This window comes from Flammeovirgaceae bacterium SG7u.111 (assembly GCA_034044135.1).
Classification (GTDB): domain Bacteria; phylum Bacteroidota; class Bacteroidia; order Cytophagales; family Flammeovirgaceae.
The window spans coordinates 145,172-260,514 of the sequence record CP139021.1; the positions used below are offsets into that span (position 1 = coordinate 145,172).

The 115,343-nt window shown below is 41.6% G+C and carries 75 protein-coding genes and 2 tRNA genes (1 of these 77 cut by a window edge); 38 read left to right on the forward strand and 39 right to left on the reverse strand.

The window, feature by feature from the left end:
• Positions 1-1,047, reverse strand: partial view of a glycosyltransferase gene (locus tag R9C00_00650; protein WPO35959.1) — the 5' portion only. 72 nt of this gene lie to the left of the window's left edge; the window shows 1,047 of its 1,119 coding nt (coding positions 1-1,047); the start codon lies at positions 1,045-1,047; its stop codon lies beyond the left edge, outside the window.
• Positions 1,048-1,189: 142 nt separating this feature from the next.
• Here R9C00_00650 and R9C00_00655 point away from each other — a divergent pair, with 142 nt between their 5' ends.
• Together R9C00_00655 and R9C00_00660 are read left to right on the forward strand one after the other, a co-directional pair.
• Positions 1,190-1,612, forward strand: coding sequence for a bacteriohemerythrin (locus tag R9C00_00655; protein ID WPO35960.1), 423 nt, complete (start codon positions 1,190-1,192; stop codon positions 1,610-1,612).
• Positions 1,613-1,710: 98 nt separating this feature from the next.
• Entirely contained in the window at positions 1,711-2,940 is a 1,230-nt protein-coding gene (locus R9C00_00660) for a glycosyltransferase (GenBank protein WPO35961.1), read from the forward strand.
• A 187-nt stretch (positions 2,941-3,127) separates the two neighbouring features.
• Here R9C00_00660 and R9C00_00665 read toward each other — a convergent pair whose 3' ends face one another.
• A complete protein-coding gene (locus tag R9C00_00665) occupies positions 3,128-8,626 on the reverse strand; it encodes a putative Ig domain-containing protein (GenBank protein WPO35962.1) in 5,499 nt (1,832 codons plus the stop codon).
• A gap of 852 nt (positions 8,627-9,478) precedes the next feature.
• Between R9C00_00665 and R9C00_00670 the strand changes: the two genes are divergently transcribed.
• The 13 genes from R9C00_00670 (at position 9,479) to R9C00_00730 (ending at position 28,628) form a co-directional block, all read left to right on the forward strand.
• A complete protein-coding gene (locus tag R9C00_00670) occupies positions 9,479-10,774 on the forward strand; it encodes an SO_0444 family Cu/Zn efflux transporter (GenBank protein WPO35963.1) in 1,296 nt (431 codons plus the stop codon).
• A gap of 181 nt (positions 10,775-10,955) precedes the next feature.
• Positions 10,956-11,888 carry an exopolyphosphatase gene (locus R9C00_00675; GenBank protein ID WPO35964.1) on the forward strand — a complete coding sequence of 311 codons (933 nt, stop codon included), beginning with the start codon at positions 10,956-10,958 and terminating at the stop codon, positions 11,886-11,888.
• A 315-nt stretch (positions 11,889-12,203) separates the two neighbouring features.
• Positions 12,204-13,001, forward strand: a complete 798-nt coding sequence (locus R9C00_00680; protein ID WPO35965.1) for a cobalamin-binding protein — start codon at positions 12,204-12,206, stop codon at positions 12,999-13,001.
• A 279-nt stretch (positions 13,002-13,280) separates the two neighbouring features.
• Positions 13,281-15,203, forward strand: coding sequence for a 1-deoxy-D-xylulose-5-phosphate synthase (gene dxs, locus R9C00_00685; protein ID WPO35966.1), 1,923 nt, complete (start codon positions 13,281-13,283; stop codon positions 15,201-15,203).
• A 190-nt stretch (positions 15,204-15,393) separates the two neighbouring features.
• Positions 15,394-16,917 (forward strand): MBOAT family O-acyltransferase, encoded by a 1,524-nt coding sequence (locus R9C00_00690; GenBank protein WPO35967.1) that lies wholly within the window; start codon positions 15,394-15,396, stop codon positions 16,915-16,917.
• A 322-nt stretch (positions 16,918-17,239) separates the two neighbouring features.
• On the forward strand, positions 17,240-18,745 hold the full coding sequence (locus tag R9C00_00695; GenBank protein ID WPO35968.1) for a glycosyltransferase family 2 protein: 1,506 nt from the start codon (positions 17,240-17,242) through the stop codon (positions 18,743-18,745).
• Positions 18,746-19,020: 275 nt separating this feature from the next.
• On the forward strand, positions 19,021-19,881 hold the full coding sequence (locus tag R9C00_00700; protein WPO35969.1) for a fumarylacetoacetate hydrolase family protein: 861 nt from the start codon (positions 19,021-19,023) through the stop codon (positions 19,879-19,881).
• 242 nt (positions 19,882-20,123) lie between these two features.
• Positions 20,124-21,989, forward strand: coding sequence for a sodium/sugar symporter (locus tag R9C00_00705; GenBank protein ID WPO35970.1), 1,866 nt, complete (start codon positions 20,124-20,126; stop codon positions 21,987-21,989).
• Positions 21,990-22,152: 163 nt separating this feature from the next.
• A complete protein-coding gene (gene galK / locus R9C00_00710) occupies positions 22,153-23,295 on the forward strand; it encodes a galactokinase (GenBank protein WPO35971.1) in 1,143 nt (380 codons plus the stop codon).
• Positions 23,296-23,352: 57 nt separating this feature from the next.
• Positions 23,353-24,399 carry a UDP-glucose--hexose-1-phosphate uridylyltransferase gene (locus tag R9C00_00715; protein ID WPO35972.1) on the forward strand — a complete coding sequence of 349 codons (1,047 nt, stop codon included), beginning with the start codon at positions 23,353-23,355 and terminating at the stop codon, positions 24,397-24,399.
• Positions 24,400-24,565: 166 nt separating this feature from the next.
• Entirely contained in the window at positions 24,566-26,056 is a 1,491-nt protein-coding gene (locus R9C00_00720; GenBank protein ID WPO35973.1) for an FGGY family carbohydrate kinase, read from the forward strand.
• Between the two features lie 6 nt (positions 26,057-26,062).
• A complete protein-coding gene (xylA, locus tag R9C00_00725; GenBank protein WPO35974.1) occupies positions 26,063-27,388 on the forward strand; it encodes a xylose isomerase in 1,326 nt (441 codons plus the stop codon).
• A 103-nt stretch (positions 27,389-27,491) separates the two neighbouring features.
• A complete protein-coding gene (locus tag R9C00_00730; protein ID WPO35975.1) occupies positions 27,492-28,628 on the forward strand; it encodes a glycosyltransferase family 4 protein in 1,137 nt (378 codons plus the stop codon).
• Here the strand turns inward: R9C00_00730 and R9C00_00735 are convergent.
• From R9C00_00735 to R9C00_00750, 4 genes are all read right to left on the reverse strand, one after another.
• On the reverse strand, positions 28,600-31,257 hold the full coding sequence (locus R9C00_00735) for an ATP-binding protein (protein WPO35976.1): 2,658 nt from the start codon (positions 31,255-31,257) through the stop codon (positions 28,600-28,602). The genes R9C00_00730 and R9C00_00735 overlap by 29 nt on opposite strands.
• A gap of 303 nt (positions 31,258-31,560) precedes the next feature.
• Complete coding sequence (locus R9C00_00740) at positions 31,561-32,070, reverse strand: thioesterase (GenBank protein ID WPO35977.1); 510 nt, start codon at positions 32,068-32,070, stop codon at positions 31,561-31,563.
• Between the two features lie 2 nt (positions 32,071-32,072).
• Entirely contained in the window at positions 32,073-32,252 is a 180-nt protein-coding gene (locus tag R9C00_00745) for a hypothetical protein (GenBank protein WPO35978.1), read from the reverse strand.
• On the reverse strand, positions 32,230-33,054 hold the full coding sequence (locus R9C00_00750) for a class I SAM-dependent methyltransferase (GenBank protein WPO35979.1): 825 nt from the start codon (positions 33,052-33,054) through the stop codon (positions 32,230-32,232). Before R9C00_00750 ends, R9C00_00745 begins: the two co-directional genes overlap by 23 nt.
• Before the next feature lie 194 nt (positions 33,055-33,248).
• On the opposite strand from R9C00_00750, the gene R9C00_00755 reads away from it, so the two are divergent.
• Complete coding sequence (locus R9C00_00755; GenBank protein ID WPO35980.1) at positions 33,249-34,142, forward strand: serine hydrolase; 894 nt, start codon at positions 33,249-33,251, stop codon at positions 34,140-34,142.
• 33 nt (positions 34,143-34,175) lie between these two features.
• Here the strand turns inward: R9C00_00755 and R9C00_00760 are convergent, their stop codons facing one another.
• From R9C00_00760 to folP, 5 genes are all read right to left on the reverse strand, one after another.
• Entirely contained in the window at positions 34,176-35,057 is an 882-nt protein-coding gene (locus tag R9C00_00760) for an SDR family oxidoreductase (protein WPO35981.1), read from the reverse strand.
• Positions 35,058-35,248: 191 nt separating this feature from the next.
• Positions 35,249-37,231 carry an NAD(+) synthase gene (nadE, locus tag R9C00_00765; protein WPO35982.1) on the reverse strand — a complete coding sequence of 661 codons (1,983 nt, stop codon included), beginning with the start codon at positions 37,229-37,231 and terminating at the stop codon, positions 35,249-35,251.
• A 121-nt stretch (positions 37,232-37,352) separates the two neighbouring features.
• Positions 37,353-38,225: a leucine-rich repeat domain-containing protein gene (locus tag R9C00_00770; protein WPO35983.1), complete on the reverse strand. Its 873-nt coding sequence runs from the start codon at positions 38,223-38,225 to the stop codon at positions 37,353-37,355.
• Positions 38,226-38,387: 162 nt separating this feature from the next.
• Complete coding sequence (cdaA, locus tag R9C00_00775) at positions 38,388-39,269, reverse strand: diadenylate cyclase CdaA (GenBank protein WPO35984.1); 882 nt, start codon at positions 39,267-39,269, stop codon at positions 38,388-38,390.
• Positions 39,270-39,367: 98 nt separating this feature from the next.
• Complete coding sequence (folP, locus tag R9C00_00780) at positions 39,368-40,234, reverse strand: dihydropteroate synthase (GenBank protein WPO35985.1); 867 nt, start codon at positions 40,232-40,234, stop codon at positions 39,368-39,370.
• 238 nt (positions 40,235-40,472) lie between these two features.
• Between folP and R9C00_00785 the strand changes: the two genes are divergently transcribed.
• Positions 40,473-43,895 carry a two-component regulator propeller domain-containing protein gene (locus R9C00_00785; protein WPO35986.1) on the forward strand — a complete coding sequence of 1,141 codons (3,423 nt, stop codon included), beginning with the start codon at positions 40,473-40,475 and terminating at the stop codon, positions 43,893-43,895.
• Here the strand turns inward: R9C00_00785 and R9C00_00790 are convergent.
• Complete coding sequence (locus tag R9C00_00790; GenBank protein WPO35987.1) at positions 43,892-44,641, reverse strand: alpha/beta hydrolase; 750 nt, start codon at positions 44,639-44,641, stop codon at positions 43,892-43,894. The genes R9C00_00785 and R9C00_00790 overlap by 4 nt on opposite strands.
• Before the next feature lie 461 nt (positions 44,642-45,102).
• Between R9C00_00790 and R9C00_00795 the strand changes: the two genes are divergently transcribed.
• The gene (locus R9C00_00795; protein WPO38750.1) at positions 45,103-46,002 is read left to right on the forward strand and encodes a MerR family transcriptional regulator; all 900 of its coding nucleotides are present in this window, start codon (positions 45,103-45,105) and stop codon (positions 46,000-46,002) included.
• A gap of 55 nt (positions 46,003-46,057) precedes the next feature.
• On the opposite strand, the gene R9C00_00800 is transcribed toward R9C00_00795, so the two are convergent.
• Positions 46,058-46,471, reverse strand: coding sequence for a MaoC family dehydratase (locus R9C00_00800; GenBank protein WPO35988.1), 414 nt, complete (start codon positions 46,469-46,471; stop codon positions 46,058-46,060).
• A gap of 755 nt (positions 46,472-47,226) precedes the next feature.
• On the opposite strand from R9C00_00800, the gene R9C00_00805 reads away from it, so the two are divergent.
• Together R9C00_00805 and R9C00_00810 are read left to right on the forward strand one after the other, a co-directional pair.
• Positions 47,227-48,774, forward strand: a complete 1,548-nt coding sequence (locus R9C00_00805; protein ID WPO35989.1) for a DUF4301 family protein — start codon at positions 47,227-47,229, stop codon at positions 48,772-48,774.
• A 40-nt stretch (positions 48,775-48,814) separates the two neighbouring features.
• Positions 48,815-49,459 (forward strand): WG repeat-containing protein, encoded by a 645-nt coding sequence (locus R9C00_00810; protein ID WPO35990.1) that lies wholly within the window; start codon positions 48,815-48,817, stop codon positions 49,457-49,459.
• Between the two features lie 10 nt (positions 49,460-49,469).
• Here the strand turns inward: R9C00_00810 and R9C00_00815 are convergent, their stop codons facing one another.
• From R9C00_00815 to R9C00_00825, 3 genes are all read right to left on the reverse strand, one after another.
• Positions 49,470-50,210: a response regulator gene (locus tag R9C00_00815; GenBank protein WPO38751.1), complete on the reverse strand. Its 741-nt coding sequence runs from the start codon at positions 50,208-50,210 to the stop codon at positions 49,470-49,472.
• Positions 50,211-50,332: 122 nt separating this feature from the next.
• Complete coding sequence (locus R9C00_00820; protein ID WPO35991.1) at positions 50,333-52,498, reverse strand: S9 family peptidase; 2,166 nt, start codon at positions 52,496-52,498, stop codon at positions 50,333-50,335.
• A 188-nt stretch (positions 52,499-52,686) separates the two neighbouring features.
• Entirely contained in the window at positions 52,687-53,907 is a 1,221-nt protein-coding gene (locus R9C00_00825) for a chorismate-binding protein (GenBank protein ID WPO35992.1), read from the reverse strand.
• A gap of 605 nt (positions 53,908-54,512) precedes the next feature.
• On the opposite strand from R9C00_00825, the gene R9C00_00830 reads away from it, so the two are divergent.
• Positions 54,513-56,873 (forward strand): TonB-dependent receptor, encoded by a 2,361-nt coding sequence (locus R9C00_00830; GenBank protein ID WPO35993.1) that lies wholly within the window; start codon positions 54,513-54,515, stop codon positions 56,871-56,873.
• Positions 56,874-56,904: 31 nt separating this feature from the next.
• On the opposite strand, the gene R9C00_00835 is transcribed toward R9C00_00830, so the two are convergent.
• The 3 genes from R9C00_00835 to R9C00_00845 all read right to left on the reverse strand — a co-directional run bounded on the left by R9C00_00835 (position 56,905) and on the right by R9C00_00845 (position 59,562).
• Positions 56,905-58,521 (reverse strand): hypothetical protein, encoded by a 1,617-nt coding sequence (locus R9C00_00835; protein ID WPO35994.1) that lies wholly within the window; start codon positions 58,519-58,521, stop codon positions 56,905-56,907.
• 200 nt (positions 58,522-58,721) lie between these two features.
• The gene (locus tag R9C00_00840; GenBank protein ID WPO35995.1) at positions 58,722-59,066 is read right to left on the reverse strand and encodes a hypothetical protein; all 345 of its coding nucleotides are present in this window, start codon (positions 59,064-59,066) and stop codon (positions 58,722-58,724) included.
• 16 nt (positions 59,067-59,082) lie between these two features.
• Positions 59,083-59,562, reverse strand: a complete 480-nt coding sequence (locus R9C00_00845; GenBank protein WPO35996.1) for a hypothetical protein — start codon at positions 59,560-59,562, stop codon at positions 59,083-59,085.
• A 163-nt stretch (positions 59,563-59,725) separates the two neighbouring features.
• Here R9C00_00845 and R9C00_00850 point away from each other — a divergent pair, with 163 nt between their 5' ends.
• Positions 59,726-61,606: an SIR2 family protein gene (locus tag R9C00_00850; GenBank protein ID WPO35997.1), complete on the forward strand. Its 1,881-nt coding sequence runs from the start codon at positions 59,726-59,728 to the stop codon at positions 61,604-61,606.
• A gap of 141 nt (positions 61,607-61,747) precedes the next feature.
• Complete coding sequence (locus R9C00_00855) at positions 61,748-64,549, forward strand: DUF5060 domain-containing protein (protein WPO35998.1); 2,802 nt, start codon at positions 61,748-61,750, stop codon at positions 64,547-64,549.
• 66 nt (positions 64,550-64,615) lie between these two features.
• Here the strand turns inward: R9C00_00855 and R9C00_00860 are convergent, their stop codons facing one another.
• From R9C00_00860 to R9C00_00910, 11 genes are all read right to left on the reverse strand, one after another.
• Positions 64,616-66,241, reverse strand: coding sequence for a D-aminoacylase (locus R9C00_00860; protein ID WPO35999.1), 1,626 nt, complete (start codon positions 66,239-66,241; stop codon positions 64,616-64,618).
• A gap of 164 nt (positions 66,242-66,405) precedes the next feature.
• On the reverse strand, positions 66,406-68,076 hold the full coding sequence (locus tag R9C00_00865; protein ID WPO36000.1) for an alkaline phosphatase family protein: 1,671 nt from the start codon (positions 68,074-68,076) through the stop codon (positions 66,406-66,408).
• A 196-nt stretch (positions 68,077-68,272) separates the two neighbouring features.
• Positions 68,273-70,567, reverse strand: coding sequence for a beta-glucosidase BglX (bglX, locus tag R9C00_00870; GenBank protein WPO36001.1), 2,295 nt, complete (start codon positions 70,565-70,567; stop codon positions 68,273-68,275).
• Positions 70,568-70,637: 70 nt separating this feature from the next.
• Positions 70,638-72,377: a family 43 glycosylhydrolase gene (locus R9C00_00875; GenBank protein WPO36002.1), complete on the reverse strand. Its 1,740-nt coding sequence runs from the start codon at positions 72,375-72,377 to the stop codon at positions 70,638-70,640.
• A 6-nt stretch (positions 72,378-72,383) separates the two neighbouring features.
• Positions 72,384-73,175, reverse strand: coding sequence for a prolyl oligopeptidase family serine peptidase (locus tag R9C00_00880; GenBank protein WPO36003.1), 792 nt, complete (start codon positions 73,173-73,175; stop codon positions 72,384-72,386).
• A 36-nt stretch (positions 73,176-73,211) separates the two neighbouring features.
• On the reverse strand, positions 73,212-74,564 hold the full coding sequence (locus R9C00_00885; GenBank protein ID WPO36004.1) for a glucoamylase family protein: 1,353 nt from the start codon (positions 74,562-74,564) through the stop codon (positions 73,212-73,214).
• Positions 74,565-74,577: 13 nt separating this feature from the next.
• Positions 74,578-76,536 (reverse strand): glucoamylase family protein, encoded by a 1,959-nt coding sequence (locus R9C00_00890; GenBank protein ID WPO36005.1) that lies wholly within the window; start codon positions 76,534-76,536, stop codon positions 74,578-74,580.
• Positions 76,537-76,625: 89 nt separating this feature from the next.
• Positions 76,626-77,699 (reverse strand): LamG-like jellyroll fold domain-containing protein, encoded by a 1,074-nt coding sequence (locus R9C00_00895; protein WPO36006.1) that lies wholly within the window; start codon positions 77,697-77,699, stop codon positions 76,626-76,628.
• Between the two features lie 38 nt (positions 77,700-77,737).
• A complete protein-coding gene (locus R9C00_00900) occupies positions 77,738-79,270 on the reverse strand; it encodes a RagB/SusD family nutrient uptake outer membrane protein (protein WPO36007.1) in 1,533 nt (510 codons plus the stop codon).
• A 103-nt stretch (positions 79,271-79,373) separates the two neighbouring features.
• A complete protein-coding gene (locus R9C00_00905) occupies positions 79,374-82,415 on the reverse strand; it encodes a TonB-dependent receptor (protein WPO36008.1) in 3,042 nt (1,013 codons plus the stop codon).
• A 270-nt stretch (positions 82,416-82,685) separates the two neighbouring features.
• The gene (locus R9C00_00910) at positions 82,686-85,547 is read right to left on the reverse strand and encodes a triple tyrosine motif-containing protein (protein ID WPO36009.1); all 2,862 of its coding nucleotides are present in this window, start codon (positions 85,545-85,547) and stop codon (positions 82,686-82,688) included.
• Between the two features lie 115 nt (positions 85,548-85,662).
• Here R9C00_00910 and R9C00_00915 point away from each other — a divergent pair, with 115 nt between their 5' ends.
• From R9C00_00915 to R9C00_00925, 3 genes are all read left to right on the forward strand, one after another.
• Positions 85,663-86,607 carry a bestrophin family ion channel gene (locus tag R9C00_00915; GenBank protein WPO36010.1) on the forward strand — a complete coding sequence of 315 codons (945 nt, stop codon included), beginning with the start codon at positions 85,663-85,665 and terminating at the stop codon, positions 86,605-86,607.
• 321 nt (positions 86,608-86,928) lie between these two features.
• A complete protein-coding gene (locus R9C00_00920; protein ID WPO36011.1) occupies positions 86,929-88,326 on the forward strand; it encodes a tetratricopeptide repeat protein in 1,398 nt (465 codons plus the stop codon).
• A 399-nt stretch (positions 88,327-88,725) separates the two neighbouring features.
• Positions 88,726-89,490: a phosphosulfolactate synthase gene (locus R9C00_00925; protein WPO36012.1), complete on the forward strand. Its 765-nt coding sequence runs from the start codon at positions 88,726-88,728 to the stop codon at positions 89,488-89,490.
• 52 nt (positions 89,491-89,542) lie between these two features.
• Here the strand turns inward: R9C00_00925 and R9C00_00930 are convergent, their stop codons facing one another.
• Positions 89,543-91,048, reverse strand: coding sequence for a PLP-dependent aminotransferase family protein (locus R9C00_00930; protein ID WPO36013.1), 1,506 nt, complete (start codon positions 91,046-91,048; stop codon positions 89,543-89,545).
• Positions 91,049-91,137: 89 nt separating this feature from the next.
• Between R9C00_00930 and R9C00_00935 the strand changes: the two genes are divergently transcribed.
• Genes R9C00_00935 through R9C00_00945 form a run of 3 tightly spaced genes read left to right on the forward strand, consistent with a single transcriptional unit; the run spans position 91,138 to position 92,960 of the window.
• Positions 91,138-91,611, forward strand: coding sequence for an OsmC family protein (locus R9C00_00935; protein WPO36014.1), 474 nt, complete (start codon positions 91,138-91,140; stop codon positions 91,609-91,611).
• 25 nt (positions 91,612-91,636) lie between these two features.
• The gene (locus R9C00_00940) at positions 91,637-92,296 is read left to right on the forward strand and encodes a pyridoxamine 5'-phosphate oxidase family protein (protein WPO36015.1); all 660 of its coding nucleotides are present in this window, start codon (positions 91,637-91,639) and stop codon (positions 92,294-92,296) included.
• 31 nt (positions 92,297-92,327) lie between these two features.
• Positions 92,328-92,960, forward strand: a complete 633-nt coding sequence (locus R9C00_00945) for a LysE family translocator (protein WPO36016.1) — start codon at positions 92,328-92,330, stop codon at positions 92,958-92,960.
• A 63-nt stretch (positions 92,961-93,023) separates the two neighbouring features.
• Here the strand turns inward: R9C00_00945 and R9C00_00950 are convergent, their stop codons facing one another.
• On the reverse strand, positions 93,024-94,148 hold the full coding sequence (locus R9C00_00950; GenBank protein WPO36017.1) for a hypothetical protein: 1,125 nt from the start codon (positions 94,146-94,148) through the stop codon (positions 93,024-93,026).
• A 143-nt stretch (positions 94,149-94,291) separates the two neighbouring features.
• On the opposite strand from R9C00_00950, the gene R9C00_00955 reads away from it, so the two are divergent.
• Positions 94,292-95,074, forward strand: a complete 783-nt coding sequence (locus R9C00_00955) for an IS5 family transposase (GenBank protein WPO36018.1) — start codon at positions 94,292-94,294, stop codon at positions 95,072-95,074.
• Between the two features lie 16 nt (positions 95,075-95,090).
• Here R9C00_00955 and R9C00_00960 read toward each other — a convergent pair whose 3' ends face one another.
• The 6 genes from R9C00_00960 to R9C00_00985 form a co-directional block, all read right to left on the reverse strand.
• Positions 95,091-95,501 carry a hypothetical protein gene (locus R9C00_00960; protein ID WPO36019.1) on the reverse strand — a complete coding sequence of 137 codons (411 nt, stop codon included), beginning with the start codon at positions 95,499-95,501 and terminating at the stop codon, positions 95,091-95,093.
• 340 nt (positions 95,502-95,841) lie between these two features.
• Positions 95,842-95,925, reverse strand: a tRNA-Leu gene (locus R9C00_00965).
• A 57-nt stretch (positions 95,926-95,982) separates the two neighbouring features.
• Positions 95,983-96,055 (reverse strand) — tRNA-Gly (locus R9C00_00970).
• 96 nt (positions 96,056-96,151) lie between these two features.
• Positions 96,152-96,781, reverse strand: a complete 630-nt coding sequence (locus R9C00_00975; GenBank protein WPO36020.1) for a rhomboid family intramembrane serine protease — start codon at positions 96,779-96,781, stop codon at positions 96,152-96,154.
• A 160-nt stretch (positions 96,782-96,941) separates the two neighbouring features.
• The gene (xylA, locus tag R9C00_00980; GenBank protein WPO36021.1) at positions 96,942-98,270 is read right to left on the reverse strand and encodes a xylose isomerase; all 1,329 of its coding nucleotides are present in this window, start codon (positions 98,268-98,270) and stop codon (positions 96,942-96,944) included.
• Positions 98,271-98,698: 428 nt separating this feature from the next.
• A complete protein-coding gene (locus R9C00_00985) occupies positions 98,699-99,661 on the reverse strand; it encodes a Gfo/Idh/MocA family oxidoreductase (GenBank protein ID WPO36022.1) in 963 nt (320 codons plus the stop codon).
• 357 nt (positions 99,662-100,018) lie between these two features.
• Here R9C00_00985 and R9C00_00990 point away from each other — a divergent pair, with 357 nt between their 5' ends.
• The 8 genes from R9C00_00990 (at position 100,019) to R9C00_01025 (ending at position 113,651) form a co-directional block, all read left to right on the forward strand.
• Entirely contained in the window at positions 100,019-103,783 is a 3,765-nt protein-coding gene (locus tag R9C00_00990; GenBank protein WPO36023.1) for a leucine-rich repeat protein, read from the forward strand.
• Between the two features lies 1 nt (position 103,784).
• Positions 103,785-105,011, forward strand: a complete 1,227-nt coding sequence (locus R9C00_00995) for a VWA-like domain-containing protein (GenBank protein ID WPO36024.1) — start codon at positions 103,785-103,787, stop codon at positions 105,009-105,011.
• Positions 105,012-105,038: 27 nt separating this feature from the next.
• Complete coding sequence (locus R9C00_01000) at positions 105,039-106,154, forward strand: AAA family ATPase (protein ID WPO36025.1); 1,116 nt, start codon at positions 105,039-105,041, stop codon at positions 106,152-106,154.
• Between the two features lie 16 nt (positions 106,155-106,170).
• Positions 106,171-108,744, forward strand: coding sequence for a hypothetical protein (locus R9C00_01005; GenBank protein WPO36026.1), 2,574 nt, complete (start codon positions 106,171-106,173; stop codon positions 108,742-108,744).
• A 192-nt stretch (positions 108,745-108,936) separates the two neighbouring features.
• Positions 108,937-109,272 carry a helix-turn-helix transcriptional regulator gene (locus R9C00_01010; protein ID WPO36027.1) on the forward strand — a complete coding sequence of 112 codons (336 nt, stop codon included), beginning with the start codon at positions 108,937-108,939 and terminating at the stop codon, positions 109,270-109,272.
• A complete protein-coding gene (locus R9C00_01015) occupies positions 109,272-111,998 on the forward strand; it encodes an ABC transporter permease (GenBank protein ID WPO36028.1) in 2,727 nt (908 codons plus the stop codon). The genes R9C00_01010 and R9C00_01015 overlap by 1 nt, the downstream gene beginning before the upstream one ends.
• A gap of 104 nt (positions 111,999-112,102) precedes the next feature.
• Positions 112,103-112,696: a hypothetical protein gene (locus R9C00_01020; protein WPO36029.1), complete on the forward strand. Its 594-nt coding sequence runs from the start codon at positions 112,103-112,105 to the stop codon at positions 112,694-112,696.
• Positions 112,697-112,829: 133 nt separating this feature from the next.
• Entirely contained in the window at positions 112,830-113,651 is an 822-nt protein-coding gene (locus tag R9C00_01025) for a hypothetical protein (protein WPO36030.1), read from the forward strand.
• A gap of 239 nt (positions 113,652-113,890) precedes the next feature.
• On the opposite strand, the gene xrtN is transcribed toward R9C00_01025, so the two are convergent.
• Positions 113,891-115,231, reverse strand: coding sequence for an exosortase N (gene xrtN, locus R9C00_01030; GenBank protein WPO36031.1), 1,341 nt, complete (start codon positions 115,229-115,231; stop codon positions 113,891-113,893).
• Positions 115,232-115,343 lie beyond the last annotated feature (112 nt).

Below are 115,343 nucleotides of genomic sequence, written 5' to 3' on the forward strand. Positions count from 1 at the left end.
GCTTTTCCAAGTTGCTTCCTGCACCTGTCCATTTGGATAAGGGTCAAGCTCCTGCACCTGTCGGAGAAACTGTTCAATATCTGGTTGGTTGAAATTTACGGTGATGGCGGCATGGTAAGGTGCGGTCAGTTTTTCCCATAGCTCGTTTGGTGGAATTAGCATCGGCACGGCAAGTGCAAGGCATTCATAGAGCCGGGTGGGAATACAGCTTTCCGTGCTTTTATTCGGCTGATAGCTTAAAATAGCGAAATCACATGCAGCTAATAGTTCCATCAATTCGGAGTGGGCTATAAGCGGTTTTCCTATTTTAAGGCGAATAAAAGTGTGTTCCTCGGCAAGGGAAATTAATTCCATTCTGAGGTCATTTTCTATAAAATGCCCGGCAATGGTGAGAGCCGCTTTTTGCCCAAATTGGTTGAGGGCAATTACAAGTTTTGCAGCTTCTAAAGCTCCATAGGCTTTGGAAATAGTTCCTGTAAAGGCAAATTTTATTCTTTCAGAAGAACCGGTTTTTCGTTGTTCCAACTGGCTTATTCTTTTGAATTTATTTTCCACCACCGTCACTTTTCCTTTGGTAAAACCAAGCTCATCGGCGTAGCTTTTTTCCGCTAAAATATAATGACTGGCAAATGGCTTGCTTACCCATTCTACTCCGCGAATCCCAAGGGCTATTAGTTGCTTAAGCGGGGTGGGGTAAATAGACTGGTAAAGGAGGTTTTTGAAATAATTTTCCCTAATATCATAGATAAATGGTTTGCCTTTCAGCAACCTAAATAAAACAGCCAGCGGTAGTAGTTCTACGGCATGGATAATGAGCAAGTCTGGTTGGATTTGCAGAAGTTTTTTCCAAATAAAATTTGAGGACTTTGCTCTTCCCAAACTTTTTCGTCCTCTGAGCGGTAAAGGATGGAAAGTAACAGCGTTTAGGCAAGTTGGCTTTTTGGAGGAAAAGCCAATGAGGTGAACTTCATAATGTTGGCTTAAACTAAGGGCAAATTTCTCGAACATTCTGGAGTCGTCAAGAGGCTTCAATACCGAAGCTAACATAATTTTTTTCTTGCCCTTTCCCATTTTATCACTCCTATTTTTCTCCTTTTAAAGATGAATATGCCACAAAATTGATACTATTTTGCCAAAAACACTAGTTCTGATTATAGATGAAATTATTTGACACCTAATTCAACCTTACATGGCTACTATTACTTGGAACAAAAAATCACATTCTGTCGGTATTCAGAAAATCGACGACCAACATAAACAATTATTCCTTATAGTTGAAGAATTAGATCAGGCGATTAGGGCTGGTCGTGGAGAGAGAGTGCTCCAAAATATCATTGACAAACTGTTTGCCTATTCAAGCTACCATTTTTCTACCGAAGAAAGAATTTTTAGGCAGTTTGGGCAGAAAGAGATTCAAAAATATCAAGAGGCTCATGAAGAATTTCAACAATGGCTTATGCAGGTAAAAGAAGAGCTAGAAATAGGTGATAAAGATGTAGCTATTGCTGTTTTCAATTTTTTGAACCATTGGCTTCAAAACCATGTGGTTGGTAGGGATAAAAGTTATTATTCGAGGTTAGCCGAAAGCAAGACGATGGCAGAAGAAAAGTAAAAAACTTGTAGGAATCGAAATCAATACTATAAATTAGCAGGTTCTAGGCAGAGCCTGCTTTTTTTGTGCACAATTCTTTTATGTAAACCTTCCACACGTTGATCAATACTCTTTACCTTTCTTACGACGGCATGACTGATCCTTTGGGGCAGTCGCAAGTAATTCCCTACCTCGAAGGACTCACAAAAGCGGGGTACAACATCACCCTTATTAGTTTCGAAAAAGCAGAACGAGCCAATCGTACATCAACTATTGCACAGCGCCTAGAAAAGAGTAATATAGACTGGAAGCCTTTGAATTATACCAAACGCCCACCAGTTTTATCCACCCTTTGGGATGTTTACAAACTAAGAAAAACGGTAACTGCTCTTCATAAGAAAAAGAATTTCCAGCTCGTTCATTGCCGAAGTTATATCACCGCCTTGGTAGGGCTATGGCTAAAGCGGAAATTGAAAATGCCGTTTGTGTTTGACATGCGCGGCTTCTTTGCCGACGAAAGGCTAGATGGGGGAATTTGGACGCTGGAAAGCCCTATTTTCAAAAAGGTGTATGAGTTTTTCAAAAAGAAAGAAATCGAGTTTTTTTCGGAGGCAGACCATTCCATTAGCCTGACCCACAACGGGGCGAATATTATCCATTCTTGGGAAAAAATAAAGAACCAGCCAATCCCCATCGCGGTCATTCCTTGCAGTGTAGATACTGAGCTTTTTGATGCGAAAAATATAAGTGAAGAAGCACAAGAAGAGCTTCGAAAAGAACTTGATATTTCAGCAAAACAGCAAGTATTGTCGTATCTGGGCTCTATAGGAACTTGGTACATGTTGCCCGAAATGATGGCTTTTTTCAAAGTGTTGGTTGAAAAACAGCCCAATTGGGTATTTTTCTTTATCACTGCGGAAGACCCTACAATGATTTTGGAAGAGGCTGAAAGGCAAGGCGTATCTCCCGACCATTTCCGCATCAAGCAAGCTGAGCGAGAACAAGTACCACTCATGCTTTCCCTTTCCGATGCATCTCTCTTTTTTATCAAACCTGTTTTTTCCAAAAAAGCATCTTCGCCTACCAAGCAGGGCGAAATGATGGCGATGGGAATTCCATTAGTTTGCAACCGAGAAGTAGGCGATACGGACTACGTGGTAGAAACCTACAATGCAGGTTTTTTGACAAATGATTTTTCTGAAGCAGCATATGCCGAAGCCGTGGAAAACCTTCCAAAAATATTGGCACTTGACAAAACCGAGATTAGAAATGGTGCTATTGATTTTTATGCCTTGAGTAAAGGTGTGGAAAAATATAGGAAGGTGTATGAAACCGTTTTGGGGAAGTAATAAATCATTGCTATTTCTTCAAATAAAAGCTGAAAAGCTTAGCCCAACCCTCTATTAAGTTCCTCACCAATAAAAAAGAAAACCACCCTGCATGAACAGGATGGTTTTGAGACAAATAACAGAAATTTCAGGAAAAAAGCCAGACAGGTTTACTGCCCCGACTCCTTACATCCCTACGAGGGGATCTTTATTGCTTCACTACCTTTTTCACAGCCATTTGCTGATCTTTAATTACGTGAAGTATGTACAAGCCAGTTGGCAATGTGCCTAGGCTTATGCTATGCTCGTTTGCAAAATCACTCTTAGTGAACTGATCAAGTTGGATCAATTGGCCTGATTGGTTGAACAACCTCAATTCGTAAGTACCACTTACATTGTTTTCAAGGCTGATAGTCAATTGGTCTTGTACTGGGTTCGGGTATACCGATATATTGCTAAGCTTAAGCTCGTCTTCAATTCCAGTCACTTGGTCAGTTGTCATAATGATTTGAGAAGAAGTTACCGATACAAGGGCATAGATTTCTTCTCTATTGAATTTGATTTTCACCTCACTTGTAGTTTCTTCTACAGGAGTACCTTCATAATCGGGTTTTACAATGTACGTTCCTATTTCAAGGTTTTCGAAAGTGAATGATCCATCTGTGCCTGATGTCACAAAGGCTACTAGTTCGCCAGTTGTTTTATCGTACAGATAAATGTTCACACCTGAAAGAGGATCACGTCCACTTGGTTTGCCAATTTCGCCATCTATGGTTGAGTAACCTGCAGTCGGCGCTGGTTTTGCCATCACGGTGATCACTCCAAAGCTTTCATCTGCATTGGTCAACGCTTCTACACTAGCATCAGTTAAGAGCAATACATCGCCGTAGTAAGTAGGCAATAGGTCAGTTGCTGTTGCCGTAACTTTTACTGTGTATTCGCCAAGCGGCAATTGCTCAAAAGTAAAGGTGTCTGTTTCAACCAATGTTTGTTTGGAAATTTCCTCGTACTCTCCTTTTCCAAGTTTTTTGTAAAGGATTACTTCGCTTTCATTTACAGCCTCGCCACCAACTTTGGCAAGCTTGCCACCAAGTGCGTACGTATCGCTGATATCTCCAACTAATATGGTGATCTGCTTAGAGAAACTGGCTCCTGCCGCATCTTCAACTTTTACGTTAATAGTGTATTTAGGAGAGTCTTCATAGTTGAGTACTACTTTTGTTTTCAGTTGGTTGCCGTCTATTTCGAACAAGTTGTTGTCATCAGAAGTGCCTGTGAGTGAATACGTATGGCTGTCTGTAGCATCCTCGTCTGTAGTAGAAAGGTTGCCCACTACTGCGCCAATTGCAGCATCTTCGGCAACTACATTATTGCTAAGGTTTAGGCTAGTTGGCGCATCGTTAGCATCTTTTATTTTCACTATGAACTGCTTCTCTATAGTACCACCATTGCCATCGTCAGACTTCACAGTTACTTTGTAGCTTGTTTTTGTTTCAAAGTTGAATACTGCTTTGGTAAGTAGCTTGTTCCCGCTAAGCTCGAAAGAAGCATTGTCATCAACACCATCAAGAAGCGAGTACGTGTGGCTATCTTCACCATTTTCGTCTACTGTGCTCAACGTACCAACTTCAGTTCCCTCAACAGCATTTTCTTCTACTGTGAAAGAACTCAAAAGAATGTTGGTTGGTTCCTCGTTGAGGTTGACTACATTGATAGTGAAATCCTTTTGGAAAGTACCATCGTTGCCATCGCTTACAACTACCCTTATAAGGTATTGATCTTTTGTTTCGTAATCGAAGTTGCCAGACTTGGTGAACAAAGAATCGTTTGATATTTCAAACTCACTGTTGTTGGCAAAAAGCTCAGGCAAAGTATATGTATGCTCATCGTCAGCATCTTCATCTTCCGTACTAAGTTTACCAATGAATGTTCCTGTTGCACTTCCTTCTTCTACAGTCATCCCGCTTAAAGCAATACTGGTAGGAGGGTTGTTAGCATCTATCACATTTAGCTTAAATGTTTGAGTAGCAGTAGCTGTTCCATCAGTAGCTTCTAGAGTGACCACATATTCTCCTGTTTGCGCTAAGCCAGGAGTTCCGCTCAATAAGCCGGTAGAAGCATCGAAGCTCAACCATACAGGGATAGAAGCGGAAAGCGTAAGGTCATCACCATCAGCGTCCGTTGCAGTGAAAGTATATTCATACAGAACATCTTTGCTAGCAGTGGTAATAGCTGCAGAAGTAATAACCGGCTTGTCGTTTACATTAGTTACTGTGACAGTAAATTCTTGGTCAACAGCATCGGCAATACCATCAGATACACTAAGAACTACATTGTATGGACCTTCTTTCACTTCTTTGTCGTCAGGATCGCCAGTTAGCTTGCCAGTAGCAGCATCAAAGCTCATCCAGTCAGGAATAGTAATTCCAGTGAAGCTCAATACCGCGTCAGCATCGTCGTCTTCAGCAGTAGCCGTGTAAGAATATGGTTGCTCTTCTGTTGCAGCAGTAACAGGAACAGATGTAAATGCTGGTGCATCGTTAGCGTTCACTACTACAATGGAGAAGCTTTGCTCAATCTCTACATCACCATCGGTGGCTTTCAACAGGACATCGTGAGAGCCTACTTCAGCATCATCAGGATTAGCGATGCTTTTTAGCTCACCAGTGAATTCGTTGAAGCTCAACCAGGTTGGCAAAGTAGGAGCAGAAAGCGTGATTTCATCGCCTGCATCAATATCTTCTACTTCGAGAGTATAAGCATAGGCATCACCTTCATTCACCTCGGTACTTGGAGTAGATGTAAACTCAGGAGCATCGTTTACATTGGTAACAGATACTTCAACATTTTGAGTTATTATGCTACCGTTTCCGTCATCTGCTTTTACGGTGAAAACAGTGTCGCCCACATTTTCGTTAAGCGGTGTTCCTTTTACTAAGTTTGGTGCTTCAAAGCTCAACCAGCCAGGTAAATTCTCAGCCGAGAAGGTAAGGTCATCACCATCATCGTCAGTTGCAGCAATTGTGTATGTAAACTCGATATCTTCCGTAGCCGCATCGGTAGTAGCCGATGTGAATACAGGGGCATCGTTGATATTACTTACGGTTACAGTTACTACTTGTGAGGTAATGCTATTTCCTTCGCCTTGCTGATCGTCCGCTTTTACAGTGAAAACAGTGTCACCTACATGTTCGTTGCCCGGCGTTCCTACTACTTTATTAGGGCTTACAAAAGTCAACCAAGTTGGCAAGTTCTCTGGAGAATAAACAAGAGCATCTTCGTCGGCATCAGTAGCCTTAACGGTATAAGTAAACTCAGTACCTTGTTCGGCATCGTCTGTAATAGGAGATACGGCTAAGTCGAACTCAGGGGCATCGTTGATGTTGGCTACAACTATAGTGAATACTTGGAAAGCCTCACTATTGCTTTCGCCTTCACCGTCATCTGCTTTTATGGTAACAGAAACATCTTTAACATCGCCGCTTCCAGGGGTGCCTGTTAGCTTTTTAGTAGCTGGATCGAAAGATAGCCAGCCTGGTAATACGCTTTCTATAGAGAAAGTAAGGTCATCTCCATCTGCATCTGTAGCTGCTACAGTATATTCATAATCATCGCCTTGGGTAGCGTTGGTAACAGGAGTCGAGCTGAATACAGGTTTTTTATTGTCAGTAACTACACTTAGTGTAAATGTTTGTTTAGTAGTGGCATAACCGTCAGTTACTTCTAAAACCACATCGTAATCACCCACCGCTGGTGGAGTACCTACCAATGTAGTATCTGTTGCCGTAACATCTACGCTTAACCACGCTGGACCTTCTTTCACAGACCATGTATGCTCATTGAGGTATTTATCTAAGGCCTCTAGTTTGTAGCTATACTCAGTGTTTTTTACAGTTACAGTACTTGGTACACTTTTAATCTCTGGTTTGGCATTTACATAAATGGCAAGATTGAAGAAAACAAATGTTTTTGTGTCACTAACTTTAAAACTGGCTTCGTGTTCACCTATTTGGGCACTTGTAGTCATTTTTCTTAACCTTTCACCATCCCAGCCGTCTTCACCAATCCAACTCGGTCTGTAATTATTTTGGAAGCTAACGACATCACCATCTTCATCAGTAGCAGTTAGCAAATAGTTAAGTTCTTCCCCCTCATTTACATAAACCTCTTTTTCAGAAGAGACTTCAGGAGGATTGTTATTACTTACACCCTCATCACAAAACCTTCTTCCTGTTCCGCCATTGTAGTGAGCAGTAATATTCATCATTCCAACAGCAGAATTATACACAGCCACTTCGTCGATACTTCCAGTAAAAGAAGTACCACCAATAGTTGAAGTTCCAATCAAAAAGTCTACTGGCGCATCAAAGTCACCTTCGTAAAGCCCTACAGTAGAGACTGACCCCCTCAATACTCCATCTACATACAGCCTATTTTGATTTACGGAAGCATCCCTTACGGCAACTATATGGTGCCAATTGCCATCGTCAACAAATACCCCAGTACTATTAATTTGCTTATTATTAACACCATCTTTTTCAAGTAATTGAAATGCTGCCGTACCATCTGGATTCATACCTACCCATATTTGCATTCCTTTAGCAACAGTATTATCAATTTTACCAGCAAACACACCTAAATTGGTAGTGCCTTCATCTTTCATCCACAACTCTATGGTAAAGCTTTCATCTTTTGTCCAATTAAACTCACCACCTGCGTTACTAACAGAAAGATAGTTTGAGCCATTGAAACGTGCAGAAGTTCTCCCTATTTTGGCTTCAACAGCAAGCGGCTCACCAGTTGGAGTAGCTACCAGTGATCCTATTGAGTCTGCATAAAACGCTCCGTCTCCCTCTACCAGTCCTTGATCCAAATGCCAATAATGCGCTATGCCTTCAGGACAGTCTTCACAGTCAACACAGTCACTTGGCGTTAAAATATTTGTTAAAGCATCGTACCACACATGTGCCATTTTTACATACCCGTCATCATTTGGATGTAGTTCATCATGGAAATCTCCATCATCGTAAGGAACAATGCCGTCTACTCTGTAGTCCAACCCTGCACCGTTTTCCATATCTACTAACACAATCTCATCGCCATCATTTGCCACCCTTTCTTGTGCCATAGTAACTACGGCTGAATTGAAATCTGTAATATCCGCACTTGCTGTGGGTGCCGCCTTGTTTATAATCAAAGCCAATAGCACAGTGACCTCGGTACTATTATCTGTTTCGTACCTATCTATTTCGTCCAATAATTCGCCTACTTTTTCAGCTCTGCTAGCAGGAGTCCCTATGCCTGAATCATTAGTGCCTATATGTAATAGCACATAATCGGCAGGATTGGCTGTTAATAAATCGTACACCTTTCCTGCAATGAAATCAATACTCATACCCGGATACCCCTCATTATCAATATCGAATACATCAGGATCACCTGCTCGTTGGCTACCCACAAAGTCGAAAGAATAACCGCCTTCAGTCAATAGACTATCCAAAGGTCTTCTGTAGCTTTTTCTATCTATATGAGGTTCAGGAGTTTTTGGGTGAGTATTATGATAAGTGTTATTATCATAAGTAATCGAATTGCCCAAGGGCATAATTCGGGTTTGGGCGAATAAATTACTGCCTGTTAGCAGGAGCATGGTGCAAAAAATCATACACCAAAGCCTCGCATTTTTTTGGATGTAAAGTTTCCTTTTCATTGTTGTTATTGTTTCTGTGTATTCATTTGTTTTTGGTCAAACATTCAATTTCTCAAATAAAAAGTCAGGTAAAAGATGGACACTCTTATACCATGAGCTTTTTTGGAGCAGGCATAAAAAATGAGTGCCATCAGGTTTACCCTGAATGAGCTGAAAGTAGAGACGGTGCTTAAGTAAAGAAGATTTTTTCAGAGGTTATCTGAGTAAGTTTATTTCCCTATTGGAATATTTATATCGTTTTTGTCGCAGATTACACTACAAGAATACGTCGTCTTGTTTAAAAGTGCACACCTGTTTAACAGTTATTAAGCAATTGTGTGAGTTGTGTAAATTTTGTTTCAGTCTGTATTTTGGTGTATTTCAACTAAATTATTCTGTAAATAAAGAAGATTTCGTTATATTGTTTTAATCATGAGTGTAAAAGCGTGAGAAGGCTAGTGTTGTTGGTTTTTATTTTATTGCAAATTCGTGGCATATCTTGCTTCTCAAAATATATGTGATATTTATAGGAAAAAGTGATTTTTTGAAAAATGCGCCTTTGCTTTGTTCTCCTGTACCTAAAAGCACCTCTTAGGGTAAGTGAAGTAGAAACGTCACCAATTGGTGTCTTTTGAGGGAGAAGAATTTCAAAATAAGGGATGGCAGAAGAGCGAAGAAGGGTAAAGTAGGAAAAATTTCTCGAATTTATTTTCCCCCAATGTTGTTCCTTTTGGGAAGTTTGAATAGCAAATGATAACTGAGGATCTTTTGGCTATTAAATTGGAAAAAAATACTGGGTAGGGCAAGGTCTTTAAACGGTTTAGTACAAACTAAACCCGTAACTTGCACCCCGATTCTTAACAGACCACAATAATGGAATTTATAACCGACTACATTTCCGCCCTCATCACGCTCACCAACGAGATGGCTCCCTATCTTCTGTTGGGATTCTTGATAGCAGGTATCTTGCATGTGTATTTTCCCCAAGAGAAGGTGAATAAATATTTGGGCAAGAATAATTTTGCTTCGGTGCTCAATGCCGCTCTTTTGGGAGTGCCGCTGCCGCTTTGCTCTTGCGGAGTCATCCCCACGGGAGTGGCCATCAACAAAAATGGCGCATCGAAAGGGGCAACGGTTTCGTTTCTCATCTCCACCCCCCAAACGGGCGTGGATTCGGTAATGGCGACTTATTCGCTGTTGGGCTGGCCTTTGGCTATCATTCGCCCCGTTGTGGCATTATTTACCGGAATAGCCGGAGGCCTGCTCACCAACAAGCTAGACAAAGGCGAAGAAGTGAAAGAAGCGGAAGATTGTTGCGAGGATGGAAGCTGTTCTTCTACGGCTGTTCCCAAAAAAGCAAAGCCAGCCGTTGTAAGGATGTTGCATTATGCTTTTGTAGAATTTCTCCAAGATATAGCCAAGTGGCTAGTGATCGGCTTGGCCATTGCCGCGCTTATTTCGGTGCTAGTGCCCGATGATTATTTTAGCCAGACCATCAGTAATCCATATTTGGGAATGCTCATTGTGTTGGTGGCCGCCGTGCCTATTTATGTCTGTGCCACGGGCTCGGTACCCATAGCGGCGGTATTGCTTATGAAGGGCGTATCACCTGGTGCGGTGCTGGTTTTCCTGATGGCAGGCCCTGCTACCAACGTGGCCACTATCACGGTAATAGCCAAAACGATGGGCAAAAAAGTGGCAGCTATCTATTTGGGGACTATCATAGTCGGCTCTTTCTTTTTTGGGGCTATCATCAACGAATTTTTTACCCGAGAGTTTTTGCTGATGGGAATGCCACAACATATCCACGAACATGGCAACCATCTGGTACCTATGTGGCTGGCAGTGGCAAGCAGTATTACGCTGGTAGGGCTAATTATAAATGGCTATGTGCAGAAATGGCTTGCTTCGCGAAGTATTACGAAATCAATTAATAACCAACCTATAAATGATAATCAGATGAACCAAGTGACCATCAAAGTAAATGGAATGACTTGTAACCATTGCAAGGCGAATGTGGAGAAAAACATAGGAGGCATGGAAGGAGTGGAGAAAGCCTTGGTAGATTTGCCAACAGCTCAAGTGGTGATAGAAGGTGAGGGGCTGGATTTGGATAAGATTAAAGGCAAGGTAGAGGATATTGGCTACGAATACGTAGGAGTTGAGTAGGGTTTAAAGCGATACAACTAGGCATAAATGGTAGAGACGCTCAACTTGAGCGTCTTTTGCTTATGTTTGTGATTTTTTAACCTAAATATCTAGAGCGTCCTCGCTAGTTAGGTTTGAACAGTTTTTTCGTGTGAAACTGAACCAAAGCAATAAATAAACATTTCCCCCTAAACCCACATTCATGAATATTGCAGTTATCGACATGGGAACCAATACGTTCCAGCTTTTGGTCGGGAAGCCCGACCCCGATGGTTTTACCCCACTTTTCAGGACGAGTTTTTTTGTGAAAATAGGGAAAGGGGGCATCAGTGAAGGAAAAATTACCGACGAGGCGATGGAGCGTGCTATTATTGCACTGAAAAAATTACAAGCTCACGCACTTGAACATGGGGCTGGAGAAATTCATGCTACGGCAACCAGTGCTATCCGTAGTGCCAAAAATTCAAGAACCTTCTTAGAGAAGATTGAAAAAGAAACAGGGATTTTGCCAAGGGTGATCGATGGTAACGAAGAAGCTGGGTTTATATATTCTGGGGTAAGGTCGGTATTCGATCCGGGCAAGGAAAAAATGTTGATTTTGGATATAGGCGGTGGGAGTGTGGAGTTCATCATTGCCGATGGAGAAACTGTTTTCTGGAAGCGGAGTATCGAGATTGGTGCACAGCGCTTGGTAGATGCTTTCCATCATTCCGACCCTATTGCCAAAGATGAGCTACTTAGGTTGACTTCTTTTTTGGATGGAAAGCTAGAGGAAGTGTTTGGGGAAATAGAAAAACATCAGCCTAAAATGATGGTGGGCTGTGCCGGCACGTTCGATACCGTACAAGATATTTACTGTCAGGAAAAAGGTCTGCCTAAAGACGGGGGAGAAGTATTTGAAGTGCCTATTTCGGCGTATCTATCCATACATCAGCAGTTTGTGGAAAAAGACAGGGCAGGGCGGTTGGAGATTCCCGGAATGCTGGAAAAGCGGGTAGATATGATAGTAGTTGCATCGGTACTGGCGGATTTTCTACTTCACAAAGGTGGGTTTGAAAAACTGATCGTGTCAAAAGCTTCTCTCAAAGAAGGGGTGCTTTACCAAATGGGGAAAAGCTCTCCAAACATGTCTTAATACCTATCTTTTTAAACTTTCTAAAGCGTTTTTCGTGTAAAGAGTCTTACAATCAAAAACCTGCATTATGAAAGTAAAGTTGATGATTTTCATCGTAATCCTAGCATTTTTAGCTTCTTGTTCCAAACCCTATTGCAACACCAAAGAGGCTAAACAGAAAAGAAAGCACTATAATAGTATTCAATACCAATAAGAGTTTGAGATGTTTGGATACCAAAAGCCCTCGTAAGCTAAGTCGTGAGGGCTTTTGGTTTTATAGGTATTGCAGTATACTTTTAAACATGCTCTTATTTTTTCATTTTCTAAACAAAAAATATGTTCAAAAGTAGCTACCCCCAGCGCATCGTTTGCCTTACCGAAGAACCCACAGAGACCCTTTGTCTCCTCGGTGCGAAAGATAAAATAGTAGGTATTTCGGGGTTTACCGTTCGCCCCAAAGACATTCGCAAAGAAAAGCCTGTGATCTGCACCTTTACCGAGGCAAAAGTTGATGAAATAAAAGCCTTAAAGCCCGATTTGGTAGTTGGCTTTTCTGATTTGCAAGCGACCATTGCCTCCCAGTTGATAAAAGAAGGAATCCAAGTGCTGATATTTAACCAGCGAAGTGTCAATGAGATTTTGACCATGATGCGGATGCTGGGAAACGTGATTGGGGAAACCGAAAAAGCGGCAATTTTGGTAGAGCAATTGGAGGAGCGGATAAACAGTTTGGCAGAAAAATCAGCTCAGAAGAAAGAAAAGCCAGTTGTCTATTTTGAGGAGTGGTACGATCCGCTCATCAGCGGAATTGGCTGGGTTTCAGAGCTGATAGAAATAGCGGGAGGAAAGGAATGTTTTCCCGAATTCCCTTCCAAAAAACTAGCTAAAGAGCGAATAATAGCCGACCCTACCGAGGTTATCCGTCGCCAGCCTGATATCTTGATAGCCTCTTGGTGTGGGAAAATGTTCAAACCAGAAAAGGTAAAAGCCCGCCCAGGTTGGGAGGAAATTCCTGCGGTGCGAAACAGGCATTTGTACGAAATAAAATCATCCATCATATTACAGCCAGGTCCTGCTGCGCTTACAGATGGCCTCGATAGGTTGGTGGAAATAATAGAGGGATTTTCTGATTGAAAAAGAAAGGTTTAGAAAACAATTGATCTTAAATTTTGACTTCTTACCTGCCTATCTTAGCTTTACTAAGCCCTGTTATTAGACCTACTGTTTAACATTGGGCTTATTTTTGTCGATAAGAGCCTGATTTAAACAAAAGAATTAGAAGCGTGTTTAAAAACCATTCTTGAAAAGCGTAAATTTGCCACTGCTTTTTAAATTATTGATTTTAAGGTACTGGCAAGGTTTATTAAAAACATGCGTATTTATTCGACAGCCACTACCCAAATATTTTAGCTAATGTTGATCAAGCCAGGAGAATTATTATCCAAAATAGACAGTCCCCACCAGCTTAGGGAACTCGACGAAGCCCAATTGTTCCAAGTTTGTACCGAACTCCGACAATTCATCATTGATAATGTTTCGGTATATGGAGGGCATTTTGGCGCAAGTTTGGGGGTGGTGGAAATGACTGTTGCACTCCACTATGTGTTCAACACGCCCAACGATATGCTCGTGTGGGACGTAGGGCACCAAGCCTATGGACACAAAATATTGACGGGCAGAAGAGATCAATTCCACACCAATAGGACATATGATGGTATTTCTGGTTTCCCCCGCAGGTTCGAGAGCGAGTACGATACGTTTGGGGTAGGGCACTCCTCCACTTCTATCTCCGCAGCTTTGGGTATGGCAGTGGCGTCGCAGCTAGCAGGCGATACGGAAAAGCAGCACATTGCCGTAATAGGAGATGGGGCAATGACAGCGGGGATGGCTTTTGAGGCCTTGAACCACGCTGGCGTAGCGGATAGCAACTTGATCATCATCCTGAACGATAACTGCATGGCGATTGACCCGAACGTGGGCGCGCTAAAAGATTATCTGACCGATATCACTACTTCGCATTTTTACAATAAGGTAAAAGACGATATGTGGCACATGCTCGGTAAGCTCGAAAAAGTAGCGCCAGGTGCTAGGGAAGTCGCATCCAAAATAGATCATTTAGTAAAGTCAGTTTTACTGAACCACAGCAATTTGTTTGAAGCATTGAACCTGAGGTATTTTGGTCCAGTTGATGGGCATGACGTAAACCACATGGTACATGTGCTCAACGACCTTAAAAATATTCCTGGGCCTAAATTGTTGCATTGCATTACTACCAAAGGAAAAGGCTATGCCTTGGCAGAGAAAGACCAGACCAAATGGCATGCGCCGGGTAAATTTGACAAGGTTACAGGCGAGATAAAAAAGCAGATCTTTGATACTCCGCAAGCACCTAAGTATCAAGAGGTTTTTGGGCATACCATAGTGGAGCTTGCCGAGCAAAACGATAAAATAGTGGGAATCACCCCTGCCATGCCTTCGGGTTCATCTATGAATATTATGATGAAGGCAATGCCCAAAAGGGCATTTGATGTGGGGATAGCCGAGCAGCATGCAGTAACATTTTCTGCAGGAATGGCTACGCAGGGCTTTTTGCCTTACTGCAACATCTACTCAAGTTTTATGCAGCGAGCGTTCGATCAGGTGATCCACGATGTGTGCATCCAAAACCTAGCGGTAAATTTCTGCCTCGATAGGGCGGGTTTTGCCGGGGCAGATGGGGCTACACACCACGGAGCTTACGATATTGCCTACATGCGCTGCATCCCGAATATGGTAATTGCTGCACCAATGGACGAACCTGAGCTAAGGAATTTGATGTACACTTCCCAACTTCCAAGGGAAACGGGTGCATTTACCATTCGCTACCCTAGGGGAAAAGGTGTTACGCCTGAATGGAGGACTCCTTTTAAGGAAATAAAGGTAGGTACGGGAAGGAAAATAAAAGAGGGGAAAGATATTGCTATTCTTACCATAGGTCACATTGGCAACTATGCCGTGAAAGCCTGTGCCGAGTTAGATAAAAAAGGAATTTCGGTGGCACATTACGATATGCGTTTTGTGAAACCACTAGATGCTGATATGCTCCACGAGGTTTTTGGCAAATTCGATAAGGTTATTACTGTGGAAGATGGTTGCATACAAGGAGGGTTTGGTAGTGCCGTGCTCGAATTTATGGCGGCAAATGACTACAAAAATACAAAAGTCCAGCTCTTGGGTATCCCCGATGAGGTAATAGAGCAAGGCGAGCAAATCGAGCTGCACCGCTATGCAGGCTTCGACCCAGAAAGCATTGCCAAAACAGTGGAGGAAATGGTGATTTCCCCCGTGCATGTGTAAAAAAATGTTGATAAATCAGAAAGCATCCGACTGAGAAGTTGGATGCTTTTTTTGTTTCATAGCTAACCTCGCTTTCTCTTCAATTTATTTTAGTTCGCAGAATTTACCGATTCTCGAAATAAATGATTTATTTCGTGCGATTTCTGATATTGCCTCCCATAGGAGTGATTATTATTCGATTGAACCATAGATGCTGGACATTTTTATTTATAAGGAGAATTATCCCTTAATTTTTACCCAAGCCATATTTTGGGTGTTTTTTGGGGTGTTGATGGTGGTTTACCAACTGGTTTACAAGCAAAACTCGCTTCGAAACCTGTTGCTACTTATTTTCTCTTTGTATTTCTACTACCTCTCCAGTGGCTACTATTTTACCCTGCTCATCTTTTCCACCGTAGTCGATTATGTGCTGGGGAATAAGGTTTTTAAGGAAACCGATGAAAGAAAGCGTAAAATCTATGTGACCATAAGCCTGATCGTGAACTTAGGGCTGCTTGGTTATTTCAAATACGCCTATTTCTTTACCGATACGTTCAATAATATTTTTGATACGCACATCCAAACAACCAATGTACTTGCTTTGGCGGTGAATACTTTCTTCAAGTCCACAATGGATGTGAGCAAGATTTTCCTTCCTGTCGGAATTTCGTTTTATACCTTTCAGACCATTAGCTACACCATAGATATTTACCGAAGAAAGCTAGAGCCTGTAAAGCATATTTTAGATTTTGCCTTTTATGTGAGCTTTTTCCCACAGCTAGTGGCGGGTCCCATCGTAAGGGCTGCAGATTTTGTCCCTCAGATTTATCAAAAATACCGTCTCAATCAGGCTGAGTTTGGAAGAGCAGGCTTTCTTATTCTGAATGGGCTGATAAAGAAAATATTTGTTTCGGATTATATCTCCATCAACTTTGTGGATAGGGTTTTCCAAAGCCCAGGAAGCTACTCGGGTTTCGAAAACCTAATGGCTACCTATGGTTATTCCATCCAGATCTATTGCGATTTTTCGGGTTATACCGATATTGCCATAGGCATTGCCTTGCTTTTGGGCTACCGCCTGCCGCTCAACTTCAACTCGCCTTACAAGGCAACGAGTATTACCGATTTTTGGCGTAGGTGGCACATTTCCCTCTCCTCTTGGCTGCGCGATTACCTCTATATTTCTCTTGGAGGAAATAGAAAAGGAAATATCCGCACCTATGTAAACTTGCTGTTGACCATGTTACTTGGGGGCTTGTGGCACGGGGCGCATATGCGCTTTATCATCTGGGGAGCTTTACACGGACTAGCCTTGGCTTTCCACAAAATTTGGATGGAGATGCTGGCGAAGGTAAGAGGTTCAAAATCGGACAAACCTGAGCCTTTCGTATCTAAACTGATCGCGGGAATCATCACATTCCATTTCGTAGCATTTTGCTGGATATACTTTAGGGCATCTTCTATAGCCGATGCTCATGCAGTAATGTCCCAAATTGTTTCCAATTTCAATACAGCCCTCATTCCTGAAGTACTGGTTTCTTACAAAAATGTCTTTTTGGTGATGCTGGTTGGGTTTGTAGGGCACTGGCTGCCAGGAAGCTGGAAAAGGTTGTTGCAAGATGCCTTCACTCAAGCTCCTGATTTTGCCAAGGCAACCATTGCTTTGGCTGTAGCCCTATTGCTTTTCCAAATGAAAGCATCGGAAATCCAACCGTTTATATACTTCCAGTTCTAACAAAACTAAAATCCGTTCTTTCTAAGAAGCTGTTTTTTAATGTATCTTCAAAATTCTTATGTGCTTCTTTTGACACATAATTTCGGCTAGCCGCCCATGTTAAAATCGACAAAGATAGTGGAGCTATCTTTGTCGATTTTGCCTTATTCTGCATCCAAAATAAGCGATAACAATTTTTAAATATAATTCCCAAACAGCTTCTTAGGATTTCGTCATTTTTGCAGCTCTCTTCCTTTGTTTTGAACTTTAGGACGAAGAGGTAAGTTTATTTCTAGAACAATCAGATACTTATTCCGAAGGTTAACCATTCGGATGTTTTTATATGGAGCTACTCGTACTCATCATCTATGGCTTGAGCCTTACCGTTGTTTTCGTTTTTAGCCTAGGGCAATTTCATTTGAGCTTGTATTACCGAAAAATCAAGCAAACCCCTGTTAGGGGGAAAGAAGGAAAGCAGTCTTTTGGAGAAAAAGAAATTCCTTTTGTAACTATCCAGTTGCCTATCTACAACGAGCTATACGTGGTGGAAAGGTTGTTGGAAAACATCGCCGAGTTTGATTACCCTAAGAATAAGTTTGAAGTACAAGTGCTTGATGATTCTACCGATGAAACGGTGGAAATTATTCGTAAGAAAATAGAGACGCTAACAAGTAGAGGTGTTGATATACAGCATATTCGAAGAAAAGATAGGATAGGGTTCAAAGCAGGTGCTTTGCAATACGGCTTGGACTTTGCTAAGGGAGAATTCATCGCTATTTTCGATGCGGATTTTTTGCCTGATCCAGACTTCCTTTCCCAAACGCTTCCGCATTTTGAAGAAGAAAAAGTGGGGATGGTGCAAACTCGCTGGAGCCATATCAACCAAAATTATTCCTTGCTTACCAAGCTGCAGGCGTTTGGGCTAGATGCGCATTTTACCGTAGAGCAAAGCGGAAGAAACTTTGCCGGAAGTTTTATCAATTTCAACGGTACGGGTGGAGTGTGGCGGAAAAGCTGCATTTTGGATGCTGGCGGTTGGCAACCCGACACACTTACGGAAGACTTGGACTTGAGCTACCGAGCCCAGCTCAAGAACTGGGAGTTTCTTTATTTGGAAGAGGTAACTACTCCTGCCGAGCTTCCTGTTACCATTCCCGCCATAAAATCGCAACAATACCGCTGGAATAAGGGTGCAGCCGAAACAGCTAAAAAACATATTCCTACGATACTTTCATCCAATCTGGGTTTTAGGCGAAAGCTACATGCCGTATTTCATTTGCTCAACAGCTCCGTGTTTATGTTTTTGTTTGTGGCTGCCATGCTGAGCGTACCAGCGTTGTTTATAAAAGATGCCCATCATGAGTGGGAGTTGGCGTTTCATTTGGCAAGTATTTTCCTTTTGGGTTTTATGGGCATCACCTATTTCTATTGGCTTAGCTCCAAAAGGGTTAGTCCCAAAAAAACATTCAGCTATTTTGCCAAAAACTTTCCCCTATTCATGTCCATGTCCATGGGGCTTTCCCTACACAACGGTATTGCCGTTTTTGAGGGGTTTATTGGGCGAAAAACCCCTTTTGTCCGTACGCCTAAGTTCAATATCAAAAACAGTGGAGACAAATGGAAGGGGAACGTCTACCTAAAAAATAAGCTTTCTTGGGCAACCCTCATCGAAGGTTTGCTGGCTCTTTATTTTTCCTTCGGCATCTACTCGGGCATCAGACTAGGCGACTTCGGCTTGCTGCCTTTCCATTTTTTCCTCTTCCTCGGCTTCGGCACTATTTTCTATATGTCGCTGAAGACTTCAGGGCTTTTCCACTTATTATTTGTGAAGAAAAAGCTGCAAGTCTAAAAAATATAAGAGCATGTTTAAATTTTATTTTAAAGTGAGAACCCAAAAGTGCTCCGCCGCCGCGGTGCACGTTTTTGCATGAAAACCTAAATTTTAATACATGCTCTAAGTTTTTACCTGACCTGTTGAGTAACCGAGTGCAAACCTTTGCATACTCACCGTCTCTGTTTCCTGCTCTATAATGACTAAAATTGTAGACGTTGAAGTTTGTGGAGGAAAGGATGGGATATTTTCAGTAAATTTCCACTTTCTGTCACATTATGAACCTGTAGAAAATGAAACTGATCCGATTTGGCGAAGTTGGTAGTGAGAAGCCGGGTATCCTTACCGAAGGTGGCAAACGTCTAGATGTAAGTGTCTTTGGTCAAGATTACGACGAAGATTTTTTTGGGAACGATGGGGTAACAAAATTAGGAGGCTGGCTGAAAAGCAACGAAGCTTCTTGCCCCGAAATCCCTACTTCTGTTCGCTTGGCTGCTCCTGTAAAAAGACCGGGAAAGATTATTTGCCTCGGGCTGAACTATGCCGCGCACGCAGCGGAAACGGGCGGGAAAGCTCCTGCCGAACCCAAAATATTTTTCAAAGCAGTATCAGCAGTTTGTGGGCCCAACGACGATGTGATCATCCCGAAAGGAAGCACCAAAACCGATTGGGAAGTGGAGCTTGCCTTGGTAATAGGGAAAAAAGCAAGCTACGTGAGCGAGGAAGAGGCGATAGATTATTTGGCGGGCTATTGCCTTCACAACGACTACAGCGAACGGGAATTCCAACTAGAGCGAGGAGGGCAGTGGGTAAAAGGAAAAAGCGCTGATACGTTTGCCCCGCTAGGTCCGTTCATTGCCACGCCTAATGAAATCAACGACCCGCATAATCTAAGGCTTTGGCTCAAGGTAAACGGTGAACTAATGCAGGATGGAAATACAAAAGACCTGATTCATAACATACCCAAGACTATAAGTTATCTAAGTCAATTTATGTCGTTATTGCCGGGCGATATTATTTCTACAGGCACTCCTTCGGGAGTTGGCATGGGCATGGAGCCCCAGCGCTTCTTGAAACCGGGAGATTTCGTGGAATTGGGTATAGATGGTTTAGGCTCTTCTATGCAAAAGTTAACAGCTTGGGAAAAAGAGTGAATATATAATTATTTATATAAAATAAATGTATTATAAACATTTAACATAAAAAGCTTTTTTTAGCCTTTAATGGCAGATTTTTCCATTTTGTTGAGTTATTTATAAGATTTTGGGAATGTTTTAAATTTTGAGAAATGCGCTGTTTGAGTTAGTTTTAACCTGCTTTTAACCAGTGCAAGAAAATGCAAATTTTTTAATACTCTTTAAAAGGAAATGAAATTTTTAAAAACTACTAAACAGAAATGAATATGTCCACGCTCGATACGCTAGACTATATCGTCTTTGCGGTTTACTGCGCCTTGATTATTTTCATTGGACTTTGGGTCTCTAGGGACAAAAAAGGCCATGAAAAAAATTCCAGCGATTACTTTCTTGCAAGCCGTTCATTGCCTTGGTGGGCAATTGGTGCTTCGCTTATCGCTTCTAACATTTCCGCTGAGCAAATCATCGGTATGTCAGGATCTGGATTTAAAATGGGATTGGCGATCTCAACTTACGAATGGATGGCTGCGGCGACCCTTATTATTGTAGGAAAGTATTTTATGCCGATTTTCCTCAAAAAACAAATCTTCACCATGCCCCAGTTTTTGGAGCAACGCTATGATGGCAGGGTAAGGTCAATTTTGGCAATTTTCTGGTTATTGCTTTACGTTTTTGTAAACCTTACCTCTGTTTTGTACCTCGGTTCATTGCCCATCATCACCATTATGGAAGGTGTAAATGTGTATGTGGCCATTGGGGGCTTGGCACTTTTTGCGGTTCTTTATTCTATTTATGGCGGTCTTTCTGCGGTAGCATGGACGGACGTTATCCAAGTGGTAATGCTTGTGGCGGGTGGTATCATCACCACATGGCTAGCGCTTGAAATAGTGGGAGATGGTAGCGTTTCTTCAGGTATGGGAATGGTTTATGAAGAGGCAAACTCTCACTTCCATATGATTTTCTCTAGCGACAACCCGAACTACATGGACTTACCGGGTGTGACGCTTTTAATAGGAGGTATGTGGATTGTAAACCTCAATTATTGGGGCTGTAACCAATATATTACCCAAAGGGCTTTGGCTGCAAAAAGTTTGAACGAAGCGCAAAAAGGTATTGTGTTCGCAGGTTTCCTTAAGCTGATTGTTCCTCTTATAGTGGTGCTTCCGGGTATTGCTACCTACGTATTGCTCCAGAGAGAAGGCGCTATCGATATGGATAGCCTTTTGTTGAAGGACGGTGCAGAACTAGCAGGAGGCTCTTTCTCCGAAAAGATGTTTGATCCATTACAAGCCGGTGGTGGTAAGGTAATGCCTGATAGAGCATACCCTACGCTTTTAAGCATTTTGCCTGTAGGTTTGAAAGGTGCCGCATTTGCAGCGCTTGTTGCAGCGGTAGTTTCTTCGTTGGCTTCCATGATGAACAGTACGGCCACCATCTTTACGATGGATATTTATAAAAACTACATAAACAAAAATGCCTCAGAGAAAAGGCTGGTTGCAGTTGGTCGTGGTATTAGTGTTGTGGCAATCGTTATTGCAGTGATTGTTGCCCCTCTTTTGGGAACTATCGAACAGGCATTCCAATACATACAAGAATATACAGGTTTGGTGAGCCCAGGTATTTTCGTAATATTCTTCTATGGTTTCTTCTGGAAAAAAGCAACCACTAGTGGTGCTCTTTGGGTAGCGGTGCTTACCTTGCCGCTTTCGTTGGCTATCAAGTTTGGCTTCCCAAATATTCCATTCCTCGATAGGATGGGCCTAGTGTTCTTCGCACTTTCATTGGTAATGTATGTTGTATCTGTGATGGAAAGCAAAGGGTTGAAAATCGCCGAAAATGCAATGAGCAGAATAGGAATCTACCTAGTGGTTCTCACTGTTTCGCTATTGGTGTTAGTACTGAACAATACCTTAGGTTGGGATATGTCAGAGTCGTTGGTTAAAACATTAATCCACTTGGCATTTGTTTCATTCACCTTTGTGGTTTATAGAATCATGACCAACATCAAAGATAATAAGCACGCAATAGATATTGATAAGTCACTTTTCAAGACGCATACAAATTTCAATATTGCTTCTGTCGTGATCATCATTTTGCTTGTTATTCTTTACACTGTATTCTGGTAAGGATTATTTTAGAAATATTAAGGACCCGAAGGTTAGTTCCTCCGGGTCTTTTTTTATTTAAGCTCTTGTATGCTTAATATTGTAATGATCTTTTCGCCAGTTAAAAGACGAATTAAAGACTACCTATTTTTTTATTATCATAACAAGCATTTTGCTTTTCAATATGGATCATATCTCATCAAAATTTACCGAATTGTATGGTAAATCTCCCAAAATGTTTCGCTCGCCCGGTAGGGTCAATCTTATAGGCGAACACACCGATTACAACGAAGGTTTTGTATTGCCCGCAGCTATCAACAAAGAAATGGTTTTTGCCATAGCTCCTAATGGTTTGGATAAATGTAGGGTATATGCGGCCGACCTCAACGAAAGCGAGGAGTTTTTGCTCGCAGACTTGAAAGCTTCAGACAAAGGATGGTGCAATTATCTGATAGGTGTAGTAGCCCAGTTTCAGAAAAAGGATATTCAAGTAGCCGCTTTTGATCTTGTATTTGGTGGAAATATCCCAATTGGTGCAGGGGTTTCTTCTTCGGCAGCTTTGGAATGCGGCTTGGGCTTTGCACTCAATGAGCTTAATGGAACTGGCTTAGATAAGCTTGAGCTAGTGAAAATGGCTCAAAAAGCCGAGCACGAATGGGCAGGAGTTCAGTGTGGAATTATGGACCAGTTTGCCAGCATGTTTGGAAAAGATAATAGCGTGATCCGTTTGGATTGCCGCTCTCTCGAAAAAGCTTATTTCCCTCTCAATATTGAGGGGTACAAAATTCTTTTGTTAGATACAGGAGTGAAGCATTCTTTGGCTTCTTCTGCATACAATACGCGCCGTGAAGAATGCGAAGCTGGCGTTGCATTTTTCGCTAAATCAAACCCTGAAATAAAAAGCTTGAGGAACGTGACAGTAGAAATGCTGGACGAGGCGAAAGGCAAAATGGATGCAACGGTATATACAAGAAGCCGCTACGTGGTAGAGGAAAATAACCGTGTACTTGCTGCTTGTGAAGCCTTGGAAAAAGGTGATTTGGCAAAGTTTGGTGAGCAGATGTACGGCTCTCACAATGGACTGAGCAAAGAATATGAAGTAAGTTGCCCAGAGCTAGATTTCTTGGTTGAACAGACCAAAGACAAGGATTTTGTGCTAGGTTCAAGGATGATGGGTGGTGGCTTTGGTGGCTGTACTATCAACATTATCAAAGAAGAAGCGATAGATGCTTTTGTAAGCGAGACGGCTAAAATTTATCACGCAGAAACAGGTATTGAGCTAAAAGCTTATGTTGCTGATATAGTAGACGGTAGCAGCGTGCTGTAAGGTGCCTATTTCGCTTTTTCCAACAATTTTTATCTAACCAATCCATAGCTACAAAAAATGTCGACATTTAATTTTGAAGATCATCCACACAGAAGATATAACCCCCTAACTGGGGAATGGTTGTTAGTTTCCCCTCACCGTGCCAAACGACCTTGGCAAGGGCAAACCGAGAAAAACGAGGAAGAAAAAAGACCTTCTTACGATCCGGGCGATTACCTCGGTCCTGGTAATACAAGGGTAGGAGGGCATCAAAACCCTGACTATAAAGATACTTTCGTATTCACCAACGACTTTGCTGCACTAATGAAGGATGTGCCCGAAGGTGGTTTCGAAAAAGGCTTGCTAAAGGCCAGCAGCGAAAGAGGGATCTGTAAAGTTGTTTGCTTTTCCCCAAGGCTAGATATTACCTTGCCCGAAATGGAGGTAGAAGATATAAGGAAAGTTGTTGACCTATGGAGTGAGCAGTTTGAAGAGTTGAGCAAGGTCGATTACATCAACTATGTACAAATTTTTGAAAACAAGGGGCAGATGATGGGTTGTAGCAACCCACATCCACATGGGCAAATTTGGGCACAAAAGGATATCCCTAATGAGCCTATGAAGGAATCGATCCAGCAACTGAAGTATTTCAAAGAGCACGGACGAAGCTTGCTTTCCGACTACTTGGCACAGGAGATGGAAGAGAAAGTAAGGATCATTGCCGAAAACGATCATTTTGTAGTGCTTTCTCCTTTTTGGGCGGTGTGGCCTTTCGAGACCATGATCATTAGCAAAAGACATTTCCAAAATATTTTGCAAATGACCGAAGAGGAAAAAGATGCTTACGCAGAAATGTTGAAAATCATTACTACGAAGTACGATAATATTTTTGAGACATCTTTCCCTTATTCGGCAGGAATCCACCAAAGCCCAACCGATGGCGAGGCGCATGAAGAATGGCATTTCCACATGCATTTTTATCCGCCATTGTTGAGGTCTGCAACGGTCAAAAAGTTCATGGTTGGTTATGAAATGCTAGGCATGCCTCAGCGTGACATCACACCAGAAACAAGTGCTGAGAGAATTAGGAGTATGTCAGATGTGCATTATAAGGCGGGCAAGTAAAACCCGTGGTATAATTGTATATTTATAGCGAGTTAAGCTTTGGGTGCAATCTCCCAAAGCTTAACCAATTTATGGGTCACTCTTTCTTTGGGCATAATTTTCATGCTCAATCTTTGATTCGGAAAATGAAAATGATTTTTTATTAACATATAAAGTACAAAAACTAATGAGTGACGAAATCTTATTAGGGTACGACTTGGGCACTTCATCTGTGAAGGTCACTGCCCTAGAAGCTGCCAGTGGCAAAGTTATAGGCTCTGCTACCTATCCAAAGGAGGAAATGTCGATTGTTTCGGTACAATCTGGCTGGGCAGAGCAAAACCCCAACGAATGGTGGACCAACACCATAGAAGCTACAAAAGAAGTAACAGAAGGTTTAGATACCGACAAAATTGCTGCAATAGGAATTGCCTATCAAATGCACGGCTTGGTAGCGGTAGATGTCAATCAACAAGTGTTACGCCCTTCTATTATCTGGTGCGATAGCCGCGCCGTAGAAATTGGGAATAGTGCATTTAAGGAAATGGGTGAAGAATACTGCCTTTCTCATTTCTTGAATTCCCCTGGTAATTTTACTGCTTCTAAATTGAAATGGGTAAAAGAGAATGAGCCAGAAACCTATGCCAAAATCCATAAGGTAATGCTTCCTGGCGATTTCCTTGCCATGAAAATGACGGAGCAAATCCTTACCACTGTTTCGGGGCTTTCCGAAGGGATTATGTGGGATTTTAAAGAAAAAGGAGTGGCTAAATCATTATTGAGCCACTATGGGATAGACGATGAACTCATTCCTGAAATAGTTGGTTCGTTTGCCCCTCAAGGTGAGCTGACGGCAAAAGCAGCAGCCGAATTGGGCTTAAAAGCTGGGGTAAAAGTTTGCTACCGAGCTGGCGACCAGCCCAATAATGCTTTTTCTCTCAACGTGCTTCAGCCTGGTGAGGTAGCCGCTACGGCCGGAACATCTGGCGTGGTGTATGGCATTACCGATAGCCCAGATTTTGATCCGCAGTCTAGGGTAAATACGTTCGTACATGTAAACCATGCAAAAGAAGCTGCCCGCTATGGGGTTTTGCTTTGTGTAAATGGCACGGGTATTTTGAACAGTTGGTTCAAAAACAACATGACCGGTATTTCGAAAATGAGCTATGAGCAAATGAATGATGCTATCTCGCAAGCACCTATTGGCTCGGAAGGTTTGGCAATATTGCCTTTTGGCAACGGAGCCGAACGTATTCTTGAGAACAATGATATCAGTTCTCAAATTCACGGGCTGAATTTCAATCAACATAACCAAGCGCACATGTTCCGAGCTTTGCAAGAGGGGATCGTGTTTGCATTGAATTATGGTTTTGAAATTATGAAAGGTATGGGCTTGCAAATGGATGTGGTGCGTGCGGGCCATGCCAATATGTTCCTAAGTCCTATTTTTAGGGAAACATTCGTAAATGTTACTGGCGCTGTTGTAGAGTTATATAATACGGATGGTTCGCAAGGGGCTGCACGAGGCGCAGGTGTAGGTGTAGGTATTTATAGTAGTTTCCAAGCAGCTTTTGAGGGGCTAGAAACTATCTTGACTATTGAGCCTGATACAGCTGTGGCAGATCAATACAAAGAAGCTTATAATAACTGGTTAACTATCCTAAAACAATATATCTAAAATAATATGAGCACCACTTATTTTCCAAACATCGATAAAATTCAATTTGAGGGAAGGGAATCTGATAATCCTTTGGCATTCAAATTTTACGAAGCAGACAAAGTAGTTGCAGGAAAAACGATGAAAGAACACTTCCGCTTTGCCGCAGCTTATTGGCATTCGTTCTGTAATGGCAACGGAGATCCTTTTGGTCTTGATACACGTGATTTTCCTTGGGCTAAACCAGGAGCAGATGCTATTACGGTAGCTAAATACCGTGTAGAGGCTGCCTTTGAGTTTTTCCAAAAAATAGGAATAGATTACTACTGTTTCCACGACCGCGACATCGCTCCTGAGGGAAGTAGCGTAATTGAGTCAGAAAAAATATTGCATGAAATCGTGAGCTTGCTCAAGCAATATCAGCAAGATACTGGTGTGAAATTGCTTTGGGGAACAGCGAATCTTTTTTCGCACCCTCGCTACATGAACGGAGCTTCTACCAACCCCGATTTTGACGTACTTTGCCACGGTGCGGCGCAAGTGAAAGCTGCGCTAGATGCAACCGTTGAACTAGGTGGTGAAAACTACGTGTTCTGGGGAGGAAGAGAAGGTTATATGTCTTTGCTCAACACCGATATGAAGCGTGAAACGGCTCATATGGCGGAGTTCTTGCGCAAAGCTCGTGACTACGGACGCAGCATCGGTTTCAAGGGTTCTTATCTTATAGAGCCTAAGCCAGCAGAGCCTTCTAAGCACCAATACGACTTCGATGCGGCTACGGTAATCGGGTTCTTGAAAGCAGAAGGATTGGCGGATGATTTCAAGTTGAATATTGAAGCTAACCATGCCACCTTGGCTGGGCATACCTTTGCTCACGACTTGCAGGTTTCTGCCGATGCAGGCATGTTGGGCAGCATAGATGCCAACCAAGGTGATTACCAAAACGGTTGGGATACAGATTACTTCCCACATGATATTTATGACACCACCGAAACCATGATGATCTTGTTGCAAAATGGCGGAATTGGTGCAGGTGGCTTGAACTTCGATGCGAAAATTAGAAGAAACTCTACTGATCCTGCTGATTTGTTCGTAGCGCACATTGGTGGAATGGATACTTTCGCCCAAGGGCTTTTGGTAGCTGACAAAATATTGACAAGCACCAATTACACTGCCTTGAGAAAAGAGCGTTATTCGTCTTACAACGCTGGAAAAGGAGCTGAGTTTGAAGCTGGAAAACTTTCTTTGGCTGATCTCAGGAACCTTGCGGTAGAAGCAGGCGAGCCTAAGAAACTAAGCGGAAAGCAAGAGCAATTTGAGAACTTGGTAAACCAATGTATCGGAAGGATTTAAGTTAGACAAATCTTAGGAATAAGTGGCGGTCCAGAAATGGATCGCCTTTTTTGTTTTGTACTAAACTATCACTTTTATTCCCATCTATAATACCTTTGTGCCCATGAAAAAAATTGCGTTTTTAAATACATCGATTGGCTGGGGTGGGTTGGAATTGAACACCATCAAATTAGCTAAGGCTTTTGTTGAGAAGGGGTGGGAAATAGCGCTTGTTACTGCGGAAGGCTCCAAAATGTTCGAAGAAGGTAAAGAGTGTTTTTCTACTTCGCTTTTCCTGCAAAAGACAAAGAAGTATTTTGATTTTTCCAACGCAAAAAAAATAGCGGTTTTTCTTAAAGCGGAAGGGTATGATGGGGTTTTTATGACTGATAATAGGGACATAGATTTAGCCAATTGGGCAAAAAGGATTTATTTCAAAGAGCTCAAGGTGTTTTATCAGCAGCAAATGCAGATGGCAATTAGAAAGAAAGATATACTTCATACGTTGAGGTACAAAAGTATAGATGCATGGATTAGCCCGCTCAGTTGGTTGAAAAACCAAGTGGTGGAACAGACTAAATTTCCTGAAGAGCGAATTTCTGTAATTCCACTTTGTGTAGAATCTGACAGGTATACCAAATCAAAGTTTTCAAAAATTGGGGCAAGAAAGGAATTGGAAATCAATCCTAAAGGGATGCTTTTAGGAATAATAGGGAGGATAGATCCGCAGAAAGGGCAGAGGTTTGTAACCGACGCATTTATAGAACTAAGAAAGCAAGGAGTCGAGGTTGAACTCCTGATTTTTGGTTCGCCTACTTTAAATGAAGAGGCTTCGAAGCAATACTATGACGGTATTAAAGAACTTATAGCTGAGAATGGAGTAGAAAAATTTGTCCATTTCCGCAAGTTTTCTCCTCAACCAGAACTTTTCTATTCTGCCGTAGATGTATTTACAATCGCTTCCCTTAGCGAAACTTTTGGGATGGTAACTGTAGAGGCGATGCTTTCCAAGTTGCCAATTCTTGCAGCAAATACAGGAGGCAGTCCAGAAATACTGCGGTTTGGCAAATTTGGTCAGCTATTCGAATACGAAAATGTCAAGGATTTTTGTAGTAAGTTCAATTGGGTGGTTAATAACCCAGAAAAGGTAAAAAAGATGGTTGAAGCGTCGCAGGCCTATGCACTGGAAAAGTTTGATATTAGCGTGGAGGTTGATGGGATTGAGTCTTTATTTATGAAGCATCTTCCTCATGTTTCTTAAAGGCGACTAAGAAGGAAGTTCCCTTGCCAGGTTCGCTTTCGCACCAGACTTTTCCATTCATAGCTTCTACATATTTTTTTACAATAGCTAACCCCAAGCCAGTAGAGTTTTCCCCTCCTGTAGGTCGGGCGGAGAGTTTTTGGAAAGCGGTGAACAATTTGAGTTGTTCTTCGGGGCTTATGCCCGGGCCTTCGTCCCTAATGGAAGCTATCACATGTTCATCTTCATCTTTAAGCTGGATGGTGATGCTTTTATCAGGCTTGGAAAACTTTACCGCATTGGAAATAAGGTTTTCAAATACTTGGGCTGTGTAGTTCCAATCAGCTTTTATATACAGTTTTTTGGAAGTGAAAATCAGGTTTAGCTTTTGGTTCTTCTTTTCTGCGGCATCTTTGAAGGTTTCTTGTACCTGTACCAATAACCTCATCAAGTTGATGCGAGTGATTTCCATTCGTACTTTTCTTGATTCTATGGCACGCAGATCCAAGATTTTTTCGATCATGGCATTCATTCTGTTTAGTGACCTAACGGTACCTTTTACTGCCTTTTGCTGATCACGAGTAAGGTCTTTAGCTTCAGAATCGATATAGTTTATAAAGGTCATGGCTGCCGAAATTGGGTTTCGGAGGTCGTGGGCAAGTATGCCGATTAGCTGGTTTTTATCTTTGTTCAGCGTAAGCAATTCTTTGTTTTGAAGGGCGATTTTTTCATTCGCTTCTTCCAGTTCCTTTCTCCCTTCGGCTACTTCTTTGTACACTTGGGCATTTTCTAGGGCGATTCGTGCATAAACAGCCAAGTTTCTGAGGATGTACAGATGGTAATCGTTATAGGCATTATCATTGAAGCTTTGAACAGTCATCACTCCTGAATTGCTGCTTTCCGAGCAAAGGGGAACATAAATGATGGAGCGAGAATCGTTTGTGGTTTTGGAAGGAAGGCGCCTGTCGAAATATTTCTGATAATCACGTTCAAAATTATTGATGAGAATTTCCTCTCTATTGTTAAAACACCTCACAGCCAAGCGTTCGGTTTCGTCCAAAGAGAAAGAAATGTTTTCAAGTATATGACCCTCTTCTATAGCGCCAGGAAAATGAAGTACATTGTTTTCTGTGTCATAAACTCCAATCCCAAAAGAAGAGGCCTCCATTAGCGATTGGATATTTGCATAAACAGTATCTACAATTTCTTCAACAGTAAGCTTTGAGGCAATAGATTTTCCCATTTCACTCAGCAAGCTCAAATTCTGATACGCCTGTGTGAGCGCATTCGATTGCATTTCAATTTCCTTGTTTTTTAGCGACAAACGTGTATTTGTTTTTCGCTTTAACCGGAAAAGCTGGTATAAAATAAGAATGACAGCGATGAAAATAACCGAACCAACGATAAGTAATATCACACCATTTTCTTGGCGCTTGAGGGTAAGGGTTTGTACTTTATTTTTTTCGGTAAGAAGATCGATCTCTTTGCGGTTTTCCATCAGCTCAAGACTGGTTTCCATTTCAGCTAATTGCCTTTTTCTTGATTCATCGCTGAGGGAATCTTTGAGTGAAGAAAAAGCAGAAAGTAATTGGAATGCTTGTTCAAACTTTTCTTGTTGTTTGTAGATCCCAATGAGCTTTTCGTAATTATTGAGTACCCAACTTTTCATCCCAATTTCTCGTGCTGTACCGAGACTTTTCTGATAATACTCAATAGCTTTTTCAGGTTCGCCTATTGTTTCGAAAAGTATGCCCATCTGGTGCAAAGCCCAACATGTTTTTATGGTTTGGTTATGTTCTTCAGAAAGTTCTAGCGATTGGTGGTAATATTGTAGGGCTAGTTTGAATTGCTTATCGGTGCGATAAAGATTTCCTATTTGAGCCAGTAAATCTTCTTTTAGGTGCTGCTCATCCCCCTTTTCGTCAAGTAAACTAATGGCTCTTCTGAGGTAATCGAGTCCAATAGGTCTCTTATCAGCTTCGGCATAGGCAGAAGCAAGTTTTCGCATTGTACCTACTCTTAGAGGAACGTCTTCTGTTTTTTCTGCTAATCTATAAGCTTTGGTATAGTAATATTGGACGCTGTCAATATCACTTCTTTGTTTAGTTTGGGCATACTTGGCATAATAATGAGTTCCAAAATGGGTGAAAGTTTCAACCTGAGGACTAGGTGTATTTCGTTCGGAAGAAAGGACTTCAGCTTTTCCAAGTGCCTCTAAAGATTTGCCGTATCTGTGTTGGGCAACATACACTTGGCTTAGACCCAAATAGGCATTCAACGTAAAAGTATTGCTGTTTTTTGGTAGGTTATTTGAAAGCTGCAAGCTTTCATGCCAATAGGCTTCAGCCTCTTCTTGCTCACCTAGCATATGATTTACAGAGGCAAGAGCTTGCAAAGATTTGATATGTATATTGTTATCATTGTGAGATGCTGCAATTTCAGAAGCGCTGCTAGCATATTGTGCGGCAATACTAAGGTCGGTTTGCCACCAAGCATGGGAGAGCTTGAGAAGTATCTCAGCTTTTGAATTATCGTCTGCCAAAGGAAGTGCTGCCTTTAGGCTATCAATTTCTTTGCTTTGACTCCAGCATAAAGTATATCCTAATAAAAAGGCTCCGAACAGGAAAAGTTTGTAGATTTTAAAGTTCATTTTGGTGCATAGTGGTCACAAACAATGGTGTGTTTGTTCTGTAGCTTAGTTGCAAAAAAAATAGAGGCTGTTAGTAATGTTAGTCATGAAATGGGTAGGTAATATTATAATGACAATAATTGTCCCAAAAAAGCTTAATTGGAAGGCGTATTGACAGAAAGAAGGGATTTACATTTTTTTAGGGTTTGATTACATATAAAGAAGACGAAAAATAAGGGAATAAGTTACCCTCTTTAAAAACTAAGGAGGAAGGGTAGAAGTTGCCTAGCAAGTTTTTTTAAGGTGACGAGAAGCTAAAAGTTCTTATTTGGAGCGCTGCTTAAATGACCAGGTAAAGTAAAAAGTAGATACGAGCGTACCGTCAGGCATCCTTCCTTCGGTTTTGGCGGTGACTGTGGCAGGCTCTCCCGTTTCTAGACAGCAGTTTACAGCTGCAAAAATATTGGCTCCATCGGTACAGGTAAATGTGGTGTGATCTGTGGCTTTTTTGTGGAATTCGGCTTCTAGTCCAACTATGATGGTTGCTATGGAAGGTTTATAGCCTTGTATGGCTAAAAGAGCAATAGAGGCGGTAGAAAGTTCGGCGGCCATGCTCTGTACGGCAAAATAAATGGAACGAAAAGGGTTTTTATTCAGTCTTTTGAACGGAATGGTGGTAACTGCATGTTTTGTGTCAAGCTTTACGAGTTTCATTCCCGCTAAAAATCCCATGGGTACTTTCATCAGTGTAAACAGCCTAAAGGTGGAAGGGCTAAGCATTTTCTTAAGAAACTTTTCCTGAGAAGGGCTGAGTGTTGTTGTACTTGTATCCATGTTTATTTGTGCTTTTTCTTTTGTTGATTCATTATGATTCCATAAATTATCCCGATGGACATGCCTAAGGCAACTCCAATAGCAATATTGTCCAGTGCTACGCCAAGAGCAGTACCGATACCAGCCCCTAAGGCTATGCCTACGCCCATCATGTTATTCTTATCCTCCGATCTTCGTTTCATCTTTTTTTGCCTTTAGGGCGTATACTAAAGGTAGTTTATTACCATGCTTTTTTATAATAAAGTTTCCTTCACTTATTTCTTCTGTACCATTAAAACAGTTGAAAGGCGAGTAGTCGAATTCTTCAAAAGACTTGATTGATAATCCTTGTTTGAGTAATGCCCCAAGTACCTCACCAAGGTCGTGATTCCAAGATACTGACTTCTTTTTGATGGGAGCAGTTGGGTCGGCATACGTGCCTTCTAGCTCTTCCACTATAGTATCTCTGTTGAAATAAGCATATTCCACTTTTTCAAAGTCATAGTCAAACATCCAAACTACAGGGTGGAACTCTGCCATTATAAACTCCCCCTTTGGCTTGAGGAAGTGGGAAACTACTTCTGCCCATTTGTCCATGTCTGGCAACCAACCTATTACCCCGTAAGAAGTGAAAACGATGTCATATTTTTTGTTTAGTACTTTGGAAAGGTCGTATACATTGGAGCAAATGAACTCGGCGTCTAGCCCTGCCATATTAGCCAACTCCCTCGCTTTTTCAATAGACCTATCCGATAAGTCAACGCCTGTTACTTCCGCTCCCAAATGAGCTAGGGAAAGCGTGTCCATTCCAAAATGGCACTGCAAATGAAGTACGGACTTTTCCGAAAAATCGCCCAATAAGTTTAGCTCGATGGGTTTTAAGGAGTTTTTATGATTCAAAAATTCCTTTACGCCATAGAATTCGGAACCCCAATGGGTTTCAGTTTTTTCGTTCCAAAGTTCTCGGTTAATGTTGGCAAAATCAGGAAATTGTTCTTGGTTCATTTTTTCTAGTTGTTTTGCTCAATTTACAAGTAAATTTTAATTCTTTCAAATAGTGAGAAGGTAGGTTGTCTTTAAAAATAATTCTGTTTTGTATAAGTATTTTACTTAGGTCGATCAAGTTATTTTCTTATCTGCGGTACAGTTTTCGAGAGAGTAACTTTATATTTGAGGTTTTACAACCTACATCAACCACAATGAAAAAATTAATACTACTATCTATCTTTCTATCATTAATTTCCTGCCAACCTGATTCTAAAGCTAAAGAGGAATTAACCAAAAGAATTGCAGATAATTTTGCCAAGGTGGAAGGAACTTTTGCCGTTGCATTCCAAGAGGTCGGTAAGCCCGAAACCGCAATATTTATAAATGAAAAAGAGGTCTTTCACGCTGCAAGTACCATGAAAACATCTGTGATGATTGAAGCATTTAAGCAGGATGCTGAAGGGAGATTGTCGCTTTCAGATTCTGTCCTTGTAAAGAATGAGTTTAAAAGTATGGTAGATAGTAGTGTATACGAACTTACGCTAAGTGATGATTCTGAATCTGAGTTGTACCAGAACTTAGGTGAAAAAATGCCGTTGGGTGATTTGGTTTACAAAATGATCATCAAAAGCAGCAATTTGGCTACTAACCTAATGGTGGAAATAGTAGGTGCGCAAAATACAACTGCATCGATGAGAAAATTGGGTGCACCAGATATTGAAGTGCTCCGAGGAGTAGAGGATATTAAGGCATACCGCCAAGGGTTTAGCAATACTACTACAGCATATGACCTGATGGTGATATTTGATAAAATGGGGCAGGGAAAGGCAGTAAATAAAGAGGTAGATGAAAAAATGATTGGAATTTTGCTCGATCAGAAGTTTAATGAGATGATTCCCGCAAAGTTGCCCAAAGATGTGAAAGTTGCCCACAAAACAGGATGGATTACGGGAGTACATCACGATTCGGGAATTGTGATATTACCCGATGGAAGGAGGTATGTATTGGTTATTCTTTCCAAAGAACTTACCAATGAGGAAAAAGGCGTAGCTAAAATAGCCGAAGTCTCGGGTTGGATTTACCAGTATTTTACAGAGAATTTATAAATAAGAAAAGGGGCTGATTTCAGCCCCTTTTTGTTACTCTTTTTTCTTGTTTGCCCCTCTAGTGAGCTGTTCTATCTGGTCCCACATTTCTGGTGGTATCATTTCCAAATGATTGAACTCTCCAGCTCCTTTAAGCCACTCTCCGCCATCTATGGTTACTACTTCACCGTTGATAAACGAGGCAAAGTCGGAAATTAAGTAAGCGGAAAGGTTGGCTAATTCCTGATGTTCGCCAACTCTTCCCAAAGGAACTTTTAGAGCGGGGTCGAACTTTTTGCGAAGGTTTTCTGGGAAAAGTCTGTCCCAAGCTCCTTTGGTGGGGAAAGGTCCTGGCGCAATTGCATTACTTCTAATCCCATATTTTCCCCATTCTACTGCAAGGGAGCGGGTTAGGGAAAGTACGCCAGCTTTGGCAACAGCGGAGGGCACTACGTACCCTGAGCCAGTCCAAGCATAAGTGGTGACTATATTTAAGATGTTTCCTTTTCGCTTTTGAGCTATCCAATCTTTGCCCATGGCAAGGGTGCAGTTATATGTTCCTTGCAGCACAATCCCAACTACTATATCGAAGGCTTTGTGGGTCAATCGTTCTGTTGGGCTTATGAAGTTGCCAGCGGCGTTATTTACCAGCCCATGGATTTTCCCAAATTTCTCTTTCCCTTGCTCTATTACCTGTTCCACTTCGTTGTATTTGCGTACATCGCAAGCTACGGGCAATACTTCGCCTCCAGTTTCAGATCGTAATTCTCTGGCTGTTTGTTCGAGTACATCTAGCTTTCGGCTGGAAATAATCACATTTGCGCCTAGCTCTAAAAAATATTTAGACATTGACCTCCCAAGGCCGGTTCCTCCACCGGTTACCAAAATGGTTTTGCCTTTGAGAGCGTCGTCTTTCAACATTGGTTGATCGTACATGGTATATTTATTTTATGTTTAAGCATCAGTGCCATTTTAAAAATAAACTTGGTTTTAATAACCTACATTTTACGGTAAGTAGGTTGTGTTTATTTTTGTTCAAGCACTTGTAGAATAAAGTGTTGATTAAGATACACCATACAATTGGAAAATGTTTAAGCACAAGCACTTTTTTAGCAAAAGCTAGAAGGTCAATCTTTGTACGCTTCAAGTATTTTTAATTCTCGTTTGAATCCGCCTGAAAGAATAGGGAATCTGCACCAAGTTTTGGGATCGAGATTTTTATCATCAAGATGGAAAGAAGGAGCATAGCGCTCTCTTTTCCACTGGTTTCTGCTCCAAAGCTGGAAGAATTTTGTAGCCCAAGCTTTTAATTGTTCCTTGCTGTATTGCGGATATTTTGCCCTCATCAATAAATAGCATTCCAAGGGCATTTTTTTATCTCGAATAGCGGCTTCTTCTATGTCGTCCAGAAGGTCATAAGGCATCAGGTCAGCTTCATCAGTTTGCTTCGAGTTTTGGGGGCGAAGCTCCGCCGTAGGTTGTTGGTCGTTTACCGCCGCTAGCTCGGGAATTCTGATTTTCCCATCTACTCCCTGCTTTTCTAGCCAAACTAGCCAGCTTCTCACAAAAGCTTTGTCTATACCTGCAATTGGGCTGAGTCCTCCGCTGGTATCACCATCCATAGTTGCATAGCCCACTGCCGCTTCCGAGCGATTACTGGTAGAAAGAAGCAGCCCGTTTTTGATATTCGCCATCATCCAGACACTTGGCGCGCGCACCCTCGCCTGTATATTTTGCAAGGCAAGGTCGTCTTGTTCCCAGCTCAATTCCCTACCCAAACTTTTTGAAACAATTGCTTTATACGTTTTGAAAATTTGATTTACATCGAACTCAAAATGTTCCGAATTTACTGCATCGGCAAGCCCCTGAGCTGCATTTTTGGTAATGTCTCCACTGTTTTCTGTAGGCTGGTAGGCTGTGGTAATTATCTTTTTGGCAAGTTCAGAAATGGACTTGCAGTCTTGGATTTCTTTATAGTAGGAAAGCCTTTTTTTGAAGTTTTCCAAGCCAACTTGTTCCACACCTAGTTTTATCATGAGGTAGCAGCAGCCAACGATGGTGGAAGAATCCGCCCCGCCGCTCAAGGAAACTACAAAACCTTTGGAAAAACTCTTTCGCATATAATCGAACAACCCAATGGCTAAAGCTCTGGCAAATTCTTCTTCTTTTATAAAAGGACTACTTTCCCAAGGGAGGTCTTGGTTTAGATATGGCTCAGGTTTTATTTCGGGAAAGTTAAACGGTTTTTCAATGCAAATGCCCCTAAGGTCGGCAAACTGGAATTGAACATTGCTTTGGGATTGGGTCAATCTATTATTTTCAATATCGACGACTGCGGTGGTCACTTTTACGTCGTCGAAAGTTAGCCTATGTCCAACTGCTTGAAGTTGCCCCGAACTAGCAATCAGCGTTCCGCCATCGTAAATAGCCCTGCCTGCCTCATTTCCTGAAAGGTTAGAGTAGATATAGCTACAGCCAAATGCCCTAGATCCTTCCAGCACAAACCGTTTTCTTATTTTCAACTTATCAAAGGCGAAATGGCTGGCACTTGGGTTCAGAATCAAATCAACTCCAAATTTGTGCAATTTCCCTCCTGGCCTGCGGGAAACCCATGCATCTTCACAGATTTCAAAACCTATTTTTATATCGTCTAGTTGGAAAAGAATATCGCCTATTGGGTATTTTTTATTTGTAATTTTTATTTCCCCTCTGGTATCTTCTTGCCAAGGAGTGAACCACCTAGGTTCGTAATGAATGCCATCACCTGCAAGAAATTGTTTGGCTACAAAACCAATAATCTCACCGTTGGCAATGAAGCAAACTGTATTGAAAATGCGGTTCTGATACATTACAGGTAAGCCTACGCAAACGGCAATATCGGTGGTGTGGGGCAAGATCTCTACTAAAATTTCTTGGCTGGTTTGTAGAACTCCCTGTGAGTAAAAAGCATCTTCGCAACCATAGCCAGAAATACACAGTTCGGGCAAGCACAAAACACTTACTTTTTCGGCTTGAGCTATTGCGATAGCTTCTAAAATTCTATTCTTATTTCCATCCCAGTCCAAGGGTGTTTGGTTGAGGGTGGCTCCTCCTATTTTTATCAATTTCATCTTTTTATCCTAAAGTAAAAGCACCTTACAAATAAAGGGTGCATCATCATACAAACCAACCAGCTGTTTGAGTTATGGTTTGATGTAAAAATAATGAAATTGAGGAGATAGAGGCTTTTTCTTAGTTGAAATAGACTTTTGTATTGGGAAGAGCTTTTTGTAGCTCTTTTACTTTGGATGGATCAAGAGGGTTTCCTACCAATACTAGCTCTTTCAAATGAGTCATTGAATACAATGACTCTGGAAGGTCTTTGATGTTGTTCAGGGCAAGGTCGAGTACCTCAAGTGAATTTAGGTTTGAAATTTCGTTACTGATTGCTTCAATATTGTTGTTGCGGAGGTTCATGAACTTCAGCTTAGGGAAGTTACATAAATTGCTAGAAAGGCTGCTTAATTGGTTTTTACTTAAGTTTAGCTCTACCAACCACGATAATTTCGTCAGGCTTTGGTTGATGCTTTGTAATTTATTGCTGGCAAGGTTCAGGGCTACCAAATACTGATAATCATTGATTACAGGAGGGATACTTGTGATGTTGTTGTCGTATAAATTGAGGTGGAGGAGTACGCTCAATGAAGCCGATTGGGAGGGCATTTCATTCAATCTGCTCGAACTAAAATCGGCACAAAAAACCATATCGGGTTCAAGAAAGGCATTTTGAGTGGTGAAACATTCGGTTTGGCTTTTTTCCAAAAGCATGGTAAGAGAGTTGTCATTGCCCAGCATTTGTGCCTGAATAAGATCGTAGCAAAGCTCTGTGCTAACAAACCCTGCTTCCTGGCCTAACAAATCTTTGGAAACAGCCCTTTGGAAATAAGCATCTGCAAAAGATGGTTCTAGACTGATAGCGTGGGTGAATTCGGCAATAGCATTTATATAATCTTCATTTTTAAGATTCTCCATTCCTTGCTGATAGTGCTTCTGGGCACTATTTTCATAGGGCATAAACCCAAAAAGAAGGAGTGAGATGCTTAAAAGAATGGTTTCCTTTTTCATGGCCACGCTAAATATAAGGTCATTGTATGTAGAAAGATATTCAGTAAATGGATTGGGAAAACTTTATAACCAAAAACCATACTCATTGTCTGTATAAAGAACGGGCTGGGTAGGAGGTGTAAGTATGGTTTGGTAGATTTTTTATAAAAGCGTGAAGTGGGATTAACCCGCATTTTGAACTTTTCCTTCCCCAAGCTCAGGGTTTATTTTAGGATTGCTTTCAGCCTGAATCACTTTCTTTTTATCAACTTTGTTTCCAGAAATATACTCATTGAGTAATTGTCTTATCTCAATGGCAGAGAGGTTATGAGAGATTTTTCCTCCTCTTACAAATGAAAGTTGACCTGTTTCTTCTGATACAATAAGAACCACAACATCGTAGGCTTCGGAGATACCAATACCTGCTCTATGCCTCAACCCTAAGTTTGCTGGGATATTTGGATTGTCCGAAACGGGTAAGATGCACCTTGCTGCAACTATTCTGCTGTTATGGATAATAGCAGCACCATCGTGAAGTGGGCTGTTCTTATAAAAAATGGACATTAATATTCTTTTGGATATTTGGGCGTCTAGTACATCACCCGTTTCCACAAAAAACTTAAGGTCTTCATTTTTTGAAATAACAATGAGTGCGCCAGTGTTGGTACCACCCAAAGTTTTCATTGCATCTATGATTGGGGTGATGTCAAAACTGTTTTTGTCCAATGTACCATTTACATTGAAAAAATTAAAAAATGTAAAGTCTCGGAGAGAAGTGGTTTTGCCTATTAGTAAGAGGAATTTTCGAATTTCACTCTGGAAAATGATCAGTGCCCCTAAAACACCAACGCTCATGAACTGACCCAAAATAGAGCTAAGTAGTTCCATTTCAGATGCTTTTACCACCAAGTAGAGCAAATAGAGTGAAAGGAAACCAATAGATACCCTAAGGGCAATGCTGCCTCGGATTAGTTTATAGACATTGTAGAGCAAGACAGTCACCAAAGTGATGTCTAGTATGTCTTTCCAGCCTATTTCCAAAAATCCAACTTGAAAAGCGAGCATTTGTGTGTTATTTATTCTGTTTCCGTTCGATAAAGTTTATCAAAAAATATGTTAATAGTAAACGTAAAACCTAGAAAACCGTACGAGATTTTTCAAACTTATGCTGTTTTTTTAAGTTTTTCAAAGATCTTGATGGCTTGAGCTGCTTCTTTCACATCGTGTACCCGAAGGATGTTTGCTCCGCTAAGCAGGGCTATTGTATTCAGAACCGAAGTGCCGTTGAGCGATTCTTCGGGTGAACTTTCGAGTAACTTATATATCATCGATTTCCGTGATACTCCTACCAAAAGAGGTAATTCAAAAATCTGTAATGCTGGCAACTGGTTCAAAAGCTGGTAGTTCTGATCCAAGTTTTTTGCAAAACCAAAGCCAGGATCAAGAATAATATCTTTACCTCCAAAGGATCTTAGTTTCAAGATTTTTTCTTCAAAATACGTTATTATTTCCCCTATTATGTCTTCATACTCGGTAAAACCTTGCATGTTTTGAGGTGTGCCTTTCATGTGCATAAGGATGTATGGCACGCTAAGCTCACCCACCACTTTGAACATATCCTCATCTAAGCTCCCTCCAGAAATATCATTAACTATATCTGCACCAGCTTCTACAGCTTTTTCTGCAACACGAGCCCTGAAAGTATCTATTGAGACAACTGCTTGAGTGAATTTCTGTTTAATGTTTTTTATGATGGGAATTACTCTATCTATTTCTTTTTCTTCGCTTATGTCTTCAGCTCCAGGCCTAGAAGAATAGCCTCCAATGTCTAAAATGCGTGCTCCTTCTTCCAGCATTTTTCCAGCTATGTCGAGAGTATTGTCTATGCCCTCAGTTCTACTTTCAGCATAAAAAGAATCAGGAGTAATGTTCAAAATCCCCATTACTACAGGTTTTTGGAAAGAGAGGAATCTTCCTCCTGTGTTGATTGAATGGATGATAGGCGGGATGCCAATGATTTCGGTAGGCATGGGTTTTATAGTTGGTGATTGGGTCTTGCGATTAGGCAAAAATAGGGCAGCTGTTTTTAATTAAAGAAGTTCTTTTGGATTATCATATTGTATTTGCTGTTTTAAGGACAATCGATCCATATGAATGGGCATCTTTTATGTTGTAAAAAAGGATACGATAAAGTTTTACCTGTTTGCGGAGGATGATTCCTAAAAAAATTCTTACTCTTGTAGAGTAGCATACACGTGCCTGTTTTCTATGATTGAAATCAATAAAAGTAATCAGTACTTTTCTGTTATAATTCGACGGTTTTACCCACCTCTCATACTTTTAGGGTATGCCAAAGGAGGGCTTACTTTTTTCTTTATACTTATAAATTCTTTCTTGGCTCTGGCTCAGCCTCCTGTTGCGTTCAAAAATTTCACAGTCGAGAATGGCCTCTCCGATAACCTCGTCAAAGGATTTTACCAAGACGGCAGAGGGGTGATGTGGTTAGCGACAGACGATGGGCTAAATAGATATGATGGGAATGAATTCGTTGTTTTTAAAAATGATGCATCAGATTCTACAAGTATTTCACATGATAACATCTTAGAGATTTCAGATGGATTGCATAATGATATTTGGTTGGCAACATGGGGAGGAGGAATAAGTATAATGGACTTGGCCACCGAACGATTTAAAAGGTTAGTGCATGCGGAAGGTGATACTACAAGTATCCCAACAAATTTTATCTATAAGGTTTTTAAGGATTCGAAAAACAGGATTTGGGCAGGAACTTATGGTCATGGTCTCCTTTTGTTCGATACATCTTCCTACGAGGTATTAGGAGTCTATAAGCCACTTCCAGACTATAAAGATTTTTCACATAATAGGGTGAACAAAATAATAGAAGGAAAGGAAGGGAAGCTTATTGTTGGAACGCTTGGCAATGGGCTTTTTGAGTTTGACCCAGAAAAGAAAGAATTTTCTAGCCGAAGTGAATGGAGGAGCTTGAGCACAGCTGCGATAGAAGGACTACTTTACGAGAAAGAAAAAGACAGGCTTTGGGTCTCGGCTTTGGGAGATGGATTGTATTTGTTTGAGGCGGATGGAGAGTTGATGCAATTTAAATGTAACGTTTCTGACCCTAGATCTTTACCAGATAATCAGGTATGGGATATAGTAAAGGGAGAAAACGGTAGGGTTTGGGTTGCGACAGATGGAGGATTAGCTCTTTATAATGAGGCTGATCATGCATTTTATTGTTACTATAAAAATAAATTTGATTCTAAGAGTTTAGGGTCAAATATTTTGAAGAGTCTTTATGTAGATAGCGAAAACAGGCTTTGGGTTGGTACATTTGAAAAAGGGTTTAGCTTGTTCGATGAGGTATTTGTAACATTTGAACATATTTATGAGAATAAAAACAACCTATCTCTCTCAGGCAATGAAGTTAGCGGAGTGCTTGAAGATGGAGATGGTAATGTCTGGATAGGCGTAGATGGGGGTGGGCTAGATTTTTATGATCGTTCTAGCAATTCAATCATAAATTATTCTCACGATCCTAAGGATCCTAATAGTCTTTTTAATAATAAGGTAAAAACTCTTTTTATGGATAGCAAATCCCAATTGTGGATAGGCTTTTGGAACGGTGGAATAGATCGTTTTGATCCTAAAGAAAATAGGTTTGTCCATTATAAAGATCAAAACAGGGGTACGACTGCTAATGAGAATGTTATATCAATAGCAGAGGACGATCTCGGGAATTTGTGGCTAGCAACTTTTGGTGGAGGGGTAGTTAGGTTTAACACTGACACAGATGAATATGAGTATTTCTTGCCTACTAATAGTGGAATTAGCTCCGAAAAAGTTAATTCAATAAATTATCACAACGGTAAAATATGGGTTGGAAGTAATGTGGGGAACATTGATTGTATCAATTCGCTTACCGGGAAAGTAATAGGCTCCATAGAAAATTTGGGAGGGAATAATTTTTTTCCTACTTGCCTCAAAAGAGACAGCAAAGATCGGTTGTGGGCAGGTACAGAGGGCGGTGGGTTGTTGTTGATAGATGAAGCAAACATGAACTGTAAGGCATTTACAACAGAAGAAGGTCTTTCTAGTAATACGATCCAAGCTATAGAAGAGGATGCATCTGGTAATTTATGGCTTTCAACAAATAACGGAATCAATAGGTTCGACCCATCGACACTCACCACAACGGCATCTTATGGGCTAAAATATGGTTTGCAGGGATTGCGGTTCAATCACGCTTCGTCCTGTGTTTTATCTTCGGGTAAAATGATTTTTGGAGGAGGGTCAGGGCTAAACCTGTTTCATCCCGATAGTGTGAGCAAGTCTCAGTTTGTACCACCAATTTTCTTTTCAAATTTTGAGGTTTTCAATAAAACAGTCAAAGTAGGGGACTCTCCAATTTTGCCGACCCAGATTAACGAAGTAGAAACGTTAATGTTGAACCATAAACAGTCATTGTTTAGCATTACTTATTCTGCTTTAGATTTTTCGGCTATAGAAGAAGTGGATTACAGGTATAGGCTTCTTGGGTTTGTGGATGAAAGCTGGCAGGAAGTTGGTAAATCAAGAAAAGCAACTTATTCAAACCTATTGCCAAATGACTATATTTTTGAAGTGGGAACTGTGGGAGCCGATGGGGAAGTAAGTAATAGTCGTACTCTCAGTATCACCATTACCCCACCGTGGTGGCGTACGTGGTGGTTTGGTTTTTTACTATTGATAGCCTCTTCTGGGGTGTTTTTCGGTGTAGTGTATTTGCGGATTAGAAGTATTGAAAAGCAAAAGGGAGGGCTTGAGAAGTTGGTACAAGAGCGGACAGATAAGTTGATAAGGGCAAATGGGGTGCTTAGGGATTTGAATGAAATAATTAGAGGTAAAAATGAAGAGATCCAAGCACAATCCACCGAGTTGGAAGCCGCTAATTTTGAAGTGCTGGAAATAAACCAACGCTTGGAAGAAATGGTGGATGAACGAACGGAAGAACTAAAAAAATCAAATAAGGAACTTGACAATTTTGTATATAGAGTTTCACATGATATCCGTGCACCTTTATCTTCGGTAATGGGGCTGGTCAATATTTTGGAGAATGAAAAAGATCCAGGTCAAATACCAACGTACCTTAAGCTGATAGATCAAAGTGTTAAGAAATTGGATGTTTTTGTGGGGGATATTCTTGATTATTCTAGGAATACCCGCATGGAGTTAGTGAAAGAGCCTATTGATTTCCCTGTTCTTTTCAGCGAGGTAATCGATGATTTGCAGTACATGGAAAAAGCATCGCATCTCAATATAGATATTTGCCATCTTAGTGAGCCTTTTGAATATGAAAGCGACCCTAAGCGACTCAAGATTGTATTTCGAAATTTGATTTCTAATGCTATCAAATATCAGAATATGTTTATCAATGATTCTTACTTGAAAGTTGAATTTGAGAAGCAAGAAAGTGAGCTTGTAATGACTTTTTCTGATAATGGCATAGGGATAGAAGAGAATAAAATTCGTCAAGTATTTAACATGTTTTTTAAGGCGAGTGAGATTTCTGTAGGGTCGGGTATTGGGCTGTATATCGTAAAAGAAACAATGGATAAACTAGAAGGTAAGATAACCGTAAGTTCAGAAATAAATACTGGAACAACCTTTGTCATCAGCTTACCCCTTTCCTAGCTATCAATCTTCTGGATATATTTCTTCAAAAGTAAAGCGTGGTTGGTTGGCAAATAAACCAACGAAGGGTTCTTTAGGTATTTATAGAAAGGTTGAATATGCCGTCGGGTAATAATTGAATCCTTTTCCCCTAACACAAATTGGACTTCAATTTTATTACTGTTACATTTTTTTGCAAGTTCTTTAAAGTCAAATTTGAAGCTTTTATAACCCATCCATGTATCATACACACGTTGCAGGAGGGCTTGGTTTTTAGATTGTTGGTTCGCAAGCTTGAATGTTTGTGAAGAAATGAAACTGATTTTTTTTAAGAAAAGCAAGGTTTTTTGAATTGGGCTTGGATTAGCGATGAAGTACCTAAATAATGGGGAACCTATTCCTGTCGCTAGTTTATACCAAAAGTTTACCCTAATACCATCTGGGGCTATCAAAATCAGTTTTTCCACCGTTTCCGGATGCTTATCAACAAGACTTAAAGCAGGTTTAGCCCCAATGGAAAATGCTATGACCGAGAATTTCTTAAGTTTCTTTTCATCCAAATAAGCTTCAATAGCTCTTTCCCATTTTTCCTTAGTTGCATCCTCTCTATCGATTTTCTCCACATGCCCATGAAACCAAAGATCGAAGCTATGTACTTCTTTTCCCTTTAGCCCTTCAAATACATGAGCATCTTGTCCAAAACCATGGAAAGCCAATATTTTATTTGGGCTTTTGCCAAAAATGAATGAAAGTGTTTTGGGACTCAACGTAGTATTAGGTATTTGTTTAAATGGAAGAATAGATTGCTTTAAGCCTAATGGTTAGGCTATATTAACTAATTTTGTGGAATTATTGAGTGTAAATATTAAACATTTTTGTATTGTCTAAGTTCTATATCCAATAGTTAGAATTACAAACAAAAGATTTATTAAGGATTTGAATAAGGTTAATCACTCGTTCAAATTTTATATTTGGAAAATAGTAAATGTTTAACTGTTTGTGATAAAGGCTGAATCTTCAAACATTTTGAAAAATTGTTAAGTTTGAAGGTAGAACCAATTGATTGAACCTTTTGACGCTTTATTGTGATGTGCTTGCACAATCGCCAATCGTTCAAAATTAAACGTGAAAATGGCTTTTGAGCTTGGTGAAGAATTAGGGGCTTTTTATTCCCTGAAATAGTGTAAGTTTTTGATTATTTGGTTTTTAACAAAAAAAGAGAATCGTGCTGAGTAAATATTCGATAAAAGACCTTGAGCATCTAACGGGAATCAAAGCGCATACCATTAGAATATGGGAGCAGCGCTATGGAATTATAAACCCTAAGCGAACTGAAACCAATATTCGCTATTACGATGCGGATGATCTGAAGCATATGCTCAATATTTCCCTTCTCAATAATAATGGCTACAAAATTTCTAAAATAGCCGATATGAGCAAAGAAGAGGTGTATGAGAAGGTAGTAGAAACCATAGGTAAGAATAATAATTATTCTGATCAGATACAGGCGCTAACAGTCGCAATGATTGACTTGAACGAATCTCAGTTCGAGAAAATAATGTCTACAAATATTCTTCAACTCGGTTTTGAAGACACCATGATCAACATTATTTACCCATTTCTGACAAAGATTGGTTTTCTGTGGCAAATAGATTCTATCAATCCAGCCCAAGAACATTTTATTACCAATCTCATTAGGCAAAAGCTAGTGGTAGCTATTGATGGTCAGTATACAAATAACAATGAGAGCCAGAAAAAATACATGCTCTATCTGCCAAATGGTGAGCTGCATGAGATAAGCCTGTTGTTTGCTGCCTACCTTATAAAGGCTCGAAATAACCAACTCATTTACTTGGGACAAAGTTTGCCCATGGAAGATCTACTTCAGGCTTATAGTATTCATAAACCTGATTATTTGGTTACCATAATTACCTCCATGCCAGAAACTGACCATGTACAGGCGTATGTAGATACGTTATCTGAAACATTTCCCGAAGCCGATATTTTGCTATCTGGCTACCAAGTAGTAGGGCAGGATATCAAAACTCATGAAAATACGAAGGTTATTACCCATATAAAATACCTTATTGAGTTCTTAGAAGAACAAAATGAACCAAGGCTCAGGTAACTTGACAATGAAAGCTTTCAAGCTCTCAAAGTGTTTCCACTCTGAGGGCTTTTTTTTAGCCTATTAATTCTCGGTGCATCACCCCAGCTTCCCCCCTTACGGTTATTTTATTTGTATCTATTTGGTAGATACTGGTAGAAATAACAGCGGTATGTTTATCTGGGTTGATTGATTTTACCTCAAATACAGCTTTATATTTTACCTCGACAAACATTGGTCTCAAGAAATCGACCTTTTGGCTAAGGTATACCGTTCCTTCCCCTGGGAAAATAGTCCCAAGCACTTTTGAAAATATACTGGCAGACAAAATCCCATGCATAATTGGCTTTTTGAACGGGGTGTTTGCTGCATATTCTGAATCCAAGTGCAAAGGGTTGCTGTCTCCAGTAACTTTTGCAAATAGTTTCACTTCTTCTTGCGTGAATGAAAACTCATGTTCGTGAGTGTTTCCTTGCGAAATCTGCTCCATTTAATTGCTTTGCTAACTAATACATTAATATGTTTATAAAAAGAATTATATTCTTCAAATATATGTATTTACGATATTATATATGTATTTAATCGAAAAATACTAAATGGTGACATTTTAAAATACATGTAAAATATACATTTAAATACGGTCGCTAATTTTTATTTTTGGGTTAACTAAATGTTAAATTTGTATAAAAATGAAAATATTTGTCTGCCCGACTTGGATATTTGTATCATCGAATATATATTTGCATAGCTAATCGGATAAAAGAATACGCTAAAACGCTAGCATTAAAGATATATAATTGGACATAGATCCAAAATAAGAACTTTTCATTTTCATATTTACTAGACTAAGGGCTTTGTTAATAACGAAGCTCTTTTTACTTTTTATAGGGTCTGAGTTTTTTTTCAAATAGATCTCATCAAATTATTTCCCTTCCGCAGTTTTTGATCAATAGTTTATTTTCCTTTCAATTCGAAATACAGCTTATCATTATAAGCCGTGATTATTGCTTATTTTGAGAAGTAGTTAACAAATATTTATACGTGAGGTTCTAATAATAGGAAATAGCATTTTATCAGCTATATTCAAGGACAAGTTTTAGGTACTGAGAAATAAGCTTGCTTCTTTTCTCAACTATATTTTTGTACCTATTTTTAATAAACTCTGTTATTTTTTCTGCGCCAAATGTAGTTGCGCAAAAACTGTTGTTTTCAATCCTAAAGTAACTATAAAACTAACCTAAAGAAATGTTTTCTGATATCGACTTACAACAAATTGCCCTCAGAGGCTCAAACACTCGAGATGTTGACACCCAAATCCAAAATTTCAAAGATGGTTTCCCTTTTATGCAGCTCGAAAAGGCAGCTACTCCAACTCATGGCATAAAACAAATGTCGGAGGAAGAGCTTAAGAGCTTTAGTAAATATTACGATGAAAATATAGGTAGAAAATCGGTAGTCAAATTTGTGCCAGCTTCGGGTGCAGCTAGTAGGATGTTCAAGTCTCTTTTCGAGTTCATGGATTCTTACCAAGGTACAGAAGAAGAATACGAGAAGCTAAAAGCTGATCAGGGCAAAAACTCAATTTTCACCTTTTTCAAAAAAATAGAAAAATTTGCCTTTTATAAGGATTTGAAGGCGGCTCTTGCCAAAAATGATATCAACTTGGAAGAAGCTGTGCTCAAAAGGGAATACCGGCAAGTGCTTAAAGGCCTACTAACCGAAGATGGCTTGGATTATGGTAATCTTCCAAAAGGCTTATTAAAGTTCCATAATTATGAAGATGGGGCAAGGGTTCCTGTAGAAGAACATTTGGTTGAAGGGGCGAATTATGCAAAGTCTTCTGAAGGAGATGTGAAAATTCACTTCACGGTTTCGCCAGAGCACGAGAAGAAGTTTTTTGAAAAAGTAGAAGAGGTAAAAAGCAAATACGAAAAGGCTTTTGGTGTAAGGTTTGATATTTCTTATTCACAACAAAAAGCTTCTACTGATACCATAGCCGTAGGGCTCGATAATGAACCTTTCAGGCTGGATAATGGTAGCTTGTTGTTCAGACCAGGTGGTCACGGTGCATTGCTAGCAAACTTGGACGAAATCAACGCTGATCTTATATTTATTAAAAATATCGACAATGTAGTGCCTGATAATATTAAGGCAGATACATTTTTGTATAAAAAGATAATAGGTGGCGTATTGCTCGATTTGCAACAAAAGGCTTTTGCCTATCTTACCAAAATGGAAGGGCAAGAGGTGAGTGAAGCAGAGCTCGCTGAGATGGAAAGCTTTTTGGAAAAGGAGCTATGTGTATTGCCAGGAACTGCGGTAGGAGGTAAGGACAAGGATAGTCGAGTTGCATATGTTAAAAATAAATTGAACAGGCCAATTAGGGTATGTGGAATGGTAAAAAATGAAGGTGAGCCTGGTGGTGGTCCATTTTGGGCGAAAAATCCCGATGGTAGCGTTTCTCTCCAAGTAGTAGAAAGTGCCCAAGTAGATATGGGCAATGAGGAGCAGGCTTCAATCTTGAAAAACTCAACCCACTTCAATCCCGTCGATTTGGTATGTGGAGTGAAAGACTACATGGGCGGGGAGTTCAAATTATTGAAATATCGCGATCCTAAGACAGGTTTTATTTCCCAAAAATCAAAAGATGGAAAAGACTTGAAAGCGCAAGAGCTTCCTGGTTTGTGGAACGGAGCAATGTCTGACTGGAACACTGTATTTGTAGAAGTACCGATCATAACCTTCAACCCTGTAAAAGTGGTGAATGACCTGTTGCGTGACGAGCACCAATAAGGTTTCAAAAACTTAAACTTGCTTTATAATGCGGAAATGTATGCCCAAGTTCAATCTTAAAAGGCGGTATATTTCCGCTTTTGTATGTATAGCCCTTTTAAACGGACTGGTTTCTTGTAGTGGTGGAAATTCTAAAGGCGAAGAAGGGACAAATGATGCTGAACAAGAAGTTATTTCTGAAAGCCCTGCTAAAGTTATCGAAATTGAAGAAGAGGTGGCTGCATTGGCAGAAGAAGATGGTGATGATGAAATTGAAGATTCTGAGGCTGAGTTCGATTATGTAGGGGAAGTTTCCGAAGGGCTAAAAGTGGTGAAGAAAGATGGTTTTTATGGCTATGTAGAAGAAAAAGGAGCTGTTGTTATTCCATTGGCTTTCGACGATGCCCAGGCGTTCAGAGAAGGGGGAGGAGCAGTAAAAAAAGAAGGGAAATGGGGTTTTGTGGATAAAAATGGAGAGCTGATTATCCCTCACAAATTTGACAAGGCAACCTCTTTTTTTGAGGGAAAAGCAGCTTTTCGCAAAGGAGCTATGTGGGGCTACATAGATAAGGAGGGAAACGAAGTGATTTCCCCCAAATATGATTTTGCCTTTCCGTATAAAAATGGAAAGGCAAAAGTTCAAATAGGTATGGATTGGATGTTGATAAACCACGAAGGACAGTGCGTGGAAAACTGCCCAAATTAGGTTTTATGGTTTACAAGCTTAGTTTTTCCTTAAATTTAGCTGCTTGCCTTCTAGATATTTCCACTTTTTGCCCACCTCTCAGACTGACCATCAGGCCGCCATTGAACCATGGCTCAATTTTCTCAATCCATTTCAAATTGATAATATATTTTCTGCTTGCCCTAAAAAACATTTTCTCATCCAACCTTTCGTCCAGTGCATTGAGTGAGCGGTGGATGAGAGGACGGAATGTATCAAAAAATACCTTCACATAGTTTCCATCCGATTCAAACAAGCGGATATCTTCCAGTTTTACAAACCAGCATTTTTCCCCATCTTTCACAAACACCTGATCTCCAGCGTCCAGTTTTTGATTGGCCTTTCCTTTTCTGCTTTCTGAATCTTGAACAGAATCTTCTGCGGCAACTAGCTGCCTGATTTTGTCAACAGCTTCGGTTAGCCTGTTCGGATCAATTGGCTTGAGTAAATAGTCCAATGCATTGATCTCAAATGCTTGAAGTGCATACTCATCGTAAGCCGTAGTGAATACCACCCTAGGTACACTAGGAAGCATTTCCAGCAAATCAAAGCCAGTTTTTTCGGGCATTTGGATGTCTAAAAATACTACGTCAGGCTCTTCTTCTTGAATTTGCTCAAAAGCCTCATCTGCGTTGCTAGCCTCGCTGATGATTTCCAGATCATCTATTTTTTCGAGTAGAGACCTAAGTTCTTTTCTGGCTAGCCGTTCATCATCGACTATAATTGCTTTCATCATGGCTTTTAATGGTTAGGGGCAAAGTTTTTCACTTAAATTATTGTCAAATTAAGAAAAGATGTACTCCTCTCAAAATGAAAAAAGAGGGAAACATCAGTTTCCCTCTGCGATAGCTGTTCTTATAAATTGTTTTTCACGTAGTTGGTCATCATTTCAAACAAATGAAGCCTAGTATTTCCACCATAAATACCATGGTTTCTGTCAGGGTAGTAGAATGACTGGAATTGTTTTCCTGCACTTATCAAAGCATTTTGCAATGCTACCGAGTTTTGGAAATGTACGTTATCGTCACCTGTTCCGTGGATCAAAAGGAAGTTTCCTTTCAATTTATCTACATGTGAAAGCGGCGAGTTGTCATCGTAGCCAGAGGCATTTCCTTGTGGCAATTTCAAATAACGCTCGGTGTAAATAGTATCATAAAATCTCCAAGTAGTTACCGGAGCAACGGCGATGGCAGTTTTGAATACATCCGCTCCTTTCATAATGCACAAAGAAGACATGTAGCCACCGTAGCTCCATCCCCAAATCCCGATGCGGCTTTTGTCAATATAGCCAAGCGAGCCAAGGTATTTAGCTGCTGTAATCTGGTCTTGGGTCTCATATTTACCAAGCTGACCGTAGGTTACGTGCTTAAATTCTTTGCCTTTTGCACCCGTTCCTCGGTTATCTACCACGGCAACTATGTAGCCGTTTTGTGTAAGCATTTGGTGCCAAGGGAAGTGGCTTCCGCCCCAGCTATCTTGCACTTGGATAGCACCAGGACCGCCATATACGTGCATCAGAACTGGGTATTTCTTGTTCTCGTCAAAGTCGGCTGGCTTTAGCATGTAGCCGTGCAAAAGCGTTCCGTCATCAGCATTTAGCGTGAAGATTTCTTTTTTCACGAAACCAAATTCTTTGGTAGTTTCCAACAATTCCTTGTTTTCTTCCAGAGGCTTTATGATTTCGTTTTTCTCTGTTTTGTGTAGGCTTACTTGGTTTGGTGTGTCTGAGTTGCTAAAATACTTGATGTAGTATTTGAAATCGTTGCTCATGTTCACCCGGTGGCTGCCTCTTTCTTTTGTCAGTTTTATTTTCTTTCCCTTCTTCAGGTCGATGCTGTAGAAATGCCTTTCCATAGGAGAAACTTCGGTAGACACATAATACACTTTAGGTCTTTTTCCCTGAGAAACCCCTACAAAACTGGTCACTTCCCATTTTCCTTGCGTCACTTGCTTTTCAAGACTACCATCCATGTTGTACAAATAAATATGGTTGTAGCCATCTCTTTCACTGGTGTAAATAAACTGTTCGCCTCCATCTAGATACGTAAGGTCATCATTGATATCGATGTAGGTTTTACTTATTTCAGTCAAAACAGCTTTGCTTTCGCCAGTTTTTGCATTTACATGAAGCACTTCCAGCTTGTTTTGCAAGCGGTTCATTTTCCTCACAGAAAGAAGGTTGGCATCTTTCGTCCAAACTACACGAGGAATGTAAATATCTTTTTCGGTTCCTATATCTACACTTACTTTTTTGCTGTCAGCCAAGTGGAAAATCGAAATATTGATCTCCGAATTTTTTTCACCTGCTTTAGGGTATTTGAAGCGGTAGTCAATAGGGTAGAGCTTGGCATCTGCCCACACTTGCATGTTGTATTCAGGAACTTCAGTTTCATTAAAAGTATAGTAGGCAAGTTTCCCCCCGTCAGGTGACCAGAAAAATGCTTTTGCCATAGAAAATTCCTCTTCGTACACCCAATCGGCACTACCGTTGATGATGTGGTTGAACTTGCCATCATCGGTCACTTGCACCTCTTTCATGTCGCTCAGCGTCACATAAAAAAGATTGTTGTCGCGGGCAAAAGCCACTTTAGATCCGTCGGGAGAAAACGTAGCGTAAGACTGCTTGCCACCGTCTGATAGCTTTTGCAGTTTTTTGCTTTCAAGGTCATATACATAATATTCAGCCTTGAAAGATCTGCGGTAAATAGGTTCGATGGCCGTTTGGAGCAACACTTTTTTTTCATCTGCACTGAAGCTATAGCTCCGGAAAGAAATGTTTGGGTCGAGGTCGTCACCATCCACTATCGTTTCCACAATCTCACCTGTGGTCACATCATATTTTACAATGTCATTTCCCTCTTGCGAAGAGTAATACTGCCCATCGTTCATCCAGTTTATCCCTCGTACCGATTGCGCATAAAATGCAGGGCTAGCATAAATGTCTTGGACAGTTATTTTTTTCTGGGCAAAAACGTTTGCTCCAGCTATTAGTATCAAAAAAATAAATAAGCCTTTTCTCATTTTTAATATATTAAGTGATTGTTATTGATGTAGTTATATAAAACAAAGATAGAATTGTTTGCGGCTTTCAAAAAGTAGAGTGGAAAAGATTATATAAACGGTAAGAAAACCGCTTTTTCCCACTCGGCAAAGGTGTTGCTTGCAACAGGTCAATACCTATTTATTTCCTTCCTTGAGCTAAAAAATCATTACCCCTCCAACTGGCTGAACATAATATTCATTTTCATTTCGGTTTCCATAAATTCCTTTTCGGGCACGGAGTCTTGGGTAATTCCAGCCCCGGCATATAACACAGCCTCTTTTTCCAGCAGTTGCATACAGCGTAGGTTTACAAAAATCCCCGTTTTCCCTTCCACGTTCACAGGGCCAAGGTAGCCGCTATAAAATGAGCGCTCGTAATCTTCGTGTTCCAAAATAAAATCTAGAGAAGTTTCTTTGGGCATTCCACAGATGGCAGAAGTAGGGTGTAGCAAACCAAGCATTACCGAACCAAGTTGCGGGTAGTTCACCGCTTTTGTGTCAACAACATAGTCCGTGCGGAGATGGAGAAGTGAGCCAGCAGCTACCGTTTTGGGACCGATTTCTTCAAATTCCCTCAGCCTTATTTTCTTGAAACAGTTTATCACATATCGGCTCACCATTGCCTGCTCTTCTATTTCCTTTTGTGTCCAAGAAGCATCACAGATATTGTCAAATTTGCTTTTAGCCTGCGTACCTGCCAGCGATATGGTTTTGAAAATGCCCTTTTCATTCGTATTGATAAGGATTTCGGGCGATGCGCCCATCCAAGTGCCTACACCAGGCAAGGAAATAAGCGAGACAAATGCGGCGGGATAAGCTTTGCAAAGGCGGTTGAAACAGCTCATAATATCGAAGCCCTCAGGCAACTCAATGGTTTTGTTTCTTGATAAAACTACCTTCTGAAAAGTTTCTGCTTCTATTTCCCCAATACTTTTTTCTACCATTTTTATGTAATGGTTTTTATCGGAAATAGAATAATGGGCAGCCGAATGGCTGTGGTAGCGCGGCGTGTTTTTTACAATTACCGATTTGAGCTTACGGATAAACTCATCTCTTGTTTGCCCTATTTTCCACTCTTGGTTGGGCAAGATACGCTCTACCAGCTCTTGTTCATTGGACTTAAAATGAATATCTGCCCGAATGAAAAAATCTTCGGGATTTTCCCTCAAAAAAGTGCTGGCAATGAAGCCTTCAGGCAGGTTTTCCAGATCGGGTTGGACTTTGTTCAACTGACCAGAACAATCGACAATGGCGTGCTGCTCCGTTTCACCAGGGAGCTGCCACATAGCTACCGAAAGATTTTCCGCACAAGCCATATCTATCAGGCTGGAAAGTAAATTGGTTTGTTTTGCTGTCGTTGGTTTGTCTAGTCCTTGTGTTATGTCCATTCCTAAGTTTTCTTCATCCTACCTTATTTTATCAAAAATAGTAAGTGGATGTTTAAAAGTTAAGTTTTGAGCTGAAAATGCTCAGAGAAGGCATTCTGCCTACCGTGTATTGCCTAAGAAATAGTAAAGGATGGTACCTACCATGGGGAGGAAGAAAATGATTAATACCCAAAGGACTTTTTTCCCTGTACTCAAGTCGCTTTGGATACAATGGATGATCGATGCGATCCATATTATAGTAAAAATGGCACTGATGATAAATTTGAAAATGCCGATGAATGAGAAAAATAAGGTTGCTAATACCATGGAATTCTATTTATAATAGTACAATTTATAAAAAACCAAATTAAGGGTAAATAACCGACCGAGCAAACCGCTCATGGAATAAAGGGCTTTGTAAGTCAGTTTATAAAACTCGATTTTTCCTCTCCCTGTACTAAACCTTTCTTGGTTTCTCCGCTCTAATTACAAATTGGCTGTTGCTTTAAATATTTAGGTAGGATAATTTTATCTCTCTTTTTTGAAGCAAATCAGTCCAATTTTAAACTAATTCAGTAGCTTTATATCGGACTTCACAATCCCAACATTATTAACAAATTAGTATCATGAGACGAATAACGGCTTTTTTAATGCTGTTTTTTGCTTCTTTATTTTCGCTTGCACAAGGATTTACAGTTAAAGGAAAAGTTGCCGATGAAATAGGCGATCCTCTTCCTTTCGTGAATGTGGTGCTTTTCAGCGAAGGGGGGCAAGTAAAAGGAACAGCCACTAATGAGAATGGTTTTTTTACACTCCAAGTAGGTGAGGGCGATTACCTGCTCAAAGCATCATTTATTGGTTTAGAAACAATAGAAAAACAGTTTTCCTTGTCGGAAGATACCGATTTGGGTACTGTAGTGATGAAATCTGGTGCTCTGCAACTAGAAGGGGTAGAGATTGTAGGCACGCCAACCTATTTCACAGTTGAGCCAGGGAAAATGACAGTAGATGTCGAGAATTCTGCTTTGGACGGGGAAAGCAGCGTGGCAGATGTGTTGAACAATATTCCATCGGTTACGGTAGACGATGAAAATAATATTATGATCAGGGGTAGCTCCCCCGTGATTCTAATCGATGGGGTGCGGAGTAATCTCTCAAGTATTGCCGGAGACCTGCCTGCCGGAATGATTGCCGAAATAGAAGTGGTTACTAATCCTTCTGCCAAATACGATGGCAGAGGTGGAAATGGGGTGATCAACATCAAGCTCAAAAAAGAAAAAAGAAAGGGGACAAACGGCTTTGTAGAAGTGGGGGCAGGGTCGGAAGGCTTGATAAACACCAACGGGATGGTAAATAGAACCCTTGGGAAGTTTCGTGTTTTTGCTGGGGTGAATTTTCAGCACAATGAAATAAACCAAGTTTCCGATGTTGAAAGAAAGAATTTGCGAGTAGATTATACTTCTCAAGTATTTCAACAAAGCCGTAATACTAGGAAGTTAAATAATGTAGTGCTCACATCTGGTATGGCTTATACTCCAAATAAATTTAATCAACTAAACCTTAACCTGAAGTACCTCAACAAGCCTTTGGCAAATAACCTTTTTTTAGAAGACTCCTCCTTCCGAGAAGATGAGTTGAGGTCTTTTTCCGATGCCGATTATGCATATGACATTCTCACTGAAAACATAGATGCTTCTATTTCCTACAATAGAAAGTGGGACAAAAAAGAACGGAAATTTTTAGCTGTAGCTGATGTTTCGACAGGAAATTATACCTACTTCAGAGAGGGATTGCAACAACTTTACAATAAAAATACCTTCGAAAAACTCGATTACCTTCGGTATAGGAGAAACGGGAAAGACGACGGGTTTACCAAGTTTGGTTTCAAAGCCGATTTTGAAGATAAGTTAGGTGAGGTTCTCGCTTGGGAGGCGGGCTATTTTTTTGAATACAATAGATCTTCCTCAAGTACCGATGCTTTTCAAGTGAAAAAATACTACCCCGCAGCTCCTGAAACTTCCCAAGATACTCTGTATAACCTTTCCCAGTTCCACTCAACGGATGTGACCAATGCTGGTTACTTGCAGCTCAACAAAACGGTGGGGAAAGTTCATGTAAATGGGGGAATTCGCATGGAGCTGATCCTCGCTGATTATAATGTAAATGACTCGGTTGATTATCAGCGGAATTATACCAACTATATTCCTACTGCGGCCATCTCTTACACTTTTTCCGAGCATAAAAGCTTAAATTTCTCCTATTCGCAGCGTGTGAAATTACCGAACATGCGGCAGCTAAATCCTGCCAATACATCGCTAAGTCCTTATTCTTTTCACTTTGGCAACCCTGGTCTTGTACCCGAAAAACTTCAAAACTATGAGCTGACCTATAATTATGGGAAAGACGATTTTGATACCTATGCTTCCGTTTTTTACAAGGAAAACCTGGGGATAATCGATCAAGATTATGTGTATATCGACAATGAAGATACTTATGATATAATGACCTACCGCTACGAGAACTTGGCGGATCTGAGTTTGGTAGGAGCAGAGGTATTTCTTTCAGGAAAAATGTTCAAGGAAAAGCTTTCTGCTAAAATGACCTTGTCAGGCTTTCATCAATCAGCTACCCATTTGCTTGGGAAGGAATTACCCTTTTCGGAGGAGCTAATTGGCAATGGAAAATTGAATTTGGATTATAAGCTTAAAAAAGGAGTTAATCTTCAAAGTGTAGTTTTTTACAATTCCTCTGTTTTTACAGTTTTCAATGAAAAAGGATGCCGATACGGATTGAATGTTTATGTCAAAAAAAGTTTCAAAAAGCAAAAGCTAACGGTGCAACTTCGGGCGGTAAACGTATTGAGAAATCCACTTTATACAAATCATAGGGTACAGCCCGGGAATATAGATAACTTCAGCCAGTACGATCCGAATAACCGCTACCTCTATGTAAGCTTACGGAAGCGGTTTGTCCATTTTAAGGGATGAGTTTTTATAAGTTAAATGGGGGACTACTTTATTATTCCCCATTCAACTTCACATCCTTGAACATAAACGGGTTATCGCTAATCCTTAATTTCTTTCCACTGGCGGTGGTCACGTTTTTGAGAACAACTTCCTTGGTTTTGACATAAGGAAACTCTTCTACGTAAGACTCGTCGGTCATGTCTTTATTGAAGTTGAAAAATATGGCAGGTCCCTCGTATCCTTCAGGATGGTTCGAATCATCTATTCGAAGATTTTCGATGATAATTTTCTCTGGCATGTAGCAGGTGTAGCCGAAATTATGTTGCCCAGAATAATACCCGTTGATCAGGCTGGTACTGGCTTTTTTTCCTCCATTTGGAACAAAAACACAATTGCGGATGATGAATTCCCCCTGCCACGTACTGCCATAATCAGAGCGAAGGTTGATAAGGCTTCTTCCACGGATAGTTGAATTTTCCACGGTAAATCTCCCGCTCCCAATAGCATTTATGCCCATATGCCCCATGGTGGAATTGCGGACAGTGGCATTGGCAACGCCCTTGTGCGCATCGAAACGAGAAAAGGTGCAATTATCTAAAACAATGTTCTTACAATAGTTAGATCCCATTAATCCCCAGTAGGTGCGGTCGTCAATGTCGTTGGTCTGGCTGCAGTTCACAAACGAAACATTGAGGCTCCGACCGAGGGAAATATCATACGTACCCATGGAAACTGGCTTTCCTGCCGAGCCAATAGTTTTATACGTTTTGTGCCCTGTGAAAATGGTGTTCTTGACAGTTACATAAGCGCAGTCGCTGGTATTGATGAAACCGCCATAGGGAGCGCCATGGTCTCCTTCGCCTTTTATTGTGTGTTTCAGCCCGTCTACAATTACATTGGAGCGCCTGATCGAGATATTGCGGCTATGGTAATTGTACTTCGATTCGGCTTGGTTGGCGATTGTGGTAAAATGCCCGCCAGTAATTTTCAATTCGGTTTCGTCTATGGGCAAGGCTACCGCATCGGTAATTTGGTCGAAGTCCCAGATGATTGGGGCATCCATGTCCACGTTGCCGTTTTTGTCAGCAATAAAAATGTCCGTTTGGTTAGAACCGTTGTTTTGGTTCAGCCCGAAGCGGATATAGTGTTTTACGCTCGAATTGGTAACCGTGATGAGGCAGGTGCTGGGCAGGGAAACATTAATGGTTTTCTGGTTTTTCTTTAGCGAAGTGATCCCTTCCAGCTTAAACGGCTCCAAGCTAGAGCTGACCTCAAAAACAGGTGCTTTGATATTTTCTAGCTCCGTATCGTCAATGATGAAAGCAGCACTCCCAAAATCGGTATCCGTTTGGATGATCGCCGTGCGCTCTTTGCCCCCAATGTAGTAGGTTGCTCCCTCGTCGGCTTCTACCAAAAGCTCGTGTTGGTTGGCAAATGCATGCGTTGCAGCTAGTGCGTCCATGTCATCGGTTTTGCCATCGCCCTTGGCGCCAAAGTCACTGTAGTGCACCACCCCAGCAGCCTTGAATCTTTCAACATCTTCTGGGGAGATATTCACGCCCAGGTCGTCTTTAGCATTGGTGCTGACTTCACTTTTATCCTTTTGGGTTTGGCACTGCGTGGAAAATAAAAGGAATAAGATTGCAAAAGATAGATATGAGTATTTCATGGGTATTTGGGTTTTGGAAGTTAAAAAATGGATACTTGATGAATCCATCAAATCGTTTACAAACTGGTGATTTTTGAGCGGAAACGCAAGGGGATGGGTGATTGGATTGGGAGGGGAAAAGGAGCTTTCATTTTATTCTCTCCAAGTTTATTATAGCGTACTTTTTATCTATGGAAGAATGATTAAAACGTATTGTGTCATTAATAAACCCTTCTTTTTCCCAAGTACCCTTCTTTTTCCCAAGTGATATACCCTTCAAATTCAGGCTCTTTTTTCATTGGTGGAACTATAATTTGCTCAAATACAACTCCATTAGAATCTGTTTCCGTTGAAATACTTATTCCACTTTCTGTTCCGTCCGTATTACCGGCATGGATTTTAATTTTTACATTTCCAACAGGGATACCATCGGGTATTACATCATTTTCGAAAAGTCCTTCAATAGTACTTTTCTCCACAGTCTGAATTTTAATATTGATACCACCATCACACCCCAAAAGTAGTATTGTCAAACCTATTGAGGCAATTGTTAAACTTTTTTTCATCTCAGCATTTTATTAATCATTCTCTTTCCCTAATTGTGCTTTTTCCTCCATCTTCACTATCCCTACTTGATATATGTTTCAATTCTTCAGTGAATTCATCAATTCTATGCTGATCCCAAGACGGTAAATGAATTTTTATTTTTTTGCCGGAGATTGGTGAAATTATCAGGGACTTATTCTTGCATTCAATTAATTGAATTTGTCGAAAACTAATTATAGTCTTATTAAATGGACTGTCATGTAATAAAGACGAATCATTAATGATGAGTTTTTCTTGTTTTAGAAATCGAGTCAAATTATAACCAAGTCCAGAAAGGAGCCAAGTTATTCCGAAAATAGGATAAGCTATCAGACTCAATACATCAAAAGCATTAAGGCTTTGACCAATAATTGAAGTTAGGTTTATCACAAAAAGAGAAGTAAATCCGCCTCCAAGTATCAAGTTAAAAAACCTAGGTTTCTTATTATGATTATTGAGTTCTATTGTTTGTTTCATGATACTCTGAGCTAGCTCTTGCTTTTACCTATTCCTCCTAAATCTACATAAAGGAGTACTTGTTTATATAACAGGTTACATTTTTTCTTTAGGGCAGAAGTACATCTCCCCATTTGCTTTTACCTCCAATTTTAGACAACTTGGGTTTTTCAAATTTCACTACATGGAAAAAGCAATAGAAGCTGTAAATAGCGGTAATTTGGTGATAATGGCTGGGGCGGGAGTGTCAATGGATGCGCCTACATCTTTGCCCAGTTGGTTTGGGTTCAACGATAAGGTACTCGATGCCCTTTGCCAGCGGATAGAGCGCTACATTGAGAAGCCAGGTTGGTTGGCGGAAATCCGTCAGTCAGTGAGCTTTCGCAGAGATAAGGTGGGGGTTTTCTCTCCTGACTACCAAGCCCAAATTATGGCGGAAGAGTGCGGGGAAAAGTACTTTGAGGTGCTTCAAGCCTTGGATTCTTCCCAAACTAATGTTACCCATTTGGCGATAGCTAAGCTTGCAAAAGCAGGCAAGCTCAAGGCGGTGGTCACCACTAATTTTGATCGTTTGGTGGAACAAGCCTTGGAAGCAGCTGGCGTTGAGTTTGACGTGTTTTTTGATCAGAAAGGGTATGAGTTATTACTTGAAAAGCCTTCTGAAAAACTTCCTATCATAAAAATACACGGCACGGCTGAAGTAGCTTTGTCGATGGTAGATACGCTCCAGCAACGGCTCCTGGGCAGAGGCGATGCCTTGAACTCGGCACTGGAAAAATTGCTGAAGGAAAACTATTGGCTCTATGCGGGCTTTTCCGCAGCAGACTTGGACCACGACCTCAATTATCTGGGGCTACTAGCAGCGGCGGAAGCTTCCCCAGGTTTTACTTTTTTGAGTTATCCGGGTAGTGAACTGAGCTACGGTGCCTCGCAACTGATGGAAGCTTACGGTGAGAAAGCGGTGCAGAAAGAAGCGTTGCTTGAAGCTTTTTTCACAAACTTATTGAAAGAAGCCAAGCTCGATTTGCCTACACTTTCGAAAAACTCTTCCAAAGAAAATATTCAGCTAAAAATAGAAAATTGGGCGAACAGCCTACACCCTTTTGAAGCCATAAATATTGCCACGGGGCTTTTTGAAGCCGCTGGTGAGGAAAATGCAGCCTTCAAGCTTTGCCACAAAACATGGAAAACATGGCGATTGGCAGATGACTGCAAAGGACCACATTACGCTCGCTATCAACTGAACTACGGCAAGCTTTGCCTCGACGCGGGCGAACTTACCTACGAGGAAACCCCGCAAAACCTCTTGCGACCAGTGGTGTTTTTTCCCGAAGCTTTGGCAAATTTTGCCTTGTTCAATTTATGGCTTGGGCAGTACGAGCAATTTATCATCCACATGCAAGCAGCCTTGCCAAAGTTGGAAGAAACCCCCGAAAAACTAGCCGATGCCCACTTGATTATGATGCGCTATTGCGATATTTATTGCCACTGGAAATTAGGGCTTTCGATGGCGCTAGATACCGTAGAGGCGATGGAAAAAGCAGGGCATCAGCCTCGGTTGGCTAAGGCATTGGCTATGGCGACACTTTTTGCGGGAAGGTTACAGGACTTGGAGCAAGCCAAGGAATATGCCGAGCTGGGTATGGAAATAGCACAGCGCTTGGGTGATGAGAAAACATTGGCTCTTTTGCAGATGAACTTGGGGCAAGTACTTCGCGATACCGAACCAAAACTTGCTTGGCTAGAGTTTGGTCGGGCTCGGAAACTGATGTACAAAAATCATATGCGCACGCTTATTCCAGGTTTGGAAATAGAAATGGGGGCAACTGCTGCCGCTCTGGAGTTTTACGACGAAAGCAATGATCTTTTCCGAAAAGTAGACAGCGAAATAGACGATTTTCCTGTGTGGCTGCCCCGCTTCAGCATGACCCTAGCCGATGTGCATCTCAATGGAAATAACCTCGACGATGCTAGGCGGCACTTGCGAAATGGGCTGGAATATGCCATCAAACTAGAAAATAAAATAGCTGCTGAGCTGTGTAAACATGCGCTGGAACAGTTGTAGAAAGTAGTAATCTAGATATAGAGAAAAGGCATAGCTTGTCCTTACAGGACGAATAAAAAAATAGCTTTTTAGCAGTAAATTCATTCAAAAACTACTCTTTATAAAAGAACCAATCAACTATTTTAGCCTTATCACTTTATTATGAGAATCAGACTTAATGTACTAACCATGTTTTTGCTTGCTGGCTGCATGGTTTTGTTGCAAAACTGCAAGCAAGAAGTACCTGAAAACTGGAAGTGGGAAACCCTTGAGACAACAGGTGAACCCGTTGCCCGCCATGAAGCGGGAATGGTTGCTTATAAAGATAAACTATACCTAATGGGTGGTCGCCGAATTAATCCTACCTCGGTGTACGACGTCCAAACTAATACATGGGAAAATAAATCAGAAACACCTGTAGAGCTGCATCATTTCCAGCCCGTGGTGTTCGGCGATGCCATTTACATTTTGGGTGCTATGTCAGGTCAGTGGCCCAACGAAAAGCCATTAGACAAGGTGATAGTTTATTACCCCGAAAAAGACGAATATGTGTACAGCCATCCCATCCCCGAACACAGGAGAAGAGGTGGGGCAGGAGCTGCGGTGTACAACGGAAAAATATATTTGGTGGGAGGAATTACCAAAGGACACATGAACGGCTACCAAGCTTGGTTCGATGAATACGATCCTACAATAGGGGAGTGGAAAGTGTTGGACGATGCGCCAAATACACGTGACCACTTTAGCGCAGTAGCCAGCAACAATAAACTTTATGCCTTTGCCGGCCGTCGCACATCAAAAGCGACTGAGCAAGACATGGCCCTGACGGTTAGCCACGGAAATGTGTATGATTTCAAAACGCAAAAGTGGGAGCCTGTAGTTCAAGCAACAGCCATCCCCACCATGCGTGCAGGGAACTTTGCGTTTGCTTGGAACGGAGCAATTGTAATAGGCGGTGGGGAAAGTACCAAACATGAAGTGGCACACAACGAGGTAGAAGCATATGATGGAGAAACCAAAAGATGGAGCAAATGGCCTTCGCTCAACGAAGGCAGGCACGGAACAGGCTTTGCTGTAGTTGGGAAGTATGTGTACGTGGCTTCGGGTAGCGGAAACCGTGGTGGTGGTCCAGAGCTTACCACACTTGAGCGGTTGGAATTGCCCCAAGGAAAAGCTGAGCCTATTTCGGCAGTAGCCGATACTACGCCCGTTTTTGCCCAGTGGCATACCATTGAGTTGCCTTTTGTAGGCCCACAAACAAGCGAAACCGATGCGGATAATCCATTTTTAAACTACAGGCTGCGCGTTGAATTTGAACATGAAGAAAACAAGCAGGTGATCAGAGGTTTTTTTGCCGCCGATGGAAATGCTGCGGAAACAAGTGCAGAAGTAGGAAGTGTGTGGATGGCGAGGTTCACCCCCAATAAAGTGGGAAATTGGAAATACAAAGCAGTTCTCCAGCACGGAGATAGCCTTGCCCTTAGCGATGATCTTTCTTTGGGCGACGAAGTGAAATTGGGAAATGCCAGTGGGGAATTTGTGGTGGTTGCCACCGATAAAGAAGGACCAGATTTTAGAGGGAATGGAAGGTTAGGTATTGAAAATACTTATTTTAAGTTTGAAGGAACAGATAAGTTTTGGATGAAAGGAGGAAGCAACAGCCCTGAAAATTTGCTGGCATTCAAAGGAATTGATGGGACGTATCGGATGTTGGCGGAAGCGCGGGAAGGAGAGGCTGCTGCGCCCGAAGAAATCCACACGTTTGCCCCGCACCTGAAAGACTGGAAAGCTGGCGACCCCACTTGGCAAGATGGAAAGGGGAAAGCGCTGATAGGCGGCATAAATTATTTGGCTTCCAAAGGGATGAATTCCATGTATTTCCTCACCTTAAATATTTTGGGCGATGGAAAAGATGTGTGGCCCTACCACTCTCCCGATGACTTTACAAGGTTTGATGTGAGCAAGCTGGAACAGTGGGAAATTGTATTTCAGCATATGCAGAAAAAGGGAATATTGCTGCACGTGGTTTTACAAGAAACAGAAAACGAAACCATGCTGGACGGTGGCGATACTGGCCCCATGCGCCAGCTTTATTTGCGAGAAATGATCGCCCGCTTTGGGCATCACCTTGGGCTGATCTGGAACTTGGGCGAGGAAAATGGACCAGCTTCGTTTAGCCCGATTGGTCAAAACGACGAGCAGCGAAGGGCAATGACTAGCTTTCTGAAAAAAGCCGACCCTTACCAGCATCCAGTCCTGCTGCACACGCATTCCCACAACCCTCCAAGAAAAGATATTTTAGGACAAATTGTCGGTTTTAAGGACTTAGATGGGCTTTCCTTACAAGTAGATAAAAGAGAAGGGGTGAGCGAGGTTATCCAAACATGGAAAGAGAAATCGAAAGAAGCAGGGCAGGAGTGGCTAATAACCATGGATGAAATTGGGATGTGGCATACAGGAGCACAATCCGATTCGCTAGATCCGCAGCACGAAACCTTGAGGCGCTACGTGCTTTGGGGAACGCTCCTTTCGGGAGGTGCTGGCGTGGAATGGTACTTTGGTGCAAATTCCCTCCACAACGACCTCAACTCGGAAGACTGGCGCAGGCGAGATCGCCTATGGGAACTGACCGATTATGCGGTTTCTTTTTGCCAACAAAACCTTCCTTATTGGGAAATGCAGCCTGAGCATGGCTTGGTGAGTGGCAAAGGGGCGTATTGCCTCAAAAAAGAAGGAGAAGTTTATGCAGTTTATTTGCCCAAAGCAGGAAACTACACCCTCGACCTAAGCAAGGCAGAAGGGGAGTTCAGTGTGCAATGGTTCAATCCGCTAGAAGGAGGGGAAATGCAAAAAGGCTCGGTGGAAAGCATTACTGGAGGAGGCGTGTGCTCCTTGGGAAAAGCACCGCAAAGCACCGCCACAGATACGGTTCAGGACTGGGTAGTTTTGGTGAAGAAGGGGTAAAAAATTGTAAGCTAATGATGGAAGCAGGAGGGGAGATAACCTTTCCTGCTTTTTTTTGCTCCAAATTTAATTTTTCGCCCCCTTTCCCTTCACAAACCTACCGGGAGTTTCCCCCGTATGTTCCCCATTTTTTATCACTCTCGTGCCATTTACGAAGACATGTTGCACGCCTTCGGCGTATTGGTGGGGTTGGTTGAAAGTGGCTTTATCGGTGATGGTAGTTGGGTCGAAAATGACGATGTCGGCGAAGTAGCCTTCCGTAATTCTACCTCTATTTTTGATGTGCAACTTTTGGACGGGAAGCCAAGAAAGCTTGTGGATAGCTTCTTCGAGCGAGATTATTTTTTCCTCCCGAACATATTTGCCAAGTAGGCGGGCAAAATTCCCGTAGGTGCGAGGGTGTGTCATCGATTCTAGGTTTTCCCCTTCTGCGGCTATAGAGCGGGCGTCTGATCCAAAGCTCATATAAGGTAGCTTCATCTGCCTAGCCACATTTTCTTCCGACATCAGAAAATAAGCGGTGCTGATGTCCCCGCCATTGGCACTGATGAGGTCACAAACCGATTCGGCTGGGCTTTTGCCCCAAATCTTTGCAACCTCGGCAAGGTTCTTTCCTTTAAATTTCTGCAAAGAGTCGGTTGAAAAACCGAGCAGCAAAATATTTGCAGGGTCGCCTGCCAAAGCGAGGAAATTTTCCCAATCTGTTTTGTCGCTTTCCATCTCGGAAATTGCTTTTGCCTTGAGTTCCGCATTTTGAAGGTTTTTGACCCATTGGATTTCTCCGCCTTCCTGAATCCACGGCGGCATGCAAGCACCCAAGCCCGTAGAAGCTCCCGTGTAGTTGTACATGTTTGTGGTAATCTCTAGCCCTTCGGCACGGGCTTTTTCAATCATTGCAATCGCTTTTTCAAGATCCTCCCAATTTCGTTGCCCTGCCGCTTTTAGGTGGTAAATTTCCGCAGGGATGTTTGCTTCACGGGCAATGGTAATAAGTTCTTCTATAGCTTCCAGTAATTTATCCCCTTCGCTGCGGAGGTGGGAAATGTAGATGCCATTGTGCTTTGAAGCCGATTTGGAAAGAGCGATAAGTTCATCTGTTTTGGCAAAAAATGCAGGCGGGTAAATCAACGAAGTACCCAGCCCAAGTGCCCCTTCTTCCATCGACTGCTCCACGAGTTGCTTCATAAGGGCAAGCTCTTCTGCGTTTGGCGCTCGGTCGTCTTCATCCAGTACATATTTCCGAACGGTGGTAGCCCCCACAAAAGAAGCGATGTTGGTGGAAACTCCTTGTTGTTCTAGTTTTTCCATATTCTCGGCAAAGCTGCTTGGCGTGTCTTTGGTTTTTTCTGGGTGAAAAGGACCAGGAGAACTTCCCTCTCCAAAAATTTCAAGTGTGACCCCTTGCTTGAGGTTGCTCATGGAGCGACCATCTTTCAGCAATGGCCAATATGCCCAGCTCAAGGTGTTGATGAACCCAGGGCTGACTGCCATGCCTTCCGCATCGACAATAGTTTTAGCTTTTTTGGAAGGAATGTTTCCTATTTTGACGACTTTATCACCTTTAATGCCGATATCGGTAGGGATAGCGGGCTTGCCACTGCCATCGTACACCGTTCCGTTTTTTATGAGCGTATCGTAAGGTTTGCAGGCGGCAAAGGCTATTGCCATAAATAAATAGACTAGATTTTTCATGAAGTAAGTGGTTCGAATGTGAATGTGGTTGTTGATAATTCTTTCCACCAAATTAACCAAAAAAAGCAAAACCCTCTCAGGTGAGAAGGTTTTGCTCGGTTCTAACTTTTATCGTTAAAACTAAAGAGTTTAGTTGTTTTTGAAAGCAAAGAAGGGCTAGCTTTCTATAGTTCCTTTCCCAAATAAAGTAAATCGGCCGGGATAAGCTGCTTAGGAGTATTTGGTCCGCTATAATAAGTGTACAGTCCCATTCCCCCTCCTGCATTGAACCATTCAACCCTTAATGGGTATTTTCCTGGTTCAAGTGTGGCTGAAGCACCTTTTTCAATGACTCCATGGTCACCATCGTTGTCGACCAACTCCTTTCCGTTAAGGTAAAGTTTGCTGCCATCGTCCGAGGCAATGTAAAATGTATATTTCCCTGCTTCTTTTATTTCGATATAAGCTTCCATTACGGTGGCAATTTGCTCAGGGCGAGGAAGCTTTACATCATCGAGGTTGAATTCGTGAGCAGTACCTTCGCTTACTGGACTAAGCTTGCTGAAATCAGGCAGAACGGCTGCTTCCGTAGTTTCATAGCAAGCATATTTTACGCCATGTCCATTTCCGCTATTCAATACCCTAAAGTAGCCTACCACTTCTCGGCTAGCTTGCTTTGACCCAACAAAAAGAGCTGCCTTTACAACTGTAGATTTAGAAAGCTGAACCTCTTCGGTATATTCTGGGGATTTGGTACTTGGCACAGAACCATCGAGGGTGTACCTGATTACTCCCATGTCATTTGGGTTTTCTATTTTTAAAGTTGGAATGCTGTCAATAAACAAGCCTCCTGCTGGGTCAAATCCATCTTTTACAGGATAAATGACAGGCTGTCTCACCATTTTTTGTGGGGCGTAAGCTAACTCAGGAGCTGCAAACCCTTCAAATGCTTCTTTCACTGGGCGACCGATCCAGACTAGTGGCAAATCGATTCCCATGCCAAAAGCAGCTGAAGCGGGCAGGTCATAAATATTTACCGGAACTTTGATTTCGTATCCTTTTTTAATCCCTTTTCCGTACATAATCAAAGGGATTTCAATTTCCTCCAAAGTTTCTCCGCCGTGTCCGTTACCTACGCCACCGTGGTCGGCACTTACTATTACTAGCGTATTTTCCATCATTCCTTCTTCTTCAAGGGTAGAAATAATATCTGAAATCAAGGAATCGGCTTTTTCCACAGAAGCATAATACGCAGGTGTTCCATGCCCAATTGCATGTCCCGCATGGTCCACATGGTCGAGGTGCACAAAAGTGAATTGGGGCTTCTTTTCTTTTAGATAAGCAGATGTTAGCGAAGCGGTTTCATCTTCGGTTTTTGGGGAAATATTGTAGTTGACCAAGTTATTGTCGAACAGGTCACCAAATCCATCCCAATGATAAATCGCTCCCATTTCCACCTGAGTATTATTTTTGCGTATGAGCGAGAAAATACTTGGGAAAAACCCTGATTCGTCGCTTACGACAGTGGGCAATACAAACTCATCTTTTCTCCAAGCATTTGAAGTTACGCCATGTTGTTCAGGTCCAGCACCCATAAGCATTGATGCCCAGTTGGGGGACGAGCTGGTGGGCAATACCGAGCGGGCATGAAGTGTGCTCGCACCTTCTTTTATTAACTTGTCAAGAGTTGGCGTATTCGCCGTTTGGATGCCATCGGGGCTCATGCCGTCCACCCCTATGATGATTACATGCTTTAGACCTTCTATTTTGAAGGTTTTTTCTTGAGTTTGGCAGGAGAAAATCAGTGCCGAAAGCCCAATAATAGAGATAATACTAAATAGTTTTCCTTTGTCCATAATGTGAAATTTTTGAAGGACGAAATTAGGAAAAGGCTATTCAGCGAATGCCGAAAGGGGTTTATGATTGAGTGAACGAATCGTAAAGTTATGGGTAAGGTTTTGTTTAGAAATAGCCTTTAAAAAGCCATCACCCCAAGGGTACAATTAACTTGTACCCTTGGGGTGATGGGGAGGTTCTCGATTTTTGCAAAGTTTATTGGGCAAGTAATTCAAACTTCCCTGAAAGAACATCTGCTGAATTTCCTCCAACAAATACCTCAAATTCACCAGGTTCTTGTACAAAGTCTAAGTCGTAGTTGTAAAAGGAAAGTTCTTCTTTTCCTATTTCAAAGCTGATAGTTTTAGTTTCACCTTTTTTCAACAAAACTTTTTCAAAGCCTTTGAGTTCTTTCACAGGTCGGGTTACGCTTCCTACCAAATCCCTAATGTAAAGTTGAACGACTTCCTCTCCATCAAAATCTCCTGTATTTTTTAGGGTTACGCTCACTGTCAATTTCCCTTCAGGCCTAATGCTTTTTGCTGAAAGCTTAAGGTCGAAATAGTCAAAGCTGGTGTAGCTCAAGCCATAGCCAAACGGATACAAAGGGGCGTTGGTAGCATCAAGATAATTCGATCTGAATTTTTGATAATCTACGCCTTCTGGCAAAGGTCTGCCTGTGTTTTTGTGGTTGTAAAAAATTGGAATTTGTCCTACATTTTGAGGGAAAGTAGCCGAAAGTTTTCCTGAAGGGTTCACGTCTCCATAAAGCACATCGGCGATGGCGTAACCCGCTTCTGAGCCAGCAAACCATACATTTAACAGGGCAGGAACTTGTTCATTTTCCCAAGTGAGATCGAGCGGACGACCAGTGAAAACCACTAAAACAACAGGCTTGCCTGTTTTCAGTAACGCTTCAAGTAATTCCCGTTGGGTTTGGGGGATTTGGATGCTCGTACGGCTGCTGCTTTCCCCGCTCATGTCCGATGCTTCGCCCAAGGCGGCAACTACCACATCGGCTTTTTGGGCAATGGAAACCGCTTCTTGGATCATGGCTGCCGCAGATCTTGAATCTCTATTGGCAGTTTTTCCAAAAGCCGTAGCCCTCGTTTCCAAGGTTTCGTCAGCATATACATTTGCCCCTTTGGCATACAAGATTTTTGCTTCATCGCCTGCTACGCTTTTCATTCCTTCCAACAGCGAAATGGAGTTGGCGTGGTCTCCCGCTACGCTCCAAGTTCCCTGCATGTTTTCCTTGTTGTTGGCTATGGAACCTATCAAAGCGACGGTGCTGTTTTTCTTGAGAGGGAGCGTTTGTTTTTCATTTTTCAACAGTACAAACGTCTTCGCGGCAATCTCTCTCGCCTCTTTTCGGCTTTCTTCGGTATAAATTTCCGTTTTAGCCCTTTCCACATCGCAATACTTGTAAGGATCGTCAAAAAGCCCTAATCGCTCTTTGGCTTCGAGCACTCGCCTGCATGCGGCATCTATGTCCTTTTCGGTAACTTTCCCTTCCTCTAGCGATTTTTTTAGCGTGGTCAGAAATCCTTCGCCTACCATATCCATATCTACTCCAGCTTTGAGCGCAAGTGTCGAAACGGTTTGCAAATCGCCCATTCCGTGGTCTATCATTTCATTGATGGCGGTGTAATCTGTTACTATGAAGCCGTCAAATCCCCATTGTTTTCTGAGTACATCGGTCATCAGCCATTTGTTTGCGCTTGCAGGGATTCCATCCACCTCGTTGAAAGAAGTCATCACGCTGCCTGCACCAGCATCAACCGCTGCTTTGTACGGTGGGAAATACTCGTTGTACATCCTGATCCGGCTCATGTCGGTGGTGTTGTAATCTCTGCCGGCTTCAGAAGCGCCATAAAGTGCAAAGTGCTTGAAGCACGCCATCACGGTGTTGTTTTTTGTGAGGTCATCGCCTTGGTAGCCGTGTATCATCGCTTTGGAAATTTGTGCGCCGAGGTAAGGGTCTTCTCCAGCTCCTTCCGCTACTCTGCCCCAGCGGGGGTCTCTCGCAATATCGACCATCGGGGAAAAAGTCCAGCAAATTCCATCGGCACTGGCTTCAATCGCGGCAATTCTGGCGGTGCGCTCAATCGCTTCCATATCCCAACTTGCCGAAAGTGCCAAGGGGATAGGGAACACGGTTTTGTACCCGTGGATCACATCCATTCCGAAAATCAAAGGGATTTTCAACCTACTTTCTTCTACAGCCACTCGTTGCACCTCACGGATCTTTTCAGCGGCTTTTATGTTGAAAAGCCCACCCACTTTTCCTTGGCGGATGCTTTCTGCAATATTTGAGTTGGAGGCTTGCCCTGTGACAATATCGCCTGCGCCCGGCAAGTTCAGTTGCCCTAATTTCTCCTCAAGAGTCATCACAGAAAGTAACGAGTCTATTTTGGGGCTAGATAAGGAAGATGAATTGGGACTGTTGCTGGGAGAGCTACACCCCCATAACAGGATAATTGCGGCAAATGCTATCTGAATTTTTTTCATTGAAGTATAAATTTTAAAAAGATATCAAAAGGTGTATTTCTCCACAAAGAAAGTGTTGTAATGCTTTTTTCTATTCTAACTTGATGATAGGCGATCGTGTAGAAACACCGTTTTCGTTGAAAGCTTCCACCGCAAAAAAGTATTCCTGATCTACCGTGAGGGATTTGAGTTCCAGTTCATTTTTATCGTACACCAACCATGAGCTGTATAGCTTATCAGGTGCAATTCCCCAAAGTACATTGTACCCTTGGCAATTGGCTTGCGTTTCCCACTCAATCATTGCATCTCGTTTGTCGCTTGCCCGTTTGGCGGTGAATTTTTTGATCTGCTTAGGAGCTTTTCCTTCCCCTTTTCCAAAAACTCTCAATCCAGAAATAGCGAGGTTCGGCGTGGGGACTTTGATGTTTTTGTACCGAATAAATCGGGCTTTTTGAGGAGTTCCTAGTTCTACGTAATCATTTGGAACATCCTTGTAATTATTTTTTCGGTCAACTAAAGTGAACCACTGTGCTCCGTCCAAAGAGCCTTCTATGGAGTAGCGGTGCATCAGCCCAGAAACTTTTCCAAAAAACTCAGATTGGTAATCCTGGTAATTGACTTGGATGGCATAGATCATGGCTGGGTTTTGCAAATCGATTTCCAACCATTGCTTATCATCGTTTTCTTCTGCTAGCCAAAAGGATTTGGAGTCTTCATCTACCGCATTTTCAGGACTGAATTTCTCTACAACGGAAGAAGCTTTCATAGGTTTTTTGTAAGAAAGCAGCATCCATTGGGTGAATTTTCCTTGTTTTCCTGAAGTAGCTGGCGCAAAGTGGGGATAATCGCCAAAATAGGTTTCGGTATGCATCAGCCCCTCGTCATCAAAATAGGTAGGGTACATGCAAATTCTTCTTTCCCAATTTACATTGAGCGAAAGCGACATGGAGGCAAAATGCCAATACGTTTCTTGTGGACCAATAACGGTGCTTCCGTGCCCAGCTCCGTTCATAAACCCGCCCGGTTTGTAGGAAACAGGGTTGTTGGGTGCATATTCATACGGACCAAGTGGGGAATCGCTCACGTAAACTCCATCGCCATACACATTAAATTCGGTGCCTGGCGCGGCATATTGCATGTAGTATTTTCCCTCGTGTTTGGTGAGCCAAGCACCTTCCATGTACCCTTTTAGCACCGTATCGGCATGGTTTTCACCAAAGCGCTCCCAACCGTGTTTTTCTCCATCCAGCTTAAACAATTCAACAACTTCATCTGAGGGCTTAAACCGTTGGTTTTTGTCCAATTTTCTCCCCCTAATGGGATAGGTATTGGAAGAGCCCCAAAACATGTAAGCTTGCCCATCGTCGTCAATGAATAAATCAGGATCTTGAAGGTTGTTCAAAATGGATGGAACGGCTTTCCAATCTCCTTTTTTCGGGTTGTCGGTGCATAAAATACTCATCGATCCAGAGGGGTTTCCCGTCACGTACAAAACCGAATCTTTGTAATTGAAAGCGGCTGGGGCATTCGAGCCTTCAAAATACCATTTTTCTGGGGTGATAAATTCCCAATTGTTGAGGTCGGTGGAATGCCAGTAACCCATAGATCGGGTGACAAACATGTAGTATTCATTTCGAAATTCCACTACAGCGGGATCTGCCCCAGATCGGTAAGATATGTTTTTATGGGCATTGTATATCATGTACGTATAATCGATATTGATCGGGTTGCAGTAGGTGCTCGCTTGCGTGTGTTGGGCAAAAGTTGTGGAGCTGATTAGGAGTAAGCCCAAAAGCAGGTGGAGGATAATATGTGATTTGAGTATTTGCATGGTGTGTTAGTTTTTTTTGGTTGAAAAAATCCAAGGGAGCAGTTCGGGTTCGGCAAAGGCGCTGTCCCAGCTGTTGTGGTTGGCTTCAGGGTATATCGTTAGCTTTACATTTCCGCCCTGTTTCCTGATGGCTTCCACCATATTTTCAGAAAAAGCTGGAGGGACAACATCGTCTTTAGCTCCATGAAAAACCCAGAAATCGACCTTTTTGGCATACTTTTTTGCTGAAGCAGGGTTATCGCCTCCGCAAATGGGGAAGGCTGCCGCAAATACATTTGGTTTTCTGCTTACCATGTCGAAAGTTCCCATTCCGCCCATGGAAAGCCCTCCGATATACACACGGCTTTTGTCAACAAAATTTTGCTTGAGGTACGAGTCGAGCAGTTTTAAGGCGAGTGCCATTGGTTTGCTGGGTTTGCCATTTTTTGGAAATGTGAATGTTCTGCTACCGTCTTGGTTTACTTTCCTATCCACAGCTGCCCAATAATTCTCTTGTGGGCATTGAGGGAAAATTACTATTGCGGGAAATTTTTCTCGGTTTTCTTGCTCCAGAAATAGCTTTCCTCCATGGAGAAGCTGCTTTTGGTTGTCATTGCCTCGCTCTCCGGCTCCATGCAAAAAAATCAACAACGGATACTTCTTCGTTTCATCAAAATTTTCAGGAAGGAGTAGGCGGTAAAGAAGTGTGTCGTTTTTTTCAACAAAGACTTTTCTTTCGTAAGCCTCCATATTTTGGGCATGGAGGCTTAATTGGTTAAGATTAAAAGTTATCAGTAGTAATAGAATTGTTCTTTTCATTTTCTTAAGGATGAAAAAATAGGTAAGTGTTGCTTGTTATATTTTTTGGCTGGAGAACCCTAATTTATGCAATCCCTTTTTCACTTCGGGGCATGACATGAACAAATCCCAAATGAAGCCACTTCTGTAATTCTCGATCATGACGGGAATAGGGCCTTGGTCGATGGCCAAATACCTAGGCAACATCCAGTTATTTTCTAAGCTAAAGGCATCGTAAGGGCCATATTTGCCAACCAACGAATCGGTATCTTGGTAAAGGAATTTCAAAAATTGCATGCTTTCATTTGGGGTGTAGGGAAATGAAGAAAGCGCGGCTGTTGGAGAAATTACCCCCAAATCGTTATCGGGACGGTGACCTGCGTAACCTTTCATGGAGTAGCTAGAAGTCAAGCCCCAGCAGTTTTCCCCATAGCCTTTAAAGCCATTTGGGTTTTGAACGCAGTGCTTATAATGGATAAGTGCATGGTTTTGGTTGAGTTTCCAGTAGTCGCCATATTGGTCTTGCAAACCTCTTGGATCAAGCCCGAGGTACGAATAATGCGCCCAGAAAAGTGGCCCTACAGGAGAGTCGTTGGTTTCATAATGATCGAGCACGGTTTCATAGCCTAGGTACTTCCTATCTGTTTTGATCTTCCCATTCATCGCCCAGCCTTCGTGATAGACCGCCGGATCGACAGGGTGGGTAGGCGAAGAAGCCGCCAGCACGTACATAATGAGGCATTCATTGTATCCACGCACATCGAAGTTCATGTCCCAGCCAAAGTTGGGCGACCAGTGCCAATACAGTACGTTTTCGCCTCCTTTGGTATGCCAATCCCATTCTATGTTTTCCCAAAGCTGGTTTATTCTATTTGCAAGTGCTTGCTCCTGTTCGTTTCCTTCTTGGAAAAATTGTCTTGCACATAAAAGCCCTTGGGCAAGAAAAGCCGATTCTACCAAATCCCCACCGTCGTCTTTTTTGCTGAAAGGCTGTACTTTTCCTGTTTCCCCGTTCCACCAATGCGGCCAAACCCCGTGGAAATTGTCGGCTTTTTCGAGGAAGCCAACTATTTTTTCGAACCTTTCTAAGGCTTGTTCTCTGGTGATGAACCCTCGGTGCACACCAACCAAAATGGTCATAAGTCCGAAGCCCGACCCACCAGAAGTGATGATTTCTGGTCCATGGGTAGGGTAAATATTATCCATGTGAAGCCTTTCCCTAGCTAAGCCCGAAGTTGGTTCAGCTCCTTCCCAAAAATATTGGAAAGTTTGGTATTGGACTAAATTGAGCAGCGAATCGTCTGAAATTTGGGTGACTTCAGCTTGTTCCGTCTTTATTTCCGCATTCTTTTTGGAGGTGCAGCTCCAAAAGACGGATGCGCTAAAAAGGAGTATAAGTAAGTTCTTCATGTTTATATTTTTTTTAATAGGTGAATCCTAGTTTTCCCAAGCCATTTTGTACCTCGGGAGCTGACATAAATAAATTCCAAAGAAGCCCTGTTCGGTGATTTTCTATCATTAGAATAATAGGTGCTTGGTCGATAGCGATGTTGGAAGAGGCGTACCAGTTTTCCGAAGCGTTGAAGGCATCATAAAATCCATATTCTCCCCAAAGCCTATCGCCTAAGTGGTAATAAAAGTGGTTCAATGCTTTTGTAGATTCAGCAGGTGTGAAAGGGAAAGAAGAAAGCGCTGCCGTTGGGGTGATTACGCCTAAGTCGTTGGTGGGGGAATGGGCAGAATAGCCATTGTTCCCATCACTTGCTGTTAAACCCCATGAGTTTTCGCTATAGCCAGCATATTTCTTCGGGTTTTGGGAGCAATATGCTTGGTTGATAAGGCTGTGGTTAACTGCCTGTTCCCAGTAATCTGTTTTTGGATCTTTCAAATTCCTTGGATCAAGTCCTAAAAAGGAATATTGCTCAAAGAACAGCGGCCCGCCATAGTCAGGACCAAGAGGAAGTTTGATACCAAAAAAGTCTTTTCCATTTTCCATATTTCCACCTTTCCAACCTTGCTCATACACCTCTGTGGAAATAGAATGGGTAGCCGAAGAAGCGGCAAGAACATACGTGATAAGCGCTTCGTTCCAGCCTCTTATGGTGTGGTTCATTTTCCAGCCAACGTTGGGAGACCAGTGCCAAGTCAATGAATTTTCGCCTTGCGTGTACCAATCCCATTCTACTTCTTCGCACAGCTGATTTATTTTCTCAATCAAAAGTTTTTCCTCAGCTACTTGTTCATCGAGGTATTGCCTTACGGTAATTAGTCCCATTACCACGAAAGAGGTTTCCACCAAATCGCCGCCATCGTCGTCGGGGCTGAAGGGAACAGCTTTTCCCGTAGCGCCATCAAGCCAGTGCGACCAAGCACCATGAAACCGATCGGCTTTTTCCAAAAAGTCGACCATAGTGGTTAAGCGCTCCAGTCCTTCTGCTTTGCTAATAAACCCTCTTTCTATTCCTACTAGGATAGTCATAAGCCCAAAACCACTTCCTCCGGAGGTTACTGTTTGGTTCGATGTATTTCGCTCACGGATTAGTCCGCTAGTAGGGTGGGCGAAATCCCAGAAATAGCGGAAAGTTTGTTGTTGAACCTTGGTGAGTAGCTCTTCTTCTGTGATAATTGGAAACTTCGGAGTGGTATCTACTTCGGTGTAAAATGCCAAATCGTACCCTTCAAAAGGCTCTCCTTCCAGTCCTTTGAGCTTGTCGGAAAGCTGGAACTGATATTTGCTTAGGTAGTTGAGTAAGTTATTTCCCTTGAAAGAAACAGTTTTATCCTCCTCAGAAAAAGTAAGCGTGAGAGCAGGAGCATCTGGCCCGCTCAGCTTCATTGCTTCCTCTACAGAATTTTGGTCTAAAGGAACAGAAAAGCCGAAGGTTATTTGGAAATCCATTGGCGCATCAAGGATGTTGTTCGTCCCTGTTATCTCATCGCCATTTAGGTTGGCCGAAAGAAGTTTGAGCTCTTCTGCTATTGTTTTAAAGCTAATGGTGGTTGCTGCGAAACTTTCCCCATTTGCCCCTTGTAGTTGAGGGCTTATGGTGATTGTATAAACAGTGTTGTTGAGTAATACTCCTGAAGGGATAAGTACTACGTTTTTATCTTCTGACAAGAAATTGAAATCAATGGTTGTGTTCTGTGCACCAGCGCTGAGGGTAATTGCATTTTGAGCCGAAGCTTGGTTGACTGGAGTAGAGAAAATAAGTGATATATTTCTATCTACGGGCATTTCTTCATTATTTCCCAAAAGAACAAGTTCTGAAGTACCCAAAAAGGCTTGCTTTAGTTCGAAAGAGCCAACTTGAGGTTCATCTTTCTTACAAGCCCAGAGAGAGATGGAGATGATAAATAAAAGGACTAGTTTCCTTAAGGACATATCAATTGGGAAATTATAGAATCCCAGCCAGTTCGCTGGGATTCTTGGTGTTAGTGAAAAGTATTTGCGATTTAACCTTGTTACAATAATTATTTTTCTGCGTCGATAATTGCTTGGATTTCAGTCTGACCAAGTGCTTTGTTGAAAATGCGGAGCTCGTCAATCAAGCTATTGTCAGAAAGGTGGCTCCAGCCTGTAAACCTAGGCGCGCCCGAACCAATGGAAAGAATATCGCAACCGCTCCAATCTACCCCAGTGAAGCCGCCTTGGCTAGCTACTTGCCCATCGAGGTATACCACACATTCGGTGCTCGAAATAGTGAATGCAATATGTATCCAATCACCAGCAGCTGGGTCTATATCGGCAGCAGCACCGCCATCAAACCAGCTGTCGGCACTTCCATTTCCCACATTCAATTTCACCCGCTGCATTCCCCCTGCATTTTCCCTAAACAGCCTAAATCCGCTGGTTCTATTGTTCATAGCTGTTGGGTTGGTTTCGTCTGGAGGCCCCATTGTCAAAATCCCTGCTCGATCCGGGTCAGCATTTACCTTATACCAAAAAGCGGCACTAAACTCAGTGTTCATTAAGTTATCGGTGGGCAAGCTTACGTATGCATCGGTTGCACCAGCATATGCTTTTCCTATTTTTCCTGTTTCAAAACCTGGATTACCTGTTTTATTGGCGTTTGTGATTTCTACCAATTCCATATAATCGCCATCAAAAGGCATATAGGCTATTTCTCCATCATAAACAGGTTTGTAAGGAGCAACTTTTTCGAAAGAAACAGAAGAAGTGGTTGCTTTTCCGGCAAGGTCTGTTCCTGTTACAGCCAGTGTGTGCGTACCGTTGGTCAAGTTATCGTACACAAATTCTTCGAGTGCGATACGGTAATCTTTGAACGAAGTAAAGTTATTGATCTCGCTGCCATCGAGCATTACGCTGATAGATGCGATTTCGATGTCATCGACCACCTGAAGCTTGATTTCAATTGGGGTTACGTCTTCTTTCACCCTTATAAGCGTACCTTCCGTCGGGTAGTCGATGGTTACTTCGGGGGCTGCCATATCTGGCCCCGGATCTACGTATGAGATTGGGTCAATTCCCTCGTTGCAGCCCGAGAACAAGGCTAGGGCTAGCGCATATATATATATTCGTTTCATAAAGTTCATTTTCAAATTATTTACTGATTAAGTATTTTCTATTGCTGTCCCAACACTGGAAGTTGGTCCACTTGGTTTTGTGGATAAGGCAAGAATTTTTTGTCTGCGGTGAAAGTTCTGCCCTCGTAGCTTAACTCATCGTATTTTTCTAGCCTTATCATGTCGTAGTAGCGAGTGCCCCATTCCATTGCCAATTCGGCAAATTTCTCGTCCATTACCTGCTGGGTGGTAACACCTGATATCGGTGAAAGTCCTGCCCTTGCTCTTACTAGGTTTACCGCTTCGTCAGCCGAAATGGAAGAACTGGTAGCGCCTTGGGTAAGTGCTTCGGCATGCATCAGTAGTATTTCAGCATAGCGAATACACGTGAAGTTTTTGTTGTTGCCATAGCCTGTACGGCCCGGTGTGAGCTGGTCAGAAGGAAGGTAGTGCTTTCCACTGGCAAATAAGGCTCGGCTGTAATCGTTGATCTGATCTCCTGAAGGGGTAGTGTTCGAAATCCAATCTGGCAGGGTAGCAAATGCTGGATCTGATTTGATTTCAGCAATTCCTCGGTCGGTAAATAGCACGCTTGTTTGTAGCCTGGTGGTTTCACCCCTGTTGAGCATAAACTTGATGTACTTGAGGCTAGGCTCGTAAAATCCCCATCCGCTGCCTGCTCCAGTAACTTTAGGAGTCCAGTTTTGAGGGCCGAAGAAGGCAAAAAGATAGCTGGTGATATCTCCAGAACCCGAGCCGAAATCAGAATATTGAAGCTCTAAAATGTTCTCGTCGTTGAGCTTGCCAGGTACTTTGAAGAGGTTGTAATAATCCGATTCGAGGGCAAATTCTCCTGAACTGATAAGTTGAGAAGTTGCATCTGCTACGCCTTGGTAGTTTTTCAGTTCGAGGTTAGCCAAGGCTTTTATAGCTAAAGCGGTGTATTTGGTTACGCCTCCTTTTATGTCTGTCCTTTTGTTAGGATGGATGCTTGGGAGGTTAGGAATGGCTTCGTCCATTTGGTTAGAAATGTGTTGGAAAACTTCCTCCCTTGAAGATAAACCAGCGACCAACAACTCTGAAGGATCGGAACTGGTTGGGATAAATACATCTCCCCAAACCCTTGCCAGTTGGAAAAGCAAGAAGGCTCTGAGGGTTTGCGCTTCGGCAATGTACTGGTTGGCAACGGCTTCGTTGCTTGCAAATTCTTTGTACAATGCAATTTGCTCCATGGCAGAATGTGCATTAAAAATATCGCGGTAGTAGTTTTGCCAAAGAGAATTATACATCCAGAAGTCCTTGTTATAGTTGAATTTGTCTGTTTCGGCAAAATCTTGCTGATCGCCAAGTCCTCCGTTGTTCACATCGTCGCCTCGTACCGAAATAAGTGGGAATTCTTCCCAGCCCCTGCTTTGGAACTCTGCATATGCCCCTATCAAAGGGAGAATCATATTTTCGGTTTGGGTGTAATCGGTTTCTTCGGTGAATGCCCTGTTTTCTGGCGGCTCGTTAAGCAAGTTTTCACAAGAAACGGCCGTCAATAAAATCAAGAAGATGACCTTTAACTGTAAGAATGATTTTAATATTTTCATCGTCATATTTTCGTTTAAGTGATTGCATAAGAATAAAAACAACCTGTTTTTCTGTAAGGGATTGGCTATCAAAGCCAAGTTTGTTTTTACAAATAGCATGTGCTTAGAATTTAACATTTAGCCCCATGGTGTACACTGCCGGAATTGGATAGGTTTGCCTATCTATACCATCGGAAACTTCTGGGTTAAAACCATTATAGTTGAAAAGGGTAAGGGGGCGCTCGGCTGTAGCGTATATTCTGATGGCTGGCATTTCAGCACCAAATAGCTCTTTGTTCACGAAGTTATAAGCAAGGTTTATATTCTGAATCCTAAAGAAAGAACCATCTTCCACAAAGTAGTCGCTCATTTTTTGGTTCCATCCTTTTCTAAGGCCTTTCGAAGAAGGGTATTCGTTGGAAGTGCCTTCTCCGTGCCAGCGGTTAGTAGCCAAGTCAGCATCGATGTTTCCGTCCGAAGTCCAGATAAGCTCGCCTCGCTTACGGTTAAGTATTTTGTTGCCAGATTGGCCCATGAAATTGGCAGATAGGTCTATATTTTTGAAAGAGACGCCAAAGTTGAAGCCATACATGAGAGAAGGAAGATACGATCCAAGTACCACTCTGTCATCGTCATCTATTGCACCATCGCCATTTTGGTCTACATATTTAAAATCGCCAGGTTCGAGGTTGTTTTCTACTGCTACAGGGTCGTTTTGTACTTCTTCATCGGTTTGGTAAACGCCAGCTATTTCACGGCCATAGAAAGCAAGAAGTGGTTCGCCTACCATGGAGCGTTGGCGGAACTCTGCTGAGCCACCGTCAATATAAGGCTGCCCGTAAAGGTCTCTCACTTCATTTTTTAAGGTGGCAAGGTTACCTCCAGCGTAGTATTTCAAGCCGTTGTCAAGCTCATCGCTCCAGTTAAGCGCTAGTTCAAAACCTGAGTTTCGGATGACGCCCACGTTTCTGAGCACTGTACCGCCTATGGCTGGGATATTTACATTGATGGCTGCATTTTTTGTATCTCGGATGTAGTAATCAGCCTCTATGGATAGCCTATTGTTCAAGATTCTAGAAGAAAGTCCAACGTCCCATTCTTCAGTTACTTCCCAACCTAGGTAAGAAAATGTGCTTGACGTAGTAGTTCCTGAAACCAGCACATCATCTATCGCCGTAGTTACTACCGATGTGGTGATGGCGCCATCGCTGGCACTGATCTTATCGTTGCCAAGCTCTCCCCAGCTAGCTCTCAATTTCAAGAAATCGATAATGTTGTTGCCTACTAAGAAGTTTTCCTCGGAAAGAACCCAACCTGCTCCAATTGTGGGGAAATAACCCCATTTTTCTTGGTATTTAGAGCTTCCATCCGCCCTCATAGTTCCGTAGAGCAAGTATCGGTCATTGTAATTGTAAGAGATTCTGCCAAAGTAAGAGAAGCCGTATTGCCTGCTGCCGTTGTCGCCTACTCCGTCGATCACGATGGTCTCAGATTGTGAGAGATACCATGATTCTTCATTCTCGTAAGGGAAATTAAGCCCTCTGGCTCTTAGTTGCTGCCAAGATTCATCCCTGAAGGAAGTACCGACCATTGCAGTGATGAAATGGCTTCCAATGTCCTTTTTGTAGGTAAGTACGTTGTCCCAAATCTTATTGAAATAAGTTTCAGTGGTTTTGTTCAACGTGGCATCAGCTCTTTGGAAACCGTCGGTAATGTAATAAGGTAAGGCAACATCCCTTATTTCGAGGTTTGTATAACTTTGGTTGTAGGCAGATTTGAATGAAAGTGCTTCGGGAAGCAAGTCAATATTTACATAGAAGTTGGTCAAAAGTTTCCTGATCCTCTGTTTGCTATTGTTGAAGTCCATTGAAGGAAAGGGGTTTTGCCCTCCTCTGTAGCCTAAAAGTTGAGCACTGGCATAATTTGTAGGCCATGCATCTGTATTTTCTTCATCGTAAATAGGTAAGATAGGTACTGCAAAATAAGCTTGGCTCCAAGCGGATTGCTCTTCCTCATATTTAGTTGCTTCACTCCAAATGACATTTCCTCCAATTGTGAGCCAATCATTCGCCTTGTAGTCTATTTTGGAACGTAGGTTGAAACGTTCATATTCATTTTTCATATCGAGGATGCCTTCTTGGGCAAAGTAACTTCCGCCTATGGAGTACGATGCGTTTTGCCCACCACCCGTTATGTTCAGACTGTGGTTTTGGATAGACGCTGGGCGAATAATTTCTTTGTACCAATCTGTATTTACATCCGGCACGTTGGGGTTTACCCGGCTTCTGCCGTAGCGTTGCATGGCATTGAGGATCAATTCTGCATCGGCAGCTGAACCAGACTCGTTGGCCATGTTGGTGAATTGCTCGGCGTTGGCCATTTTCAATATGTTTTGAGCGATCTGTGTGCCGTAATAGCCATCGTAGGTGATTTCAGCTTTTTGATTGTAAGAGCCTGTTTTGGTTTCTATCAACACCACTCCATTTGCTGCCCTTACACCGTAAATAGCGGCTGCAGAAGCATCTTTCATTACAGAGATGGATTGAATATCGTTGGTGTTAAGGAAGTCGATATTATCAAAAAACATTCCATCTACCACATAAAGTGGCGCTTCGTTGTCACTACCGGGATAAGAACCTATGCCACGGATACGGACAGTTGGTGATGCTCCTGGCGAACCGCTACTCACAATTTGGAGACCGGCTACCTTACCTTGCAAAGCTTGCATGGCTTGGCTGGTAGGTGTGTTTACAATGTCTTTTGCTTTTACGGTAGTGATGGAAGATGTGAGATCTTTGGTGTTTGATTCACCATAACCAATGATCACGATTTCTTCCAAGGCCTGAATATCGGGCTCTAGTGAGATGTTGATTGTAGAGCGTTCGCCTACTTGAACTTCCATGGAGCTAAATCCTACATAGCTAAATATGAGAACGTCATCGTTGGAGTTTACCGAGATACTGAAGTTTCCGTTTATATCGGTTACTGTACCGTTTGCAGTGCCTTTAATGAGTACGTTTACACCTGGTAATTCTTCAGCAGTTTCAACGTCTAATACTTTGCCTTGAACCGTGCGCTGCTGTGCGAGTATTTCTGTGAAGCTAAGCAACAGCATACATAAAAGAAATGCCTTAGCAGCATTTACTACTTGTTTATGTTTTTTCATATTTCATATTTTAAGTTAAACTCAGGCTAAGGTAGGTTTTGCTCAGGAGCTTATAAAATATGAAGCTACTACTTCAATACTTCACCGAGTGATGGGGCTTTTTTTTTACCTTTACATCACTACATCATTGTTTATCAACTTACTGGTTATTAATTATTTATAAAGGTTGAAATGTGAGAAAAGTTTGAGTAGTAAACCGAAAAAAAATGCTAGTAGGGAAGAGGCTCTGTTCCAAAGAATTGGTTGAGAACTCAAAAAACGATCATAAAACTAAGAATAGCTCATTATAAATTTTACAAGATTGGTGTCATGATCGAGCTTCATTTTTTTTCTGAGCCTGTACCTTCGGATTTCCACTCCACGCACCGAAATATTGAGCAATGAGGCGATCTCTTTGGAGGAAAGGTTCATCTTCAAGTAGGCGCAAAGTTGGAGGTCTGCGGGGGTGAGGTCGGTAAATTCTTCCTCTAGTTTTTGCAAGAAGTTTTCATGGACTTCACTAAAGCTCTGTTCAAACATTTTCCAATCGTTTTCTGAGGTGATGTCCAAATCGATGTTTCGGATGATCCGGTTGTAGTGCTTGGAAGGGAACCTTGTCCCTAACTCTTCCTTCATCTTTGTCAGCTCCTCTTTCACGGTAATGAGGGTGTTGTTTTTATGGATAAGGGAAAAGGTAGATTTTGCCAAGCGACTGTTCCTTAGTTTGATTTCTTTTCTAAGGTTTTCATTCCTCATTTTAATGAGGCGTTTTTCATTTTCCGCAGCTTCTTTTTCTAGCAAGCGCTTTTGTTCTATTTCATGCTTTTGCTGTATTTTCTTTACCGACCGTTTATTCCATACAAAGCTATAAGTTACCATGAACACAATTAGCAATACATAGAGCATGCGAGCGGCTATGCTCCTGTACCAAGGTGGGTTTACAGAAAAGCTAAATGTAACCTCATCTTCCTGAGTTCCATCGGTAGGGACTATGCGCAGCGTGTACTGCCCGTGCTCTAAGTTCTGAAATACAAGTTCTTCTTGGTTTTCCAAAATAAACCATTGGTTGCTATTACCTTCTAGCTTATAGCGGAAGCGAACATCGCCGACAAACTGAGGGAAGGAGAGCTGAATGCTTAGGTCATTGAAGGTAAAGGGGATTTTGGGATCGGGGTTTTGTAAAGAAAGTGGGTTTCCGTTTTTGTCAGAGAAAGTAAGCTTTCGCAAAAAAATACGAGGCTTCCAGTCGGAAAAGTTATCTGCCCAAATTTTGTCGAAAACGGCGTATCCATTATCCAAATAGATAAGCGTGAACCTTGAGTCAATCGTGTACACATTTTCATGCCCGGGGATGAGGTATCCATTTAAATCGCTCAAAATGGTGCCATCTACTTCTACTACGTGGTTTTCATCCATAATTGCCCGCTGGCATTTTCCATCATTGAACACCCAATAATTATTCTTATGGGTTTTGTAGAAATGTGCAGAGATGGAGAAATTTCCAAGAGAATTATTCAAATAGTCTACGGGAAAAAAACTGTTTCGGACCTCATCGTAATACACAAACCCTGAGTCGGCACTAAAAACCAGCTTGGTATCTAGCGAGTTGATGTAGGTTTTAGTTTTTGGGAAAAAAGACCTTATCTCTTCTATTTGGGTGAGCGAGTCGTTTAGCTCTAACCTAAATAGCCCTTGGTGATGGTGCGAAACCCAAAGAATATCTTTTCGCTCAAACGCGACTATTTTGGACAGTTTGTCGAAGCCATTTATTTTATGTGAATATTTCCAGCTTCCCCTTTCTTTTTTGTACACATATAGGCCTGTGTAGCTGCCTTGTACAATGTAATCTCTATCAAATGGAAATTGCTGAATTTGGTATCCGCCTGTAATGTCTGAAATCTTTCTTAGCGTATTTCTTTCTATGATATAAGTTGCGGAGTTGTGCCCGCAAAAGAGCGTGCTGTCTATCACGGATAACTCCCAAACTTGCCCTTGTGAGCCTGGGATGAGGGAGAAGCTTGATTGTGGAGCATATTTTTTCTCTAGGTTTTTATAAAAGACGCCCCTGTTGGTGCCCAAATAGAGCTGGTTTTGGAAGATTACAGAGGAATACACCGAACCAATGTTCCCAAATAGATCGGTGTTGTAATAAAGGGGCGAGTTGATTTTGATCAAATCAATACCGTTATCAAGTCCAACCCACAAATTATTTTTTTTATCTAGCCAAAAGCTAAGTACCGTGTTGTTGTTGAGCCCTCCCTTTTCTTTGTTTATCTGTGCGACTATTTCACCTTTACTATTTAAGATATATACTCCTCCCAAAATAGTCCCAACTGCATACAGTTCATCATCGATCTTGATGCCTCTGTTTATTTGATGGTCTTTAAGAACTTGCTGGGCGGGTGTGTCCCATTGGTTAATTCGACCGTTTGCATAGAGGTAAAACCCATTGTTTTCTGTGCCTATCAATATGCTCGACGAATCGGCAAAAGGGACCATTATATTTACCCGCTTATTGATGAGGGCTTCGCTGTTTGGCAGCAAAACGGGTTGCTTGTTTTTTACTTCAAAAATCCCCTTTTCTACAGAGGGAATAAACAACCTATCATTGACCAAGAAAGGAGGGAAGATGACTCCTTGCCCTGAGATTATTTTTGTCGTGGTGTTGCCATCGTAAAGAAAGGTGATGGAAAAGGTCTGGAAAATAATATCATCTCCAAACTTGGTGATCCACCAAATATCCTCTTCACCAAAGTCATTTTCTGGTAGGCTATCGGATAAGGAAGTGTATGACAAATTGAATTCGTCATCAATATTCCAGTAGCCAAACTCCCCTAAGGATCCGCTGTAAATCCTGTCCCCATCTGCAAATACCGAGCGGATGATGGGAGATCCGGGCAGATTGTATTTTTTCCATCTCAGCCCGTCGTACTGCAATAACCCATTTGAATTTCCTACATAAATAAAGCCCCTATCATCCTGCGTGATCGACCAGTTTTGGTTACCAGCCTTGTATTCTTTTTTGGTGAAATGCTTAATGAACGGGATGCCATAATTGAAAAGGTCGTTCCCATTTGCTTTCGTGGCGAAAACAATTGAAAACAGGATTAAAAAATTAAATGAAAAGCTTTTTACAAGCTTGAGGTTTTGCATTATGCTTAAAAATAAGGGTTGAGTCAATTACCATCATGATTAACTCAAATATACACTTAATCGTTTTGAACGAGCAAAGCTTACGTATCCTAAACTAGCTTTTTAGGCTTAATTTATGCATTTTCAATTATTGATCGGAAATCATACTTTTGGGACTATGCTTATAGAAAAGAAAATCCCATTAAATCGAATTATCCAAAATACGTGGAAAAATGTGCTAGTAGTGACTGTTTATTCAACGATCATTACCGTTGCTAACCAGTACTATGGGCAAGACTACCTTAAATTCCCTTCCACTATTCCCGGGATAATGGGTACGGCGCTTTCGCTTTTCCTAGGTTTCCGAACCAACTCTGCTTATGACAGGTGGTGGGAAGCCAGAAAGATATGGGGAAGCATAGTGAACGATTCGCGTACGCTGGCTAGGCAGGCCGTCACATTTTTGGGTAGTGCCGATCACAAAAATGCAGAAGAGATAAAAACCATTGTATATAGGCAAATTTGTTGGTGTTATTCCTTGGCAGGTACATTGCGAAAGCAGCCTCTGGGCAAATATTTTAAAGAGTTTTTGAACGAAGAGGAAATTGCTGGAATAAGCGGAAATACCAACAGGCCTAATGCGCTTTTGCAAAAGCAAGAGGTTCATTTGAAAAAGCTTCAACAGCAAGGGGAAATGCATATGTTCGAGCTTATGAAAATGGACGAGACCCTTAGGAGGCTCTGCGATTCTATGGGTAAGTGCGAACGGATAAAAAACACGGTTTTTCCCACTCAGTACAGCTTTTTTATTCATTTTTTCATCATGGTATTTATTTTTATCTTGCCTTTTGGCATGGTCGATTATGCCAAGTACTTCACTATTCCGCTCACTGGCTTGCTCGCCTTTATTTTCCTGATGATAGAGACAATTGAGGTTTTGCTGCAAGACCCTTTTGAGGACCGCTCGAACGATACGCCTATGACAGCGCTGAGCCGAACCATTGAAATAAACCTCAAGCAGCAACTTGGCGAAATGGATACTCCACCAGCCATTACTCCTAAGCAAGGGGTTTTGATGTAAATGCTTAAAAGCCAATAATTAGGAATTGAGAAATGGTTGTGTGGCTAGCTTTTACCTTAGGTTACTGGTGAGTTATCAACAAAAAAAGCACGTTTTTTTTGTTCACTAATTGGAAGATTCCGTAAATTGAATGATTATTCCTGAAGTGGTGTTTAGTAATTGTAAAAAATAATAATGGGGTGTATACCCTTTTAATAGGTGATTTATACTACTTGGGGTTTTGCTTATGATTTATTCTGATTCAATTCCAGTATTATAAAATACCTTTGCAAGATTCCATTTTAACAGCTATACGTTTTCATAACATCATAAACTAACTTAATGGCGGAAAATTTCAGAAGGAATACAGAATTGCCCGAAGTTGTTTCGCAATTCGAGCAAATGCTAAAAGAAAATTCGGTTGTTTTCTTCGAGATCAATACCTACGAGCAGCTTGTGGAGCATTATCTGGAAGATGGCGATACCTCTAAGGCGCTCCAAGTCTGTGAAATAGCTGAGGGGCAATACCCCTTTTCTACAGAAATTCTTTTGTACAAAGCACGGATATATTCATTCGATAATCAGTTTGAAGAAGCATTCGAGGCTATAAATAAAGCTATTTCCCTCCAGCCAACCGATTCAGAACTCTTACATTTCCAAGGAAATCTTTATTCGATGGTGAGCGATTATGACAATGCCATAGATAGCTATGAGCGCGCATTGCCTTTTTCGGAAGAACCAGCGGAGGTTTTGTATAGCATTGGCTACATCTATCAGAGCCAAATGAGGTATTCAAAGGCCATAGGGTATTATAAAAAGGCACTTAAGCAAGATTTGGAACATGATGATGCACTTTTTGAGCTATCGTTTTGCCTCGATGCACTTGGTAACCTAGATGAATGCCTCGACTTTTTCAATGAGTTGATAGAAGAGGACCCTTACAATAGCTTGGCTTGGAATAATTTGGGTATTACCTATGGGAAGTTGAACCGCTTCAAAGATGCTGAAAAAGCATTTGAATATGCGGTACTGATAAATGATGATTTTGCCAATGGGCATTTCAACCTTGGCAATACGTATATGAACCTCAAGCAGTTTGGAAAGGCTTACGAGCAGTTTAAGCGAGTGCTAGAGGTAGAAGGGGCAAGTGCAGAGATTTATTGCTACTTAGGGGCGAGCTTAGAAGGGCAAGAAAACCTAACTTCGGCATTGAGGTACTTTAAACTTTCGATGGAGGAAGATAAAGAATACGAAGATGCTTGGTATGGAATGGGCATGTGCCTGAGCAAGCAAGGGAAATGGTTTGAGTCCATTCATTTTTTGAAAAAAGCTTCTGACCTGAACCCTCACCAAATGAAATATTTCTTGGCTTTGGCCGAGGTAGAATATAATGTAGGAAATACTATTTCAAGCTTAGAATATTACGAACGTGCTGCGGTGTTAGACCCTTCAGAACCGAATATTTGGCTTAATTGGTCCTTTATTTATTATGAAGAAGGAAATACATTAGAAGCAGTGGATGTATTGCTAAGAGGACTGGATGAAATTGCAGATAATGCAGATTTGCTTTACAGGGCTTGCGCGTATTTGATAGTGGAAGGTAAGTATGTAGAGGCTGCAGACTACCTCGAAACAGCACTTTTGCTCGATTATGACAAGCATACCCAGCTGTTCGAATTCTTTCCCGAATCCCAAACCCAAAAAGCGATTCTCAAGATTATCCAGCAATATAAAAGCTGAGTTTCTTTATAATTTTATTTGAAACCTTAGAAAGGCTAGTTTAAGACAAATTAGAAGCTGGAGGTTAGAGGTTTGAAAAAAATAACCTTTTGACGTTTTAGTTTTTTAACCCCTGATTTTTAGCTTCTAATCTCCTTACTTTCAGTCCTAAGCTTTTCTATTGTACGAATTATCAAGTAGGTTTCTAAAAAGTCTAAGTAGATAATCAAACCTCTAAAGCTTTTATTTGGCATGTACCCCAATTAGGTAGGATAACCTAACTACTTTCGCATTTTCGCCCGACTGTTACTACCTTAGCGCTTCAAAATTTTAAAAAACTTCGAATCATTGTGTTTGGAGGCTTGCCAATCTTTGTTTTTTTAGATTGTTCAAAGCCTAAATAGAAACTATACTGAGTAGATGAACTATCATTTGAATCAAGTTCCTGAGCGTGAAGTAAAACCGCGTAATTACGGTCTTACCATGGCAATGGACAAAGGACTTTCCCTCAGGGAAGCCGAAGATATGTTGGATTCTTCGGGCGAGTATATTGACATTATTAAGCTCGGTTGGGCTACTTCCTATGTTTACCCCAAGCTTCAAGAGAAATTAGATTTGTACCGCTCAGCGGGCTATCCGGTTTATTTTGGGGGTACACTGTTTGAAGCTTTTGTGGCCAGAGGTCAATTTGAAGATTACATTAGGGTGCTGGAAAAGTACAAAATGACCCATGCTGAAGTATCTGATGGTTCTTTGGAAATGGAGCATGATGATAAGCTAGGATATATCAGCAGGCTTTCCGAGTATGTGACGGTACTTTCGGAAGTAGGCTCAAAAGACGCTGAAAAAATCATCCCTCCGTACAAGTGGATTCAGCTAATGAAAACCGAGCTGGAAGCGGGTGCATGGAAAGTGATAGGTGAAGCTAGAGAAGGTGGAAACGTAGGTTTGTTCCGTTCCTCAGGAGAGGTTCGTTCGGGTTTGGTAGAAGAAATTCTTACCCAAATCCCAGGTGATAAAATCATTTGGGAAGCTCCGCAAAAAGCGCAGCAAGTTTGGTTTGTAAAACTGCTTGGTGCAAATGTTAACTTAGGAAATATAGCTCCAAATGAACTAATTCCTTTGGAAACGATACGTTTGGGCTTAAGAGGCGATACGTTTGACCATTTTTTAGGTAAGTGCTGAAGTTATTAAGAAGTTCAAGAAAGTCCCATGGAAGTAGTTTCATGGGACTTTTTCAAATCTTACTGTCCAAAGACTGGAATGTCAATGCCAGCCTGTTTACCGCTTCCCGAATTTCTTCTTCGTTGAGCGAGGCAAAGCCTAGTCGCATTCCCTGTAGCATTACCGGGTCATTTTCTTCTCTGTCCCAGCAATAATCGGCAATGGCCAAGTTTTGCGTTGCTGCTTCTTTCCTAAGTTCGTCCCAGCTATAAGGTTTTTTAAGCATTGCCCAAACCGCCATACCGCCTTCCGGAATTTCAAATTCAAAATACTTGCCTAGCTTTTCCTTCAGCAACGAACAAAATAAATCTCTTCTGTCCTTATAGATTTTTAATGCTTTCTTGCTGTGCCGCTGTACATCTCCGTTTTTTATCATTCTTGCCATCACTGCCTCCAGTAGCGCATCCCCTTGCCGGTCGATGATCCTTCGGTAGCGGGCCGCTTCGTCTACAAAATTGGAGGGGGCTACCATGTAACCGACCCGAATGGCGGGTGCTACTATTTTGCACAAAGCTCCAATGTACACCACATTCCCCTGTTCGTCCCCGCTTGCCAAAGGAAGAATGGGTGCGTTATTGTAATGAAAATCGTAGTCGTAATCGTCTTCAATGATGGCAAAGTTGTATTGCTGGGAAAGCTCCAATAAATGCATCCGCCGCTCCGCCGAAAGGGTGACTGTAGTGGGGTGATGATGGTGCGAGGTCACGTACACCGCCTTTATGTTTTTTTGCTGGCAAAGAGCTGCAATTTCATCGGTTATTAATCCCTTATCGTCCACATTTACCTTGTTCAAAACCCCACCCGATTCAATAAAAGTTTTGTTGGCTGAGCGATAATTGGTAGTTCCCACCACAATGTTGCCTTCGCTTTCCAAAAGTAGTTTTCCGGCAAGGTAAATACCCATTTGGCTTCCTCGGGTAATCAAAATATTTTCTGACTGAATAGCTAAGCCCCTGGTTTCATTCAGGTAGCTAGCCAGCGTTTCCCTTAGTTCTCCGTTCCCATAAATAGAGCCGTAGGTCAGTAGCTTTCGGTTATACGATTTCTGGACGATACTCCGATAGGTTCGGGCAATTTCTTCAATGGGGGCAATACGGCTATCGGGTACGCCATCGTCTAAAGTGATTACCCCTTCTTTTTGGGCAGTGGAATCTGGTCTGTTCAGATGGGCTTTTGAGTGAAAAGAAAAACCTGCTTCTTTTTTGGGTATTTCTGCCTTTTTAGAAAAATGCTCTTTTGCGATTGTCCGTGATTTTACGATCGGCAGAGCAGTATTTACAAACGTTCCTTTTGCCGGTTTAGACTCTAGCCAGCCTTGCGCCATAAGCTCGTCGTAGGCAGCAACAACTGTTTTTCTGTGGATGCTAAGTTGCTCGGCCATCAGCCTCGATCCGGGCAATTTGGTAGCAGGCGATAACTTTCCCTGTTTTATCAACTGAATAAGCTGGTTGCACAATTGGATATACACAGGGGTGCCTATTTTTCTATCTAGCTGGATAATGGTGCTGTAGGGAATCATAACCGGACTATTAAGTATGTTAAAACTGGATGCTTTAACTGCGCCACTAAGCTATTATTTTTGACGTGTTATTCAAAACACCTTTTGATATGAAAACTCAGCATCAGTATAACCTGAAATTAACCTGGACGGGAAACCAAGGGGATGGCACCAGCAATTATAAGACCTACGATCGAAGTCATACGATTGCAGCCGAAAACAAATCCGCTATTTTATGCTCGTCTGATCCCGCATTTCGGGGAGATAAAACCAAACATAATCCTGAAGAATTGCTACTAGGCTCAATTTCGGGCTGCCACATGCTGTGGTATTTGCATCTCTGTGCCACATCAGGCGTGGTGGTAGTCGAATATGACGATGATCCTATTGGGATGATGGTGGAAGAAGCGAATGGCAGCGGGCATTTTACAGAAGTGGTGCTAAAGCCCCATGTAGTAGTAGCCGAAGCATCGATGATAGCCAAGGCGAACGAGTTGCACCACCAGGCAAACAAGCTTTGCTTTATAGCCAATTCTTGCAACTTTCCCATAAACCACGAGCCAGTTTGTGTGACTAAAAACTAATTGTTTACCCAATAATTTAAAAAAAATGTCAACGTACGAAACAACCCCTTTGAACAAAGTAGTAAGAGGGCCTAAAAGAGCCACTTACGATAAAGACCAGATCAATGAGATTTTGGATGCCAAGTTCCTTTGCCACATCGCTTATACCTGGGAAGGAAAAGCAATAGTGATCCCCACGGCATACGGTAGGGATGGCGACAAAATTTACATCCACGGTTCTTTGAAAAACAGAATGATGTTGGGGCTACTTGAAGCGGGGGAAGCCTGTATTTCCGTCACCCATTTGGATGGCTTGGTACTAGCCCGCTCCGCTTTCCACCATTCGGCAAATTACAGATCGGTGAATGTGTTTGGGAAAGTGAAAAAGCTGGAAGGGCGAGAAGAAAAAATGGAAGCCCTAAAGTGTATCCTCAACCATATGATAGACGATCACTGGGAGAACATAAGGCAGCCCAACGAAAAAGAGCTAAACGCTACGCTAGTAATGGAAGTGAGCATGGATTCCGCTTCGGCAAAAATACGAGCAGAGGGTGCGATAGATGAAAAAGAAGACCTCGGCTTACCAATTTGGGCTGGGGTAGTCCCTATTGCAGAAAAAGCAGCTGAGCCTGTCAGGGATGAACTGCTATCGGATGATATTGTTATTCCCGAAGCGGTTACTCGGTATTTTGAAAAAAATAAGTAAAAGATAAAAAGCTACTTTATACAAATAGCATATGACACCAATTCAAGATTTACTATTGTTCGGGTTAGCAGCATTGATTATGGTACTAACCCCAGGACCAAATATGATTTATTTGATTTCAAGGTCCTTGTCTCAAGGGAAGAAAGCGGGAATTATATCCTTATTAGGAGTGATGTGTGGGTTTTTGTTTCATATACTCATGGTCTCATTTGGGTTGACTACCATCTTTTTTGCCGTGCCTTATGCATTCGTTACAGTTAAGTTTTTTGGGGTGGGATATCTTTTGTATTTGGCGTATAACTCTGTAAAATCAAAAAATACGATTTTCAATGCTGATGAAAATATGCGAGCAGACAAACCTTTGAAGCTATTTAATATAGGATTGCTGACCAATGTGCTGAACCCGAAAATGGCCGTGTTTTACCTTTCGCTTTTCCCCCAGTTTATAAAGCCTGAATACGGTTCTATCTTTGGGCAGAGTTTACAGCTAGGTGTTGTTCAAATACTCATCAGCTTTACCGTAAACTTCCTAATCGTAATCTCTGCGGCAAAAATGGCAAGTTGGTTTTCCAAAAAGCCAATTTGGCTAAGGGTACAAAAATGGTTTATGACTTCGGTGTTGACTGGGCTTGCGGTGAAGATGTTATTTGCGAAGGCGAGGTAGTTTTTTAAGTGGAAAGCTCAAATCTATCTATAGATTTGGGAGTGCTTGAGATATGGCAACTATCTATTCAAGTTTGAATTCATACTCTTTTTGCTTCCAAGAAGATATCGATATCGTAGCTTTTGAGTAGATGTTTTGATGAATATCGCCATTGATATTAAAAGTAATTCTAAACCGGAGACCATAATGGTTTAATACAAGAGAATTATCAATATGAGGGTAAATAGAAATATTGTCAATGATGGGGTTGTTCTGGATATTCTTTAAATCATTTTTCAAAGTATGGTACAAAGTGTCATAATGAAGACCTTGGAGAAGGGTTCTTTTAGAGTCTAAATTATTTTCATACTTTATAACTAAGTCTTTTTTTAGTACATAATTGACTTTGTTTATTTGCTTTTTAATTGAAGGGTCAATGTATAATCCTGAAGTGTTAGATCTGTCTTTTTGATTTAAATCATCTTTGTAATTAAGATAATTAAGTTCAGGAGATAGAAAGGAGATTGTAAAGTTTAACTCATTATTTAGATTGTTGATAGAAGGTTCAGCTAGGCTTATTTCAATTGGGACTTGCCAGATTTTTTGGGCTTGATTGACTGTTTGAGAAAGATAGAAGTTATACTTATTTTTAGCTGAGTCTAAAAAAGAAAACTCTTCTGAGGACATGCCAAAATTATTGGGAGAAAATGAAATTGTATTTTGTTTGTTTTTTAAAAAGTAGATATTGAACTCATCTGATGAGTTTCCCAGATTATTTTGAGTCTTTTTTTTACTTTCTAATTTTGTTCGGTTTATTATAATAATTGGAATGTTTGATTCTCTGTATTCAAGATTAAATATTTTATGGCTTGTTTTGCTGGTCTTGCTATGAATTATTTCAACCCCTTCTACAAGGTTGATCAATTCATTGTATCGTGCTTGATATATTTTAGTTTTGTTAGATATTATGCTATAAAATTCATTATTAAAGTTTAAAGCTGCATAATCTTCTGGAAACCCTTCTAATCCTCTTTGTCTGATTGCTTGGTACATATAAACATGGTTGATAAAATAGGATATATGATTTTGCAGGTACTCATCAGCTTGGGCTAGATGAATTTTTTTTTCAATAATGTCCACTATTGCCAAATAATTAGGAAGTATGACCATTGAGTCAAGATTATCTCCTACATATTGGTTTTGAAGCATATCAAAAACAGATTTGTTTTTTTCTAGCCTGATCAATATTGGCCAGTAAAACTCTTCTAATTGTCGTGTTATATAAGAGCATGTTTAAATTTTGAAAAGAGCCGGGCAGGCTAAAACTTTGTAGTGACGAAACAACAAAGTTTATGGAAACAGGATATACCCGCTTGACCTCCCGGCAATGGCAATATATAAAAGAATATCTTCCCGTGGAAAGGAAACGCAAATATGACCTCAGGGACGTGGTGGACTCGATCTTGTACTGCATGCGCAGCGGACAGCAGTGGCGCAGCCTCTCGGGCGAGGGACGCCCTCCTTGGAATGTGGTATACTATTATTTCCGCAAGTGGCAGGGGGACAACACGCTTTTTCGGCTGAACGCGGCACTCAACCAACTAGAGCGCAAGAGGAAGGGCAAGAAGGCGACCCCGAGCATGCTTTCCATTGATAGCCAGTCGGTAAAGTGCGCGCCTTTTATCGGGCAGGACACGGGGCTGGACGGCAACAAGAAGGTGAACGGGAGAAAAAGGCACGTCATCACCGATACGCTCGGGCTGGTATGGGGAGTGGTCGCCACTGGCGCCAACGAGCATGACGGCACGATAGGGCAACGGGTGGTGGAGCCCCTCTTGGGCTACCTGCACAGGATGGAAAAGATCCTGGCAGACCAGGCCTATAAAAAGAAGTTCACCGGATGGGTAGAGGACAACATAAGGGGCGTAGAGGTCGAGATATCCTCTTGTCCCCCAACCCCCAGGGGCTTTGTGCCCATCAAGTGGAGATGGGTCACCGAGAGGACATTCGGCACGTTCAATTTCTTCCGGAGGCTGTCCAAAGACTATGAAAAAACTACCAAAAGCCAAGAAGCTTGGGTTTTATGGCAAAACTGCCAAATAATACTTAATAGGATCAAAAAAATGCCTATTTAAAATTTTTAAACATGATCTAATTAAGTCTTGCCCTATTAAGGTCTTTTTCATTGTCTGTATTGATACTTTCAACTTGGAGTATGGAGTCATTTCGAAGTTGGGCATTGATTTTTTGTAACTCTACTTCATAGCTTTTGCCCAACAGTTGAATTTCATTTTTTAGTTCAAGGTCTTTTACATATTCTTCAAGAAGTTTTTGGGTGCTATTGTCCTTTTCTTTTTGTATCTCATTTAACCTTGCTTCATGTATTTTATTTAGACTGTCAATTCTTATTTGATTAATGGTTTGTGAGTGTTGTAGGTTTTCTGAAGAGATGTATCCGAAATAAGCAAGGGCTCCTCCTACTATTATTGTAATGAAAAGGTTGTTAAACAGTGACATTAAGATGATGTGCTTTAAACTGCTTTTTTTAGGCTCGCCAGGCATTATATTACAAATTAGGGTTGTTTTATTGTAAGTTCACCTTGTTAAGGTAGAAAAATATTATTTGCTTAACAAGCTTATTAAGAAGATGAATTATAAAGCACGATCTTTTAGCCAAAATTCACTTCATAGCAGGTGCTGTCATTATGCCTCCGCTAAAATCTTTAGCCTCCATGAGCCGATTATATTAGTTATTCGGCTCATGTATACGGAGTTAATGAGCCCATTAAATCATTTATTCGGCTCACAACCTTTTCGGCATTCACACTTTTGAGCCAAAACCTATAATTTACTGTAGGGCATAAAAAAATCCCCAAGGAAAAACTTCCTTGGGGATTTTTAGTACCAGGAGTGGGACTTGAACCCACACGACCTTGCGGTCACAAGATTTTAAGTCTTGCGTGTCTACCAATTCCACCATCCCGGCAAATGGTAAAGTTACAAAGGAAAAAAATAAGCCCAATTCTTTGAATTGGGCTTAGCGAGCGGGAGACGAGACTCGGACTCGCGACCCCCACCTTGGCAAGGTGATGCTCTACCAACTGAGCTACTCCCGCTTGTTCCTTTTTTTTAGGTGTGCAAATATAACAGAACAGATTTCAAAACCACAAAAAAATCTAGCATAATTTTTTAAATTTTTCTGTGGACTATTCCTAGAATGCCGACCACGTTGCTAGTTGTTGGAAGAAAGATATTGCTACTGAGGGTTTTATGGCAATGCTGAAAATAACACCAAACAAAGCTCCATAGAAGTGCGCATCGTGATTTATATTATCCCGCCCTTGTTTTGACTGGTAGTAAGAGTAAATGAGGTACAGCGCTCCCATGATAAACCCTGGAATGGGGAGGGGGATGAACATGAGGTAAATTGGGCTGAGCGGGTTGAACATGATGGAGGCAAAGACCACCGCAGACACCCCACCTGATGCGCCCAGTGAGTTGTAATTAGGATTGTTCCTATGCTTCAGATAGGTCGGAATATCCGATACAATCACCCCAACCAAAAAGAGCAAGATGAGATAATAAGATCCTGTTGACCCAATTTCTCTGTACAGCAGTGCTTCCATGAGGCTACCGAAGAAGTAGAGGGTGAACATATTGAAAAAAAGGTGACCGTAACCGTTATGAATAAAGCCAGAACTGACCAAGCGGTAATATTCCTTGTCACGCTGTACCCTATACGGATTCAACATCAGTTTGTAATAATATTCGGGCTTTTGCCAAGCGGCAAGGCTGGCAACTACTATGACTATGATTAATCCTAAGGTGATTGAAATACCCATATGTTTTATGTTGTTTTTTTACATCGATAGAACCTGTCCCCAAACTTACTCAGTTCATTTCAGAATAAACAATAAACCCCATTGCTAGTAGCAATAGGGTTTGTGTTTGGTTATTGTGAAAAATGTGCTGAAAGGCTTCATATAAAGCCTTTGTATCATCCTAAATAAATTGATTGATGATGTTTTCCAAGTACTCTTGTTTCCCACTTATCAACTCTGGCTCTCCAGCTTTTTGAGCTATCTTCTGAAGGTCTTCTAGCGTAAGCTCGCCATTTTCAAATGCCTTGCCATTTCCCGAATCGAAGGTAGCGTACCTATCTTCCCTGATTTTTTTGTAGTCAGAGCTTCCGAGCATTTTATCGGCAATGATAAGCGCACGAGCAAAGTTATCCATACCGCCAATGTGGGCATAGAAAATATCAGCCAAGTCGGTAGAGTTTCTTCTTGTTTTGGCATCGAAGTTTATTCCACCGCCTTGCAAGCCACCAGCCTCTAGGAACACGAGCATCGCCTGTACCAATTCGTAAAGGTTCACAGGGAATTGGTCAGTATCCCATCCGTTTTGGTAATCGCCACGGTTGGCATCCATGCTGCCTAGTAGGCCGGCATCGGCTGCAACTTGCATTTCGTGTTGGAAAGTATGGCTCGCCAAGGTAGCATGGTTCACTTCCAAGTTCAATTTGAAATCGTCCAACAAATCGAACTCTCTCAAGAAACCGATTACGGTAGCCGAATCGAAGTCGTACTGGTGCTTGGTTGGTTCCATAGGCTTAGGCTCTATTAGGAAGTTTCCTGTAAAGCCATTTTTCCTAGCATAGTCTTTTGCTGTGTGTAGGAAGCGGGCCATGTGCTCTCTTTCACGCTTCATATCCGTGTTGAGCAATGACATATACCCTTCTCTACCTCCCCAGAATACGTAGTTTTCACCGCCCAGCGCGATGGTTGCATCTAAAGCGTTTTTCACCTGTGAAGCGGCAATAGACAATACCCTAAAATCGGGGTTGGTAGCTGCACCGTTCATAAAGCGAGGGTGAGAAAAACAGTTAGAAGTACCCCAAAGCAATTTTACTCCCGATGCTGCTTGTTTTTCTTTCGCATAACCTACGATCGTTTGCAAGCGGCTTGCAGACTCCGAAAGGTTTGATCCTTCGTTCACCAAATCGTAATCGTGGAAGCAGTAGTAAGGAGCGCCTATTTTTGTGATAAATTCAAAAGCGGCATCCATTTTATCTTTAGCGCTTTGTACCGCATCGCTGCTAGTGAGCCAAGGGAAGTTTTTGGTACCTCTGCCGAAAGGATCGCCACCGTCTCCGCAGAAGGTATGCCAGTAAGCTACGGCAAATCGCAAATGATCTTTTAGTGTTTTTCCACCCACTACAAGGTTTTCGTCATAATATTTGAACGCCAAAGGGTTGGTCGATTCCTTTCCTTCAAACCCAATTTTTCCAATTCCTTTGAAGAATTCTTTTTCTCCAGTTACAATGCTCATAATGATGAAATTTTTAAAAATAAGATATATATACTTAAAAAATTAAGGGGTTATTGCGCTGCTGGTTTCTTTACTAGTGCTATTTCCCGAGTTAAGTTTATGTTAGAAATTGACCTTACAATAATAGGTCATTATGCCCTTTCCTCAATTACCTCATTAGCAGAAAATTGGGATGAATTGTGAAAACAAAGTTGTTGATGTTTTTTGCTATTTCAGTAACATAATACGTTTTCGAAAAACTCTATTGCTAACTTTTCTATTTTCTTAGCACTATACTTAAGTGCGTGTTTAATATGTTTTTTACCGCATTATGCACAGAAAATAAAGGGCAAACTTGAGGGGATTGATTCTTTTTTAGCCCAAACACTCGTTTTTAGTTTTTGCTCTTTTCTTGAAATGCGAATGCTAGATTTGTTTAAAGTTAAGCTTTAATGAGTAAAGTTTTCTTTTACCAAAGCCATGATTTCTTGTAGCTTTCTGCTACACTCAAAAGGTATGATATCCGACTGGGTTTTTCCTTCCAGTATATCTTGAGAGGCAGCCCTGATTTCACACTCAAAGCCAATCCCTTTCCGGTTGTCGATGTAGTGCTCCACCATTTTTTCTCCTTCGTAATAAAAACATTCCTTTGCTCTCCAAAACTCTGGAATAGCGATATAACCCTTCTCACCGATGATATACGTCCAGTTGGGCAACTTACAGCGAAATGAAGTTAGTAGCGAAGCCGATGCGTTCGGATATTCAAACTGAATATTTATATCATAGTCCACACCCGATGGTGCATTTCTAGAAATGACGCTCATGTTTTGGGGGACTTGCTTCATAAATATCCAAGACATCGCCACGGTATATACGCCCATGTCCAAAAGGCTACCACCAGCCAATTTGGGGCTGAAAAGTCTATTTTCGGCATCGTATTCTTTAGCGTAACCGAAGTCGGCCTTCACGTGGCAAATCTCTCCAATTCTTCCAGCATCTATCCATTCCTGAGCTTTTTGGATAGCAGGTAGGAAGTAGGTCCACATTCCCTCCATAAGGTAATTCCCCGTTTTGTTTGCTACCGAAATTAATTGTTCAAGCTCGGCAGGATTGATGGTAATTGGTTTTTCGCATAAAACAGCCTTCCCGCTTTCCAGTGCCCTGCTCGATTGCTCCAAGTGGAACGTATGGGGCGTGGCCACATAAATTGCATCCACATCCTTGCTGTTGTAAAGCTCTTCGTAGCTGCCCATTGCTTGTGGAATACCGTACTGTTTGGCAAAAGCCTGTGCCCTTTCCAAATTTCTGGAGGCTACGGCAACTACCTCGGCATTTCCAACAAACTTGCAATCAGCGGCAAAATCATGTGCGATAATTCCAGGACCTAAAATTCCCCATCTAACTTTTGACATTTCTATTGGTGTTTAAGTAAATCTTCAAATAAACTTGGTAAGAAATGGATATACTGTTCTTTTGGGGTTTAAGATATACGAATTATTACTTAAAATACAAGAATAATCTGTTTTGTGTAAACGGCTGATTGTCAATAGTATATTTTATTAAGGTAGCATTTGTGATTTATATGAAGGATATGAAACTTTTTGGTTATAGGAACAACTCCGTAAATCCCATACGGTCTGCCAAAATACTTTCGACTTACAAACTTGATCATATACCATTTTATAGGTGTGAGCTGTTGAATAAATAAGAACTCTTTTTAGAAGACTTTTTTGAGGTTTAGATATAACTAATAACAAACATAATCAGCTATGCAGTACCAGAAAATGCCCAATTTGCTAGATGTAGAAGAGGTAACCAATGTTGCAGCATTGAAGAAAGTGAAAGGGAAATATGCGAGACTATCTCTCCAAAATAGAAAAGCAACTAGCCTTCCTAAAGGGATTGTAATTCCCGAACAAGTCGAGCATTTTGAGCTTGACCTAAGCTACAATAAAAAGCTTGATCAGGATGGGCTGATTGATGAACTGCTTGCCATCGATAATTTGAGGGGCTTGGGCTTGATCAAAAATGAGTTTAAAGAGCTGACCGAGAAAATAGGAGAGCTTACAAAGCTAGAAAGTTTAATACTTTGGAGCAATGGTTTGCATGAGTTGCCCAATTCATTTTCCCAACTTGAAAACTTGCGGTACTTGCACCTTAGGAATAACCATCTCAAAACATTCCCCAAGGAAGTTTGTGGCTTTTCGAAGCTAGAACACCTCAATCTACGGTTCAACAAATTCAAGAAAATCCCAAAAGAGTTCTTTCAACTAAAGCATATCAAGTCACTTGATTTATCTTCCTGTAGCCTTGCTTCCTTGACCGAAGAAATTGGCAATTTTACAGAACTTGAATCTTTGTCTTTAGAAAGCAATCAAATTAAGGTTTTGCCAAAAGGCTTGGCTAACTGTCAAAACCTTCGAGAGGTTCATTTGAAGGGAAATAAAAACTTAGACTTGGGGCAAGCTTTTGAGGTTTTGTCTCAAATAAAGTCTTTCAAAAAGCTTAACCTAGCCGAGTGGAAACTGACCGAATTGCCAGAAAATATTGGCAAGATGGTGCACTTAGAAGAGGTGGATATTTCAAACAACTTACTTACCTCTTTGCCCGAGTCCTTGGGTAGCTTGCCTAATCTTCAGAATCTGAATTTTGAGAAAAATGCCTTAGACCCTGAGCAAGTTTTTCCTGTGTTGGCTCAAATCCAATCATTAAAAGAGTTAAATCTAAACCATTTTAACTGTTTTGGTAATGCTGAAAACACTGAGCCTATTCCCGAATCTATTGGCTTGTTCAGCCAGCTTGAAGTTCTTGATTTGAGCTATGCCAAAGGGGTGGCTTTACTGCCAGATAGCATCAAGAATTGTAAGGGTTTAAAGAGGCTAAGGGTAGTAAAAACCAAATTGCAGAAACTTCCAGAGGGGCTGGGAGAGCTGGAGGGTTTAGAAGATTTGAGTGTTTACAATAATGCTGAACTGGGCACAATACCTGAGAGTATTTACCAACTTAATAACTTAAAGAGACTGCATTTTAGAGGAAACGGTGCGCAGCTAGAAGTGTACAAATTAAACGGTTCTATGAGTTTGGAACACCTTTCGGTCGATAAGGTAAGCGATGAAGAATTTACTCATTTTTCCAATTATAAAGCTCTTAAAGTGCTGAGTTGGAACTCTGATGAACTGACCGAGTTGCCCGATAGTTTCTTCGATGTTGCTCTCGAAGAGTTTAGTTTTTGGAGTTTTCCAAAGCTAGACGAAGACAGTGCTTTACAAAAGTTAGCTGCTAAAAAGACCGTAAGAACGCTGAAATTCCATTACCAAAACCTTCATGATTTCAATTGGTATATAGAGCGTTTGCAAGCTTTTTCCGAATTGGAAGAGGTTCAGATTTATGTAAATGAGAAAAAGATCCCTGCCGAGCTTGTCAAGCTTTCATTCATCAAGCAGTTGAAAATTGAGGTACAAACCAATTACGATCGTCAAGCCGAAAAACTATCTTTCCCTCTTAATTTTGCTCAGTTTGCCAGCGGCGACCAAATCAGTTTTACGAGGTACAGCAAAACAGCCTTGCAGGTTAAGGATATTTTGGAAAAACTCGGAAAGGTGGATGGGCTTTCTGATCAGAAAAAGCAACTCGGCTTTGGGCTGTTTATGGGCTATTTTGATAAACTAGATGAGTTGCTGGAAAATCCTTTTCAGCAATCTGCCGACCTAGCAGGGATTACGGTTTTTGTAGCTGGAAAACCGTCTGGGTCAACGCTAACAGCACTGAGGAAAGAACTTACGGAAAGAGGGGCGAAGGTGGCAAAAAAATTGGATGCAAAAGTGACTCATGTAATGGTGACACCAAGCACCAAAGAAGAAATGGTTCTTCAAATACTGGCTGGGGATTATTCCATCTTTTTGGAAGACCATCTTAAAAACCAGCAGATTAAGGAAAATACGCCTTACCTGATGGAAGAAGGGGGTGAAGAGCTAACGGAACAAATCACGCGCTTAATGAAGGTGCAAGATGAGGACAACACAGCCTTACTTCTCGAGCTGATAGAAGGTGGCGGTGCGAACAAATTGTTGCTCTCTTATTTACTCGCCATCCACTTGTTCCACAACGATAATGACATTCGGCGAAAGTCTAGAAACCTGTTCAAAAAATACGCTTCTTCGGAGTTTCAGAGCAGTGTAAAGAACCATTGGAAAAACAGCTTTAGGGATAAAAATATAGACCAATTCAAGTTGGTGTACAACCACCCAGAGGTCGATGTTTGTGCCTTTATCTTAGCCTTTAAAATGGTAAGGTGGCACCAAATGGCTCAGAAGAACATCAACTATTATCGCCATAATTTTGTGCGGATGGACGGCTTTCCAAAGGAGGCATACACCGATAGCCTAGCCGAATGGGATTTTTGTGAAAACCTGATCATTGAGCTGGAAGAGCCGCTAGAAGAAGAGTTTCTTTACGAGAAATTAAAAAACTTGCCTCTCAAAGAGCTTACACTTTCCTATCCCATGACTGAGTACCCGGTTCGCTTGGCTTCTATGGAGCACTTAGAATCGTTGACTATTGGTAAGTGGGGACAGGATGAAAAGCTTTCTATTCCAGAAACTACCTTGAAAAATCCTGCGCTCAAGAGACTTACTTTTTCCTACAGCAGTCTTATAAATACTAATGCATTAGCGGGTTATTCGAATGTGGAAAGGTTGTATTTTTCCAATTGCAAGCTGGATAGTTTGGACTTTTTAGCAAGCCTAAAAGAGGTTTCTGACCTTAATTTGACAGCCTGTAACCTGACAGAACTTCCTGCTGCTATCCAATCTTATTCTAAGTTGGAGCACTTGCGAATTGGAGATAACCATATCGAAAAACTGGATATTAACTTTAGCCAATTCAAAAAATTACAATCATTGTATGCTGATAATTGTAAGCTCAATTACATAGCCGATACTTTCCATGATTGCAACAATTTGGAAGATGTGCATATCTCCAACAATGAACTAGAAGTCTTGCCAGCTTCCTTGTTCAAATGCGAAAGTAAATGGTATAGCGGTAAGCGTATTATTGCAAGGAAGAATAAAATCAAATCCATTGGAGGAAATACTTCTGGTAATAGAGGATTGTTGAAATCAATTTCTAACATCTTTTCAAAAAGTGAAGGTGCTGATCCTGCTAAAAAAATCAGGTTGAGGGCATTGGACTTGATGGAAAACCAATTGGAAGAAGTACCGCCTATTTTGTGGGAGTTGGAGGAGATTGATGAGTTGAAACTCGATCAAAATCCGATTAAGACTTTTCCAGCTGACTTCAAAAAGCTAAAAGTGAGTAGAATCAGTTTGGACGAAACTGAAATTTCAACCTTCCCACTTCAGTTATTTGACTCGGAAGTTAAGCAAGTGACATTGCCTTCTTTGGATAAAATGGACTTGCCCGATCCGTCTCAGATTCCAGCATATAGCAAATGGATCTACTGTTCAGGCTCAAGCTCGCTTTCTGAAAAATCGCTAGCGTTTAAAAAAGTGTTAGACGAAAAACGCGAACAATAAGATGGTGGTAGAGCAAAGCAGAATCCTCGACGAGGTTACAAAAACCAGCATCAGCTTGTTGCTGAAAGAACCGTTCTATTCCCACTTTTTTAGCTGTATGAACAAAGAGGTGGTAGCTGTAGATAGTTCTATCCAGACGATGGGCGTAGGGCTGCGAGCCAAATCGCATACGCTATTTGTAAACCCAACTTTTTGGGATGAGTTTTTGGTAAAACCTGCCCATCGCTATGGAGTAGTGAAGCACGAGGTGTTGCACATTGTACTGAAGCATACCCTTGCCGACCGCAAAGGAAAGGATGCCCATCTGATGAACATCGCCATGGATATTGTGGTGAACCAGTACATAGACCGAGAAAATTTGCCAGATGAATCGGTGAGGATGGATCTTTTTCCCGAACTCAATCTAGAGAAAGACCAAACTTGGCAGTATTACTACGATAAGCTGACAGACCTGAATGAGAAACTAGAATCGGAATATAAAGGCACAATCGCTGCTGAAAGCCTCAAATCGATAGAACGCAGTTCGCATGGCTTGGACAGACACGAGGTTTGGAAAGAGATTATAGCTCAGAGTAAAGTAGAAAAAGACTTGCTAGAGGCGCATGTGGAAAACCTAATCCATATTTCTAACCAGCGAACATCTAGCAAGAGTTATGGAAAGTTGCCCGCAGGTTTGCGCTCTTATCTAGATTCTATTCTCATAAAAGAAAAACCTCTGGTGGATTGGCGAAAAGTGATCAAACTTTTTTCTGAAAGTAGTAGCCGAACCAAGATTAAAAATACCATTAAGCGACCTTCCAAACGGTTTGGGACGGTACCTGGGATTAAGGTCAGGAAGCTGAAAAAACTACTAGTAGCGGTGGATACATCGGGAAGTGTAAGCCAAGAAGATTTGGGCGATTTCTTTTCCGAAATCTACCATATTTGGAGGCAGCGAGCCGAAATTCAAGTAGTGGAATGCGATGTGAAAATCCAAAATGTGTATGAATACCGGGGGAAAACACCGGAGTTTATTATGGGTAGAGGAGGTACAGATTTTAATGCCCCCATTGAGTATGGCAACAAGGTTTTTCAGCCTGATGGGCTGATCTATTTTACCGACGGTTATGCTCCGGCACCAACGCATATGTCCCGATTTCCGATACTCTGGGTGATCAGCCGAGATGGCTTAGGCCCGAAGAGCTCGGAGTTTAGTGCCTTCAAAGGAAGGAAAGCAAAATTGAAATAAACAAGACTACAAACAAGCATAGTATAAATGGAAAAGACTCAGCAGTTTGATTACATCACCTACGGAACAAAAACCGATGCTATTGAGATCAATAAGTTTTTGGATCATATCATCAATACAAATCTGAAAAGTGATTTAGAGAAGCCCGCCACGCCTATTTGTATTTGGGGGATGCATGGTATTGGCAAAACCGAATTGGTCAGCGATTTTGCCCAAGAGCATGGCTATAAGTTTGTGTACATTGCCCCTGCTCAGTTTGAAGAAATGGGGGATTTGCTAGGTATGCCAAGTGCAGACCCCGAAACCCATGTTACCAAATTTATCCCACCAGAATGGGTACCTACTGAAGAAGAGCCAGGCATTTTGCTCATAGATGATGTGAACCGTGCCGATGACCGGATTTTGAGAGGAATCATGCAGCTGCTTCAGAATTATGAATTGATCAGTTGGAAGCTGCCAAAAAAATGGAACATCGTTCTTACTGCTAACCCTGATGGCGGCGATTATTCTGTTACCACCATGGACGATGCTATTTTGACCCGAATGATGCACATCACCATGGAGTTTGATGTGAAAGCTTGGGCAAAGTGGGCGGAGAAAAATGAGATAGACCCAAGAGGGATTGATTTTGTATTGACCTACCCAGAAATTGTTGCTGGGCAGCGGACAACTCCTCGTTCGCTAGTACAATTCTTTTCTGCTATCTCGTCCATTCAGAACTTAAAAGAAGGGCTGGATATGGTGAAAATGTTGGCAGATGCCAGCTTGGATAAAGAAACTGCGGTAGCCTTTATCAACTTCATCAATATGGATTTGGATAAGTTGATCGCTCCTATTGATATCTTGAAAGCTCCAGATTTTAAAATAGTGCAAGGGCAATTGAAAAAATTGATTGATGGAAAAACCAAGCGTTTGGATATTCTCTCGGTAGTTATGACTCGCCTTACCAACTTCCTGATTTACAACAAAGAAGAATTGGATAATAAGCAGTTCGACAATTTGAAAAGCTTTATCTTGTTGAACTTCATGCCGAATGATTTGCGCTTAGCCATGGCGCAAGAACTGGTACAGGCAGATCGGAAAGATTTGAAAAGATTGTACACCGTTCCTGAAGTTGGAAAGCTCATCTTGAAAAAAATGTAATTTAAATCCTTATCCGATGTTCAAGAAAATATTAAATAGCTTGACTGGGTCTAAACCCAAAGAACAAGAAGTAGAAGAGGTTCAAACCCCTGAAGTCTCTTTTGAGAAATATATTAAGGTATTTGGGGAAGGGATTTCTATTACCGATAGGGACAAGGAATTGGAAGAATTGCCCGACGATTTTTTTGATTCTTACCTAGATATAAGCTTTGTAGAAATATATGCGAATGCTCTCAAAAAATTGCCAAGCTCAATTGGGAGACTTCAGCGATTGGAGCGAGTGCAGTTGTATGATACGAGAATAGCGGAGCTTCCTGAAAGTTTTGAAAAATTGCCAGCCCTTCGGTCTTTCACCAACAGGAAAAATAACCTTTTCAAGCTTGAGAAAAACTTGCCCATATTGGCAAAAATAGAAGGGTTTGAGAAGTTAGAGTTGGGAGGGTTTAAGGGGAAAATTGTTCCGGCATCGCTCAAAGAATTAAAAGATCTTCGGGTTATTTCTATCACTTCCGAGGTAGAAAAGCGTATTGATCTTCCTGCATTCTTCACGCTCATAGCGGAGATGACTTGGCTAAAGAAAGTAAAGTTATTTTACCTGAAAGATGGGGTGGAGTATAAAAGCTATTTGGCTAAGCTAGATTTTCTGGAGTTATTGGATCTCTCTTCTTCTGCTACCTACACCCCAACTACTGCGCCTTTGGAATTTGGCTTATTGGAACACGTGAGCTTTGGAAAGCATTCTAACCTAGGAAAGGTTTTGGAAGAGTTTCGTGAGAAAGTTGCTGGTAAAGAAATTACCGAAGAGCAGAGAAAAATACTATTTGGCTTTTTTGTAGGTAACTTTTTGGCATTGAAAGAAGAAGTTCCCAACCTATTGATGGGTGCTTTTGAGAAAAAGGAAAAAATCAATTTGTTCTTAGATGCGAAGCCAAAAGGGCTGACCAAAAAAGCGTTGAAAGAAAAGTTGGTAGATAGTCCCATTGTATTGGATGGAAAAGATAAAGACGCTGCGGAATTGTATGTGGTTGGGGTAAAATCTGCTTATGAAAAAGTAGAAGAATTGGTGACTAGTGGGAAGAAGCTAATCTTGACCGATCATCTGCAAGAGTTGGTAGTGAAGCTGGATGATCCTTGGCTTTTGCAGGAAGAAAATTCAGAGTTGAACGAGCAACTTCTCCAATTGCTTTCTTCCCACATTGACGATAATTATTTGGTAGCTTTTCAGATAATAGAGGGTGGAGGTGCCGACCGAATGATCCAAAGTATGTTGGCAGCCATTATGCTTGCTCACACAGACAAAGCCATTGCCAAAAAGGCGGAAAAGCTCTATACGCAATACGGCTCAACCACTTTTGTAGCCCACTGCAAAACTTTTCGGGGTTTATCGCTGAGGAGGTCAAAAGATACGCTGCGGAAGTTGAACCACCTGCTCAGCCATCCAGATATCGATGCGCTTGCCTTCCGGCTGATGCACCATCGGATTGCGAGTGAGAACCCTAATATTTCGGATGTATATGTAGGCGAATTGATTTTTAAAGAGGATGAAATCTCGACTTTTGGAGAGGAATTCCAGTATTTTAGCCATATCCATACATTGGTGTTGGAAAAGTGCCCAAACCTAAATCTAGCTCAAATTCTTCCTGTTTTAGCGAAGCTCCCTTCTCTCAAAAACTTGACCATTAAAAGTTGCCATGTACAAGTGCCAGCAAGTATTGGTACACTTTCCCAAGTAGAAAAACTGGAGTTGTCTTTTTCTACGGTTATTGATCCTTCCTGCCTGGGTAGCCTCAGCCAACTGACTTCTCTCAATTTGGAAGGGTGCAAAGTAGAAGAGTGGAAATGGATAGAAAACTTGACCAAACTCAACGAGTTGAATTGCAGCAATAATGGCTTGAAGGCTTTCCCCGAAGAGTTTTTTGGCCTCAAACTGATGAGGAAAATGGAAGCCAAGCAAAACAAGTTGACCGAGATTGACCAAAGAATCACTTCATGGATGATGCTCGGGCATTTGGATTTGTGCAACAACCAACTGAAAGAGTTGCCCAGTTTTGTGTTCCAGCTTTTTGCCCTAGAAGTGCTGCTGTTGCGCTCCAATAAGATCAAGCAGTTTGATAGCAAAGAATATGTGAAAAAACTCGACGGCAAGGTGTTCCCTATCAAGTCGCTCAATTTGGCAAGAAACGGGCTAACCGAATTCTCTTTTGGTAGTATGCCCATGCAATATTTGCAAAAGCTGGATATCTCTAATAACAAACTTTCTGTGCTCGATGCCAGTGTATTTACCAATACTGGTAGGTTGATAGAGTTTTATGCATCCAGCAATCAGTTTACCGAAATTCCTAAAGAAATAACTAATAATGGCTATTTCCAAAAACTTTGGTTGCACAAAAACGAGCTTAAAAAGTTGCCTAGCTACATGGCAGATATAAGAGTGGACAATTGCGATGTATCTAATAATCAAATTGAATTTATCCATCCAGATTTTGATGTGAAGGGGAAAGATCGGTATGCACGACTGTACTGGAAGCTTAGAAATAACCCTGTTTGCTCCACATTTGAATATGGATGGGGTGGCCTTTCGCCAAGATAATATTATAATATGCTCTAAGAGGTATTCATAACTTAGATGATTTTCTGGCAATCAATCTTTTGTATTTCAAAAGGTTGATTGCCAGTTTTTTATTTAGCTATCTCTAAGGTGGGAAACCTACTTGCTGGAGTGTATTATTTGCAATTTAATCTATTAGTTATAATTTTGTATATTATACAATGTATAACTAATATGGAAAAAGAGAACAAAGGCTTAGGCGAATTTGAAGAACTAGTACTGTTAGCAGTCTGCATTTTGGAAGGCGAAGGCTATGGTATTTCTGTAAAGAAAGAAGTAGAAAAACATTCTGGAAGATCGATTCTGCTAGGGGCTGTGCACATCACGCTGTACCGTCTGCAAGACAAAGGCTTGCTCACTTCTGAAATGGGGGGCAAATCGGAGAAGCGTGGGGACAGAAAAAAACGCTTGTTCAAGATTACGGACCATGGTATGCGCCAGCTTCATGCAGCACAGGATGTCCGACTGAAAATGTGGCAACTTATTCCTCCACTAAAGCCCAGCTTGTAATGAAGAAATCTAAGAATAATAAAATTCCTTCATTGGCAAATTGGCTGATAACCAAACTGCTAGATGAAGAGTATTTAGAAGAGTTTCTGGGCGACCTGCAGGAAATGTACGAGGAAAGAAGGCAGGAGAAAAACACATTGTACGCCCGCTTTTTCTACTGGATAGATGCTTTCCATTTGCTCTTCGGCTTTACCTCTTTCAAAATTTTCAAATCTCAACATACCAATTGGATGCTTAAAAACATGTTCAAAATTGCCTGGCGAAATGCCTTGAGGCAAAAGCAATACACTGCTCTCAATTTGCTCGGGCTCACGCTTGGAATCGCTACTTGTTTTGTCATTGGCTTGTATGTGCACCATGAATCAACCTTCGATCGGTTTTATGAAAATGCGGATCGAATTTATAGGGTGAACCAACCGAATATTTGGGGAGATTGGGAGGCTATTTCCTCGGCAACAGGTCCGAATGTAGCCACTGCCTTGAAAGCGGATATTCCCGAGTTTGAGGAAGTGACGAGGATAGCAAACATGGGCTATCAAACAGTAAAAGTGGTGGATGAAAAAGAGCGGATGATGTCTTTCCAAGAAGATGCATTTTTCTTGGCGGAAGAGAATTTCCTCAATGTATTTTCATTTGAGGTGTTGGAGGGAAATGCCGAGGCAGCGTTGAAAGATCCAAGTAGCCTCATCATGACTCGCGAAACATCGGAACGCTATTTCGGGTTTGACGATCCGCTTGGGCAGTTGGTAGAGGTGAGGCAGTGGGACGGAACTTGGAGAACGTTTACAGTAGGTGCTATCATTGCCAATCATCCTGATCGGTCGCACATCCAATTTGACATGCTGGGATCGCTCAGCAGTATGGATGACCAAATGAAAATGCACGGATGGAAGTGGATTTGGACAATATTTTCCACCTATGTATTGGTGCAAGAAGGTACGGATATAGCTGCCCTCACAGATAAAATACAGGCTGTTCCCCCCAAATGGGCACCTCCTACTACCGAACAGATTTTCAACCAAACATTTGATGAATTTACTGCTGGATATTCCTGGAAACTGTATTTACAGCCACTGAAGGATATTTACCTCTCTGCTGCTCCAGACGCCCATAACTTCGGCCCGACTGGCAATCCGCAATTTGTGAAGCTTTTTATCGCCATCGGACTGCTTGTTTTGTTGCTTTCCAGTATCAATTTCATGAACCTTTCCACCGCCCGTTCGTCCAACCGAGCCAAAGAAGTGGGCATCAGGAAAGTGATGGGTTCGAGAAGGAAATCATTGGTAGGGCAGTTTGTGTTCGAATCGACCTTGTATGTATTTGTGAGTACAATTTTAGGATTGGGCATAGTTGAATTGTCTTTGCCTATGTTCAATAGCCTTTCGGGAACGCAACTTGAATTATTGCCATATTTTGGGAATTATGCGTTTGTTGGGTTGGTGATTTCTTTCATTTTGTTATTGGGCATTTTGGCAGGAAGTTACCCTGCATTTTACCTTTCTGCTTTTAATCCTATCCAAACACTGAAGGGTAAAGTCAGTGCTGGGTTTAAAGGGGCTGCCGTCAGGAACGGTTTGGTCGTATTTCAATTTACCATTTCTATCGTCCTGATTATTTGCGCTGTTTTTGTACAAAAGCAATTGGCTTTTACTTCTACAATAGATGTTGGTTTTGCCAAAGAAAATGTGTTGCAAATTCACAATATAGAGCAATTTGGCTTTGAGACAGAAGCGATCAAAAACCAATTGGCAACCTATCCTGAGATAGTAAAAACAGGAAAGTCTTTTGGCTTGCCACCAAATATTTGGTCGGGCGATAGGTACAAAGATGCAGCAGCTGGAAACGAGGTGTTGCAATTCAGAAATGTGAGAACAGAAGCGGATTACCTCGATTTGCTAGGGGTAGAATTTTTGGACGGAAGGAATTTTGACGAAAAAAGCCCAGCGGATAGGTTAAAGGTGATTTTGAATGAAGAAGCCGTAAGGCAGTTGGGTTGGGATGTGGAAGAGTCGCCTATTGGCAAAAAAGTCGCATTGGCTTCTGGTGACGAGGACGAGTTTGAGGTAATTGGCGTAGTGAAGGATTTTAATTTCAATAGCTTGAAGCAAAAAATAGATCCACTCATCATCATTCACCAGCAAAACAACACGGTATGGGATTATGGGGCAGGTTTGTCTTTTTATGCTTTGAGGCTTAATCCTGGCGTGGTGAAAAGCGCTGGGGAGTTGCAGAAACTACTCGATAAAATAAAGGAAGATCTGAAAAAAATAGATCCTGCTGTGCCTTTTGAATACAGTTTTATGGACCAACAATTTGAGGCTTCCTTTCGGTTTGAGCAACAAATAGCGACTATTCTCAATGTGTTTACCCTTATGGCTTTCATCATCGCTTGCCTTGGTTTGTTTGGGCTAGCCGCCTTCTCGGCAGAGCAGCGGATAAAAGAATTGGGGATCAGAAAAGTATTGGGTGCAAGCGTTTCCCAGTTAGTTCTTTTGTTCTCTACAGAATTCACCAAGCTGATTTTGGTTTCCGTTTTGTTGGCATCTCCCATCGCTTGGTTTTTGGTGAGCGAGTGGCTGAAAGACTTTGCCTACCAAACCCCGATTGATCTCTGGGTATTTGTGGCTGCAGCCTCAGGCGCGTTGGTTATTTCATTTCTCACCATTAGCTACCAATCGCTCAGCGCAGCTTACAAAAATCCGGTGGATACCTTGAAGAGCGAGTAGGTTGAATTGTTTTTTTTATCCCAAAGGAGATTGCTTTTGAAAACCTCCTACGGGGAGATTACAATAGTAGAGAGAAGTAAATACTTTGAAAAAAATATTTTAACATGAAAACTCTGACTGTAATACTTTTTGCATTTGTACTGCTTGGTGCCTGTAGCAGCCCAACGAATTCTGACATTACCCAACAACCAACTCTATCCGATTATCAAGTTGGTGAAAAATGGGTTTGGAAATATAAAGGGGTAACGACGGCAGGAGAAGTACGCTCGGATGGAGAAGATACAAGAGAAATAGTCAGTGTCGATGGGGTTTTAGGCATGACAATCGGAAATGACACCGTCCCTGTTGCTGATATTGTGAAGCCGGAAGACAGCGAAACTCCTAAGTACGACTGGCCTTTGGAAGTAGGTAAAAAGTGGAAATATGAGAACAGTTGGACAAGTCAAGATGGGACTACGGGAAACCAGCGTCAAGATGCTGAGGTTTTATCATACCAAGAAGAAACGGTAGAAGCAGGGGCATTCATGGCCTACACAATTAAATACACGGGTAAAATCACGAATTCGAGAGGGTATAGCGCAAATGAAGAGGAGATTTGGTTGTACGCCCCGGCATTAAAAACCTTCATTAAGCTTACCCAGACTCAAGGTGATTTTGTTTATGTAGAAGAACTGATCGAATATTCAAAACCTGAATAAGGGTATGTTTGAAGATTTTAACTGGTTGCATAATACTATGCAACCAGTTTTTTTTGTGCTTCTTGAATTCTATATTTTTCTTTGTTATATTTATATAAGAAGCTGATTTTTAACCTCTGACCGATTGTGTTTTATGAAAAGGTTATGCCCGTTATTTTTGTTTTTAATATTTGTTGGAACGATTTCCTGCACTAATTCTGAAATAGAATTTGAAGAAAACAAGGTAGTTGATCTGACTTCCGAAAGCGAAGCAAGAAAATACCTTGGGGACTATGCAGATATGTTTTTCACTGCAACAAATGGTTCGATGTACATTCGTACCACTGGTTTTGGGAATAGGATGCGGAACGATCAAGAAATAGAGCAAGGGGAAATTTTTGCAAGGTATAATAAAGTGTTGGGGCAGGAAGTTTCTGACCGAGGCGAGTTTGTTTTTGATGACCTGAAAATGGTGTATAACGAAGCAAACGGTAATTATTTGCCCACTGAGGGAAGTTTGAGCAACGAGGAAAAGGTGGAGAAAATAGCCCCGGTTTTTGGCAAGAAAAGTACAGTAAAGCTCATCCGAGATGGAAAAGTGGAGCTGGCCTTTGAACAGTACGTGCCCAAAAAGTTGGTGGTGGAAATCCCACTTGCCATGGCGCACTCTGGCTCAAATAGTTGGTCTTTACCGAAAAGTGATTTTGAAATCGAGTGGAATAAGGACGGGAAAAATGAAAATGGCTTGTTGCTTTATATTTTATGGAGCGAAGGTTCAGCCGTGGTAAAAAGAGTAATAAGGCTTGAAGAGAGTGGGAAAGCTATAATTCCTAAAGAACTATTTGAGGGGATACCCTCAAGTTCTGCTGTTGAACTATTTTTTATCAGAGGCAGCGTAGACATAAAGTACCTTTCGGAAGAATCCTTCAAGTTTTATGGCGTGGCACAGTACCAAATTACGATGGTGGTAAAATGATTTTTTAGGGGATAAATAACCGTCGTGGTCGTTCCGACCGCCCACGACGCTGGGGTGCTTACCAAGGCTAATTCCCTTTCAGGAATACATCCTTGCCACCCGACCATCTACCTCCGCGGGGGTGATGCATCGGGAGGGGCTGTTTCCTATTCCGTCATTGCCGCGGAGGCGGGCAATCATCTACTGCTTTCCATAACGTCGTGGGCGCGCGAAGCGACCACGACGTAGGCATCTCATCATCAAATAACCCCATTTCCAAACCACTTCAAAACTTCTTTCTGCACTTGTTCGGGGCTTTCGCAGGTGATGTTGATGAGGAAAATTTTATCTCCATGTTGGAGCATTTGTTTTCGCCATTCCCACTGGCTGGTGGTTTGTAAACCGTCGCTTTCGTACCACCATGCGGTGTAGAGCACATCCTCGTTTTTTTGGAGCTCGGCAATGAATATTTCCTTTCCGCCTACTTCCTTTTTTTGTTCTTGGCTGAGGGCATAGCCGCTGCCCCGCCAGCAGATGGTGGGGTTGTGCTCGCTGCGATAAAAACCTAGGCAAGGCTTGGCATAAATAATCGCTTGCGGGCTGGTCATCTTGAGCGTTCCTCCTGCTGCCATGCTACAGTTCAAAGAAGCTTTTTTTGCCACTTTTTCGTACCCTGAAAAATCGGCTTGGGGGTTTTCTTCCAACACCGCAGGCTGGAAGTTGAGATAAATCAATCCTACAAAAAAGCTTCCCATCAACATATTTTTTGCGTAAGCTGAAAAAAGAGGAGGGAAGCGAAGCTTGAAAGAGAAAAATTCTTTCCCACCAAAAAGCGTTGCCCAAAATCCAGAGATAAAATACAGCGGAATAAACACCCAAAGAACCAGACTGAAAATTCCTAGGAGTTCGTGGGAAAGGGTTTCGGGCATTGCCCGCAAGAAAACGATGGAAACGATGCGGCAGAGGTTGGAAATTAGCACCAGCACCCCAATGACAACCAAGTAGCCGCCCATGGGCAGCCAGCTTATGCTTTTTTTTGCTTCCCGAAGCTGGAATGCGAGAAGACCCGTGCCCACGATGTAGGCCGTGATGAGCATGTTCAGTCCCGAGCAGGCTTCGTCCACGGCGAAGAGGGTTTTGCCTAGGTAAATTAGGTTGCCCTCCACCCGAATATCCTTTTCCACAAAGCCAAGGAAAAAGCCTGCTATTTGGGTGAGTTGCAAGCGCAAATCGAAGCTGAAAATCTTGAGCAAATAAGCGGTGAATGGCGAGACGAGCAAAAGCAAAACTAAGGGAAGGGGGCTGAGTTTTCCCAACTTGGACTCGAGTATAAAAAGCAAAAAGAAGCAGACTGCTACAAACAAAACCGTTGCTAGTTGGAAGCCGAAAACATAAGCCGTTAGCAAGCCCAGTGCCCACCAGCCATAGCGATTGGAGCGCTCTTGATTGCTTGAAAAAGAAATAGCAAAAGGCAAAAATGCAGCAACCAAGGCGACATTGAGCCATTGGAAGGCATAGCCCCAAAGCGGTCGGCTCGTCAGGGAAAGGCAAAGCCCCACTGCCAAGAAAATATACTGAAGTTGTTTTTTGTTGGGTTTCATAAGAGCAGTTTTATCTCTTTATCTCGCTCGGCTCTAGCCGAGTGAGGGGTATTTGGTGAGCGTCCCGCTCACTGTAGCCAGAGGCTACTTAAATAGTTGCCACTCGGCTGGA

What these genes read in the sequence shown, in the direction of transcription:
- R9C00_00655 (WPO35960.1), top strand. Translation starts at nt 1,190, where the DNA reads ATGGCTACTATTACTTGGAACAAAAAATCACATTCTGTCGGTATTCAG.
- R9C00_00665 (WPO35962.1), bottom strand. Translation starts at nt 8,626, where the DNA reads ATGAAAAGGAAACTTTACATCCAAAAAAATGCGAGGCTTTGGTGTATG.
- R9C00_00670 (WPO35963.1), top strand. Translation starts at nt 9,479, where the DNA reads ATGGAATTTATAACCGACTACATTTCCGCCCTCATCACGCTCACCAAC.
- R9C00_00675 (WPO35964.1), top strand. Translation starts at nt 10,956, where the DNA reads ATGAATATTGCAGTTATCGACATGGGAACCAATACGTTCCAGCTTTTG.
- R9C00_00680 (WPO35965.1), top strand. Translation starts at nt 12,204, where the DNA reads ATGTTCAAAAGTAGCTACCCCCAGCGCATCGTTTGCCTTACCGAAGAA.
- dxs (WPO35966.1), top strand. Translation starts at nt 13,281, where the DNA reads ATGTTGATCAAGCCAGGAGAATTATTATCCAAAATAGACAGTCCCCAC.
- R9C00_00690 (WPO35967.1), top strand. Translation starts at nt 15,394, where the DNA reads ATGCTGGACATTTTTATTTATAAGGAGAATTATCCCTTAATTTTTACC.
- R9C00_00695 (WPO35968.1), top strand. Translation starts at nt 17,240, where the DNA reads ATGGAGCTACTCGTACTCATCATCTATGGCTTGAGCCTTACCGTTGTT.
- R9C00_00700 (WPO35969.1), top strand. Translation starts at nt 19,021, where the DNA reads ATGAAACTGATCCGATTTGGCGAAGTTGGTAGTGAGAAGCCGGGTATC.
- R9C00_00705 (WPO35970.1), top strand. Translation starts at nt 20,124, where the DNA reads ATGAATATGTCCACGCTCGATACGCTAGACTATATCGTCTTTGCGGTT.
- galK (WPO35971.1), top strand. Translation starts at nt 22,153, where the DNA reads ATGGATCATATCTCATCAAAATTTACCGAATTGTATGGTAAATCTCCC.
- R9C00_00715 (WPO35972.1), top strand. Translation starts at nt 23,353, where the DNA reads ATGTCGACATTTAATTTTGAAGATCATCCACACAGAAGATATAACCCC.
- R9C00_00720 (WPO35973.1), top strand. Translation starts at nt 24,566, where the DNA reads ATGAGTGACGAAATCTTATTAGGGTACGACTTGGGCACTTCATCTGTG.
- xylA (WPO35974.1), top strand. Translation starts at nt 26,063, where the DNA reads ATGAGCACCACTTATTTTCCAAACATCGATAAAATTCAATTTGAGGGA.
- R9C00_00730 (WPO35975.1), top strand. Translation starts at nt 27,492, where the DNA reads ATGAAAAAAATTGCGTTTTTAAATACATCGATTGGCTGGGGTGGGTTG.
- R9C00_00735 (WPO35976.1), bottom strand. Translation starts at nt 31,257, where the DNA reads ATGAACTTTAAAATCTACAAACTTTTCCTGTTCGGAGCCTTTTTATTA.
- R9C00_00740 (WPO35977.1), bottom strand. Translation starts at nt 32,070, where the DNA reads ATGGATACAAGTACAACAACACTCAGCCCTTCTCAGGAAAAGTTTCTT.
- R9C00_00745 (WPO35978.1), bottom strand. Translation starts at nt 32,252, where the DNA reads ATGAAACGAAGATCGGAGGATAAGAATAACATGATGGGCGTAGGCATA.
- R9C00_00750 (WPO35979.1), bottom strand. Translation starts at nt 33,054, where the DNA reads ATGAACCAAGAACAATTTCCTGATTTTGCCAACATTAACCGAGAACTT.
- R9C00_00755 (WPO35980.1), top strand. Translation starts at nt 33,249, where the DNA reads ATGAAAAAATTAATACTACTATCTATCTTTCTATCATTAATTTCCTGC.
- R9C00_00760 (WPO35981.1), bottom strand. Translation starts at nt 35,057, where the DNA reads ATGTACGATCAACCAATGTTGAAAGACGACGCTCTCAAAGGCAAAACC.
- nadE (WPO35982.1), bottom strand. Translation starts at nt 37,231, where the DNA reads ATGAAATTGATAAAAATAGGAGGAGCCACCCTCAACCAAACACCCTTG.
- R9C00_00770 (WPO35983.1), bottom strand. Translation starts at nt 38,225, where the DNA reads ATGAAAAAGGAAACCATTCTTTTAAGCATCTCACTCCTTCTTTTTGGG.
- cdaA (WPO35984.1), bottom strand. Translation starts at nt 39,269, where the DNA reads ATGCTCGCTTTTCAAGTTGGATTTTTGGAAATAGGCTGGAAAGACATA.
- folP (WPO35985.1), bottom strand. Translation starts at nt 40,234, where the DNA reads ATGCCTACCGAAATCATTGGCATCCCGCCTATCATCCATTCAATCAAC.
- R9C00_00785 (WPO35986.1), top strand. Translation starts at nt 40,473, where the DNA reads ATGATTGAAATCAATAAAAGTAATCAGTACTTTTCTGTTATAATTCGA.
- R9C00_00800 (WPO35988.1), bottom strand. Translation starts at nt 46,471, where the DNA reads ATGGAGCAGATTTCGCAAGGAAACACTCACGAACATGAGTTTTCATTC.
- R9C00_00805 (WPO35989.1), top strand. Translation starts at nt 47,227, where the DNA reads ATGTTTTCTGATATCGACTTACAACAAATTGCCCTCAGAGGCTCAAAC.
- R9C00_00810 (WPO35990.1), top strand. Translation starts at nt 48,815, where the DNA reads ATGCCCAAGTTCAATCTTAAAAGGCGGTATATTTCCGCTTTTGTATGT.
- R9C00_00815 (WPO38751.1), bottom strand. Translation starts at nt 50,210, where the DNA reads ATGAAAGCAATTATAGTCGATGATGAACGGCTAGCCAGAAAAGAACTT.
- R9C00_00820 (WPO35991.1), bottom strand. Translation starts at nt 52,498, where the DNA reads ATGAGAAAAGGCTTATTTATTTTTTTGATACTAATAGCTGGAGCAAAC.
- R9C00_00825 (WPO35992.1), bottom strand. Translation starts at nt 53,907, where the DNA reads ATGGACATAACACAAGGACTAGACAAACCAACGACAGCAAAACAAACC.
- R9C00_00830 (WPO35993.1), top strand. Translation starts at nt 54,513, where the DNA reads ATGAGACGAATAACGGCTTTTTTAATGCTGTTTTTTGCTTCTTTATTT.
- R9C00_00835 (WPO35994.1), bottom strand. Translation starts at nt 58,521, where the DNA reads ATGAAATACTCATATCTATCTTTTGCAATCTTATTCCTTTTATTTTCC.
- R9C00_00840 (WPO35995.1), bottom strand. Translation starts at nt 59,066, where the DNA reads ATGAAAAAAAGTTTAACAATTGCCTCAATAGGTTTGACAATACTACTT.
- R9C00_00845 (WPO35996.1), bottom strand. Translation starts at nt 59,562, where the DNA reads ATGAAACAAACAATAGAACTCAATAATCATAATAAGAAACCTAGGTTT.
- R9C00_00850 (WPO35997.1), top strand. Translation starts at nt 59,726, where the DNA reads ATGGAAAAAGCAATAGAAGCTGTAAATAGCGGTAATTTGGTGATAATG.
- R9C00_00855 (WPO35998.1), top strand. Translation starts at nt 61,748, where the DNA reads ATGAGAATCAGACTTAATGTACTAACCATGTTTTTGCTTGCTGGCTGC.
- R9C00_00860 (WPO35999.1), bottom strand. Translation starts at nt 66,241, where the DNA reads ATGAAAAATCTAGTCTATTTATTTATGGCAATAGCCTTTGCCGCCTGC.
- R9C00_00865 (WPO36000.1), bottom strand. Translation starts at nt 68,076, where the DNA reads ATGGACAAAGGAAAACTATTTAGTATTATCTCTATTATTGGGCTTTCG.
- bglX (WPO36001.1), bottom strand. Translation starts at nt 70,567, where the DNA reads ATGAAAAAAATTCAGATAGCATTTGCCGCAATTATCCTGTTATGGGGG.
- R9C00_00875 (WPO36002.1), bottom strand. Translation starts at nt 72,377, where the DNA reads ATGCAAATACTCAAATCACATATTATCCTCCACCTGCTTTTGGGCTTA.
- R9C00_00880 (WPO36003.1), bottom strand. Translation starts at nt 73,175, where the DNA reads ATGAAAAGAACAATTCTATTACTACTGATAACTTTTAATCTTAACCAA.
- R9C00_00885 (WPO36004.1), bottom strand. Translation starts at nt 74,564, where the DNA reads ATGAAGAACTTACTTATACTCCTTTTTAGCGCATCCGTCTTTTGGAGC.
- R9C00_00890 (WPO36005.1), bottom strand. Translation starts at nt 76,536, where the DNA reads ATGTCCTTAAGGAAACTAGTCCTTTTATTTATCATCTCCATCTCTCTC.
- R9C00_00895 (WPO36006.1), bottom strand. Translation starts at nt 77,699, where the DNA reads ATGAAACGAATATATATATATGCGCTAGCCCTAGCCTTGTTCTCGGGC.
- R9C00_00900 (WPO36007.1), bottom strand. Translation starts at nt 79,270, where the DNA reads ATGAAAATATTAAAATCATTCTTACAGTTAAAGGTCATCTTCTTGATT.
- R9C00_00905 (WPO36008.1), bottom strand. Translation starts at nt 82,415, where the DNA reads ATGAAAAAACATAAACAAGTAGTAAATGCTGCTAAGGCATTTCTTTTA.
- R9C00_00910 (WPO36009.1), bottom strand. Translation starts at nt 85,547, where the DNA reads ATGCAAAACCTCAAGCTTGTAAAAAGCTTTTCATTTAATTTTTTAATC.
- R9C00_00915 (WPO36010.1), top strand. Translation starts at nt 85,663, where the DNA reads ATGCATTTTCAATTATTGATCGGAAATCATACTTTTGGGACTATGCTT.
- R9C00_00920 (WPO36011.1), top strand. Translation starts at nt 86,929, where the DNA reads ATGGCGGAAAATTTCAGAAGGAATACAGAATTGCCCGAAGTTGTTTCG.
- R9C00_00925 (WPO36012.1), top strand. Translation starts at nt 88,726, where the DNA reads ATGAACTATCATTTGAATCAAGTTCCTGAGCGTGAAGTAAAACCGCGT.
- R9C00_00930 (WPO36013.1), bottom strand. Translation starts at nt 91,048, where the DNA reads ATGATTCCCTACAGCACCATTATCCAGCTAGATAGAAAAATAGGCACC.
- R9C00_00935 (WPO36014.1), top strand. Translation starts at nt 91,138, where the DNA reads ATGAAAACTCAGCATCAGTATAACCTGAAATTAACCTGGACGGGAAAC.
- R9C00_00940 (WPO36015.1), top strand. Translation starts at nt 91,637, where the DNA reads ATGTCAACGTACGAAACAACCCCTTTGAACAAAGTAGTAAGAGGGCCT.
- R9C00_00945 (WPO36016.1), top strand. Translation starts at nt 92,328, where the DNA reads ATGACACCAATTCAAGATTTACTATTGTTCGGGTTAGCAGCATTGATT.
- R9C00_00950 (WPO36017.1), bottom strand. Translation starts at nt 94,148, where the DNA reads ATGCTTCAAAACCAATATGTAGGAGATAATCTTGACTCAATGGTCATA.
- R9C00_00955 (WPO36018.1), top strand. Translation starts at nt 94,292, where the DNA reads ATGGAAACAGGATATACCCGCTTGACCTCCCGGCAATGGCAATATATA.
- R9C00_00960 (WPO36019.1), bottom strand. Translation starts at nt 95,501, where the DNA reads ATGCCTGGCGAGCCTAAAAAAAGCAGTTTAAAGCACATCATCTTAATG.
- R9C00_00975 (WPO36020.1), bottom strand. Translation starts at nt 96,781, where the DNA reads ATGGGTATTTCAATCACCTTAGGATTAATCATAGTCATAGTAGTTGCC.
- xylA (WPO36021.1), bottom strand. Translation starts at nt 98,270, where the DNA reads ATGAGCATTGTAACTGGAGAAAAAGAATTCTTCAAAGGAATTGGAAAA.
- R9C00_00985 (WPO36022.1), bottom strand. Translation starts at nt 99,661, where the DNA reads ATGTCAAAAGTTAGATGGGGAATTTTAGGTCCTGGAATTATCGCACAT.
- R9C00_00990 (WPO36023.1), top strand. Translation starts at nt 100,019, where the DNA reads ATGCAGTACCAGAAAATGCCCAATTTGCTAGATGTAGAAGAGGTAACC.
- R9C00_00995 (WPO36024.1), top strand. Translation starts at nt 103,785, where the DNA reads ATGGTGGTAGAGCAAAGCAGAATCCTCGACGAGGTTACAAAAACCAGC.
- R9C00_01000 (WPO36025.1), top strand. Translation starts at nt 105,039, where the DNA reads ATGGAAAAGACTCAGCAGTTTGATTACATCACCTACGGAACAAAAACC.
- R9C00_01005 (WPO36026.1), top strand. Translation starts at nt 106,171, where the DNA reads ATGTTCAAGAAAATATTAAATAGCTTGACTGGGTCTAAACCCAAAGAA.
- R9C00_01010 (WPO36027.1), top strand. Translation starts at nt 108,937, where the DNA reads ATGGAAAAAGAGAACAAAGGCTTAGGCGAATTTGAAGAACTAGTACTG.
- R9C00_01015 (WPO36028.1), top strand. Translation starts at nt 109,272, where the DNA reads ATGAAGAAATCTAAGAATAATAAAATTCCTTCATTGGCAAATTGGCTG.
- R9C00_01020 (WPO36029.1), top strand. Translation starts at nt 112,103, where the DNA reads ATGAAAACTCTGACTGTAATACTTTTTGCATTTGTACTGCTTGGTGCC.
- R9C00_01025 (WPO36030.1), top strand. Translation starts at nt 112,830, where the DNA reads ATGAAAAGGTTATGCCCGTTATTTTTGTTTTTAATATTTGTTGGAACG.
- xrtN (WPO36031.1), bottom strand. Translation starts at nt 115,231, where the DNA reads ATGAAACCCAACAAAAAACAACTTCAGTATATTTTCTTGGCAGTGGGG.